We start from the raw sequence: 115,343 nt of genomic DNA, 5'->3' as shown, positions 1-115,343 counted from the left end.
CGAGCTTGCAACCATTCAAACGAACGTACCAATAGAGACAGAATTAGCGAGTTTAGTATTACCTAATTACGAGCCTCAAACGTTCAAAGAAATAGAAGAACATGGCTACACATTAATCGCCAAGCAGGCACGCTCACTGTATTCACTTATTTAAAAACAAACATCAAGGTAATCAACGCAGAGTATAGAAATATGCTCTGCTTTTTTTATGGCTTATCACCAAATGTTGAGGCAGATATTTGGTAAAACATATGCCATGTACATAGGTTGATTGGAGTGGAGGCTAGGCGACTCCTTGGGGATCAGCGATAGGGGAACGAAGGCTAAGAGCATCACATCCTGTGATAACGCCTTCGTGACCAACATCCTGTTGCCCCGACGCCCTCAGGAAGCTTTGCTCTGTGCGAAAGCGAAGCGTCAGCAATTGTTTTATCTGTGCGAAAGCGTAGCGACAGCAACAACAAAGCGCCCCGCCGGAACGGAAATCAACCACACTTTATGGAGATGAGCCTTTTTTATACAAAATTTTGTAACCTTTTCCTAACCTCAAACGAATTATAAGCAAATAAGTAAAAGGAGGGGAAAGCTTGATTGATTCAATTAACTTAGAATCAAGAATAATTGAAATCTACAATTTGTATTACTTAGACGTTTATAGATTTCTTGTTTGTTTTACGGGAAATCAAAATGATGCTGAAGATTTGACCCAAGAAGTATTCATTCGTATCTTAAAAGGTTTATCGAATTTTAATGGCAACTATCATTTAAAAACATGGATTTTTTCAATCGCAAAACATGTGGCAATAGATCACTACAGAAAGAAAAGGTTTGCCTCGCTATTTAAGGATGGTTTTTTTAATCATTTATCATCGAATGACAAGAAGCCTGATGAGGAATTTGAGGTAACAGAATTAAAACAATTTATTCATGAAGCTATTGCAAAATTAAAACCTAATTACAGAGCAGTAGTCATTCTTCGAGGTATTAATGAATTTTCCATAAACGAGACTTCGGAAATTCTTCAATGTAGTGCGGCGAAAGTAAAAGTTGATTATCACAGAGCCCTAAAAGAGCTTAAAAGAAAACTGAATATTGAAATAGAGGGGGTTTTGACAAATGCAAAATGAAAAAGACTTATTTGATATGTTGAAAGAAATGTACCCTCAACATCCTAGGAAGGAATTTGTTTCTGCAACTGAAAATACTCTTAGACAACGAGCGCGAAGCATGGGTAAAAAAAGAATCCTCACAAAATTCTCGGTGATTACAAGTGGTGTTTTAGTTTGTGCATTTATTTTTTCGTGGTTAATCTCCTTAAATGGAAGTCGCACAGTTTCAGAGGCAGTCCATAGTGTTGGTGGGACGTCATCGTCTTATGCAATGGACGAAAAGGAACCTGTAGTATATATTTATCAATCACATAACAGGGAATCATTTTTCCCGGAGCTTCCTGAACTGCAGGCGTATAGAGAGCAGCCGCCGTATAGTGATTCTAAAAATGTAACATTGGTAGGTAAAGAGTTAAGTAGAGCATTAAAGGAAATGCAAATTAATTCAATACATGATGAGACTGATATAGCCGGAATCTTAGCAAGAAGAGGTTTATATTTTCCGGATTCATATAAAGTGTCACGGGAAAATTTACAAAAAGTTTTAGCTGAAAATGACAGTATTCACATGGTTTTTGATATACATCGAGATTCTATAAAAAGACGAGATTCCACAATTGAAATTAAAGGACAGGATTACGCAAGAATTAAATTTGTCGTATCAAAAACGAGTGGAAACTTTGAAACGAATAAAACATTTGCCACTCAGCTTCATGAACAACTAGAAGAATTATATCCGGGCCTATCAATAGGTGTAATAGAAAAAGGAATCGAACCCCAAAATACCTATAATCAAGATCTCCATGATAATTCAGTATTATTAGAAGTTGGAGGTATAGATAATACGTTGGAAGAAACGTATAGAACAATGGATGTATTTGCAGAAGTTCTAAAAGTTATTATTGAGAACAGTAAATAAGCCTTGAATTATTGATGAAAAAAGAGCGTGTCTAACATTAAGGCACGCTTTCACTTAGTTCGGTGTAATTTTCACGAAGCTCAATACTTTTTCATTACCTTTAAAAGGAGCCGTTCGAATTTTACTTTCACGATTAGGACCACCATTATCATGGACCATTAACAATAACTCATCATTTCGAATTTCATAGCCGATGAGTGGCACCCAATGATAGACGAAGGCAGATTTTTTATCGCACCAATTTAGGCTGAAATATCGGTCAAAGCGTATGGCGACAGGGCGGCCTGCATCGATTTCCTGCATGGCTTCCTTTAAAGTACAATCACGAATATCCCATGTTGGACGGAGACGGCGAAGATTGCGAATTAGGCGCCATTTAAATAACCCAATTTTCGTGCCACCGAGAAGTTTATAAAGTTCATTTACCGAAGGAGCTTGATCTTCAAAATAGTTTAAGATTACGTGTACAGTTGTAGGGCCACATGCAGAATTACGATAGTTTGGTGCAATGGATGCATCATATTGTGATTTTCCGAGTAGCGACAATTGCTGGCGCATCATAATCTCCCTTCTAAAAAGAGCCGCATTTCAAAAAGAAATGCAGCTCTTTTTTCGATTATTGTTGAGCGGATAAGAATTCAGTAACTTGCTGAGGTGATTTAGCATTAGCACTATGTAAGTGTGCTAATTTTTCACCGTTTTGGAAAATTAGTAGGCTTGGAATACCCATTACATCATATTTGTCAGCAATTTCTGGAAGCTCATCGCGATTAAGTTCATACCAGTCATATTGGTTGTACTCTTCGATAATTGGATCGATGAACATATTCATACGTGTGCAATCTGGGCACCATCCAGCATAAAATTTCACTAGAACTTTTTGATCACCAGAGATCAGTTCATTAAATTGTTCAGCAGTTGTAATTGTTTTCATTAGTATTTCACTCTCCTTGCTTTCCATTCTACACATTTTTCTCGCAACCTGAAAGTTTTCTGTTTGGAATAATCGATATCTACTTATTGTCTTGTTTTCGCTCGTAAAAAACGAAAAAAGTTGTATATTGCAAAAATAATTGGAGAAAAATGATTGCTAAATTAAACAAAATAATCTACACTAAAAACAGAAAAAGTAGTTTTATCTTCATTCAGCGGAAAATATTTACCTCAAAAACGACAATGGTAGCTGGACGGAGATAAGCCTCAGTCGTATGTCACAGATTACGCCTAAAATTATCTGGACAAAAATACGCTAAGGCAAACTTGATATTTTTTTGATCAAAAAATGAATGGCTATTCATTCAATGGGAGAATAAGGGGGAATTGCTTGTGACTTACAACATTAAAAAAGCAGCTGTTCTAGGTTCTGGGGTAATGGGCTCTGGGATTGCAGCACATTTAGCAAACATCGGTATTCCAACATTATTATTAGACATTGCGCCGAAGGAACTAACAAAAGAGGAAGAAGCGAAGGGTCTTTCCTTAGAGCATTCTGCAGTAAGAAATCGTATCGTCAACGGAGCTCTTCAAAAGTTATTAAAGCAAAAGCCAGCACCACTTACTTCTAAGAAAAATTTATCACTACTAACGGTTGGTAACTTTGAGGACGATTTAGAGAAATTAAAAGATGTAGATTGGGTTATTGAAGTTGTCGTAGAAAATTTAGCAATTAAACAAAACCTATATGAAAAAGTTGATGCTGTACGTAAGCCGGGCACAATTATTAGTTCAAACACATCTGGCATAAGTATTGATGCAATGGCAGAAGGACGTTCAGAAGATTTTAAAAAGCATTTCCTTGGAACTCACTTTTTCAACCCGCCACGCTATTTAAAATTACTTGAAGTCATTCCGGCAAATACAACAGCGCCAGAGGTTGTAAGCTTTATGAAAACATTTGGCGAAGATGTACTTGGAAAAGGAGTTGTACTTGCTAAGGATACACCAAACTTCATTGCCAACCGTATCGGAACGTATGGCTTACTAATTACTTTACAAGAAATGATGAAGGGTAGCTATTCAGTTGGCGAGGTGGATTCTGTAACAGGTCCACTAATCGGTCGTCCAAAATCTGCAACATTCCGAACGTTGGATGTTGTTGGTTTAGATACATTTATCCATGTAGCGAAAAACGTTTATGATCAAACAACTGGTGAAGAGCAGCAAGTATTTGCAGTACCAGAATTCCTACAGAAAATGGTTACAAACGGCTGGCTAGGAGCAAAATCAGGTCAAGGATTCTTCTTAAAGCAAGGTAAAGAAATCCTTGAAATTGATCCAGACACACTAGAATATAGCCCAGCAAAAAAATTAAAAACACCTTCTATTGAAATGGCAAAACAAACTCGTGGATTAGCAAATAAAGTAAAAACACTAACATATGCGAAGGATCGTACAGGAGAGTTATTATGGGGTATCTTCGCTCCGACGCTAATTTACTCGGCACAGCTACACGGTGAAATTGCTGATGATATTGTTGCCATTGACAATGCTATGAAATGGGGCTTCGGTTGGCAACAAGGTCCATTTGAAATATGGGATGCAATTGGTGTGAAAGAGTCTGTAGCTAAAATGGAGGCTGAGGGTCGTGAAGTGCCGGCATTTGTAAAAGATATGTTAGCAAGCGGCTTTGACACTTTCTATTCGGAAATTGACGGTGACCTAGCGTATTATAATGGCTCTGAATACGTAAAAGTACCAGTTAATGAAAAAGAAATTAACTTAAAACGTTATAAGAAAAAGCACGGTGTTATTAAATCAAATACAGGTGCTAGCTTAATAGATTTAGGCGATGGAGTTGCATTACTTGAATTCCATTCCCAATCAAATGCAATTGGCTTAGACATTATTCAAATGATTAACTTTGCAATCGATGAAGTAGAAGCTAACTATAAAGGCTTAGTCATCGGTAACCAAGGGAAAAACTTCTGTGTTGGTGCAAATCTAGGAATGATTTTAGTAGAAGCACAGGATGATAATATTTTTGAGCTAGATTTCGTTATTAAAGCATTCCAAGATGCGATGCAAAAAATTAAATATTCTCGCAAGCCTGTTGTGGCAGCACCTTTCGCTATGACACTTGGTGGAGGAGCAGAGGTGTGCTTACCAGCTGCACATATTCAAGCAACAATGGAAACGTATATGGGCTTAGTAGAAGTCGGCGTAGGATTAATTCCTGGCGGCGGCGGTAATAAGGCACTATACCAAAAATTCCTTAAAGGGCTACCAAATGGCGTTGAGGTAGACTATCAACATATTGCTAATAAAGTATTTGAAACAGTTGCGATGGCAAAAGTTTCGACATCTGGCGAAGAAGCAAGAGAAAATAACTTCTTAAACTTTGCTGACGGGATTTCTGTTAACCCAGATCACCAACTATATGATGCAAAACAAGCTGCACTAGCGCTTTATGAGGCAGGCTATCAAGCACCTGTACCTACGAAAGTTCCTGTAGTCGGTGCATCAGGCTACGGTACGCTACTAATCGGTGCGCAAGGATTGTTTGAATCAGGCTATATTAGTGAACACGATTTAAAAATTGCTAAAAAATTAGCGTATGTCATTGCTGGTGGTAAAGTTCCATATGGCACATTAGTAGATGAACAGTACCTATTAAACCTTGAGCGTGAGGCGTTCCTAAGCTTAGTTGCAGAACCGTTGTCTCAACAAAGAATGCAGCACATGCTTTTAAAGGGAAAACCACTGCGTAACTAACGTTAAGACTGAATTAACCATACTTGCACATGAAACAAAGGGGGATTAATACGATGCGTGAAGCCGTTATTGTAGCAGGAGCACGAACTCCGATTGGAAAAGCGAAGAAGGGTTCTTTAGCAACAGTTAGACCAGATGATTATGGAGCGGTTGTTGTCAAAGAAACATTAAAAAGAGCGGGCTATGAAGGTCCGATTGACGATTTAATTTTAGGATGTGCAATGCCTGAAGCTGAGCAAGGCATGAACGTAGCACGTAATATTGGAGCGCTTGCTGGATTACCAGATACAACACCAGCGCTGACAATTAATAGATTCTGTTCATCAGGTTTACAGGCAATCGCTTTTGCAGCAGAGCGTATTATGCTAGGACATTCTAAGGCAATTCTTGCTGGTGGCGTCGAGTCGATGAGTATGGTGCCAATGGTAGGCAATACACCTCGCTTAAATCCAGCTTTAGCAGAAACTGCTCCCCAATATTATATGGGGATGGGCCACACAGCAGAGGAAGTGGCACGTCAATACAATGTAAGTAGAGAAGATCAGGATGCATTTGCTGTGCGTTCACATGAGCTTGCAGAAAAAGCGATTAAAGAAGGTAAGTTCAATGATGAAATCGTACCAATCGAAGTGGAGCAGCATTATGTAGATGATAACAACAAACCTCAGGTGAAAAAGTTCACATTTAGCATGGATGAAGGTGTACGTCCAGGTACATCTGTAGAAGGTTTAGCGAAGCTTCGTCCAGCCTTCCATGTAAAGGGTAGTGTAACAGCTGGTAATGCTTCTCAAACTTCTGATGGTGCAGCAGCAGTACTTGTGATGGATCGTGAGGAAGCAGAAAAGCAAGGGCTTACACCAATGGCGAAGTTTTTAGGCTTTGCAGTTGGCGGTGTACCTCCTGAGGTGATGGGTATTGGTCCAATCGTGGCAGTACCTAAAGCACTTGAAATTGCAGGGCTAGCAATTGATGACATTGATTTATGGGAAATTAACGAAGCATTTGCTTCACAATCCTTACAAGTCGTACGTCATTTAGGCATCGATCAAAACAAAGTAAATGTCAATGGTGGAGCAATTGCCGTTGGTCATCCACTCGGTGCAACTGGAGCTATTTTAACATTAAAGCTTATCCATGAATTGAAGCGCCAAGGTAAGAAATATGGTGTCGTGACAATGTGTATTGGCGGCGGAATGGGTGCTGCAGGAGTATTTGAAATTCTATGATTTTTGCTAGATCAGCTTGGAGTGCAGCGTTTTCGGTTGCCTCCGAACACAGTGCTTCAAGCTTGTCTATATATTGGGGATTAAAACTATTAAAAATAGATATATAGGGAGGAATTTAGAATGACAGAAAAAACAACGGATTTCATTAAAGGCGGCGGGTTTATTATTGAAGATGTGGAATTAGATCGTGTATTTACACCAGAAGATTTCACAGATGAGCATAAAATGATTGCTAAAACAACTGAAGAGTATGTAGCAAATGAAGTGTTACCAGTCGTTGAAAATTTAGAACACCATGAATTTGAGCATTCGGTTCGTCTACTAAAAAGTGCAGGTGAGCTCGGCTTACTAAGCGCAGATGTACCTGAAGAATATGAAGGTCTAGGATTAGACAAAGTTTCTTCTGCATTAATCGCAGAAAAAATGTCAGTTGCTGGTGGTTTCTCTATTACGCATGGTGCACATGTAGGTATTGGTTCTTTACCAATCGTACTTTTCGGAAATGAAGAGCAAAAGCAAAAGTATTTACCAAAGCTTGCGTCAGGTGAATTAATTGCGGCTTACGCATTAACTGAGCCAGGTTCAGGTTCTGATGCATTAGGTGCAAAAACAACTGCGAAGTTAAATGATGCAGGGACACATTATATTTTAAATGGTGAAAAGCAATGGATTACAAACGCAGGCTTTGCAGATGTATTTGTTGTTTATGCAAAAATCGATGGCGATAATTTCTCAGCATTTATCGTAGAACGTGCATTCAATGGTGTTTCGGTTGGCGCAGAAGAGAAAAAAATGGGGATCAAATCTTCATCGACACGTACATTAATCCTTGAAGATGCAGAAGTACCTGTAGAAAACCTTTTAGGTGAAGTAGGACGCGGACACGTTATTGCCTTTAATATTTTAAATATCGGTCGCTATAAATTAGGAGTTGGAACAATTGGTGGCTCGAAGCGTGCATTAGAGTTAGCCATTCAATATACAAACCAACGTCAGCAATTTAAAACGAAGCTGTCTGATTTCAATCTAACTAAAGAAAAATTATCGACAATGGCTTCACAATTATATGCGTCTGAGTCATTAAACTATCGTACAGTAGGTTTATTTGAAGACCGTTTAAGTCAGCTAAGCCCAGAAGAGCAAAAGCAAGGGAAAGTGATTGCTGGTGCAATTGCTGAGTATGCTATTGAATGTTCTATTGCTAAAGTATTTGGTTCTGAGACTTTAGATTACATTGCCGATGAAGCGGTTCAATTACATGGTGGTTACGGCTTTATGGCTGAATACGAAGTAGAGCGTATTTATCGTGATTCTCGTATTAACCGTATTTTTGAAGGTACAAATGAAATTAACCGCATGATTGTACCAGGTACATTTATGAAGAAGGCATTAAAAGGTGAATTGCCATTGCTACAAGTTGCTCAAAACTTACAACAAGAGCTTCTTATGCTAATGCCTGAGGATGTAGGAACAGAGCCGCTAGCACAGGAAAAATATCTTGTGAAAAATGCGAAGAAAATTGCTGTATTAGCAGCAGGTTTAGCTGCACAACGTTACGGCGCGAAGCTTGATCAAGAGCAAGAAGTATTGGTGAATATTGCTAATATCGCAAACCAATTATTCGCTATGGAATCGGCTGTATTGCGTACAGAAAAAGCGATTGCTCGTGACGGTGCTGAAAAAGCTCATCAAAAATTACTGTACACTCAAATCTTCTGCCAAGAAGCATTTGCAGAAATTGAAAAAGAAGCAAAAGATACGATTCTTGCTTCAGCAGACGGCGATGCTGCACGCATGACATTGTCTGCACTACGTAAGTTAACTCGCAACAACCCATACAACTTAATCGCGAAGAAACGTGAAGCTTCTGTTAAATTAATTGAAGCAGAAAAATATGTAGTTTAATATGCAAAATAACCCTAGCTATCCGAGATGTGATAGCTAGGTTTTTTTTGTTGGAAATAAAAGTGAACGTAAAAGTATAGTTCCTCGGCAAAATGAGGGGTTGATATCCGTTCCGACTGGGCGCTTTCCTGGGGGCGTCCGATGAGCCGCTTCACTCGCGTTGCTCGCTCCAAGGTCTCGGGCCAACACGATGTTGGTCACGAAGGCGTTATTACAGGATGTGATGTTTTTAGCCTTCGTTCCTCTATCGCTGATCCCCAAGGAGTCGCCCAGCCTCCACTCCAATCAACTTATCCACATGACAAATGTTTTAACAAAATGTCATCTAACTTTTGTGTTTTATCGCCCAACTTTTGAATTTTATCGACATCCACCTTACAAAGAGCAAAAAAGGATTCATACACAAAACTGTGTGTGAATCCTTTAACTTTATTGTGTCGCCCAGTCGGAACGTAAAACAACTAATTCACATAGCATGTATCCTCTGATATGTCGTTTTATAGCAAAAGGGTTTTGTCTGTGCGAAAGCGAAGGGTAACAACGAATGTACAATTACGTCACTGTTATGATCTATTCAATTAGGGTGCGTTGCCGGAGCATTCACTTTTGAAATGCATAAATTTAATAAAAGTTCTATACTATTGCTGATTTCCGTTCCAGGCTACTCGACGCTCGCCCACAGGAAAGCGAGTAGCCTGGAACGGAAATCAACCCCCACACTATGCAGTAATGAACATTAATTGTTTCATTTTGGTTCGTAACGGTTATGATGGTATACTACAGAAAATGAGTGAGACACTGAAAATGTAGTGTCTTAATAATGATAGTAGAGGAGCCTATAAATGACGATTCAATTTATTCATTATCCGAAATGTACTACTTGTAAAAAAGCTCAAAAATGGCTAAATGACAATGGGGTTTCATACGAAGAGGTACACATTGTCGAACAACCACCTACAAAGGACGAATTATCAAACCTATGGCAAGCTAGTGGACAACCGTTAAAGAAATTTTTTAATACTTCTGGTATGAAATATCGAGAGCTGGGCTTGAAGGATAAACTTGCTGAAATGACTGAAGAAGAGCAGCTTGAAATGCTTGCATCAGATGGTATGTTGATTAAACGTCCGATTGTAACCGATGGAAAAAAAGTTACTTTAGGGTTTAAAGAATCAGATTTTGAGCAAGCTTGGAAATAACCGCTTTTAACTTGTTTCAGCAGAAGTCTCCCACCTCTATAGGTGTTAAGATAAATGCGGATTTAAGTCACTTTACAGCGGGTATCCAAACATCCGCTGAAAGAAGTTAAAGCCTCCGGTGGATGTCACAGAATCGGAAAGGAGTTCAATATAGGATGTTAGCCTAAAAACATCGCATCCATGCGATAACGGCTAACTGACCTGCATCGGTAAAAACGCCACGTCCTGTGGCATTACCGAAATGACCAACATCGTGTTGGCCCTCGGTAAAAACGCCACGTCCTGTGGCATTACCGAAATGACCGACATCGTGTCGGCCCTCATGCAGGCCTAAGCACAAAGCCGATTCCGGACGCAATTATGCCGAGGCATAATTGATTCTTGTTTTTACGGAAGAAGTATGGCACACTGAAAATGAATATATTACATATTTATGGAGGGGTTTTTGCATGAACACACCTAAAGACTTACGTTACTCTGAAGAGCACGAATGGGTTAAAGTAGAAGATGGAAAAGTACGTATCGGTATTTCTCATTTCGCACAATCTGAACTTGGAGATATCGTTTTCGTTGAGCTTCCACAAGTTGGCGACGAAATCAAAACTGATGATCCATTCGGTAGCGTAGAATCTGTAAAAACAGTTTCTGAATTATACGCACCAATCTCAGGTACAGTAGTTGAAGTAAATGCAGATTTAGAAGATAGCCCAGAATTCGTTAATGAATCACCATATGAAAAAGCATGGATGATCGTTGTAGAGCCAGCTGATGCATCAGAAATTGAAAAGCTTATGACAGCTGAGCAATACGATGAAATGATTGCAGAATAAGACAACCCTGTAAATGAAAAACGTCGGAAACTACCGACGTTTTTTATTATCTTCATTCATCCTGCCAAGTGAGGGGAATGTAAGTATATTCCTTTATCAAGAGGTGTCTAACTGTATCAACGACAATGTTTATTGATATAATGAACGATAAGGGATATGTCTAGATGGGGGTGGCGTGATGGTCGAGGGAAAATGCTTAATTGTAGAAGGCCGATCGGATAAGCTTCAAATCGAACCTATTTTAAATGAAGATGTTAAAATACTTTGTACGAATGGTACAATTGGTGTGCATCAATTAGAAGAGCTACTAGATCCATTCGAGGGTTGTGAGCTTTATACGTTTTTTGATGCAGATACATCGGGTGATAAACTACGAGCATTAATGGACAGACATTATCCAGAGGCTGAGCATTTACGTACGATGCCAACATATAAGGAAGTTGAGACAACTCCGAGGAAGGTGTTAGCAGCGATATTGCTTCGTGCACACTTCTCAATCCATAATGAATATATTTTGTAAGGTTGCGTGAAAAATGATGGAAGAATGGTCAAAAGAGCAGTGGGACGCAGTTGTCCAGACAGGTGAAAAGGCTGCCTTTTATTTATATACGCCTATGTGTGGAACGTGTGCAGTTGCATCGAAAATGATGACGGTTGTTGAGCAATTGCTGCCACAGCTACAGGTCGGTAAAGCAAATATTAATTTTATAGAGCAAATAGCTTATGCTCATAAAATCGAAAGTGTACCATGTTTACTCGTATGTGAAGGCGGAGAAGTGACAGAAAAGGTTTATGCCTTTCAATCCGTACCATATTTATACGAATTGTTAAAAAACTAATTGACTGAATATTAATCGCGTGGTAAAGTAACAAATATATTAAAAAAACAATAAATATATCGAACTCTTATAAAGAGCGGCGGAGGGAAGTGCCCTATGAAGCCCGGCAACCATCACAAAGTGAAAAGGTGCCAAATCACCCAAAGATTTATCTTTGACAGATGAGAGAACGGTTTAGCGTATAAGTTACGTGACCCCTTCTACTTGTCTATGAGTGAAGGGGTTTTTTTAACTTCTTTCAGCGGGTGTCCAAACACCCGCTGAAATATAGGAACTCAGTCTAAGAACGCCACGTCCTGTGGCAACGACTGAGTGACCAACTTCGTGTTGGCCTAAAGCCTCCGGCGGATGTCATGGAATCGGAAAGGAGTTCTTAAAGGATGTTAGCCTAAAATCATCGCATCCATGCGATAACGGCTAACTGACCTGCATCGGTAAAAACGCCACGTCCTGTGGCATTACCGAAATGACCAACATCGTGTTGGCCCTCGGTAAAAACGCCACGTCCTGTGGCATTACCGAAATGACCAACATCGTGTTGGCCCTCGGTAAAAACGCCACGTCCTGTGGCATTACCGAAATGACCAACATCGTGTCGGCCCTCGGTAAAAACGCCACGTCCTGTGGCATTACCGAAATGACCGACATCGTGTCGGCCCTCGTGCAGGCCTAAGCACAAAGCCGATTCCGGACGCAATTATGCCGAGGCATAATTGATATAAGAAGAAAAGGAGAATTCGCTATGATCCAGCTTCAAAATATTACGAAGAAATACAAAACCGCGAATGGCGAATTAACTGCAGTTAAAGACGTCAACCTTTCTATCAATAAAGGTGAAATTTTTGGCATTATCGGCTATAGTGGCGCTGGTAAAAGTACAATGATTCGCTTGTTAAACGGTTTAGAAAAGCCTACATCTGGTACGGTGACGGTTAACAATCAAGAATTTTCATCCATAAAGGGGCAAAAGCTCAGAGATGCTAGACAAAAGGTTAGTATGATTTTCCAACATTTCAATTTACTTTGGTCTAGAACTGTTGAAGAAAACATCGCTTTTCCACTAGAAATCGCAGGTGTTCCAAAGGCAAAACGTGAAGCACGTGTGAAAGAATTGATAACTTTAGTTGGCTTAGAAGGGCGCGCTAAAGCATATCCATCACAACTATCAGGGGGACAAAAGCAACGTGTAGGTATCGCTCGTGCGCTTGCTAATAATCCAGAGGTATTGTTATGTGATGAGGCAACATCCGCACTCGATCCGGAGACAACAGATGCTATCCTTGATCTCCTTGTCGATATTAACGAACGATTAGGTTTAACGATTGTGTTAATCACACATGAAATGCACGTTATTCGCAAAATTTGCCATCGTGTAGCAGTTATGGAAGCTGGAGAAATTGTAGAACGAGGTGAAGTATTACAAGTATTCCAAGCTCCACAAGCAGCCATTACGAAAAAATTCGTTTCTCAAATTACAGATACGAAGGAAACACAGGAAACTGTGGCACAAATTAAAGCAAATTACCCTAATGGACAACTTGTTAAGCTAATCTTTGTAGGAGAAAAAACAGAGCAGCCTGTCATTTCACATCTTGTGAAACAGTTTGATGTAGAAGTAAGTATAGTACATGGTAATATTTCGCAAACGAAAAATGGCGCGTACGGTACACTTGTTGTACAAATTGTTGGCTCAGAAGCAAATGTTGCTGCTGCACTTAGCTACTTAAATACAGTCGAAGTACAAACGGAGGTGATTGCAAATGCTAACTAGTCTTTTTCCGAATGTCGACTGGGAAAAAATGTGGGACGCTACGTATGAAACATTGTACATGACAACGATTTCTACGGTTATCACATTTATACTTGGATTAGTAATTGGAATCTTATTGTTTTTATCAAGTCCCAACCAATTATGGGCCAATAAGCTTGTGAACTTTTTAACAGGCTCAATCGTTAACATTTTCCGTTCGATTCCATTTATCGTATTGATTATTTTATTAATTCCATTTACGAAATTTTTACTCGGCACAATTCGTGGCGCAGATGCGGCTTTACCAGCACTAATTATTGGAGCTGCACCATTCTATGCACGAATGGTATTAATTTCCTTACGTGAAATTGATAAAGGTGTTATTGAAGCAGCTCGTTCAATGGGTGCCAAAACGTCAACGATTATTTGGAAAGTATTAATTCCAGAATCGTTACCAGCGCTTATTTCTGGTCTTACTGTAACGGCTGTAGCACTTGTTGGCTATACTGCGATGGCAGGTATTATCGGTGCAGGCGGTCTAGGAAACTTAGCATTCTTAGATGGTTTCCAACGTAATCGCCAAGATGTAACTTTAATGGCGACTATATTAATCTTAATAGTAGTATTTATTATTCAATGGATTGGCGACATGATTACGGTCAAAACAGATAAACGCTAAAAAGGCGCTAATACAAAAAAAGCGCATCTCGCTACGAACATCAAAGAGGTTACTTCGGTTTTATACCGCTAACATATTTAAATAAGAAAAAAGGGAGAGTAATAAAATGAAGAAGTTATTAGCAGGATTATTTTTATCAGTATTAGTACTAGCTTTAGCCGCTTGTGGTGCTGGTAAAAAAGAAGATACAAGCTCAAACGCATCATCTGGTGATAAATCAGACAATAAAGAAAATGTAACATTAACAATAGGCGCTTCTAATACGCCTCATGCGGTTATTTTGGAAAAAGCAAAACCTATTTTAGCTAAAGAAGGTATCGATCTTAAAATTGAAACGTATCAAGACTATGTATTACCAAACCAACATTTAGAATCTGGTGACCTTGATGCAAACTATTTCCAACATCTACCGTTTTTAGAGCTTAGCATGAAAGAAAATGGCTATGACTTTGTAAATGCTGGCGCTATTCACATTGAACCAATCGGAATTTACTCTAAAAAATATAAATCTCTTGAGGATCTTCCAGAGGGTGCAACAATTTTACTTTCTAGCTCAGTTTCAGACCACGGTCGTATGCTTTCATTATTAGAAGCTAAGGGCTTAATTAAATTAAAAGATGGTGTTGATAAAACAGCAGCAGAAATAAAAGATATCGCTGAAAACCCTAAAAACTTCAAATTCGATGCAAATACAGCGCCTGAAATGCTTGTACAAATGTATGAAAATAATGAAGGAGATGCGGTTCTAATTAACTCGAACTTTGCAATCGATAACGGCATAAATCCATTGAAAGATGCAATTTCTCTTGAAGATAAAGAATCTCCGTATGTAAACATTGTCGCTGTACGTGCTGGTGATGAAACAAAACCAGAAATTAAAAAATTAATAAAAGTATTAAAATCTAAAGAAATCCAAGACTTCATTATTGAAGAATGGAAAGGCTCAGTTGTACCAGTTAAATAATTAAAATTCATCAAAAGGGTATGTAAGTATGAAAGCTTACATACTCTTTTATCTTGTCATCAAAAGAAAATATAAATAATTTGAATCGATAAACAAAGGTTGATTTACACTCCGAGTTGGCGCTTTCCGCGGGCTTGGCTTCAATCTCCTCGTCACTACGTTCCTGCGGGGCTTTCAGCGCAAGCTCATCCCGCAGGAGTCGCCACTCTCCGTGAAAATCAACAATTCCTCATCACGGGATGAGTCGACAAGTTAGAGCAAAATGGAATTATAGCAATGATTAAAAATACTATATAAGGTAAGCCTCTCCACATATACTCCTGGAGTAAAACAAGAAAGTTTCGATGCTCCTTACAAAAATGCTAAATGGTGGAGGTGTCTGTCGATAAAATTACCATTTGTAAACAGAGTAGTTTGTCTACAGTCTGAAAGGGAATGTAAGTATGAAAGCTTGCGTTCCCTTTTTTTCTTGCCCTATCTTTTTTCAGAAAAATACATTTTTTTATCAAAAGAGTTATTATTCTGTAGTTTACAGCAAAAATATAATAATATTTAAAAAGTAATCGATTTACCATAAATTTTGTATAGCAATTGTTAAGTTATCTTTATTACTATAGTTGTTGTGTGTATAAATCAAGAGAATGATAGAACAATAATGAAGGAGAATGAAATACTCCTTACATCAACTGGAGTGAACACTAATGAATAAATTAATCATTGCAGAAGATCTCATGCAGGAGCATGAGGTGAAGGGTTATTTTGAAATTTTGCGTGAGAGTGTTATTCGCTCGCGTTTAACAATGACAGCAGTCTTTTTTAAATTAGCTAATTCCTCACAAAGAACTGATATAGAACGTCATCAAATCTCATCCTTCTTAAAATCAAAAATACGAAAAACAGATTTACTTTTCCAATTAGCAGATGGCGTGCATTGGGGAATATTTTTTCTACAAAGTAGTGAAGTAGAGGTAAAGGCGTTTTTAAAACGGATTTTTGCAATTCTAAAGCAAGAAAGGGAATTTCAGCAAATTGGCTTAAAAGCCTCCATTACTGAAATAAGAAATAATAACGTTAACTTTGAAACGTTGTTAGAAAAAAATAAGCAAAAACTAGCAGATGGCGAACAGCCGACTTGGTCAATAGAACAGGTTTCAGATTATAGTGTACAACCTATGGAGCAAGTAAAGGTAAGCATTATTGAACAAAATGCAATCTTTAGAAAAGTGCTAGAAACAACAATCAATCACTTAGACATTCCTCATTTTACTTTAGACGTGGCTACCTATGAAGATGGCTATAGTTTTTTACAGTCCGATAGCTATAAAACAGGCCATATGCATTTAGTTGTCATGAACGATATTTTACCACGTAAAAATGGCTTAGAAATTTTGCACATTTTGCGAGAAATGCCGAATGAGAAAAAGTTCATCATTTATATGATGTCAGAACGAAACTCTGAAGGGGCGACACTGAATGCTTATGAAGGTGGCGTCGATGAATATATCGTAAAACCATTTAATTTACGTTTGTTAGAAGCAAAAATTAAGCGAACTTTTGCGAGATTTTGGCTATGATAAAGCTGTCGATTTCTTTTCTTTTAACAGTCATCGGTGTTTTATTAGTAGTTTTATTTTTATTTACGATCTATATACTTGTTCAGCGCAAGCGAGAGATTCGCTTTGCAGAAAAGCGTGACACTTTTTTACAAAACTATTCACAGCATTGGTACAACTATTTAATCAATGATGAAATTTTCTCTATGGTGCTTGTACCCCGCGAAAGAGCTCAAGTAGCAGCTATTGAAATAATCTTTTCATCGTATTTGAAAAATATAATGAATGACAAAGTTGAACATAAAATAAAAGAGTTTTCTAATCTCTATTTAAAACAGTTTTATGAAAAGGATTTAGCAAGTAAACGTTGGAGCATTAGGATGAATGCTTTATATCGTATTGCTGATTTGCAGATAGAGGATTTATTTGATACTTGTCAACAATTCGAGAAAACCAAAATTTCGGAAGAAGAATATTTTCAGCTGTTAAAAATATACTCTCTCTTCCAACCAGAATTGTTTATCGAAAGAATTAAAGAATCGAGCATTAACTATTCTGAAAGCGAATATAGAAGATTATTTGTATTGTTAGACGATGACGTATTTATTCGATTATTTGAAGACTTTGATAGCTGGACGGAAAATATCCAATTTGCTGCAATTGATACTGCAGCTGTAAAAAGAAATATGCAATATATTGATAAATTAAAACAGCTATTAACACATGAGGTACAAGAAATAACAATAAGAGCATTAAAGGGTCTTTACGAAATTGGTGTAATTGATGAAATCGATCCTTATGTTCCATTTGTGACATCAGAGATGTGGGAAGTAAGATTAATGATTGCAAAAATCTTTAAGCATGTGCCACTAAACTATACCTATGCTTATTTAGAACAACTACTTGAAGATGAAAATTGGTGGGTACGCTCGCAGGCAGCTAAAACAATTGCAGAAAATAGAGAAGGAATTGCAAAATTACAGCAATTTATGGAGTCCTCAAACGACCAATATGCAATTGAAATGGCGCAGGAAACAGTCGTCAGAAAGCAGGGGAACAAATGAAAGTATTTTTAGATTTTTGTATGTGGTTCTTTGGTGGATTTATTCTGTTTTATATGTTATTTGTTATTGTTTCATATTGCGCAATGTTTGTTATTGCCATGCTAGTTATGCGAAAACGCTATAAATTAGATCCCTCAGAGTATGATGATGCGCATACAGATGCCTTTTACTCAAAACCAGTATCCTTATTAGTCCCTGCTTACAATGAAGAGATTGGGGTTGTAGACACAGTCTATTCATTGTTGAATTTACGATATCCACAAACAGAAATTATCATTATTAACGACGGGTCAACTGACGCTACACTACAAACCGTAATCGAGCATTTCCGAATGAAGCCCGTTGATAAAATTGTTCGTACACATATCCCTACAAAACAAGTGAAACAAATTTATGAATCTGAAATCTATAAAAATTGTATTTTAGTAGATAAAGAAAATGGTGGTAAGGCAGATGCATTGAATGTTGGTATTAATGTATCTCAATATCCATATTTCTGCTCTATTGATGGTGATTCGATCTTAGATGAAAAGTCATTGCTTCGTGTGATGAAGCCGATTATTTTATCAGATGGCGAAGTGATTGCGGCAGGAGGAAATATCCGAATAGCCAATGGAGCGAAAATGCAACTTGGTTCCGTTACTGAAACACACTTACCAAATAATTACTTAGTCATCATGCAAATAATAGAATATGCGCGAGCCTTTTTAATGGGGCGAATCGCTTTAAGTAAATACAATCTTGTGCTCATTATTTCGGGAGCATTTAGTGTATTTTCGAAGGAATGGGCTGTAGAAGCGGGCGGTTATTCAACGAATATTATTGGAGAAGACATGGAGCTTGTCGTGAATATTCACCGTTTGATAAGAAAGAAAAAAGAAAAGAAACGTATAGAATTTGTTCCAGATCCTGTGTGCTGGACTGAAGCACCTCAGACGTTAGGGGTATTGCGAAATCAGCGTAGACGTTGGCATCAAGGATTAGTTGAAAGTCTTTGGAGACATAAAGCGATGACGTTGAATCCTAAATATGGCTTAATAGGTTTGCTTTCATTTCCATATTTTTGGCTAGTAGAATGCCTAGGACCACTAGTTGAGCTAGGTGGTTATATTTATATCGTTGTAGCATTTTTCTTAGGGAAAATTTATTATGAAGTAGCCATTATCCTGTTACTGCTTTTCGTCATTTATGGAGTAATTTTTTCAATAGCCTCTATATTATTCGAAGCGTGGACCTTGAATACTTATCCGAGACCGAGAGAGCTAATACGCATGATACTTTTAGCGTTTACTGAAATTTTCTGGTATCGACCACTCACTCTTTTTTGGCGCTGCGAGGGATTAATTCGGTTTGTGCTAAGAAGAAGCGATTGGGGTAATATGAAGCGTGTCGGCATCGGTGAAAAGGAGAAAAGTGTATGAAGCGTATATATATAGGAATTATAGTCGTTCTAATTCTCATTATCACACCTATAGCATGGTGGTATTTCAGCGATGAAAAACCGCTCAACGTTGCGATTCTAGATAAAACGGTTCCGAATGAAACCTATCGAGAGCATTTAGGTGTGAACTGGTTTTTAAACCATTATAAATACACAATCGATGATCATCCGTATGATGTACAAAAAAATTACTATGGTACGATTCCGAATGATCAAACGAAGAAAGTGTCAGAAAAAAAGTTTCCGACTGACTATAGTAATTATGATGTTATTTATTTGGCAGATACGTATGGTGTTTATAAGGATGATTTAAATGAAAAAAAGCGCCTAGGTAAACGCTCAGAAAAAATTGTTGGCGGCTTGGAAATGGATGAATGGCAGTCTATAGTAGCTCGACTAGCAAGCAACAAGAAAAGTATGTTGATCGCTGAATACAATACATTTGCGTCTCCAACATCAGTGGAAGTTAGAAAAGAGTTACAGGATTATTTAGGAATTTCATGGTCTGGATGGATTGGGCGTTATTTTGATGAGCTTGATTATCATAAAAACTCAGAAATTCCACAATGGGTCATAGATGAACATGGTGATAATTGGCCATACAAGGGCGGTGGCTTTCTTCTATTTAATGAAATGACAGAAAAGCTCATTGTGCTAGAAATGGACAAGCATGTAAAAACAGAAGGCATTCAGGTGCAATTTACTGAAGAAGGGCAAAAATTCTTTAATACCTCTGCTAGTGCAGAGTATGGCTATTGGTTTGATATAATCACGCCTAAATATGCGGAGGATGCTCTTGCTAATTATAAATGGGATTTAACGAAAGACGGGGAAAAACTACTAGATGACAATGATATTCCACAGCAATTTGCGGCTATTGTTTCACAGGATAAACGCTACACGACAAGCTATTATTTTGCTGGAGACTTTAACGATATGTCACGGGTACCGTCCCTTTACAAAATAAAGGGATTACCGACCATTTATAAATACGCTGAGAAGTATGCCGATAGTTCATTTTACTGGTCGATTTATATACCAGCCATGCATAAAATTTTTGAAACGTTTGAGCAAAAAAAGGTTCAAGAAACCGTTAATCATGAAAAATTAAATTATAATGCACGTATTCAAGGAGAGTCATTTGAAGTCTTACGCGATGGAAAATGGGAGCCAATAGTATTTAAGGGCGTTAATATCGGTATGGGAAAACCGGGAGCATTCCCGGGTGAAGCTGCTATTACGGAAGAAGAGTACTATCGATGGTTCCGTCAAATTGCTGAGATGAATGCCAATACGATTCGTGTCTATACATTACACCCGCCAGGTTTTTATCGGGCACTTGCTAAATACAATGAAGAAAACCCAGATAAACCACTGTATGTATTGCATGGTGTATGGATTAATGAGGAAGGCTTGGCTGATTCACTAGACGCCTATGATGAAGCTACTTTAAAGGATTTCCAAAGTGAAATAAAGCGCATGGTAGACGTCATCCACGGTAATACTTATGTGAAACCAGTAGCCGGACATGCCTCAGGATTATATGATGTTGACGTTTCAAAATATGTTATTGGCTGGGTGCTTGGAATCGAATGGTATCCGCATATGGTTGTCGGAACGAACGAAAAACACGCTAATATAGGCGAATACAATGGGACGTATTTTGAAACGGAAAATGCTGCACCATTTGAACATTGGTTAGCGGAGCAAATGGATCTTATTACTGTTTATGAGAAGGATAAATACAATTGGATCCGTCCAATGAGTTTCACAAACTGGGTAACAACCGACTTACTAGACCATCCATCTGAACCTTCTGAGGATGAAGATTTGGTAGGAGTTAATCCAAATGTCATCTATACGAAAGGTGAGATGCAGGCACCAGGCCAATTTGCTTCCTATCATGTGTATCCATATTACCCTGACTTCTTTAACTTCGACCAAAAATATTTAAATTATAAAGATTTCCGGGGCAATAAAAATAGTTATGCAGGCTATTTAAAAGACTTACACCAAGCTCATCGTATGCCTGTTCTTATTGCGGAATTTGGAATCCCTGCAGCGCGTGGTATGACACATGAAAATGTTTACGGCTGGAATCAGGGGCATATGTCCGAACAGCAGCAAGGTGAAACACTTCAACATTTATATGAAGATATTATGCATGAAGGCTTGCTAGGAGGTCTTATTTTTACATGGCAAGACGAGTGGTTTAAGCGAACGTGGAATACGATGGATTATGATGATCCAAATCGTCGACCGTTTTGGTCCAATGCACAAACGAACGAACAACAATTTGGCGTACTAAGCTTTGATAGATTTAAAGTAAAAGTAGACGGCGATACAAAGGAGTGGAAAGGTACACAAATGTACAATACCTCACCTTCTGCTTCCACAGATTTTGCTGTCGATTATGATGAAAAATATTTGTATTTCAAATTAAAAAGTGATGTTTTAGAAAAAGCTTCACCTCGTATTTTACTTGATGTAGTACCAAATCAAGGGAATACTTCGGCAACATCAATAAAATATATGACGTTTTCAAATGGTGTAGATTTTATTGTTGAATTAAATAAAAGTGGAGACTCTCGAGTTGTCATAGATCAATACTATGATTTCTATGATTATTTTTACGGTCATAATTTAAATATGATTCCGCCTCGTATGGCAGTTCCTACAAAAAACAGCGGTAAATTTGCACCGATTAACTATGTGTTAAATAAACAGCTATTCTTACCAGAGCAAAACATTACGACCGACTTTAGTTCTTATGAAACAGGGAAGTTGCTTCAAGGGAATGCCAATCCAAAAGCAAAAGACTATAATTCGTTAGTAGACTATACATGGACGGATGATAATGTTATTGAGCTACGAATTCCTTGGCTACTAATCCAAGCGAAAGATCCAAGTCAGCGTGAGTTTATGGGAGATTTATATAAGGATGGGAAGGAAATTTCGACTAAAGTCGATAATATTTATATTGGTGCTGTCTTTGTAGATAAAGAGGGCAAGGTTGTAAAATCTCTACCAGAGACAAATGGCCATGTTTTGCCTGCTCTTTCAGCTTATTCTTGGGAAAAATGGCAAACTCCTAAGTATGAAGAGCGTTTAAAACAATCATATTATATTTTACAAAAATTATTTAAAGCGTATTAAATGGAAGCTTAGGATAGGTGAGTTTTTGCCTATTCTAAGTTTTTTTGTTTTTGTTAGAAAATAAAAAATAGTTTTTCAATTCCGTCTATTTAGCAAACTGTATATTCTCGCAACTGTTTATGTTAAATTACTAATATTACATTCTAGAAAGACAGTTGTATTTTTAAGGAGGACAATATAATGAAGCTTAAATTTGGTCTATTGGCAAAAATTATTGTCGCGATTTTGTTAGCGGTAATACTCGGAAGCTTTATGCCAGAGTCATTTGTACGTATATTTGCAACATTTAATGGCTTATTCGGTAACTTTTTAAATTTTGTTGTACCACTTATTATTATTGCATTTATTGCTCCGGGCATTGCACAGCTTGGAAAAGGCTCCGGGAAATTATTAGGTTTGGCAACATTCTTTGCCTATTTCTCAACAATCATTGCAGGTATACTCGCCTTTTTTGTAGCGCGAAATGTGTTGCCTAATTTCATTTCAAATGGTGCTATGGAAAGCATGAAAAACCCAGAGGAATTTTTAGCACAGGCATTCTTTAAAGTTGAAATGCCTCCATTAATGGGTGTTATGGCAGCATTAATTTTTGCATTTATCGTAGGAATTGGCATGACTGCCATTCAAAGTGATGTTATGAAACGTGGTTTTGAAGAGTTTAATGTAATCATTGAAAAATTAATTTCATTTGTTATTATTCCACTTTTACCATTCCATATTTTTGGTATCTTCTTGAACATGACATTTGGTGGTCAAGTAGCAAAAATCTTATCTGTCTTTGCAATTGTCTTCGCATTAATCATTGTGATGCATTGGGTAATATTACTAGTACAGTACACGACTGCGGGAATTTTAAATAAGAAAAATCCACTCATGTTACTTCGAACTATGCTACCTGCATATTTTACAGCTCTGGGCACACAATCCTCAGCAGCTACAATTCCTGTTACGTTACGACAAGCACAAAAAACAGGAGCTTCTGAAAAAGTAACAAATTTCACAGTCCCACTGTTTGCCACGATTCATTTATCGGGTAGTACGATTACATTAGTTACTTGTTCTTTAGGTGTTATGTTGATGAACGGTATGGATATAAGCTTTGCACAATATATAGGCTTTATCTTTATGCTAGGTATTACGATGGTTGCCGCACCAGGTGTCCCAGGGGGAGCAGTCATGGCAGCAATTGGTTTACTGAAAACAATGCTCGGCTTCGATGAAACAATGGTTGCGCTAATGATAGCACTATACTTAGCACAAGATAGCTTTGGTACAGCTACAAATGTAACTGGAGATGGCGCATTATCTATGATTGTCGATCGTTTCAACAGAAAAACTAGTTAATACAGGCAAAGTCGTGGATAGAAACGTCAAAGTGACGGATAGAACGGCGAGCGCGACGGAAAGAAGAGCCGAAGTGACGAAAGAATCATCAAAGCGACGGAAAGAAGAGCCAAGGTGACGGATGGAAATCAAAGTGACGGAAAGAAGAGCCTAAGTGACGGAAAGAATCATCAAAGCGACGGAAAAAAGAGCCAAGATGACGGATGGAAATCAGAGCGACGGAAAGAAGAGCCTAAGTGACGGAAAGAATCATCAGAGCGACGAAAAGAAGAGTCAAAGAGACGGATAGAATCACCTAAGCAAAAAAAAAATCGCCTGCTACGGCGATTTTTTTTTTTTGCTTAGGATGTAGTTGCTAAATGATAACCGATTATACAAGAACAGATGTTGGAGTTCTCTTAAAAATTAATGTGAGAGTGCTACTTTTCAAGTTGTGATAATAAAGCGTTTCTTATGGATTAACTAGTTAATTAAATAGTTTTAAAAAGAATAGTGTAACTTTTTGTTATAAATAATTACAGTCAGTGCTTACTAAAATTTAATAAAATTTCGTGTTTTTTATGGAGGGGATCATCGAAATATATAGTTCTAAAGAAGTGAATTAAAGATTTAGTTAGAAAAAAATGCGATAAGATAGTTGTTTTTTCGTTTTGTATGGAATTTGTTTAGAAAATGTTTAGTTTAATTTAGTACTATATGTGTACGAGAAGAGGATATTTCAAATTTTGGGATTATAATACTGTGGATGGTGTGAGAATTAGGGGAATTCATATACAAAAGAATAAAGCGTAAAAGAATTAGCAATTGTAGAAGTAGTCTTTGAATTTAAAATAACTTAGACAAGGAGTAATTGCTTATGGGAACAAAAACAAAAATTGAGTCACCGATATTATCTTTATCAAAAAAAATTAAAACAAGGAGTGCCACAATCGGAGTTGTTGGACTTGGTTATGTGGGGCTCCCACTAGCCTTGGAGATCGTCAATAAAGGTTTTGGAGTAATTGGTTTCGATAAAGATGATGGGAAAATTTCCAACTTGAAAAGTGGTGATAGCTATATTGCTGGTATGTCTAATGCAATCATCGAGAAAGCAGTTAATGAACAGAAATTTGAGCCGACAAGTGATTTTTCTAAACTTGTACATGTAGATATCATTATTATTTGTGTACCGACGCCTACGACTGCAGATGGAACACCTAATATCTCATATATTGTTGATGCAGCTAATGCAATCGAACAGAACATATCCTCGAATACTTTAATTATTCTTGAAAGTACAACTTACCCCGGAACAACAGAAGAAGTGGTTCAACCAATCCTAGAAAAAGGTAACTTCGTTATTGGACAAGATATATTTTTAGCATATTCTCCTGAACGTGTGGACCCTGGAAATTTAAATTTTTCAGTTTCGAATACGCCTAAAGTAGTTGGCGGAATATCAGCAACTTGTTTAGAAGTTTCCAAGCTGTTTTATGAAACAGTGATCAATACAAATGTGTTTGCTGTAACAGATCCAAAGATTGCTGAAATGGAAAAGTTACTAGAAAATACGTTTCGACAAATTAATATTGCCCTTGTCAATGAATTAAGTCAGGTTTGCCATAAAATGAATATCGATGTGTGGGAAGTTATTGAAGCGGCTTCGACAAAGCCTTATGGTTTTATGCCATTTACACCGGGACCAGGGGTAGGTGGTCATTGTATACCAGTAGACCCTAAATATTTATTATGGGCTGGCCAGCAGCATGGTGTTTCAGCAACATTAATTGAGACGGCAGATAAAATTAATGATTCTATGCCAAGCTTTGTAGTTGAAAGATTAGAAAATTATTTAAATGCACATGAAAAAGAGATAAATGAGGCAGAAATTGTAGTCATAGGAGTTTCCTATAAGCCAAATATTAATGATTTTCGGGAATCACCAGCATTACATGTCATTGATAAATTAAAAGCAAAGCAGTGCCGTCTAAAAGTTATTGATCCATTTATTGAAACATTTACAGTTGGTAATGACATGTTTAACACAGTTTCACTTACAAAAGAATTAATTCAAAAAGCGGATGCTGTAGTCATTTTAACGAATCATACAACTATTGATTATTCGTTGATTGATCAACATGCTGCTTTAATTTTTGACACACGTAATACCCATTATTTGTTTAAAAATGAAAAATATCACAAATTATAGAGGAGGATTCTGTGAACACAAGACGACTAAAATTATGTAGTCTATTATTCATTTTATTTCTAGCTGGATGTCAATCGTCCGCTCAAACTAATCTGATTAAACCAGTTGATTCAGCAATTGACATAAAGGAATCGGATGGAACGATGAGTGAAATTTATAGTCACTCAAGCATTCTTAGTCCAAAGGTAGCATTAACCTTTAATGGACTTGCAGACAATGAAACAATGCAGAAATTACTAAAGGTATTAGAACAATTTAACATGAAGGCTACCTTTTTTGTAGAAGGTACGCGAGTGGCGCAAGATCCTGAGTTAGTGAAGGACATTTTAGCTAAAGGTCATGAAGTAGAAAATGGTACGTTAACGTTTCCTGAAATGACTGATTTAAATTATGAAGAAACATATAAAGAAATTTATTTAGCCAATCAAGTTTTTGAAGAGCATTTAGGTTATACACCAAAATTCGTTCGTAGTCGTTCTGGTGATTCAACTGACAATATGCGTTTAGCAACTAAAACGCTCAATATGAAGGGAGTTGTAGAATCTTCCATTAATCCTAAAGATCGAAATATGCAAAGTGCTGAGGAAATAATGGAATATATTCATCGCTTTATCAATAGTGGATCAGTCATTCATTTAAACACGTACATTAATCCTGCGATTATTGATGTTGTACCATTATTGTCTCAATTAGGGAAAGAAAAAGGATATGTTTTCACTACATTAACAGACGTATTGGATGAACAATATTTAGGGAAATCTTTAGAGGAAATTGAAGGCTATGACGCTATTAAAATGAATCTGGATTATGAAAATGTAAAACCAAATGTGTTCTATCGTAAAAATACTTCCAAAAAAGAAGTTGCTTTAACTTTTGATGATTGGGCAAGTGAGGAGAGAATTAAAGAAATTTTGGATGTTCTCGATAAGTATCATGTTCAATCCACATTCTTTTTAATTGGCAAAGGTGTGAAAAAGGATCCGCAAATAGCACGATTAATTGTTGAGAGAGGACATGAGGTCGCAAGTCATTCCTACAATCATCTTGATGTTACGGGAATGACACCGGAAGAACTCCAAAAGGATGTCGTGATGGCACATAGGGCTCTAACATATGCCTTACAGGAAGAACCTTTGCTGTATTTCAGACCTTATAAAGGGACAATTGATGAAGAATCAGCGAAAATTATTGCCGCTACAGGTGTCAAATCGATTGCTATGTACGATATTGCGTCGTTCGATTGGAAATTAGAATATACCCCTCGAGATATTTATAATCGTGTGATGACTAGAGTAGCTCCAGGAAAGGTAATTGTTATGCATATTTTAGATCGTACAAAAACAGTTGAAGCATTGCCATTAATCATTGAAAAGCTACAAAAAGATGGGTATAGTTTTGCGAAAATGTCGACTTGGATTGAAGAAGATTCAAATAAGAAAGTGAATTGATAATCATGAATAAGAAAAAAGAGATTTTAACGATACCACGCTCTGATCGACGCATTTTATCGAATATTCCTGACCCAGAAAATGTACGAAGTCTCGTTAATCGTCGAGGTGCTTCGTATCAAAAAGAGGAAATCGATCCTACAGATGTCAATGAAATATATCGTTTACAGCTGTTAAGTTTACGCTATGAAACCAATTTTGAAGTACAAATTAAAAGTGTTAGGCAAAAGGTTAATGAAAAACATTACGCAGAGGATATTTCAGTAACAGGTATCCTTGTCTATTCAAATAGTCCTAATAATTTACTAATAGATGAAATTATAACGATGAAATTTTCCATACCTGGTGGTGCGATGCCGGAGGGCTACGAATCTAGAGTAAAGGTAAAAGCGAAAATTGTTCGTCACTTTATAAAAGAAGTGGATGGAGAAACTCGATATTATTATGCATGTGAATTTTTACAGCCTTTAAATGACTATATGACAAAAAAACGTTGGGGAATATCAATCTTTATGGCAAGTTTATTTCTATTGGTAGTTTCTCTTATCGTTATGTTAATGCGGGCTGAAAGTGTCATTTATTTTAGATTCAATAAATTCTTATATCTATATAGTATTATTGCTGCAACATTTCTTTTAAGTAGATATTTATTTGGTATTTTCTATAGGAATGTACCGATAAACCCAAAGTTTGAACCAGGCGTTTCTATTATTATTCCAGTGTTTAACGAAGAACAATGGATTCATAGAACAATTTTAAGCTGTATTAATCAGTATTATCCTGTAGACAAATTAGAGGTTATTGTAGTGGATGATTGTTCGACAGATAGAACGGAGGATAAAGCAAAAGAAATGATTGAACTTATCCATAGCGAGGGTGAGCGATTTAAAACAGAGGATCGCTTGAGCTTTTATAAACTACCTCAAAATGGAGGGAAACGTGAGGCTTTAGTGGCAGGGGTACATCTTGCTACACATGATTTAGTTGTTTTCGTAGATTCTGATAGTTTTTTAGAACCTCATGCCATTCGAAATTTAGTACAGCCTTTCCAAGATCCTAACATGGGCGGTGTGGCTGGAAGAACAGAGGTTGAAAATAAATTTACAAATGCTCTGACAAAATTGCAAACAGTTCGATATTATATAGCCTTTCGAATCATGAAAGCTGCTGAGTCTTGGTTCGATACAGTAACTTGTTTATCTGGTCCTTTAGCATGTTATCGAAAAGAGCTTATTTTGAAGAACGAGACAGCATGGTTAAACCAAAAATTTCTTGGACAGCCTGCGACATTCGGGGATGACCGTAGTATGACAAACTATATTTTGCAAACACATCGAACGGGATATCAGGACAATGCTGTATGTTCTACAATTGTTCCATCAGACACGAAAGTTTTTTTATCTCAACAAATGAGATGGAAACGATCATGGCTACGCGAATCGTTACGAGCATTTTTATTTATGTGGAAGAAGGAACCTTTTATGTTTCTTTTCTTCATCATCGGTTTGATCGTACCAATAGCAGCCCCGGTTGTTGTTGTTTACAATTTAGTTTATGTACCAATTATGCATGGCATTTTTCCAACTACATTTTTAATGGGATTGTTATTGATGGCAATGCTAATGAGCTTGGCCCATCTTTTCTTTAGAAAAAGTAAATTGTGGGCATTTGGTTTTATCTTTGTACTTTTCTATGAATTTATTTTGCTGTGGCAAATGCCTGTTGCATGGGTTACATTTTGGAAATCAACGTGGGGTACGAGAGAAACACCTCAAGATGTCATAGCCAAAGAAAAGAAAATAGAAAAACAAAAATTACGAAAATCCCGAATTTCGATTCTAAAAATTAGAAAAAATGGGTGAGAAGGAATGAGTGAAAAAAATGTTGTATTAAATTCAGCTAAAAAGAATCGAAGGAAAATAATACGATCCATTGTTCAAACGATTATCGTTATATTTTTAGCTGTTATTTTAATACGTGTGGTATTTTTAACTGATAAAAGGGTAGAGGAAACGGTTCCTTTAGTAAATAAAGATGGTTTCATCGCATTATCATATTTTGGTGTGAGCAGGGGTGAATCTCCTAAATATGTATCTAAAGCGAGTTTGAGAAAACAACTAGCACTGCTTGAAAGTCAAGGCTATAAAACAATTACTCAGCAGGATATTTTAGATTTTTATCAGAAAAACAAACCATTGCCAGAAAAGGCGTTGTATTTATCATTTGAAGATGGACGTACAGATTCTAGTATATTTGCTCAAAACATCATGGAGGATCTAAATTATAAAGCTACCATGTTTACCTATGCCAATAAAATGGATACACGAGACAACAAATTTTTAAAGCCGAAAGACTTATTACTCATGAAGAAAAGTGGCTTTTGGGAGTTGGGCTCTAATGGGTACCGTCTGACATATATTAATATTTATAACAATAAAGGACAGTCGTTAGGTATAGTAGATGAAAATAATGTCCCGGATAAAACGATTATCGAATATTATAATCATTATTTAATGGACTTCATTCGCAATCAATATATGATTCCAAGTGAAACACGACAAGAAATGGAAAAACGTGTCCGAAAAGATTACAAGCTAATGCATGATATTTATAAGGAGGAATTAGGAGAAGTTCCTAAGGTCTATGCTATCATGCATGCCAACTCACTTTATAATAATATGGACTCATTAGTTGAAAGTGCTAATAATAAAGAAGTTAAAGATATATTTAAAATGCATTTCAATTTAGAACTAGGGGCATATAATGATGCGGATGCTGATCTCTACAATTTAAGCAGATTACAAGTATCGCCCTATTGGTCTACCAATCATGTGATGATGAAAATCCGCCAAGCTAGTAAGCAAAATATAGAATTTGAAGTCGGAGATCATCAACAGGCAAAAGAATGGTCAGTAATGAATGGTGCAGCAGAATTTCAAAATAATGTGATTACTATAACATCAGCACCTTCTAGTGAAGGCCGGGTAATATTGAAGGAAACTCTTCCAGAGCAATATAATATAAACTTTGCCTTTAAAGGGAATGTCGTTGGACAACAATCTATTTATTTAAACTATGATGAAAAAAATAATAGCTATATTCGGGTGGCATTAATAGATAATGAGATTGTTGTTTCTGAAAAATCACCAGAATCAAGCGTAGTTGAGAAGGAGCGTTTCCCGTTAAATGAAATAAAATGGAATGAAGAAGAGTATGCATTTAATAAGGCTACTGTATACGATTATCAGGATACGCAAAAAGGGTCTAGAATAAACGAGGATGAGTATCCACGAAACCTAACAAAAACAAGAATATTTAACATTTCTGTTAATAAAGATAAAATAAAGATAGATGTAGATAAGGTATTATCCAAGACAATTCAAGTAAATCCTGACATTCAAGGGTCTCAAATTGGATTTGGTGCGTTGTTCAGCAAAAAAGAAACTTCGCATGAACAGTATGCGGATGATATTTATGATACATTCATCGAAGATATTTTGATTACAGATGTTAACGATCATACGTTTTTTACTAACCAATACACGAATTTCGATAAAGTAAAGCACAAAACAATGACTTTATTTAATAACGTTGTTGATTTCTTTATTGAAACCTTCTAACAACGGGGGGACTAAATTCAAGTGAAAAAAATTTTTTTGTTTATTTGTCTAGCACTACTAATTATCACAGCTTGTAGCAATAGCATAGAAGCACCTGTTAAGGCTAGAGAAGGGTTGAAGAACAAAGCCAAGCTTCAATTGTCTATTTGGTTACCTGAATGGCAAAACAAATCTGCCATCGAGGATGTGGAAAGTTCACAACAGGGCTTACAAGACATTCGCGTTTTTGGTGCTTATTTTAATGAGAATGACCAATTATTATTAAGTGAAGACACGATAGAAATGTTGAAACAAACACAGCAACAATTTAATGAATCACATCATGTTATACTCACGTTAATTAACGACTATGTTACAGATAACGCCCCATCAGTTCAGAAGGATAGTACGTTATTGCATCGATTGTTTCAAGATGCGTCATCAAGGCAGCGACATATTGATAATATTATGCAGGTTGTTGAACGATACAATGTGAATGGTATCGAAATTGATTATGAAAAGATTGCTAAAGAGGATCTCCCTAAGTACGTCCATTTCTTAGAGGAACTTTATGAACAACTATCAAAAAAGGATATTTCCTTACATGTCGTACTAGAGTCTAGCTTCCCGTTTAATGTTAAATTGCCAGATGGACCTAAATATACAGTGATGGCTTATAATGTGCACGGATATCATAGTGGTCCAGGTGCAAAGGCAACCTTTTCATTTTTAAGTGACTTAATAAAAAAAATTAGGAAGTCTAATCAAAAATTAGCGATTGCTTTTGCAACTGGCGGATTTCAATGGGTAAATCAAGGCAAAACGGTTGCTTTAACGGAAGTAGAGGCAGAGGAATTACTAAACAAAACGAAAGCGGTTAAATATCGCGATCAAGCAAGTGGTGCTGCATATTTCACGTATTTAGATGAACAAAATGTTAAGCATGAAGTTTGGTACGCCGATCAGGAAACACTTGAAAAATGGACAGCGTACGTGCAAAAGAGACGCTACAATGAGGTTGTTTTATGGCGCGCTGGAGGTCTAGGCTCAAAAACGTTACAATGGATTAACGAAAAATAAGAGGAGTGACGGAAAGAACAGCCAAAAACGTGGATAGAAACGTTAAAGTGGCGGATAGAAAGGCGGGAGCGACGGAAAGAAGAGCCAAGGTGACGGAATCACCTAAGCAAAAAAATCGCCAGCTACGGCGATTTTTTTTATTGGAATTGAGAAAGACGTGAAAAGAAATTTGTAACGAAGTCTAAAAATATTTTTTCTGAGGGTGCAATCTCGCGGTTTACAGGAGAAATAATACCGACTGTTCTTGGGATCGTAGGTGATTTAATCGGTACCTTTACGGTGAAGCGGGCAGCTGAATCATACAGTGAACTTTCTGGTAATAAGCTGACCCCTATGCCTGCAGCGACAAGACCCTTTAGTGCATCTAAGTCTTCACCCTCGGAGATAACGTTTGGCGAGAAGCCGGCAGCTCGGCAGGCATCCATAGCTACTTTATGTAATATGTATCCATCTGGGAATAACACAAATAAATCGTTACGTAAATCAGCAAGCTGAATACTTTCCCTTTTGGCTAATGGATGTTTTGCTGGCAGTAATGCGGCGATATTTTCGGTAAATAATATTGTTGAATGGATCGATTCGTCCTTCGGTGGAAGAGGGCCTAAAAAAGCTAAATTTAACTCGCGATTTTTGACTGCATCAATTAAAAAACGATAGGAGCCTTGACGGAGCTGGAATTGCAAGTCTGGATATTCACGCTTAAAGGCTGAAATAACAGTTGGCAATACATAGCTAGCCAAGCTCGTTGGAAAACCGATTTTTATCGTACCTTTAGCAGGATTTAAATATTCTTCAACTTGCTTTGCGGCAAAATCAATGGCTTTTAAAGCATTAATTGTGTGCTCGAGAAATATTTTTCCAATCGGTGTCAATTTAACATTTCGTCCGACACGTTCAAAAAGTGGTGTGCCTAATTCATCTTCTAAATTAGCAATTTGTCGGCTTATTGCAGATTGAGCAACATGAAGATGTTCGGCAGCTTCTGAAATGTGTTCCCGCTCAGCAACTTCAACAAAATAACGTAATTGACGTAACTCCACTAGATATTCACCTCTATTAATCGAAAAATACGATTGATTATACCTCAATTATATACTATTTAAGATGAAAATGACGGTAAATAAATGTTAGCTAGCAAGCTTTAATGATTAAAAGAAAATTGCATTTATCTTCATTTATTAATTTTTGCTCATCATTAAAAGTTTGTGATGAGCTGGAATTTCCAATGAATTTTGATCCGTCATTGAAATTTGGGACGGCATTTTGTTAAAACATCATGCAAATAAGTTGATTGGAGTGGAGGCTGGGCGACTCCTTGGAGATTAGCAATAGGGGAACGAAGGCTAAGACCATCACATCCTGTGATACGTGACCAACATCGGTGCTGTTGCTGTCGCTACGCTTTCGCACAAACAAAACCCTCTGCTGCCGCTTCGCTTTCGCGCAAAAAACATCTGTTTGCTCGAGACCCTGGAGCCAAGCGGGTAGGGGAACGAAGGCTAAAAGTATCACGTCCTGTGAAAACGCCTTCGTGACTAATATCGAGTTAGCCCGACGCCCCCAGGAATGTACCCAGGAACGAAAATCAACCTCACGTTAAGATAGTAGGCCATAATTTTACTAACTAGTACTCTCGAAATTTCTTTCCTTTATTTGATTCTATTCTAATAAAAAAGGTTATAGTATTGGTATTGTTATTTATACATTTCTGTCACAAAACCGCTACAATTAACGCTTTCCGCGGGGTTTTCACTATGTAGGTAGATGAAATTCATTCTCAATTAGATTTATTTCATTGAAAATGAGGAAAGTTGATTCTCATTGTCAATAACGATTAGTAATAATCTGAAAATGCTTACAAACTCTTTATTTTTAAGGATTGTTTCAGAGAAAAATGAAAGTGATTGAAATGGTTTGCATAGAGAACGATTTTCAGTTAAGATTAGAATGATGATAATTAAGGAATGGTACACCATTCACTGAACACACTATGGAGGTATTTTCATGTCAACTTTAGTTATTAAAGATCTTCACGTTGCAATCGACGGGAAAGAGATTTTAAAAGGCGTAAACCTTACAATTAATACAAATGAAATTCACGCAATCATGGGACCAAACGGAACTGGTAAATCAACACTAGCTTCTGCAATCATGGGTCACCCTAAATATGAAGTAACTTCTGGTACAGTAGAACTTGATGGCGAAAATGTACTTGAAATGGAAGTGGACGAGCGTGCTCAGGCAGGTTTATTCCTAGCAATGCAATATCCATCTGAAATCGCTGGTGTAACAAATGCTGATTTCTTACGTTCAGCTATCAATGCACGCCGTGAAGAGGGCGATGAAATTTCTCTAATGAAATTTATCCGTGAATTAGATAAAAACATGGAATTCCTTGAAATGCACGAAGATATGGCACAACGTTATTTAAATGAAGGTTTCTCTGGCGGTGAGAAAAAACGTAACGAAATTCTTCAATTAATGATGATTAAACCTGCTTTCGCAATTTTAGATGAAATTGACTCTGGTCTTGATATTGACGCGCTTAAAGTTGTTTCAAAAGGAATCAATGCAATGCGTGGAGAAGGCTTCGGCTGCTTAATGATCACTCACTACCAACGTCTACTTAACTACATTACACCAGACCATGTACACGTAATGATGCAAGGTCGTGTTGTTAAATCAGGTGGCGAAGAATTAGCACAACGTTTAGAGGCGGAAGGCTATGACTGGATTAAAAAAGAATTAGGTATCGAAGAAGAAACTGAAGAACAAGAAGCATAAGAGGGAGGACGAACTAGCATGACAGTGGAACTTAACTTGCCTGTAACAGTACAGGACGTGCGCTCGTTCTCAGAAGCAAATGGAGAACCGGTTTGGTTTACAGAACTTCGCGCGGCAGCACTAGACAAAGTAACTGGTTTAGATTTGCCAAAACCAGACAGAACAAATATTACAAAATGGGATTTCGTGAATTTCCCAACTCACACAGTTGACAGTGAAGGATTCGCTTCACTTGATGCATTACCAGAAGAAGCAAAAGGTTTAATTGATTTTGAGGCACAAGAAAATCTTTATATTCAACGTAATAACACACCAGCTTTCATTAAAACATCTCAAGAACTAGCTGATAAAGGTGTTATTTTTACAGATATTTTAACGGCGGTTCGTGAACATGGCGATCTTGTTAAAAAGTACTTTATGACAGAAGCTGTAAAAGTTGATGAGCATAAATTAACTGCACTTCATGCGGCACTTGTTAACGGTGGTGTGTTCGTATACGTACCTAAAAATGTCATTATCGAACAACCGCTTCAAGTAGTATTCTTAAACGATAACGCAGAAGCTTCATTATATAACCACGTGTTAGTCGTAGCTGAAGCAAATTCATCTGTAACGTATGTTGAAACTTATATTTCAACAGTTGAAGAAGCAAAAGGTCAAGCAAATATTATTGCAGAAGTAGTAGTTCAAGACAATGCACAAGTTACTTATGGTGCGGTTGATGTGCTTGCGAAAGGATATACTACTTATGTAAATCGTCGCGCACGACTAGCTCGTGATGCGAAAGTAGATTGGGCTCTAGGCTTAATGAATGACTCAGACACTATTTCTGAAAACATTACACATCTAATCGGTGACGGTTCTCATGCTGATACAAAAACAGTAGTTGTTGGTCGCGGTGAACAAAAACTTAACTTTACTACTGAAGTTCGTCACTGGGGTAAGAACTCAAATGGTCATATCTTAAAGCATGGTGTAATGAAAGACGCAGCACAATCAATTTTTAACGGTATTGGCTACATCGAACACGGTGCGACAAAAGCGGATGCACAACAGGAATCACGTGTGTTAATGCTTTCTGAAAAAGCTCGTGGCGATGCAAACCCAATTCTATTAATCGATGAAGACGATGTAACAGCAGGACACGCAGCATCTGTTGGTCGAGTGGATCCACTACAACTTTACTACTTAATGAGTCGTGGTATCTCGAAAGCAGAAGCAGAGCGCCTTGTTATCCATGGATTCCTTGCGCCAGTTGTTACGCAATTACCAATCGAAGGCGTACAAAAGCAACTGACGGAGGTTATTGAAAGGAAAGTTCGCTAATGATGAATAAAGACATTAAAAGCTATTTCCCAATTTTAAATCAGGAAGTAAACGGTCATAAGCTTGTTTACCTTGATAGCGCAGCAACTTCTCAAAAACCTATTCAAGTGATTGAAGCGATGAAGAATTATTATGAATTCGATAATTCTAATGTACACCGTGGTGTGCATACATTAGGAAATCGTGCTACTGACAAATATGAGGGTGCACGTGAAAAGGTTCGTAATTTTATTAATGCTACATCAACACAAGAAATTATTTTTACTCGCGGTACTACAACTGCTTTAAATACAGTAGCGTCAAGTTATGGTCGTGCTAATGTTGCTGAAGGTGATGAAATTGTCATTACTCACATGGAGCACCACTCTAATATTATTCCTTGGCAACAGCTAGCGAAGGAAAAAAATGCAACACTGAAATATATTGAGCTTGAAGCGGATGGCACACTTAATCTAGAAAAGGTTCGTGCGACAATTACACCTAAAACAAAAATTGTGTCGGTGTCAATGGCGTCAAACGTCCTTGGAACGATTAACCCAATTAAAGAAATCGCTCAAATCGCGCATGCGAACGGTGCAGTAATGGTAGCGGATGGTGCCCAAGCAGCACCACATATGAAAATTGATGTACAGGATTTGGATGTAGATTTCTTAGGGTTCTCAGGTCATAAAATGTGCGGACCAACTGGAATAGGTGTACTATATGGTAAAAAGGAACACCTTGAAAAGATGGAGCCAATTGAATTTGGTGGCGAAATGATTGACTTTGTTGGACTTTATGATTCAACGTGGAAAGAACTACCGTGGAAATTTGAAGGTGGAACTCCTATTATTGCAGGTGCAGTAGGTTTAGGAGCCGCTATTGATTTCTTAACTGAAATTGGGCTAGATAACATTGCGGAGCATGAGCATAAGCTTGCAGGCTACGCGATGGATCAGCTTGAAACAATTGACGGACTTAAAATTTTCGGCCCACGTGACCCAATGAAACGTTGTGGCCTTGTAACGTTTAACCTAGACGATGTACATCCACATGATGTGGCAACGGTTCTTGATATGAATGGTATTGCTGTTCGTGCAGGGCATCATTGCGCACAGCCACTAATGAAATGTCTTCAACAAGTAGCGACAGCGCGTGCAAGCTTCTATCTGTATAACACAGAGGAAGATATTGACCGCCTAGTGGCAGGGTTACGTTCTGCGAAGGAGTATTTTGGCGATGTCTTTTAATAATTTAGATCAACTATATCGTTCAGTCATTATGGATCACTATAAAAATCCTCGTAATAAAGGATCTATTGAAGATGATGCTGTTACGATCGATATGAACAATCCAACTTGTGGGGACCGTATTCACTTAACGCTAAAAGTGACTGACGGTATTGTAGAGGATGCGAAGTTTGACGGTGAGGGCTGTTCGATTTCGATGTCTTCTGCTTCCATGATGACGCAGCTCATTAAAGGGAAAAAAGTTGAGGAAGCATTAGAGCTTGCTGAAATTTTCTCTAAAATGATGATGGGCGAAGACTATAGCGAGAAATATGACCTTGAGGATGTCGAGGCACTACAAGGTGTTTCTCAATTTCCTGCACGTATTAAATGTGCGACATTAGCTTGGAAAGCGATGGAAAAAGGTGTAAATCAATAATAAATTCTAATTTTGAGTGAAAGTCACTATATGTGCTTTCACTCAAAGTAAGATATCCGAGCTTAAAACAAAATAACAATAATACATGAACGGAGGAGAAACGATGGCTAAAAAAATGCCTGATATTGGCGATTACAAATACGGATTCCATGACAAGGACGTATCAATTTTCCGTTCAAAACGTGGTTTAACTGAAGAAATCGTCCGTGAAATTTCTAATATGAAACAAGAGCCAGAGTGGATGCTTGAATACCGCTTAAAAGCACTTGAAACTTTCTATACAAAACCAATGCCGCAATGGGGTGGCGACCTAGGAGATTTAGATTTTGATGAAATTACGTATTACGTAAAACCATCAGAAGCTACACAAAAATCTTGGGATGAAGTACCTGATGAAATTAAAGCTACTTTTGATAAATTAGGTATTCCAGAAGCAGAGCAAAAATACCTTGCAGGTGTATCTGCTCAGTACGAATCTGAGGTTGTTTATCACAACATGAAAAAAGACCTTGAAGACCTTGGTATTGTGTTCAAAGATACTGACTCAGCTTTACGTGAAAACGAAGATATTTTCAAACAATACTGGGGCAAAGTGATTCCTTACACTGACAACAAATTCGCTGCGCTAAACTCAGCTGTTTGGTCAGGCGGATCATTCATCTATGTACCACCAGGTGTAAAAGTGGAAACGCCATTACAAGCATACTTCCGTATTAACTCTGAAAACATGGGTCAATTCGAACGTACGTTAATTATTGTAGATGAAGGCGCTCACGTACACTACGTTGAAGGTTGTACAGCTCCTGTTTATACGACAAACTCTTTACACTCAGCAGTAGTAGAAATTGTTGTACGTAAAGATGCATACTGCCGTTATACAACGATTCAAAACTGGGCGAACAACGTTTACAACTTAGTAACAAAACGTACAGTTGTTGAAGAAAATGGTACTATGGAATGGATCGACGGTAACATCGGTTCTAAGTTAACAATGAAGTACCCAGCTTGTATTCTAAAAGGTGAAGGCGCTCGTGGTATGACATTATCAATCGCATTAGCAGGTAAAGGCCAACACCAACACGCAGGTGCGAAAATGATTCATATGGCACCAAACACATCTTCAACAATCGTTTCTAAATCGATTGCTAAACAAGGTGGTAAGGTAACATATATGGGTCAAGTTCGTTTCGGCCCTAAAGCAAGTGGTGCACGTTCTAACATCGAATGTGATACGTTAATCATGGACAACCAATCTACTTCAGATACAATTCCATACAACGAAATCTTAAATGATAACGTTTCTTTAGAGCATGAAGCGAAAGTTTCTAAAGTATCAGAAGAACAATTATTCTACTTAATGTCTCGTGGTATTTCTGAAGAAGAAGCGACAGAAATGATCGTAATGGGCTTCATCGAGCCATTCACAAAAGAATTACCAATGGAGTACGCAGTAGAAATGAACCGTCTAATTAAATTCGAGATGGAAGGTTCAATCGGATAATACGCCGAAAATCGTTGGTAAATAAGGGTTTTACGCTTAGTGCAAAAACCTTTATTGCCCTCAAATTCCTTTTATAAAAATCGAGTGCATTGCACTCGGTTTTTTTTATGCAGATGTTGTTTACATAGCTTACCGACCTATTTTACGCGGGATAAAAACTTGTGAAGAAGATCATAAATCGACAAATTTTAATTTGAATATTTTATGAACACTTTAATAAAATACATAGTTCTTTTAAATGAAAAGGCACATTATTATAAGATATTTGTTATATTTAGAGCTATTAATACACATCTTTGGCGAAAAAACATAACAGTATAATGTGACTTTTATCATATTCATCCATAGTTTGCTTAATTTTTAATCCATAGCTATCATACGAGTAGAAATACATTTTCAATGATAAGGAGACTACTTATATGAATACTAAATTCACAAAATTAAGTAAAAGTAAAAAGGGAATAAGTGCTGCCATATTAGCAGCTGGAATTATGGGAATTGCAATGGCGCCAAATGCATCTGCACATGGGTTTGTTGAAAAACCAGCTAGCCGTGCTGCTTTATGTAGCCAAAGTTATGGCGCGCTTAACTTGAGTTGTGGAAGGGTTATGTATGAGCCACAGAGCTTAGAGGCCAAAAAAGGATTTCCGCAAGGTGGACCAGTTGATGGTAAAATTGCATCTGCAGGAGGTCAGTTTGATGGCATCCTCGATCAACAATCTGTAAATCGCTGGTTTAAGAATACGATTACAGGGGGACCAAATACTTTTACATGGAAGTACACTGCATCACATTTAACAAGCAAATGGCACTATTATATTACGAAAAAGGGATGGGATCCTAATAAACCATTAACCCGTGCTGATCTTGAGCCAATTGGAACTGTTGAACATAACGGTACTGAAGCATCAACTAATTTAACTCATACAATTAACGTACCAACTGATCGTAGTGGCTACCACGTTATTTTAGCTGTTTGGGATGTCGCAAATACTGCAAATGCTTTCTATAATGTAATTGATGTTAATTTGGTGAATAATGTGGATATAGATAAGGAAGCTCCATCTCAACCAAATGGATTACAAGCAACGAAAGTCACTTCTAACAGTGCTGAGCTAAAATGGAATCCTTCTACGGACAATGTGGGTGTAAAAGAATATCAAGTTTTCCGTGATGGTAAAGTAGTTGGAAATGTACCGGGAACAACATTCACAGATAAAAATTTAAAAGCGAATACAAAATATACATATACAATAAAGGCAGTCGATGCGGCTGGAAATGTTTCAAAAGAAAGTGAGTCTATAGCTGTAGAGACAATGAATGCAGTTCCAGACACGGAAGCACCAACGCAACCAACTTCACTTCACACGATGGGCGTAACAGCCTCAAGTGTAGACTTAATGTGGGGGGCATCAGAGGATAATGTAGCAATTGACCATTATGTTATATATCGAGGGATACAAGTAGGACAAATGACTGTAGTTGGAACGTCAAAAACTACATCCTTTATGGACATGAATCTACAATCAAATACAACATATACGTATGCAGTTACTGCTGTTGATGCAGCTGGAAATGAATCTATTAAAAGTTCCATTTTAACTGTGACTACAAAAGAGCAAGGGGCGTCATATGAGCAATGGAGTCCATATAAGGCGTATACAAAAGGTGATAAAGTAGAGCACCAAGGTAAAAAATATGAAGCTGTTCAAAGCTATCAAGGATATGGAGATCCAAATTGGATATTCGCATTGTCTTTATGGAAAGAAATTAAATAAAAAAGCCCTAATAAAAGGGACTTTCTTAAAGATTTTATGTAATTTATTTTTTTGATATAAAGGTAAAAAATCTGCGTAGCGTTTAGATTGAAGGAGACGAACTTTGAAAATCGTCTCCTTCTTTTGATCTTCAGGGTAAGTACCTAATGTTGTTTTGATGGTTCAAAGAGCCGTTATAAAGTTGAGGAAAAACACTTGGAAAATCATCAGTAGGAACATTAAACGCTATAAACGTTTCGTACAGAGATATATTGTCTTTTTCCATCTGACTCCTAGCCACATATGCTATTTTATTGTTTTCTGAGTTTGTTACGAATAACTGCGATTCGTCATTAGATAACGGTACCCAATTATGTCCGAAAAATGGTAAAAAAGCATTTATATGCCCCAATGTATTATTAAAATTGTTAAAGTGTCCTAGAAAATTATCAAATATTGATTGGGTTAAGTATTCACCCAACATTTGAGGGGATGTTAATAGAGAAGGATGTAATGTATCTTGATGACTGTAATTTTGAGTTTCCCTATTTATAAGTGTTATCTCGGGGCTTTTTGAAAAAAAAACAAAAACCACACAGCGTGATTTTGCTCGTCCGCTGCTGCACGTCTAAATCTTTCTTTAATAATTGGATCATTTGCTTTATCTGCTATTTCTAAATAAAAATCAACGGTTTCTTGTTCATTCTTAAAAGCAAATTCGATTCCTGCCCTATAGTTATCCGGGCACTCATCAATTATTTCATAAGATGGCTCTCTTCCTGTTAAATTTGTATATATTTTGCTAAATTCCTTGAAATGACGTTTTTCATCCTTTTGTATCTCAAGTATTCTATTCTTTTCATCCTCAGTAGGAGCCATATGGGCTAACTTCTCATAACAAGCAATAGTACTATACTCAGCATTAATTGCCTTCTGAATATCATTTACAAGTTGGGCGTCGTTTAGCATATGATAATTATCATTATACTGTCGAGCATAATGATAATAATATTGATTAGGATACATCATTGTCCTCCTTTTGTTAACCATCTACTTATTTTATGCTTTGTGTATAGGGAATTGTGCAAAGTCATTTTTTAAATTAAACGGTTGACTTATTTTCTCGTTGTAACTATAATGGTTACAGCCGGAGGTGATGAATATTAAAATTAGCAGTCGTTTTACAATCGCTGTTCATATTTTATCAATCATCAAACAAAATCCATCGACCATTTGCACATCAGAATTTATGGCGCAAAGCGTAAATACAAATCCAGTAGTGATTAGGAAAATAGTGTCCTATCTTAAAAAGGCAGGTATCGTGCAAGTGCGCAGGGGAACAGGTGGAGCTTCTTTAGTCAAAGATTTAGAAGCTATCACTTTGCTAGAGGTTTTTCGTTCAGTAGAAGTTGTAGAAGAAGATAAGTTATTTCATCTACATGAAAATCCAAATCCTGATTGTCCTATTGGTGCAAATATACAGGCTGTGTTAGAGCTAATTTTAGTGCAAGCACAAGAAGCTATGGAACAAGTATTAGCCAATATTACTATGGAACAAGTGATTACATCTTTAATCCATGAAATTCAACAATCGCAATAAATGCATTCTTTTAACTTCTTTCAGCGGATGACCATACATCCGCTGAAAGAAGTTAAAGCCTCCGGCGGATGTCACGGAAATCGGAAAGGAGTTCTTTGTGCCAGCACAAAGCCGATTCCGGACGCAATTATGCCTCGGCATAATTGATCTGAATGCATTTTTTATTTGACTTAGTTGTAACTAAAATGGTTACAACTAAAAAGAGAAAGGGAGGTTTTATTGGGTGACTCTTAAAATAAAAGCATATTCGGATTTTATTTGTCCTTTCTGTTTTTTAGGGAAAGGTCCATTAGATGAAATTGCAAAAGAAAAGGATATTGAAATAGAATGGATGCCGTTTGAATTAAGGCCTAAACCATATCCTAAAATTGATCCTTGGAAAGAGCCTGTTAAATTAGGGTCGTGGGATTCCTATATTCTCCCTACAGCCAAAAAGCTAGGCATTGATATGCGATTACCGCGTGTATCTCCACATCCTTATACAAATTTAGCTTTTGAAGGATATCAATTCGCTAAAGTATATGGAAAAGGAAATGAATTTCATCATAGAGTTTTCACAGCGTTTTTCCAAGAGGAACAAAATATTGAGGATGTAGAAGTGTTAACTCAATTAGCGAATGAGGTAGGTCTGCCTAAAGAAGAATTCCAAGAAGCCTTACTTTCAGGTAAATATCGTGAAGCACATCAAGAGGCTTTAAAGCATGCTTATGAAGAAGCGAATATTACGGCCGTTCCTACATTAATTATTGGAGATGAAATGATCCAAGGATTAGCTAGTAAAGAAAGAATAGCACAAGTTATCGATCAGCAATTAAAAAAATAGGTAATGTAAATTTAGATTTAAACAGTAGTGTATAAAATACAGCTACTTGTAAAAATCTATGTAGATAAATTAATCTAATTAAAATTTGGAGGAAATACAAATGTCAATAACAACAACTAATTTAAAAGAAGCAATTATTAATCGTCGTTCAATCCGTAAAGTGAAAAAGAACGCAGCAATTACAAAAGAAAAAATTGAAGAGCTATTAAAAATTAGTGTACATGCGCCATCATCATTTAATATGCAAAGTGGACGTGTAGTAGTTTTAATGGATAATGAACATGAAAAGTTTTGGGACATTGTCAAAGAAACATTACGTGCACGTGTTCCGGCAGAAAATTTTGCTGCGACTGAAGAGCGTTTACAAGGATTTAAAGAGGGTGTAGGCACAATCTTATTCTTTGAAAACCAAGCAACGATCAAACAAATGCAAGAAAACGCACCTTCATATAAAGAGCAATTCCCATTCTGGTCACATCAAGGAAGTGCAATGCTTCAGTACGCAACTTGGATGTCTTTAACTACTGAAGGAATTGGCGCATCTCTTCAGCACTATAATCCTATTATTGACGAGGAAGTTAAAGAAACTTGGAATATTCCTTCAGAATGGAGCCTAGTAGCTCAAATGCCATTTGGTGAACCAAATGAACAACCAGGAGAAAAAACTTCTTTACCTTTTGAAGATGTAGTGAAGTTTTATTAATTAAAATCTAACTACAATGAAACCCCGTTAAGTGGACATGATTCACTTCACGGGGTTTCACCTTATTAGTTAAATGAAAACTCGTATCCTACATAGTTAAAAATATTAGTAAATCCTATATTTTCTGCTACAGCGATAGATGGTTTGTTTGAGTCCATACAATCCCAATATGGAATCGAATCTTGTGCTAAACAATCTTTTACAAAATGGTGAGCTAACTTTTGAGCTAATTTATTTCCTTGGTAAGCTTCTAATGTTTCACTATCTATACAGTGGACATTTTCAACAACAAAGCCTGAAAAACAAAGACTAACAATGTGATGATCGTAAACGACACAGTATCCAATCCCTTTATTCAAGAAACACTCAACTGAAGACCAAAACGATAATATTTTAGACTGTAAAAAAGCGGAGTTTTTAATGGTGTTATCTTCAAACAGAGCGTTATCGATTTTTAAAACAGTGTAGCTTTCTTTAATATCGGGCTCATTATTTACTATAAAGTTATTTTTATGAAGCTTATATACTCTTTGCTTCCAACTACCAAGTTTACGATGTTTAAATATTTTTTCAATCGTTTGATTCCACTTCGGATGGTTACCAATGCCTTCGAAGTAATGTAACCCCACTTTCTTCGCTTCGGATACAATTACTCGATCTACAAAACCATTTATTTGATTATTAAATTGTTCATTATCTTCATTCCCTATAAATAAAAACCCATCGTTGTTGCCTAACCAAATAAGTGCTGATTGAGGTGTATCGATTTGATTAACAAATATTCGTCCAGGATTCACTCCCTCTACGACTGCCTTCGCTTCTAATTGCCCTTGCTTATTTAGTAACCCTTTACACCTGTAAAATTCATTTTTCTGTAGTTCTGTAATCATATACATCATTATCCTTTGCGTTGAATTTCAGATTTTTTGACTCCATCGACAGTTCGGAATGACATTTATTAAAACGTTTACCATGTGCTTAGGTTGATTGGAGTGGAGGTGAAGCGGCTCATCGGACACCCCCAGGAAGCTTTGCTCTGCGCGAAAGCGAAGCGTCAGCAACAAATGTTTTATCTGTGCGAAAGCGAAGCGTCAGCAACAAATGTTTTATCTGTGCGAAAGCGAAGCGTCAGCAACAAAGCGCCCAGCCGGAACGGAAATCAACCCCACGCTATGATGAAAACCTTTACTTTATCATATGGGAAAATGATGGTAATATCTATCTTTGCCGCCCTAATTTATAAGGTATGTTTTTTTACGATACGTTCATATTTCATTAGAAAGTGTATGCTATGATAAATGTACATGGAGGAGGGGGTCACATGATTATAGTTGGATTAACTGGTTGGGGTGATCATCCTTCGCTTTATAGTGAAGTGACTGCCTCAAAGGACAAATTATTCGATTATACAGGTCATTTTTTAACGGTTGAAGTAGATACTTCTTTTTATGCCATACCTTCTAAAGAAAATGTACGGAAATGGTGTGAGGATACACCCGAAAATTTTCGTTTTGTTGTGAAGGCCTATCAGGGAATGACTGGTCATTTACGTGGCGACATACCGTTTGAATCAAAGAATGACATGTTTAATGCCTTTATCGAATGTGCCAATGAATTTAAGGGTCATGGAAAGCTAGCAATGGTACTAGCACAATTCCCACCATGGTTTGATTGTCAGACTAAAAATGTACAATATCTATTGTATATTAGGCAGCAGCTTAAAAGCTTTGATGTAGCGATTGAGTTTCGCAATCGAACATGGTACGCGGACAATGTAGTGCAGCAAACAATGGATTTTTTACGAGAACATCAACTCATTCATACAATTTGTGATGAACCACAGGCTGGCGTAGGTTCTGTACCATTTTATCCTACTGTTACTGCGGCTAAGGCACTTGTACGTATTCATGGACGTAACATTCATGGGTGGCGCAATACTGGTAATGCCGAAAACTGGCGGAAGGTTCGCTTTTTATATGATTACAATCGTGAAGAATTGCAGCAGCTTGGACAGCAGTTGAAACATCTCCAATCAGAAGTACAGGACCTGTATGTATTATTTAATAATAATTCAGGACTTCATGCTGCTAAAAACGCAAAGGAGTTACAAGGAATTTTAGCGATTAAAGATATAGGATTAGCACCAAAACAATTAAACATGTTTGAAGGGGAACTATAATGGAATTTTTTGTTTTAGTTATTATTGCATTATTATCTGGATTAATTGGCTCATTAGTTGGGCTTGGTGGAGGAATTATCTTAGTCCCAGCAACATTATACGTTGGGTTAAATTTAGGGATGATCCCTGATATCACTCCTCAAAAAGTGGTTGGCTTATCTGTTGTCATGATGATTTTTACTGGACTTGCCTCTACGTTAAGCTATATGAAATCTAAAACAGTTGATTATAAGAGTGGTTGGATATTTTTTATAGGAAGTATTCCTGGAACAATGCTAGGCGCATGGGTAAATAAGGGGCTAGATTTACCATCATTTAATTTGTATTTTGGTATTTTACTAATCGTTTTGGCGACGATATTACTTGTACGTGATAAATTGAAACCTGTAGAATGGTTTGTAAAAAACGGTATGCAACAGGAATTCGAAGATAAAGAAGGAAATACCTTTGTCTATGGGTATCCAATCTGGTTTGCCTTTATATTAACATTTGCTATTGGCTTTGCCTCTGGATTATTTGGTATCGGTGGAGGCTCGATGATCGTGCCTGCTATGATTATTTTATTTTTATTCCCACCACACGTTGCAGTGGCAACATCGATGTTCATGGTATTTTTATCGTCGATTGTTAATTCAGCGAGTCATATTTATTTAGGACACGTGCCATGGCTCTATACGATTCCTGTTATTCCAGGAGCTTATATTGGAGCCAAGTTGGGAGCAGCATTAAATAAAAGAATTAAATCAGATACTCTTGTAGTAGCACTTCGAGTTATTTTATTATTATTAGGACTTCGTTCTATTATCGAAGGTTTATTGTAATATTGAGACTCTTCACCAAAACGTGTGGTTGATTTCCGTTCCGACTGGGCGCTTTGTTGCTGACGCTTCGCTTTCGCACAGATAAAACATTTGCCGCTGACGCTTTGCTTTCGCGCAGATAAAACATTGTTGCTGACGCTTCGCTTTCGCACAGAGCAAAGTTTCCTGGGGGCGTTCGATGAGTCGCCCAGCCTCCACTCCAATCAACTTATATACAAGTTATACTTTTAATAAATGTCATCCACAACTTTTGATGATGAGCCAATATTGATTGGAAGTATCTATAAATCGACTTTATACTGATATTAAGGTCTAATTCGTTCTGATTAGTTAATAGCAAGTCTTCTACAGACATAGAAGCTATTTTAAAGAAGAGGTGGCTTAATTGCTGGAAAAAATTCATATTTTTCACACGAATGATTTGCACAGTCATTTTAAGTATTGGCCACGAATGCAAAGCTATGTGAAAGAAATGCGTTCTAAGCTAACAACCATAGGAGAAACAAGCTATTTATTTGATGTCGGCGATCATTTAGATCGTTCAAATATTTATACAGAAGCAACAGTGGGTAAGGGCAATGTGAGATTATTGAATGAAGCTGGCTACGACGTAGTGACAATTGGTAATAATGAAGGAATAACATTGTCCCATGAGGAGCTGTACCATCTATATGATGAAGCAGCTTTTGACGTAGTAGTTGCCAATGTAAATGCTTCACATGGAACAAACCCAGCGTGGATGAAACCGTATGTTGTGTTAACGACTGCTTATGGTACAAAGGTTGCGGTTATTGCAGCAACTGCTATGTTTGAAATTTATTATAAGGAATTAAACTGGGAGATAGATGTGGCACGAAGCACGCTTATTCGCTTAGCATATCAGCTTCGTAAAGAAGTAGACATTATTGTTTGTTTGTCTCATTTAGGAATAACAGAGGATGAGCTTTTAGCTGAGGAATGCCCAGAAATAGATGTTATATTCGGTTCACATACACACCATGTTCTTCCAAATGGAAAGCTAATTAATGGCGTTTTATTAACAGGTGGAGGAAAATTTGGACAATATACTGGCCATCTTTTGTTAGAATATGATAAAAAGTCTAGGAAAATTGTTGAAAAAAAGGATACTTTAATTCATAATAAAGATTTGCCTACAGTTAAAAATGAAAATGAAATTGTTCAGTCTTTAGAAAAAGAAGGCATACAATTACTTGATATTCCAGTATTCGCTACGAAAAAATCGTACAACAAGGAATGGTTCCATTATTCTCAATTATCTGATTTGTTTGCGCGGGCCATTTTAGAGAAAAGTGGAGCGGATTGTGCGTTATTTAACGCGGGGATTTTTTTAGATGGTTTACCTAAGGGAACAGTGACGGCACTAGATTTGCATAGAATTTTCCCACATCCTATAAATTTATGTACGATTGAATTATCAGTTGCTGAAATGAAAGAAATTTTTCAGCAATCTAAAAATGAAGAATGGCCCTATATTGAGCTAAAGGGATTAGGGTTTAGAGGCGTTATCTTTGGGAAGATGTTAACTTATGGCTTTTCAATGAATGAAGATCGCCAATTACTTATTAATGGGAAGCTTGCAGATTACGATCGAATTTATAAATTAGTAACACTTGATTTGTTTACGTTCGGTTATTTTTATCCAAGCTTTAAATATGCTAAGAAAAAATATATTCTACCAGAATTTTTACGAAACATTATGATAGATTATGGGCAAAGATTCTTTCAGCAATAGTAGATAAAACGCTTTTAGAACGGATTGGGGAAAAAGGTCATGCGATTAATTTCAATCGATGTATTAGAAGAAGGAATGGTATTAGCAAGAACCATTTGGAATGAGGCGGGACACCCTCTTTTAAAGAAAGATGTTGTCATTAATGAACGTATCATACAAAGACTTCAACAATTAAATACGCATTATTTATATATTGACGATGAAATTTCTAAGGGTATTGAAGTACAGGAAACAGTTCCAGCTGTTATTCGAAATAAAGCAATTTCAACCATTAAAGATTCCTTCCAATCAATCAATGGTTTAAATCCAGTAAATGCCTCTTATGTGCTTGACCAACAATCAAAAGCAATTGTCTCAATTGTAGATGAGTTACTGTCGGCAGTTAGTGGCAATGATGAAATTTTAACAATACTAACAGATGCGTATTTATTTGATGAATATTTATATCAACACTCCTTTCAAGTTACTCTTTATTCGATAGCAATTGCTAAAGAGCTTGGATACTCAGCTGAGGATTTACGTTTAATTGGGATTGGTGCTTTGTTACATGACATAGGGAAACTTATGGTACCAAAAGAGATCCTGACAAAACCTGGGCGCTTAACGTGTGAGGAATTTGAAACGATGAAGCAGCATACTCGGTATGGTTTTGATTTGTTACGCAATTTACATTCCATATCATTGATTGTTGCACATTGTGCCTTCCAACATCATGAACGGATTGATGGGAGTGGCTATCCACGGGGCTTAGTTGATTTTGAAATCCACCCGTTTGCAAAAATTATTGGTGTAGCAGACGTCTTTGATGCGGTGACTACAAGTCGTGTCTATCGTGAAAAAATGCTACCTTCTCAGGGCCTAGCAATCGTAGAAGCAGGCTCTGGAACTTTATATGATGCACGTATTGTGAATGCATTGAAAAGGTCTGTTGTACATTATCCTAACGGTGTTATTTTAAAATTATCGGATGGACGTCGAGGTATTGTATCAAGACAAAATACATTGAATGCAGCATTACCGTGGATTCGTATCTTTGAGGAGCAAAATCAACTATTAACAGCTACATATGAAATAAATTTAATGGACTACCCAACCGCAACAATTGAAAGTGTTGAAGCGGATTATGTTGCACCATCGAAAATCGAATAAAAATCTCCTCCTGTTCATACGTTATGGAACAGGAGGAGATTTTTTTGTTTTTCCCTCGAAAAAGGATGAAATTACGATCATATAGTACTTATGGTAACTATAGAAAAAAGGGAAAACGATTGAATCGTTTAACCCTATTAGTTGTTTGCATTATTATCGGTGTCTTTTTATTTATTTATTATTTAAATGCGAAGCTTATGCCGACCTACTTAGATTATGCTGAAATACAAACGGGTAAGATTGCATCCTCCGTTGTGAGTAAAGCGATTGATTCTCGTACTTCAAGCGTTATGGATGTTAATGATATTCTTGTAGAAGTGTCCCCTGGCAACCATGCTGATTTGAAAATTAATACAGAAACGATTAATCGAGTTCGAACAGAAACGGTAAATCAAGTAAAATTGTATTTAGAGCAGGCAGAGCAAGGGGAGTTATCACATTTGCCAAATGTTGATAATGTTGAATATGATTATAACAAGATTAATGAAGGTAATGGGGTAGTTTTTTATATGCCATTGAGTCAGGCGGCTAATATCCCTTTAATTGGGAACTTAGGACCTAAAATTCCGATACGCTTTCATGTCATTGGCAATGTGCATAGTGAAGTTACTTCTTCAATAAAGGAATATGGTATTAATAGCGCATATATGTCGGTAGAGATTCATATAGAGGTAAATGTCCAAATTATTGTCCCATTTGCTAGTAAAACTACTACAGTTACTCAGGATATTCCGGTGGCAATGGGCTTAGTAAGAGGGGCAGTTCCAGATGTCTATTCAAATGGTAGTGAAGAGGCACCTTCAATTCAAATACCTGTCTCTCCTAAAAAGTAGAAATGTTTGCCTTCTTTCAGCGGGTTTCCAAACACCCTCTGAAAGAAGGTAAAGCCTCCGGCGGATGTCACGGAATCGAAAAGGAGTTCTTTGTGCACGCACAAAGCCTATTCCAGACGCAATTTTGCCGTGGCAAAATGGATTATGATAGTTGTTGGAGTTCATTTATTATGTTACATTGACAACAGTGAAGATAGTAATATAAAAAATGCACATATTTGATAGGGGCGATATCCGTATGACATCTTGTAAACCTACAAGTAAGGAAAAAGAAGAATATTTAAGAAAACCAGATTGGCTAAAAATTAAATTAAACACAAATGATGAATATAAAGGGCTAAAGAAGCTCATGCGTGAAAAAAATCTGCATACAGTATGTGAGGAAGCACGCTGTCCTAATATTCATGAATGCTGGGGTGAACGACGTACAGCAACAATGATGATTCTTGGATCTGTTTGTACACGTGCTTGCCGTTTCTGTGCTGTTAAAACAGGCTTACCAAATGAATTAGACTTAGCTGAGCCAGAACGCGTAGCAGATTCTGTAGCAATTATGAACTTGAAGCACGTTGTTATTACAATGGTCGCGCGTGATGACTTAAAGGATGGCGGTGCGCAAGTATTAGCTGAAACGGTACGTGCGATTCGTCGTAAGAGTCCGTCTACATCAATTGAAGTTTTACCGTCCGATTTAGGTGGTTTAAAAGAGAACCTTCAAATTTTAATGGATGCGAAGCCAGATATTTTAAATCATAATATTGAAACAGTACGTCGCTTAACGCCGAGAGTACGTGCGCGCGCAAAATATGAGCGTTCATTAGAGTTTCTTCGTTTGGCGAAAGAAATGCAACCAGACATCCCTACAAAGTCATCTTTAATGATAGGCTTAGGTGAAACACATGAAGAAATTTTAGAAGTTATGGATGATTTACGAGCAAATGACGTAGATATTATGACAATTGGTCAATACCTACAGCCAACGAAAAAGCATTTATCTGTTAAAAAGTATTATTCTCCAATAGAGTTTGGTAAACTGCGCAAAATCGCAATGGAAAAAGGATTTAAGCATTGTGAAGCTGGACCACTTGTACGTAGTAGTTATCATGCTGATGAACAAGTTAATGAAGCAACAAAAACACGTCAATTACAAGCAGAACTGTAAAAGTAAATGTTGAAATGGAAGGTGGTGTCACTTTGATCAATATTGAAGGATATGAATACGAGCTTACTGTAGATTACAAAGAAGCTTTTCAAGAGGAAGTATTCAAGGAACGATACTCAGATATTTTAGCCAGATATGATTATATTGTGGGAGACTGGGGCTATAATCAATTACGCTTAAAAGGCTTTTTTGACGATAAAAATCAGAAAGCCACTTTCGATACGAAGATTAGTACACTACAAGATTACTTATACGAGTATTGTAATTTTGGCTGTGCATATTTTGTCTTGCGCAAAGCCGGTAAATCTACTCAACAGCTAGAAGCTGAAGTAAATGAAGATCATGAAGTGACAAAGCTTGTTGAGGATGAACAAATAGCAGAATAAACTTTTAAAACCTGATGCGATTTGCATCAGGTTTTTACTTTGGAGTGATAGGTTTTTTAAAAATTGGTAATAATAAAAATGAATGCAAAAAATTGTTTTATTCTTGGCTATTATACCAACCTACTTATTTTATATTAAAGGTGTGTGTTGTTTAGATGAAAAAAGCTGTATTTTTGGATCGTGATGGGGTCATTAATGAAGTATTAACGGATCGCGTTAAATTTGTAAATAAACCAAAGGAGCTCTATTTCCTACCGCATGTTCCGAAAGCTATAAAAAAATTGAATAAATACTTCGACTATATATTTGTAGTAACCAATCAAGGCGGCGTTGGATTGGGGTATATGAAAGAAACGCAGCTACAAAAAATACATGAGCATATGGTAAAAGAATTGAAGAAGGAAGGGGCTACTATTCACGAAGTCGTATATTGTCCCCATAAACCAAAGTCGGGCTGTGCCTGCCGTAAACCCAATAGTAAATTAATCGTTGATTTGGGTGAAAAATATAATATAGACTTGGCAAAATCCTACATGGTGGGAGATACGGATACAGATATCATAGCAGGAAAACGAGCGGGAACTAAGGGAGTATTTTTAGGTGAGAAAGATCCGTTGGCAGATGCGGTTTTTCCAGATTTAATTAGTGCTACTGATTGGATTATTAAAGATGCAACATAACACTAATATTGTTGGGGTAGAAAGACAAAGCGTATAAATCATGTGAAAAAGGATAATTTATTTATTGGAGGTGATTAATTTGACGAAAGAAAATAAAAAATCGTTAGATCGAGAAGAATATGGATTTGGTTTTGATATTAGTGTTGATGACTTAGCAGTAATTGGGCAAAATCAACAAGCCAAAAAACAAAACGACAATGAAAACAAAGACAAGCCTCACAATAAGGATAATCCTGCTACTTTAAATAATGAAAAATAGGGGCCACGGTATAATGCTCCTCAAGTAAGATTCAAATTTAAGATACTTACAAAAAAATTCCGCCATCCTTCTGTTGAACAGTACGCAAAGTATATGCCTATGTCTGCAGAAAAGCGGAATTTTTTGTATTAAATTCTTAATGGTTATCATTACAGACACAAAAAAACACCCAATTTGGAGGGGCATAAAGTGGTTACACTTTAATCGTGAGACTCTGGGTATTAATTTAATAATTCACGTAAATATTCTCGTAGCTCGACTGTCTCTTCCTCTGTGCGATTGTATACGTGTTCAAGATAACCAGGCTCTTCTACATCATCTGGACCAATTATAGCAAAGCGTCCAAATTGGATATCCATGACAAGCACTTTTCCAAAGAAACGACCCGATTGCAAAATGGCTAAATCATAACGTAACTTGTCCCCGGCAAAACTAACAAAGCGTGTTTTCGTATCTTCTACATCATCATATAAAAAAAAACGTTCCATCTTTTAATCTCCTTCCAGTCCTATAGATATGGTACTATAGAAGAGAAATGACTATCAACTTTTAAAGATTTGAATGGGGGCTTTCCTTGTGTATTTTGTAGATCGTAATAAAATCACAAAAAATTTACAGTACTTAGATGGACTATTAGCTATTTTAGAGTCGGATGATAGCTGGCTAGAAAATGATATTAAAAAATTAGCAATCGAGCGAATTGGTCACAATGTGATGGAGTCAATGATGGATGTAGGAAATTTAATGATTGATGGCTTCATTATGCGTGATCCAGGAAGCTATGAGGATATTATTGATATTTTAATCGATGAAAAAGTCGTATCTACTGAAATGGAAGCACCGTTAAAAGCAGTAGTTGGCTTACGTAAAATGCTTGTTCGTGAATTTACAGATGTAGATGTTCAGGAAGTTGTAAATGTGTTAACAACAACTTTACCAACGTTAAAGCAATTTTCACCAGCTGTGAATAGTTATTTAACAAATGAACTTGGCCCTGTTTCAGCATTTTTGCCAGAGGATCATCAATGAAAACCTACAAGGCATATTGCTTTGATCTAGATGGTACAGTGTACCGTGGAAAGGAAGGCATTCCTTCTGCGGTTACTTTTATTCATCGGTTACAACAAGCAGGAATCGAGCCATTTTACGTAACAAATAATTCTTCTAAGACAAGAGAGCAGCTGCAGGAAGCTTTAAGCGCCATAGGTGTGATTGCACCCTTAGAGCATATTTACTCTAGTGCATTAGTTACAGCGAAATATGTAGCCCTGAATTTCCCTGGCAAAAAAGTAGCCATGTTAGGCTCTGATGGTATTCGTAAAGCGTTATTTAATGAGAACATTGAACCTACCGAGGATGAGCCAGAGGTATTTGTTATGGGGATCGATCGAAATCTAGATTATATGGCACTTGCGAAAGCGACAGTTGCTGTGCAAAATGGTGCGACGTTTATAGCAACGAATCAAGATATTAAATTCCCGACAGAACATGGATTTCTACCAGGTAATGGGTCGTTTGCCCGATTAGTAGGTGAGGTTGCAAACGTTGAGCCAATCTATATCGGTAAACCATCACCTGCAATGCTTGAAGTCATTGCGACAGAGCATGGCTTTACAAAAGATGAAATGGTGATGATTGGCGATAATTATGACACAGACATTATGTGTGGGATTCGTTTTGGCTGTGACACAATCCATGTAAATACAGGTGTTACACCAACAAAGGTTGTACTTGAGAAGGAGCAGCAACCTACTTATGTGGTGGAAGCTTTAATTTAACTTCATTTATGCCGAGGCATAAATGACTAGTTCAAATATAAAAAAGGATGTTTATGTCGATTTTTTTGGCATAACATCCTTTTTATATGTTCAAATTTAGTATTAGTAAGCGTTTATCATTATATGAATGAGCTATTACGCCTTCATTACCATAACGGATTTTCTTCGATAAATTGATAAATGGCTTTCGTCAACTCTTCAGGAGAATCTGCCTCAACTAATTCACCATTGACGACTGCATAAAATGATTCTGAACATTTTGTACAGTAACTGAGACAGCCATATTCCAAAACGTCGATGTTCGGATCGCGCTCTAGTATTTCATAAGTTTTTTGAGAGCCATTTGCCAAATTACTTATACAAAATTCGACCATTGGATTCATACATGTCACCTCACCAAAATAATGCTACTAGCTTTTAAAACATTCGTCAATGATTTGAGTTGATCATGAGATAAAAGCAGATACTAAGTTTAGGGAGCATGCAAAATGATTTTAACTATTTTTACAAAAGTAAAGAGAAGAAAACGATATTTAAGGAAAATTCGAACAATAACGACAATTTATCGAAGGCCAAGTGATTCAAAAATCGTTCGAAAAAAGCGAGTTATCATTCGTTTTGTGAAATCTTTCACAAAATTGCATTATGATATTGTGAAACTTCTCACAATCGGTTATACTCATTTGTGGATACTTTGTGAACAATTAATATAAGAGATATAAAAGGAGACTATTATGGGAAAATTAGTACTTTTAGGTGGCGGCTACGGCAATATGCGTCTTATGCTTCGATTACTACCAAACGTTCCATTAGACACAGAAATCGTGTTAGTAGACAGAGCCCCTTTCCATAGTTTAAAAACAGAATTTTACGCACTAGCAGCAGGGACTGCAACAGATAAAGAAATTCGTGTATGCTTCCCGGAGAATGAACGTTTATCGGCTGTATATGGAGAAGTTGTTGAGATTGATCGCGAGGAAAAAGTAGTCATTCTAGAAGATGGACAACGTATTGAATATGATGATTTAGTAATTGGTCTTGGCTGTGAGGATAAATATCATGGTGTACCAGGTGCAGAGGAGTACACATATAGCATTCAGACAATGGCGAAATCACGTTCAACATTCCAAGCACTTTGTGGTTTACCAGCAGGCTCTACAGTCGGAATTGTAGGAGCTGGCTTAAGTGGTATTGAGCTTGCAAGTGAGTTACGTGAAAGCCGATCAGATTTAAAAATAAAGCTATTCGACCGTGGTCCTCGTATTTTGAAGGACTTCCCAGAAAAGCTAAGTAAATATGTAAAAGATTGGTTTGTGAAACATAATGTTGAAGTCATTGCCAATTCAAATATTACAAAAATTGAACAAGGTAAAATTTACAATCACGAAGAAGAAATTGCACTCGATACTGTAGTTTGGACTGCTGGTGTACAGCCTGTCAAAATTGTTCGCGATTTGGAAGTTGAGAAAGATAAACAAGGTCGTCCGCTTGTAACACAATATTTCAATCTTCTTGATGATGAGCATGTATATGTTGTAGGTGACTGTGCTGCTTCAGACTTACCTCCAACTGCGCAGTTAGCTGAGGAGCAAGCAGAACAAATCGTCAAAGTACTTCGCATGCGTTGGAAAGGCGAAAACTTACCTGAGAAAATGCCTGACATTAAATTGAAAGGTTTCATGGGAGCTCTTGGTAAAAAACAAGGCTTTGTATATTTAGCAGATACAACAGTAACAGGACGTATCGCACGCTTGATGAAATCAGGATTATTATGGTACTACAAACGTCAAAATGATTAATTAGTCTTGTAAAAAGGGATGGCTTCAAAATAAAATTTAGAGGCAATCCCTTTTAGTTTTATTAAACAGTTTCGTCTGGTGTGAAACCTAGCTTTTCAAGTGCAGTAAATACAGGCTTTAATTGCACATAGCCTTCGCCCACTACTTCATCATTTATAAGGACAAGTGGATAAAAAAATTCATCTTCTTGAATGCGTGTAGTATAATCTTGATCGCGTTCATTCTCAATTGGTCCTTCAATATCGATATAGCGAATATCATATCCTTGGTTTGGATATTTTCGATCGATGGCTGCTTGTAGCCACTCATATGTATCTTTTGAAGATGGCGCATTGACACAGCTCGCGCAGATTACCGCTGTTCCGTAAATTTCAATCTTTGGTTTCGTTTGTCCCATTTCATTTCCACTCCTCGTGATTCTATATTGGATTTTTTCTGTTGCTAACATTATAATCATTATAAGGAAAGGAGTCGAGATAAATGGCTGAAGTAACAATTAACGATCAAGTTCAAGAGGTATTAGATAAATTACGCCCATTCTTACTACGTGACGGTGGAGACTGTGAATTAGTAGATGTAGAAGACGGCATTGTAAAATTACGTTTATTAGGTGCATGTGGTAGTTGCCCAAGTTCTACAATCACACTTAAAGCTGGTATCGAACGTGCATTATTAGAAGAAGTACCAGGTATTATTGAAGTAGAGCAAGTATTCTAATGGACAATAAAGGTCTAGCTAAATATAACGTGTACCTATGAAAAGAAAAAGATGCTGTCTGTATTTTGCAGGCGGTATCTTTTTTGTATCTATTGAAAGACCCTTGCTATGCGAGGGGTTCTAAAGAGCTTCTAGCTATGGACAAGAAAAAAACCCCAGCCGTACAATAAATTCAGGTCTGGTCAACCGACTTCGTACGAAAGGGGATCCAAATGGATAATAAAAGTTTAGCACACACAACATGGAATTGTAAGTATCACATTGTCTTTGCGCCAAAATATAGAAGGCAGATTATTTATGGACAAATTAAAGTAGATATAGGTAGAATTTTTCGCCAGTTATGTGAAAGAAAAGGAGTAGAAATTATTGAAGCAACAGCATGTCCTGATCATATTCATATGTCGGTAAGTATTCCACCAAAATTAAGCGTTTCATCGTTTGTGGGTTATTTTTAGAAAATTATCAAAAAACTTCTGAGATGATGGAAGAGAAATTGCGATAAAAACTTTTTATTCTGTAAATTTGATTATTTCCAACGGATGAATATTGTGATATATTCAAGAAAATATGCTTCTAAAAGCGGAGGATTAATTTTTTTATGAAAATACTTGTTGTAGATGATTCTGTGTTTTCTCAAAAAACAACGAAAAAAACATTAAAATCTATTTACCCGGATGCTGTCTATGAAACAGCAAATGATGGTGTTGAATGTATTCAAGCATTTGCAAGCTTTCTACCTGATCTTGTATTTATGGATTTATTAATGCCTAAGATGAGTGGACAAGAGGCTATTAGACAAATACTAGAGAAATACCCAACGTCTAAAATTATCGTGCTGTCAGCTGATGTGCAATCGGCAGTTCGTGATGAGGTTTTATCTGCTGGAGCGTTAGCATTTATTAATAAGCCGATAAATGCTGAGAAACTGAAAGAGATTGAAATATTGATAGAAGGGTGATTTCGTTGGTGACAACAACACAAGAGGATATATTGAAAGAGCTGTATAATATATTTGTGGGTGAGGCAGCTAACTTATTATCGGAAATTCTTCAAAAAAGAATTTTTTTGTCAGTACCAGATATAAAGCTGCTAGCGTTGCATGAGTTAAAGCAAGAAGGGCTGACTCCTATATTAAATGGAACAGTACTATCTACCTCTTTAAAGTTTGGTAATGTCTTCTCTGGTAGAGCAGATTTTATTTTTCCAGCTGAGCAAATTAAATATTTATCTGCACTTTGCTTAGGGGAAGAATATACAGAGGACGAAGAGTCTTCATTTAATGATGAAGATTTTGATGTTGTAAAGGAAATAGGTAATATTATTCTAAATTCCATTATGGGTGGTATAGGAAGCCTGATGGAGATGAAGCTAGAGTATGATGTGCCACAGGTGATGTTACATGATACAGGAGAGTTTTATAAAACACTTACTAGTACAGAGGGTAGCAATGTAGTATTACTTTATGTAAGTTTTGATGTTGACGATTCAAAGGTGCTAGGCGTAATTTTAATTAAGTTTTCATTAGAATCAATCAAATTATTAATTCGAAAAGTGGATGAGATGAGTAGGGATATGAATGAATAATTTATATGTAGCTATCGTCAATCAGCTAGATAATGGCATTATTTTATTGGACGAACAATTGAACATTCAATTATGGAATAAATGGTTAGTCAAGCATACAGATAAAAGTGAAGAAGAGGTTAGAGGTTTACCAATAACAACAGTTGTTCCACGTTTGGATAAAAAGATATATGCCGATATGTTTGAGAAGGCATTGTTAGAGGGACAAAAAAGCTTTTGCTCAGCAGCGATGCATCAATATTTTGTGGAAAGTAATTACTCGAAAATGAAGCTGCCTCGTCAAAATATTTTAATTCAGCATATACGAGTAGAGAATTTCTCGTATATAATGATAGAACTTTATGATGTATCTAATCATTATAAACGCATTCAAAATTTAAATAAGAATTTACAAAATTCTGTTGATTTTTCAAAAAAATTGGAACATTTTGTTTATTATGATAGTTTAACGAATTTACCAAATCGGAAATTTGTATTGGACCGTTTAGAGCGTTTAACCGAAGAAAAGGATAAGGTATTTTCACTATTTTTTATAGATTTGAATGGCTTTAAAGCTGTAAATGACCAACATGGACATCTACAGGGCGATCTATTACTACAAATGTTTGCAGAACGGTTCAAGCAATTTACTCAAAAGCAGGAAGTTTTAGCACGACTTGGCGGAGATGAATTTGTGTTATTAGTTGAACATATAACCACGGCAAATGCAGTTGAACAGTATATAGCCAAAATAAATGAGTTATTACGGGAGCCGTTTATCATTGAGGAACAGCAAATTGTGATTTCAGCAAGTATTGGCTGTGCGCTTTTCCCACAAGATGGGGCTACAGCGAAGCAATTATTGAAGGTAGCAGATTATCAAATGTATCTTCAAAAAGCAAAGAAATAACATAAAAGGATGCTATTTGAAAAGGTGATACTAAAACAGCCAGACTATTGAAGTTGTTTTGTAAGTGGATGCGTTTGTGCAAATGAAATACCCTATAGATAGAATTTTTGTCTAATCTATAGGGTATTTTTTATTTTAGACTAGAACCTTTTTAGTACGCATTATGCACTTTCTTTTTTTCTTCACGAATAATAGCCCACTGTTCTTTAGCCATATCAATAATTTTTGCCTCACCAGCACTTTGTTTTTCAATGACCCTCGAAAAGAAGCGTGTTGCATTTTCAATATCTCCGATTCTTCTTGATAGTTCAGCGATCATATACATAATTCGTATATCTGACATTTGCGTTGAGCTGTAATCCCCAGCTGAATAAGAATCCATATAGTAATCTCGGGCCATTGTCATAAAACGTTGCTCTTGGCCTTCGTTTTTTAGTGAACGATATAGCCATGCAAGACGTAATGTAAGCCCAGCTATAGCGACAAATTTTTCTTTTTTAATTGTACCGCAAAGGAACGCTAATTTATAAGCTTGTATTGCTTGGAATACAGTACGTTCTCCCTTAAAATCATGGTGTACCCATTTTTCTGTAATTTGCGTGCGAATTTCATCTTGCGTGCCAGGGGCAAAATATTTTGAAAAGTCTTCAGTAAATGAAAATCCGCAATGCTCACAAACAAATACATTATAATAAAGGGCGTTTACACCGTCTGCATAAATAGGATGAAAATCTGTTTCTGTATGATCTACTTTAATGAATTTAGAGCGTACTTTTAATGTTGGAAATTCTTTTTTGCAATGAATACATTGAATGTTTTTTTCGTAATAAGGTGAAATCTCCATATTTTATACCTCTTTCATCGACTGATTATAACTATTATACCAATGTGAATTTGATAAACATGGATAAAAAATACTAAAAATGTGAAAAATATTAGAATTTTTACTGAAAATCCTTTTGGAGCTGAATGTTTGTCATACAATAGTCAAAATTGATATGATAATAAATAAGAAGGAAGGTGATTGGGATGACAAGTAAAAAAATAATTGAAGTTACTGAAGCGGCTGTCTTTCATATTAATGAAATGATGGAGCACAATGAAGAACGAGGTTCGTTTCTACGTGTAGTTGTTAATGGTGGCGGATGCAGTGGCCTATCATACGGTATGCATTTTGATAAAGAGAAAAAAGAAGATGATTTTGAAGATGTACAGCATGGTTTAACAATTCTTGTTTCCCGTGAAGATGCGCCGATTGTGATGGGGACAAAAATTGACTATAAGCAATCGCTAATGGGTGGTGGCTTCACGATCGACAATCCAAATGCGATCGCATCATGCGGCTGTGGCACGTCTTTCAAAACGGCCAAACGTGAAGGTACACCTGAGATTTGTGATTAATGACTTTCAGCAAGAAAGTTGATAAGGGATTGTAAATAACAGTAGAGAATGGTGTGCACACAATCCTTGGAATGAGTGAACACAGCTCTAAATACATCAATTTAGGGTTATAGATACCAAGCCTTTTTGATTTGTATGTTGCGAAAACATAACGAATTGAGGAGGCTTTTTTGTATGGTTTTGAAAAAAAGAAACGTACGGTAATTGATAAAATGGCAATGGGGAAGGAATATCCAAAGATTAAGAAAGAACAGGCTATAGGCTTTTATGCTGAGAAAGCAGGGAGGCGTTGTGAGAGCGCAAAAAGGACTTGCGTGTGATTTTATGCACAAGTCCCTTGATTGATGTGTGATGGCAATTCTCTCGTTGTTGAATTAGGGATAATAGCTCTTGTTATTGATTTAAATTTTCTTTGCATTTTTAATTGCTTAGTTGTTGTAATAGCAAACCAAATTATAAAAATAATTGGAACTATGTAAAATAACAATCCGAAAATCGAGACAAAGCTAAATATTATATCTCCTGAATTTAAACTATTCATAACTCAAATCTACCTGCCTTTTCTTAACTAACTTAAAATGCTATCCATAAAGAAATCATACCATAGTAGAGTTTTAGTTGGTAGGAAAATGGAAAAAGTATAACGAGATAGATTGACCGTACCCTGAAGCGATACGAGCGTGTCTAATAACCGTAACAGGCAGTCATTAATCATGAAACATTTAAAGACACAGTTATCAGGGAAGTAAAAGAGGAAACTGGAATTGAAATCGAAATTATCAAATTGTGTGGCGTTTCACAAGAAATAAAAAATAGTGTTTGTAATATGTGGTGGTTAGGAACTCCTATTGGCGGTGAGTTACAAACGAGCTGAGAAAGTTTAGAGGTCGGTTTTTTTGATGTTGGGGAGGCATTGTTTTTAATAGAAAATGAATACTTTAAACAAGAGTTATTACGTTGCTTAAACAATGGAGCAGAACCTTTTTATATTTCTTTTTAAATATGAGATAAGCCACGATTTCTTTAATCGTGGCTTATTAATGTACAACCAATTCACAATTAGTGAAGTTGTGTTAATACATAATCATAAATTTCATCGGAAGATTTATTAAGAGCTATGGAAAACTCTGAAAAGATAGTATCTTGTAAAGATTGCAGTAATTTTTCTTCTTGGTTAGGGAATTTTTTTTCAATCGCACTATATTCGAGCTTTTTTCGTAACAATGTGTTTAAAAGATTTGCTTGTTTTTGGCGATTACCTGATTTAATTATTTCTAGATGAAATCTCAATCGATGAGTGCTTTGTTCAATCCATTCCACGCCAGGTGATGTGAATGAATGTAAAATATTGAGTGCTTCTTCTTTTTTAATAATGTTTCTAAGCTGTTTTTTTGAATTGTCAATAGGGGTACGAATGACTAATTGTGGTTCATTTAGTGGTTGTAAAACGTAATATGATTTAGTAATGTCGTTAAAGGTTTGTTCACAAATATCTTCAATAGAACAAAGTCCATGTGATGAATAAATGACTACATCGCCAACATTGTACATGTATATTCCCTCCAACAAACTATATTGTCAACTTAGTTGACTAAATTTATTGTAAGCAATTAAAAGGTTTTTGTCAACTTAGTTGACGATTGCTGCTGTTTTTTGTATATTAATAACGAAAAATAGGAAATGAAGGTGAACTAGTTGAAGGACGAATTGCAGAATCGAGATGTCATTGATTTGTTGAGCGAACGTCACGAACTACTTCGAAGACTTGCTGAAGAGAAGTGGAATAAGCATAACGATATTTATATATCAAATTCGGAATGGTATATTTTGGGTATAATTTATAAAAAACAACTTACGATTTCAGATGTAGCTAAAAATGTTAAATTTTCAAGACAAGCAACCCATAAAATAATAAAGAGTTTGGAAGTTAAAGGGTTGGTGACAGTTACGAGTGTCGAACATAGTAAAAAACATAAAGCTATTCGTATGACTGAATTTGGTGAAGATTGCTTTGAAAAAAATCAATGTTGTAAAGCAGAAATAGAAAAACAGCTGGTCAATACAATTGGAGAAGATCAGGTCATCAGATTAAAAAATATATTAAAAATTAATTGGGATATCGAGCAGCTGGAAGCGTAAGTATTCGTTGTTCAGGTATGGAAAATGTTCAGTGCACATGAAAAACACAGCTTATAATATGAAAAGGTAGGGTACATCTTAGCATGTAAGCTACATAGGAAAATTTCACTAGCTCCTTTCGACTTACTCGAAAGGGGCTTTTTTAACTTCTTTCAGCAGAAGTTAAAGCCTCCAGCCGATTCTGGACGTAATTATGCCGAGGCATAATTGATAATCGTTACTTTACCTTCTCGCGTTCTATAAATGTAGCACCATTTTCATTTGCTAAATTGTAAATAGAACTCTTTTCTTCCATGCCAAATTGTCCGTTTTCTTCAATAACAAACTTTTCGTTATTTTTCGTTTGGAAATAATAAGTGCCTACTGTACCTGTTTCATACTCATAAATGACTTCCTTAATATCCTGCCATTCATATGTAGTTTTATGGAGATATTCTTTGAAAACAATTTGTGTATTCTGTATAGCGATATAACTTAAAAGAGAAAAATAGCCTAAAACCAGACCGCTCACGATTGTTATAATCGTAATCAAATAAGTGTATTTATTTCTTTTGAACCCAAGTATGATCAACGTTAAAATAATTAGTGTAATTGCTAGGAAAAGCATAGTGAAGTTGCTTATTGGAGTGATCAGCACGATAGTATCTCTACTAAAATAAAATGTTTGGGAAATCGTAAATGGCAACATGAAAACAATGATGGGTGATAGTAAAAGCAACGCTATCGCAAAAATAAAAAGCTTCCCATTAGGTGATAATTCGTTTAACATAAAACTTCCTCCTTTAAATAGAGTGAATATTCTACATTTTAAATTAGTGTAACATATTTCCAAAAAATGGAGTACGTGCATACTTTATGTTTGAAAGTGAAATGTAACCATAAAATTCTGAATTAATACTTCTATATATGGAAAATTGGCCGTTATAATAGTGATATAGAGGTGAAGATGATGAAAAAAGACAGAGGAAAAGTTTGGTTAGGTGTTGCAGGTGTTACAGTAAATGAGTTAGGACAATGGCTAGTTGTCAAAAAGGCATATAGCGGATTAAAGGGAAGATGGTCATTGCCAGCTGGTTTTGTCAATGCTGGTGAAACAGTAGATGAAGCTGTTGTTCGCGAGTTAAAGGAAGAAACGGGTATTGATTGCTACGTATCAGGCTTAATTGGTTTTCGAACGGGTGTGATTCGTGGTGACATTAGTGATAATATGGCGATATTTTATTGTCGGATGAAAGATGAGCAGCAGAAGATTTGCATTCAGGAAAATGAATTATTAGAAGCGCAATGGATGTATCCAAAGGAGCTCGCTCAAGACGAAATGACATCAGTGATGTTAAAGGAAATGGCATCTAACCAATTTGAAAAGCACCAATTAGAAGGGATTGAAGGGATTAATCCAGGAGATGTCTTTGGTTATTCTTCTTATAAATTGTTCTTTAAAAAATAAAGTGATAGAGGGGGAAACCTATGATGGAGCTATTTTTATTTATGTTAGAGCGAGTGGGGCTAATCATTGTGTTTGCCTTTTTAATGTCAAGATGGCGCCTCTTTCGGGGAGTGCTCTTTCAGGATCAAGGGGTTAAGGAAAAAGTTTGGCTCATTATTATTTTTAGTGCTTTAAGTATAGTTAGCAGCTATACAGGAATAAAAATCGAAAGTGGGTCCATTAACCCTTTAAATCAAATGATACATAGCACTATAAATGCAGAGGAAGCCATAGCGAATACGAGGCTAATTGGCGTAGCGATTGCTGGTATTTTTGGTGGGCCACTTGTTGGTGTTAGCGTGGGGGTTATTGCAGGGATTCATCGTATTACCCTTGGCGGTTTTACAGCGGTTGCCTGTGGTGTTTCGACAATACTAGCAGGATTCATTACAGGTAGTTTAAGTAAGCAATTGAAAATTCGTCAAACCTTCTCCTATAAAAAAGCTGTTATCATCGGAATTTGTGCAGAGACTTTACAAATGATTGTTATTTTACTAATGGCAAAACCATTTGAGCAAGCTTTGCAATTAGTTTCTTTAATAGCGCTACCGATGATTTTTATGAATGCCTTTGGGATTTTAATTTTTTTCATTATTATCAAAACTTTTATTGATGAGGAAGAGCGCACAAAAGCATTACAAACACACCAGGCCTTTTCTATTGCCCAACAAACAATTGACCATTTTCGTAAAGGGTTAAACGAAGAATCCTGCCGAACGGTTGCGGAAATTATTAAAAGAGAGATTGAGGTTGATGCAGTCGCGATTACAGATACAAATGGGATTTTAGCACATGTAGGAGTAGGCGAGAACCATCATGTCATTCATCAAGAGATAATGACGGCTTTAACGAAACGGGTATTAGTAGAAGGACGCGTTATTACAGCGACGTCCGCAATAGAAATCAGTTGTCCACATGAAGATTGTCCGTTAAGAGCTGCGATTGTCTTACCTTTAAAAGTACAGCATAAAACGGTAGGTACCTTAAAGCTATATTTTATCAATGTTTCTTCATTAACAGGGGCCAAAAAGGAGCTTGCTGAGGGCCTCAGTCGACTATTTTCCTCGCAGCTTGAATATGCTGAAATTGAGCAACAAAGAAAGCTATTAAAGGATGCCGAAATTAAAGCGCTACAAGCACAGGTTCATCCTCATTTCTTTTTTAATAGTCTTAATACTATTTCAAGTTTGATCCGAACGGATGCTGATGAGGCTAGAGCATTATTGATAAAGCTTAGTACATTTTTTAGGAGTAATTTGCAGGGCGCTCGTCAAATGCTGATTCCGTTAAAAAATGAAATTGACCATGTGGAGGCTTATTTGTCGATTGAACAAACAAGGTTTCCGAATCGCTATGATGTACAATTTCACTTGGATGAATCACTTTTTGACGTACAAATTCCCCCATTTACCTTACAGCCACTTGTTGAAAATGCCATTTATCATGCCTTTAAAAATCGTAAGGAAGGCAAAATTGATGTTAAGGTACAGCGAATTAATAATAAGTTATTGTTGTTAACGGAGGATAATGGCTGTGGGATGAGAAAAGAGCAGGTTAAACAGCTTGGCAAAACGATCATGCAATCCGAGCAAGGAACAGGGACAGCTTTATGGAATATCTATCAGCGTATTCATGAAATTTATGGAATAGAGGCAGATTTTCACATTTCAAGTACGTTGGATGTTGGCACGAAAATTATGATCCAACTGCCGTTAAAAGCCACAAGATGGGAGTAGAGAAATGTTAAATGTCTATATTGTAGATGATGAACCGTTAGCAAGGGCTGAATTGCGATATTTATTGGAGCAAACTAAGTTAGTCCAGATTATTGGAGAATCGGAGGATCTGGAGGACATGCTGCAGGATCGTAAGTTTGAGCAGATTGATTGTGTGTTTCTAGATATTCAGTTAGGCGTAAATAATGGCCTTGAATTAGCAAAACAGCTGCAACAAAACATACTTAAACCTGAAATTATTTTTGCTACTGCTTATGATGAGTATGCATTGCAGGCATTCGAAGTGAACGCCTTTGATTATATTTTAAAACCATTTGAGCAAGAGCGTGTACAAAGTGCAGTTGAAAAGCTGGTGACCAAAAGAAGAGCGACGCAAGCTAAAACGATGGAGAAATTAAAGCATTTACAATTGGACAAGCTTGATAAATTTACAGTTTATGTGAATGATCGAATCTTGCTTATTAATATACAGGAAATTTTATATTGTACATCTGAAGATAGTAAGACGATTGTTGTCACTGAGAAAGGGAGATATTTTGCTTCAGAGTCGTTAGCTACTTTGGAGAAAAAACTCACTTTAAAAGGTTTTGTGCGTGTCCATCGGGCATTTATCGTCAATTTAGAACATATCGAAGAACTGGAGCCTTGGAGTAGTGCTAAATACAATTTGATTTTGCATAATAGACATTCGATACCTGTCAGTAGGCTTTATATGAAAGATGTGCGGAAGATCTTTCAGCTATCAAAATAACTGCATTTCAACGGTAGAAAACACCCTTTCAACTTAAAATTCTGACATTTCGGTGAATTTTACGAATAATCGTTTAATTCATTTGCTATGATGTGGAAAACGTAAAAGGAGTGATAACATGAATGCTATTACAATTGTAATAGGTTCCATTTGTGTACTGATGATTAGCTATCGTTTGTATGGCATATTTTTCACAAAGAAGGTACTTAAGATAAAAGATGATACGCCCACCCCAGCACACGCTATGGAGGATGGTAAAGACTATGTTCCGACGAATAAATGGGTGACATTTGGGCATCATTTTGCAGCGATTGCAGCGGCTGGACCGTTAGTTGGACCTATTTTAGCTGCACAATTTGGGTATTTGCCAGGGCTCCTTTGGCTGTTAATTGGTGCAGTAATCGGTGGTGCTGTACATGATGCAGTTGTGTTATTCGCTTCTATGCGTCATGGTGGAAAGTCGTTATCAGAGGTAATGAAAAAGGAATTAGGTCCTGTTGCAGGATTCTGTACAGGCCTTGCAATGCTTTTCATCATAACAATTACAATGGCCGGGTTATCGATGGTTGTCCTTGGTGCGTTAGAGCGAAATCCATGGGGAACTTTTGCGGTAGGGATCACTGTTCCGATAGCAATGCTTGTTGGTATTGCCTATCGTAAAACAGGGAATTTACTTGTTACATCGACAGTTGGCTTTATTTTGTTAATGGTTGGTGTGTTTATTGGACCGATGATTCAAGGGACAGCATTTGGTGATTTTTTAACGTTTGACCGTCATACTTTAGCTATTATTCTACCTATCTATGCATTCTTTGCGGCGGCTTTACCTGTTTGGCTCTTATTAGCGCCGCGTGATTATTTAAGTAGTTTCATGAAAATTGGCGTATTTATTGCGTTAATCATCGGAGTCTTTTTCGTAAACCCAATCATTCAATTCCCACCAATTACAGAGTTTATTCATGGTGGCGGTCCAGTAATTGCTGGTCCAGTATGGCCATTTGTCTCCATCACTATAGCTTGTGGAGCTATTTCTGGCTTCCATGCTTTTGTAGGCTCTGGGACAACGCCGAAAATGATTGATCGTTGGGAAGATATTCGTGTAGTTGGTTTTGGTGCCATGCTCGTAGAATCTTTAGTAGGGGTAATGGCTTTAATTGCAGCAACGGCCCTTCATCCAGCAGATTATTTTGCGATTAATTCAGCCCCAGCAGTCTTTGCTACATTAGGGATGGAGCCGGTTCATTTACATGCATTAGCTGAAAGTATTGGGATGGATTTAGAAGGGCGTACAGGTGGAGCTGTAACGCTAGCCGTTGGAATGACTGATATTTTCACGGGGATTCCTTGGTTTGCTGAACTGTCTTCTTATTTCTATCAATTCGTTATCATGTTTGAAGCGGTCTTTATTTTAACGGCTATTGATGCTGGGACACGTGTAGCGCGCTACTTAATTCAAGATTTTGGTGGCAATGTATACAAGCCGTTGAAGCGTACAAATTGGCTTCCAGGTACAATCTTTGCAAGTGCACTTGCATGCTTTATGTGGGGCTATTTATTGTATTCAGGAGATATCAGTTCGATTTGGGTATTATTTGGCGTTTCGAATCAGTTAATGGCGACAATCGGTTTAGTATGTGGTGTAACAATAGTATTAAGAGTTGCAGATAAGCGAATCTATGCCTTAACATGCTTTATCCCATTAGCCTATTTATATGTCACAGTAAATGTAGCGGGCTTTTGGATGATTAAAAATGTTTATTGGAATACAGCAGCCGCTGGTTACAATGTGTTAAATGGTGTATTGTCAGTCATTATGTTAATGTTAGGCTTTATCATTGTTATTGCTGCCATTAAAAAATGGGCAGAGCTTTGGAAGTCACCAAAGTTTTTATTATCACAAACAGTTTCATAATGAAAAGCAAGAAACTATTGAAAATTAGTCCATACTAGTTTTCAATAGTTTTTTTTATTTATTTGCGTTTCTTAAATATGACGAACAAGCGAAATCACGGATATGTTCATTGAAAGCGTTGTAGTAATCATGTAAACTAATGAGAGGAAAACGGAGGTTATACATACATGGATGGTCCAGTTTCATTAGTACAGTTAATCATTTCAATTGTGTTATTTTTCGTCATGTTCTTTGGTATCGGATTTTTATTGAATATGCTTCTGCGAATGACATGGTTAATGGCGATAGTGTATCCAATTGTTGTTATCTTTATTGTCGATGATGTAAGCTTTTTAGATTATATTTTCAAGCCAGGTTCCGCATTCCCAGCACTTTTAGATAAGTTACAAGCGCTGCAATTTGTAGATATTGCAATCTTATCTGGTGGCTTTGCCGGTTCAATAGTTGCGGGAATTGTCATGATTTATTTACGTAAAAGTGGATATCGAATGTTTTAACTTTTTTCAGCAGGTAAACATCCGCTGAAATAGAGGAACTCAGGCTAAGAACTTCACATCCTGTGAAAACGCCTGAGTGACCAACATCGTGTTGGCCTAAAGCCTCCGGCGGATGTCATGGAATCGGCTTTGTGCTAGCACAAAGCCGATTCCAGACGCAATTATGCCGAGGCATAATTGATCTTATTTCAGTGGGTGTCCAAACATCTGCTGATTTTTTTTTGAATTTTTCCGATAAATCTTGAAAAGTTTCCTATAAAATCACAAAAGTTTCCGATAAACTGTGAAAAGTTTCCGATAAATCACAAAAGTGTTCCGATAAATAAAAAAACACAGCCTCAACATGAGGATGTGTCTATATTTCACAAAATAAATTGGTATGTGATGATGGCGATAAAAACTCCCGTTAATGCTCCAAAAAATACCTCGCTCCGTTTATGGCCTAGCAATGTTTTTAGCTCTTCCATTTTTTCTTGCCCATCCAATTGTGGCCATTTTTTCAAATCATGAAGCAATGTTTGAAAGTCCTTACGCAGTTGATTTAATACAGCTGCATGTTGACCTGCCTGATAGCGTACTCCACTCGCATCATACATGACGATAAATGAAAACATAGCGGCTACGGCAAAAATTGGGGAATCTAATCCTGTTTCATAGGCAATAGAGGTTGTTAGTCCTGTTACGGAAGCGGAGTGTGAACTCGGCATACCCCCGGTGGAAGTAAATAATCCCCAGTTAATCTTTTTTGTCATTAAAAAATGAATAGGGATTTTTACAAATTGTGCAAAGAGAACTGCAAAAAGGGCAACGAGTAAAGGGGTATTTTGAAGTAAACTCATAATCATCACAACCTTCACTTATAATTGCTTTTATTATAACATTCATTATTTTCTAAAAGCCAAATATTACGCGTTTTCTGAAACTTAGGTATAATAGAATATTGAATGGAGGAATTTAACATGCATATTGTAAAAGAAGCAAAAACATATGAAACGATTTCTACTGAAATGTTAGTAGTAGGAGTCTCTAAACATCGTGAGCAAATGCAGGATTGGGCAAGCTTTTCATCATTTTACGGAGAATCCCTTGATGAGTGGATTGGTACAGGGGATGTATCTACTGAGCTAAAAAATGTTACGAAATTGCCATTCTTGAAGGGACACGCAAGTCTTAAACGCATTTTATTTGTTGGTTTAGATGAACGTAAAAACTTAACAGAAGGCGATGTTCGTGCAGCATTTGGATTGGTTGGTAAGGAATTAAAAGCGTTAAAGGTTAAAGAATATTCAATTTGGCTTGAGTCGTTTACGACAGAGTCGATTACAGTAACAGATGTTGCATTTTTAGCTGGTGAAGGAACAAGTCTTGGTTATTATTCAATTCCTCATTACAAAACAACATCAAATGAAGTAGATAAACGTATTGACGCTGTTCATCTTGTGACGACTGCTGATGATTTAGATGAAGTGGTAGCAAGCTTTGAAGTTGGCGCTATTTATGCAAATGCAGTAAATGAAGCGCGTAGCTTAATTAATTTACCACCAAACTTACTGACAGCGACAGACTTAGCTAATTACGCAGAGTCTCTTGCAGTCGAGTACGGTTTTGAAGTTGAAATTTTAGATAAAGCACAATTAGAGGAGCTTGGTATGGGTGGTATTTTATGTGTCAATCAAGGCTCCCTTGAAGAACCTCGTTTAATCACATTAAAATATAAAGCGACTGAAGATTTTGATGATCCAATTGGCCTTGTCGGCAAGGGGGTTACGTATGATACAGGTGGTTATTCTTTAAAGCCAAAAGATGCAATGGTAGGCATGAAGGGTGATATGGGCGGTGCGGCAGCAGTGCTAGGTGCCATGAAAATCATCGGTGAATTACGTCCTAATAAAAATGTCGTAGCAGTTATTGGTTCTACCGATAATATGGTATCTGGCACAGCATTTAAGCCGGACGATGTTATTACGACATATAGTGGTAAGACGGTAGAAGTTTTAAATACCGATGCAGAAGGACGTTTAGTATTAGCAGATGCTACTACATATGCTAAACAACAAGGAGCTACTTCCCTGATCGATGTTGCAACGTTAACAGGTGGAGTGATTACAGCACTTGGTATGGATAAAACAGGTGCACTTTCTAATGACGATGAATTCTTTGCTGCTTTCATGGAAGCTGCTCAGGAGACTGATGAATTTGTTTGGCGCATGCCTTTAACAGAAAATGATAAAAAACGAATTCGTAAATCCGACGTCGCCGATTTAAATAATTCTCCTGGTCGTGATGGACACATGATTTTTGGAGGAGGCTTTGTTGGTGAGTTTGTTGGTGATACACCATGGATTCACCTAGATATTGCAGGAACGTCAGATGCGATTGCTATACATGACTTAGGCCCAAAAGGTGGTACAGGTGTAATGGTACGTACACTAGCAAATTTTGTGCAACGTTTAGGAGAAGAAAAATAGAATAGGCGATAGACATGTGATATATGTATCCTCCTACATAAGATAGAGTAAAAAAGGGAGGAAGCTTATGACATTTTTCGGAGGTTATCCAGGAGGCTTTTGGGGTGGGCCGTTTTACCGACCATTCCCACCGTTTTACGGACCAGGGTTTTACGGACCACCGTTTTTCGGACCACCGTTTTTCAGACCGGGTCCATTTAGAGGTCCATTTAGAGGCCCATTTAGAGGTCCTCGTAGATTTTAATTTAAACAAAATAGATCTCAAAAAAACCAGATGTCAGCAAGTGACACCTGGTTTTTTCCTTTAATAGGGTAAATTTAAGAAAAATCATTTTCTAGGCATTAAATAAACTGTTGACAGAATATACTATATTATATATTATTCTTATTATATTACTAAGGATTAAATACGTAGCTGACTAGCAAACTAGAGGCTCAAATTATTCACAGACATTGCTCTGCCTATGAATAATTTGAGTCTTTTTTTCTATCTGACAAGAAGGAGTGAAATCAAATGGGAAAAGTTTTTATAGTGGGTGCTGGTCCTGGCGATGTGGATCTTATCACGGTAAAAGGATTGCGGTGTATCGAATGTGCAGATGTCATCCTGTATGACAGACTCATTAATAAGAATCTACTATCCTATGCTAAACGAGAGGCTAAGCTCATCTTTTGCGGTAAGCTACCTCAGCAGCACACCATGATTCAAGAGCAAATTAATCAATCACTTGTCAGCTATGCACAGCAAGGGTTGATAGTGACGAGATTAAAGGGAGGCGATCCATTCGTTTTTGGAAGGGGGGCTGAGGAAGCAGAGGTGCTAGCTCAGCATAATATTCCATTTGAAATTGTGCCTGGCATTACTTCAGGGATAGCAGCGCCTGCTTATGCAGGGATTCCTGTTACACATCGTGACTTAAGCTCAAGTTTTGCAGTGGTCACTGGACATATGAGAGAGGGCAAGGATGATGCCATTCGATGGGAAAGTCTAGCAAAGGGGATTGATACGATTGCTATTTATATGGGGGTTGGTAACCTTCCCTATATCCGTCAGCAGCTGCTTAAGTATGGGCGTGATCAAGAAACACCAATAGCGCTCATTCATTGGGGTACATTTTCTCAACAAAAAACAGTCACAGGTACTTTAAATAATATTGAAGAACTAGTGCAGCGAGAAAATATTCAAAATCCAAGCGTAATTGTAGTAGGGAAAGTTGTGACTTTGAGGGAAACAATTCAATGGTTCGAGCAAAACATTCCACAGCCACAGTTAGCAGAAATTTCTGTGTAAGGATGTGGGTTCATGCAAGCTATTTTATATATCGCTCATGGAAGTAGAGTAAAGGCAGGAGTAGAGCAAGCCATAACCTTTCTAAAGAGTGTACAACAGGAGATTGACATACCGATTCAAGAAATTAGCTTTTTAGAACTCGCGACGCCAACAATTGCTGAAGGTATAGCAAGCTGTATTAACCGAGGGGCTACAGCTATAGCCATCGTGCCTATTTTATTGCTAGCTGCACAGCATGCAAAGCACGATATTCCACGAGAGATTGATCAAGCAAAAAAACAGCATCCACAAGTGCGATTTACATACGGTGAGCCACTTGGTGTCCATGAACTATTAATTGATACAATACAGACTAGAATTTTAGAGGCAAGGATAACTTTTAGCAATGCAAGTGTTTTACTTATAGGTCGTGGGAGTAGCGATCCTGAGGTAAAGAGTGATTTAGCCAAAATTGCGGCAAGATTACGTGATAAATATGCTTATGAAGCTGTAGACACATGCTTTTTATATGGAATGGGTCCTACGTTTGAAGAATGGTTACAGCAAGAGAAGAATAGGACCAATCAAGTATTTATAGTGCCGTATTTGTTGTTTACTGGGATTTTGCGCCAAAGCATAACAAGGCGGTTACAAGATTATGAGAATAAGAACGTTATGTTATGTGAAAGTTTAGGCTATGACGACAATGTAAAGAAAGTTTTAGTGGAACGTATTTATCAATTATTAAGATTTACTAAGGAAGGTGTTTTGTAATGATAGATAAAAGGACTGAAAATGTAAATCTAGCATTAGATAATGTTCGCCAAATTTTAAATACTGTGAACCACGGATCAATTACATTGATAGTTCAAAATTCCTATGTGGTCCAAATTGAAAAGAAGGAAAAAATACGACTTCGATAACTTTTTTCAGCAATTGTTTTAGTCCGACAAATTATCAAGAGTAGAAAATGATACGAATACGTGAGGTGGCAAGATTGAAACTGCAAGTAGTAAATAGTCCATTTAATGAGGAGCAGGTAAAGCTATTAAATGAGCTGCTTCCTAAACTAACAGGGGAACAGAGGGTGTGGTTAAACGGCTATTTAAGTGCACCACTAGCAACTATTGATTCTGTTGTCGAAGAAGTAACGCCAATAACAAGCACCAAGACAGTGACGATTTTATATGGTTCACAAACAGGGAATAGCCAGGGATTAGCCGAAAAATATGCCTCAGCCTTGAAAGATAAGGATGTGGATGTGACCATTTCATCGTTAGCAACGTTTAAACCAAATAATTTAAAAAAGGTAACGAATCTTTTGCTCATTGTTAGTACACATGGAGAAGGGGATCCGCCTGATCAAGCGATACAGTTCTATGATTTTTTGCATAGTAAGCGTGCTCCTAAGTTAGAGCATCTTCATTATTCTGTACTAGCCTTAGGAGATAGTTCTTATGAATTTTTCTGTAAAACAGGAAAGGACTTTGATGAGCAACTTGCAAAATTAGGGGCAACTCTAATCATTCCTCGCACGGATTGTGATGTAGATTATGATGACACTGCAGCACAATGGTTCTCAGCTGTTCAGCAGGAGTTGCTGCAACAGAAGGATATAGCTGCTACATCGACTACACAAAATCAGACAACACAAGGAGACACTACATATTCTCGTAAAAATCCGTTTTATGCAGAAGTACTTGAAAACATTAATTTAAACGGCCGCGGATCAAACAAGGAAACACGCCATATTGAATTATCCATCGAAGGTGCAAGTTTCGATTTCGAACCAGGAGATAGTATCGGTATTCAACCGGAAAATGATGAAAAGCTAGTCGATGCTTTAATCACAGCGTTACAGTTTGATCCACAAACTGAGGTAAACGTCTTTGAAGAAACACTGCCATTAAAGGATGTATTGCAAAAAAAACTAGAAATTACAGTGTTGTCTAAGCCATTGTTACAAAAAATTGGTGCCTATACGATCCATCAGGAATTTACCAAGCTACTTGCAGACTCGGAATCCTGGAAGGACTATGTAAAAGGAAGAGATTTACTTGACGTTGTGGAAGACTTCACACCATTTATATGGGATGCGCAGCAATTTGTAGATTTACTACGTAAAATTCCAGCACGTCTATATTCCATTGCTAGTAGTCAAAAGGCAAATAGTGAAGAAGTACATTTAACAATTGGGAAAGTAAGCTATGAGACGAATGGACGTCAACGTCTTGGCGTTTGCTCCGGAAGCGTTGCAGAGCGTATTCAAATTGGTGAAACATTACCGGTATATGTTCATAAAAATCCGAACTTTAGATTACCAGAGCATGAGGACACACCGATTATTATGATTGGTGCTGGTACAGGTGTTGCCCCGTATCGTGCATTTTTGGAGGAGCGTGAGGAACTAGGCGTCGAAGGAAAAGCTTGGCTAATCTTTGGTGATCAACATTTTGTCACAGACTTTCTTTATCAAACAGATTTGCAGCGTTGGCTTACTTCAGGCACACTAAGTCAAATGCATGTCGCTTTCTCACGTGATACAGATAGAAAAATATATGTTCAACATAAAATTGAGGAAAATGCTGTTGCTTTTTATGAATGGCTAGAGCAAGGAGCTGTCATTTACGTCTGTGGTGATAAAAAATCGATGGCGGTTGATGTTGATGCAATAATCCATCGCGTTATTGAACAACAGGGACAAAAAACGCCAGAGGAAGCTAAAGCCTTTGTCAATGAGTTAAAACAGCAGAAACGCTATCAACGTGACGTCTATTAATAAAGGAGCGATAACAAATGACAGGGAAAATTATTTTACCTCCGCAACCAGGGAAACCTAGTGATGTAGAGCGTATTAAAACCGACAGCAATTATCTGCGAGGAACATTAGAGCGTACGATGAATAATCCATTAAGCTCAGGTATTCCAGAGGATGATAACCGTCTAATGAAGTTTCATGGTAGTTACTTACAAGACGACCGTGATCTTCGTAATGAACGTCAGCGTCAAAAGCTTGAGCCTGCCTATCAATTTATGGTGCGTGTACGTACAGCGGGCGGAGCAGCTACACCAACTCAATGGCTAGTAATGGACGAAATGGCGAGAAAGTATGGCAATGGCTCCTTAAAATTAACGACACGTCAGGCATTCCAAGTGCACGGCATTTTAAAATGGAACGTCAAAAAATATATGCAGGAAATTAATGAGGTGTTATTAGATTCTCTAGCTGCCTGCGGAGATGTGAATCGTAATGTCATGTGTAATGTGAATCCCAACCAATCCGCATTACATGAGGAAATCTATAATTGGTCTGCCAAATTAAGTGAGCATTTACTACCTAGAACACGAGCTTACCATGAACTATGGCTAGATGGTGAAAAGGTAGTTGACACTCAGGATGAAGAAATTGAACCTATATACGGTGCGCAATATTTGCCACGTAAATTTAAAATTGGTATTGCTGTTCCGCCAAGTAATGATGTGGACGTATTCTCACAAGATATAGGACTTATTGCAATTGTTGAGGAGGGTAAGCTAGTAGGCTTTAACGTTGCTGTTGGTGGAGGAATGGGCATGACACATGGCGATCATGAAACATACCCACAGCTTGCTCGTATAATTGGCTTTATCACACCTGACAAACTACTGGAAACAGCGGAGAAAATTATTACGATTCAGCGCGATTATGGGAATCGTTCGGTTCGTAAAAATGCACGTTTTAAATATACAATTGATGCAAGAGGACTTGAATGGTTTAACGAAGAACTAGCACGTCGTCTAGGCTGGGATATTCAAGAGGCTCGTCCATTTACTTTTAATCGAACAGGTGATGAGTTTGGTTGGATTAAAGGTACAGAAGGCCAATGGCATTATACATTATTTATTCAAAATGGTCGTATTAAGGACTTTGAAAATTATGAGCTTCTAACGGGATTACGTGAAATTGCGAAGGTGCATACGGGTGATTTCCGCTTAACGCCAAACCAAAATTTAATGATTAGTAATGTAACGCCGCAAAAGAAGAAAAAAATTGCTGCTATTATTGAGCAATATAACCTTACAGATGGAGCGCACTATTCTGCATTGCGTCGTAATTCGATTGCTTGCGTATCGTTACCAACATGTGGTTTAGCTATGGCAGAAGCCGAGCGTTACTTGCCTTCTCTTATTACAAAAATTGAAACAATCATCGATGAAGCGGGCTTAAACGATACAGAAATCGTTATTCGCATGTCAGGCTGTCCAAATGGTTGCTCGCGTGCAGCAATGGCTGAGATTGGCTTTATCGGTAAAGGTCCAGGGAAATATAATATGTATTTAGGAGCAAGCTTTACTGGTGATCGTCTCAATAAAATCTATCGTGAAAATATAGGTGAAGAGGAGATTTTAGCGGAGCTTCGTCCAATCCTTCTGCACTACGCGAAGGAACGTTCAGAGGGCGAGCATTTCGGAGATTTTGTTATTCGTGCTGGTTATGTAATAGCTGTTCACGACGGACGAGATTTTCATCATAAATAAACTAAGAGCCGTGTAGCAAGATATTTGCTACACGGCTTTTTTAAATGGAAAAATCTTCTGGTGTAAAGACTTTTAATTGCTTTGGTTTGACAAATACATGGTCACCAACCTTAAGCTGAAGATTAGTAAATTGTTCTTTAGTCAGTTCTGCCTCTAAAAATTCATCTATATCTTCACGACGTAGCTCAAGCTGCACGATAGGTCCGAGCAAGTGAATATGGCTTACTTTGACGGGGACGGTGCCAGATACGTTAGTTTTTTCAATATGAATATCATGGGGACGTACATAGCCTACTGCATGATCCTCTGTATGTTCCTGTACGTCAGGTACATCAATCGCTAATTCACCATGCATGAGCTTACCATTATGTAACCGTCCTTTAAAGAGATTCACATTACCTAAAAAATTATAAACAAAAGGACTCTTTGGGTTTGTGTATACGTCGTCTGGGCTACCAATTTGCTCTATCTTGCCGTTGTTCATCACGACAATTTGGTCTGCAACATCAAGTGCCTCTTCCTGATCGTGTGTGACAAAAATGCTTGTAATATGAAAATCATTGTGAAGCTTTCGTAGCCAACGACGCAATTCTTTACGCACTTTAGCATCCAGTGCTCCAAAAGGTTCATCTAATAAAAGGACCTTAGGCTCCACGGCGAGGGCTCTAGCAAGTGCAACACGCTGACGTTGCCCACCTGAAAGCTGAGTTGGGTAACGGTCAGAAAAATTTTCAAGTTTGACGAGTCGTAAAAGCTCCATCACTTTGTCCTTTATTTCTAATTTAGAAGGTCTTGTTTTACGGGGGCGTACTTTAAGACCATAAGCGACATTTTCAAAAACTGTCATATGGCGAAAAAGCGCATAATGCTGGAATACAAAGCCTACATTTCGCTCCTTTGGATGGCGGTCTATCATCGATTGACCGTCAAATAAAATCTCGCCAACATCTGACGTTTCAAGCCCAGCAATAACGCGTAGTAAAGAAGTTTTGCCAGAACCAGATGGACCGAGAAGTGCAACCAGTTCCCCTGATTGAATATGAAGTGAAACATCTTCTAAAGCTTGAAAGGAACCAAATTTTTTAGATACATTATTAATTTGAATGCTCATGTTGACAATACCTCCTTTAAACAGATGATTTTGATTTCCAAGCAACAATATCTTTAACGATAAGTGTAATAATGGCAATCACACTCATCAATGAAGCAACGGCGAAGGCTGCTGCAAAATGGTACTCATTGTATAAAATTTCAATATGAAGGGGCATTGTATTTGTCATTCCTCGAATATGCCCTGATACAACAGAAACGGCACCAAATTCCCCGATTGCCCGAGCATTACATAGTATAAGGCCGTACAATAAGCCCCATTTGATATTTGGCAATGTCACATGCCAAAATGTTTTAAAACCATTGGCACCAAGTGAAATGGATGCCTCCTCTTCAGAAATACCCTGTGTCTGCATAAGAGGAATTAGCTCCCGTGCAACAAAGGGCAACGTAACAAAGACAGTAGCAAGAACAATACCAGGCAGCGCAAAAACAATTTTAATGTCATGTTCAAATAGCCAATCCCCAAATAGTCCCTGTGAGCCAAATAACAAAATAAACACTAAACCTGCAATAACAGGAGATACTGCAAAAGGAAGATCAACGATTGTAAGTAATAGGTTTTTCCCTTTAAAGTTGAATTTTGTTAAAGCCCAAGCAGCCATAACTCCAAAGATTGCGTTTAAAGGTACTGCAATCGCTACGACTGTTAAGGTTAACTTAATAGCTGCCAATGCATCTGGATGTGTGATAGCTGCAATATATACGTCTACGCCTTTTTGAAAGGCAGTGAAAAAAATTGATACTAGTGGAAGCACAATAAAAAACACTAAAAAAGCTAATGCAATAAATGTTAGCGTATATCGGACAAAGCGTGGATCTTGTAAGGCAACAGACTTTGTCACTGCATTATTTTTCTCAGGTGCAACTTGCTGTATAAGTGTAGACTGTTCCATAAATACCTCCTAATGTACAAAGCGACGATTTGTGAGCCATTGTATGAAATTAATGCTAAATAATAGGATGAAGGACGTGACAAGCATTACTACTGCAATAGCGGTTGCACCAGCATAGTCATATTGCTCGAGCTTAGTCATAATAATTAATGGCGTAATTTCAGTCTTCATCGGCATATTCCCAGCAATAAAAACAACAGAACCATATTCTCCTAATGCACGTGCAAATGCTAATGAAAAACCTGTTAAAATAGCAGGGGCAAGCTCTGGCAAAATCACTTTACCGAAAGTTTGTAAACGAGTTGCTCCAAGACTAGCAGAGGCCTCCTCAACTTCAGTGCTAATATTTTGTAAGACAGGCTGCACAGTACGGACGACAAACGGTAGACCTATAAATGTTAGGGCAATAATGATACCAAGGGGTGTAAAGACAATTTTAAAATTGAAAAATTGACCAATCCAACCATTTGGTGCATAGAGCGATGTTAAGGTAATGCCTGCTACGGCGGTAGGTAAGGCAAATGGTAAATCGACAAGCCCATCAATGATTCGTTTAAACGGAAAGTGGTATCGTACAAGTACCCAAGCAATGATTGTGCCAAAAATAACATTTAGTAAACCAGCAGCGAGTGCAGTACTGAAACTTACCTTATAGGAAGCAACAGCGCGAGGAGCGGTCACAATATCAACAAACTCTGCCCAGCTTAAGGACATTGTATGAATAATAATCATCGATAGTGGCAATAAGACTAGCAAGCTAACATATAACATCGTAAAGCCCAGAGAAATGTGGAAACCTGGCATAATGCGTCGTGTTTTTTTATTAACAGTTAAACTACTCATGACATGCCTCCTTATTGAGGTACATAAATTTCATCAAATGTACCATCATCTTTAAAATGCTTCGCTTGTGCTTCTGTCCAACCACCGAAATCATTGATTGAAACAAGTTCAAGTTTAGGGAATTGCTCTTGATATTTTGCTAGAATTTTTTCATTTCGTGGTCGATAGTAATTTTTCGCAGCAATTTCTTGCCCACGCTTACTATATAAATGCTTTAAATAAGCCTCTGCTACTTCGCGTGTACCTTTTTTATCTACGATTTTGTCAACGATTGCCACGGGTGGCTCAGCTAAAATACTTAAAGAAGGTGTAATGATATCAAACTCATCACCAAATTCATGGAGCGATAAATAGGCTTCATTTTCCCATGTAATTAAGACGTCACCGATTTTACGCTCAACAAATGTTGTGGTAGCACCGCGTGCACCAGAATCCAGCACTTCTACATTGCTATATAAAGCGTTCATAAATTCTTTTATTTTTGTCTCATCGTTTTTATATAATTTCCCTGCATAAGCCCAAGCGGCTAAATAATTCCAACGTGCACCACCAGATGTTTTAGGATTTGGTGTGATGACAGATACATCGTCTTTAATTAAATCATTCCAGTCTTTAATACCCTTTGGATTACCTTTGCGTACTAAAAAGACAATAGTCGATGTATAAGGTGTAGAGTTGTTTTCAAATTTTGTTTGCCAATCCTTATTTAATAGGCCTCGAGCTTGGGCAATTTCATCAATATCGTAAGCTAGTGCTAGTGTCACAACATCTGCCTCTAGACCATCAATTACAGCTCGACCTTGTTTACCAGAGCCACCATGTGATTGTTTTATGGTTACATCTTGACCGGTTTCATCCTTCCATTTTTTTATAAAATCTTTGTTGAATTCCTCGTAAAGCTCACGTGTCGGATCATAAGATACATTTAATAGCTCTACAGGTTTTTTGGTATCCTGAGCACCTGTATCTTTTTCAGAAGAATTGCTACCACAACCTGTTAATGTCAGTGTTAATGCAGATATAAGTGCGAACGATTGGAAAAGTTGTTTCCTTTTTTTCATAATAAATCACTCCTTTTTTTGTCTAGAGAATACAAAAAGCCACCTACCAGTACGATTTATAATCGTCATAAGTAGATGGCCTTCAGATCCTCTGATCAGCGTTTTAGATTGGTTTGCTTCAAAGCTTAGTTATACATTAAACATATATTTCCTATTAGTCAACAAGGAATTAAAAAATAAAGTTTCTTTACCAAATCATCATCTGCAAGAATACAGTATAAAAATCTGGACTCATTGAAATGAATTTTTTTGTAAAAACCTAGTTGACTACTAGGTGTACTTTAGTATATATTGGGTAATAAGAAAAATGATTGTAGAACGAGGTAGGCAATACTAGTGAACAATCATTAAATAATAAGCTGGCTAGTCAAACTAGAGGCGTTTTAGCAAAGACATGTATATATATGTCTTTCGTTAGAACGCCTCTTTTTCGTTATGAGGAGGATTATATGCTAACATATGCAACTTGGCATGAGCCAACATTGAATTTTCAGGTAGACGAAACTTATAAGGCTGCACTAGAGGTTTTACAGTGGAGTTATGATGAATATGGTGAGGATATCGTCTATGCATGTAGCTTTGGGATTGAGGGAATTGTCTTAATTGACCTTATTTCAAAGGTGAAGCCTAATGCTACGATTATCTTTTTAGATACAGATGTTCATTTTAAGGAAACATATGAAACGATTGATAAAGTAAAAGAAAAATATCCGCAGCTGAACATTATTATGCAAAAACCAGCACTTACACTCGAACAACAAGCAGCTCAATATGGCGATGAATTATGGAGTTCCAATCCAAATAAATGCTGTGAAATTCGCAAGATTGTGCCGTTACATGAAGCGTTAGCGGGAGCAAAGGCTTGGATTTCAGGCTTGCGTCGTGAACAATCACCAACCCGACAAAATATGAACTTTATCAATCCTGACGATAAATTTAAATCTATTAAAATTTGTCCACTCATTCATTGGACATGGAAGGATGTCTGGCGGTATGTTTCAAAGCATAATTTGCCGTACAATCCATTGCATGATAAAGGCTATCCAAGCATTGGCTGCGAGCATTGTACAAAACCAGCATTTACAATGGATGATTTACGTTCAGGCAGATGGCAGGGGTCTGGTAAAACTGAGTGTGGATTACATGAGTAAAGGAGTTTTGCCATGCTTGAATATGTAGCAATAGCGATTAGTTTATTTTTTGCGATGAATATTGGTGCTAGTGGGGCGGCAGCCTCAATGGGAGTCGCTTACGGAGCAGGTGCCATCAAAAAAGCTTGGCAAGCACTGCTCATTTGCTCAGTGGGTGTTTTTACCGGGGCAGTTCTTGGAGGTGGAGAGGTTGTAAAAACAATTAGCTCCGGCATAATGCCACAGGAGTACATTACCGTAAAGATTGTCATTATTATTTTGATTTCTGCGACAAGCTCACTATTTATCGCTAATCTTTTAGGCATCCCATTATCGACGAGTGAAGTGACAGTAGGAGCAGTTGTAGGTGTAGGGATTGCCTATAAAGTGCTATATATTAAATCATTGCTTGTCATCGTATCATTTTGGGTAATAGTGCCAATCATAGCGTTTGTCATTGCATTTGTCTTTGGGAAGTGGCTGTATAAATTACGAGTCAAGGGCTTGTTAAAAGATCATCCAATATTAACGATTCTTCTTGTATTTGCTGGATTTTTCGAAGCATTTTCAGCAGGGATGAATAACGTAGCAAATGCAGTTGGACCTCTTGTTGGTGCAGGAATGATGAGTGTAACAACTGGAATATTGCTTGGTGGGGCATTTGTGGCGCTTGGCGCGATGCTGCTAGGAAAACGAGTGCTTGAAACTAACGGTAAAAAAATTATACGCTTTGAGAAGGCAGAAGGGATACTAATATCGAGTACAGGTGCACTCCTAGTCAGTATAAGCTCTATCTTTGGGCTTCCCGTGCCTTTAACACAAGTAACATCCTCTTCAATTATCGGAATGGGGATGGCCAAAGACGGGAAACAAATTTTCCATAAGCATATTGTGAAAAAAATAATCCGTATTTGGATTGTCTCGCCAATCCTTTCATTAGCCATCTCCTATTTTTTAGTACAGCTATTTTTAGAGAAAGATTTCTATGCCATCGTATTAATTGGCAGTATTATTGTTGGAACACTTGGTGTCATTAGCTTAATGCGAACAATGCGTGAAGAAGAGCGCTCAATATACGATGCGGGTGAAGGAATTTAAATACCTGGATTACATTTTGAAGGGGAGCTGATCAAATCAGAGGTAAACCCGATCACTTTTGAAGTGAAGCCGATCAATTGCAGAAGCCTCAATTTGCCTAAGATGAAAAATCAATAAAATGCGCAAATAAACTTAAATATAAAACTAAGTATTTCAAAAAAATTAGGAGGAGATTTTGATGAGTTTACAACCACATGGTGGACTATTAGTGCAAGCCTTTAATCCAGAGAAGGATGTAACGCATATAAATAAAGTTATTGAGCTTGATGCCATTGCACTTAGTGATTTAGAGCTAATTGCTATCGGTGGTTACAGTCCGGTTGAAGGCTTTTTAACGCAGGAAGATTATGAATCAGTAGTTGAACATACACGTTTAGCGTCAGGCGTGGTATGGAGTATTCCGATTACATTACCTGTAACAAAGGATGTAGCGGCAACATTGCAGCAGGGTGATGAGGCAAAATTAGTATATGGTGATGCTGTTTATGGCGTTATTGAAGTTGCTGATATTTATGAGCCAAATAAACGGAAAGAGTCATTGTTAATTTACGGCACGGAGGATTTACAGCATCCTGGTGTTAAAAAGATGCATGAACGTCCAAGTATTTATGTGGGCGGAAAAATTACATTAGTAAAACGTCTAGAGCAAAAGTTCCTAGCCTATTCATTTGATCCGTTTGAAACACGCCAGCTTTTTGCAGAAAAGGGCTGGAAAACAATTGTTGGCTTCCAAACACGGAATCCTGTGCACCGAGCACATGAATACATTCAAAAGGCAGCACTTGAAACAATTGATGGGTTATTTTTAAATCCACTAGTTGGAGAAACGAAATCAGACGATGTTTCAGCCGCAATACGCATGGAAAGTTACGAAGTTTTACTAAAAAATTATTATCCTGAAAATCGTGTGCAATTAGGTGTGTTTCCAGCTGCGATGCGTTATGCAGGACCAAAGGAAGCTATTTTCCATGCACTTGTACGAAAAAATTATGGCTGTACGCACTTTATTGTTGGGCGTGACCATGCAGGTGTTGGCGATTACTATGGTACATACGATGCACAAAAAATCTTTGAACAATTTACGGAAGATGAATTAGGAATTATTCCATTAAAATTTGACCATAGCTTCTATTGCAACAAATGTGAGGGCATGGCAACGACGAAAACTTGTCCACATGAAAACTCAGCGCATGTCATTTTATCGGGTACTAAGGTTCGTGAAATGTTGCGTAATGGCGAAGTGCCTCCAAGTACATTTAGTCGTAAAGAGGTTGTGGATGTATTAATTAAAGGAATGCGTCAGGAGGTTATAAAGTGAGTTCAAACATCGTTTGGCACGAAGCGTCTATTACGAAAGAGGAGCGTCGTACACAAAACAAGCATCAAAGCTTTATTTTATGGTTTACCGGTTTATCAGCATCTGGAAAATCTTCTGTGGCGAATGCATTTGCACGCCGACTCTTTGAACGTGGCAATCAAGCATTTGTCTTAGATGGTGATAATGTTCGCCATGGCTTAAATAAGGATTTAGGATTTGATGAAGCTGGTCGAAAGGAAAATATACGACGTATTGGAGAGGTATCGAAGCTTTTTGTGGAAAATGGACAAATTGTTCTAACTGCTTTTATTTCACCTTACCGAGAAGATCGTCAAGTTGTCCGTGAGCTTGTGGAAGCAGGGGAATTTATAGAGGTCTATGTGAAGTGTTCTGTTGAGACGTGTGAAAAGCGTGATCCAAAAGGTCTTTATAAAAAAGCACGTAATGCGGAAATTCCTAACTTTACGGGTATTAGTGCGCCATATGAGGAACCAGAACGTGCAGAAATTATTTTAGATACAGAAAATTACTCAATAGACGAATGTGTTGAACAGCTAACGAGTATTTTATTTTCTAAAGGATATATTTAACTTCTTTCAGCGGGTGTCCAAAAATCCGCTGAAATAGAGGAACTCAGGCTAAAAACTTCACATCCTGTGAAAACGCCTGGGTGACCAACCTCGTGTTGGCCCAAAGCCTCCGGCGGATGTCACGGAATCGGAAAGGAGTTCACAAAGGATGTTAGCCTAAAATCATCGCATCCATGCGATAACGGCTAACTGACCTGCTTCGGTAAAAACGCCACGTCCTGTGGCATTACCGAAATGACCGACATCGTTTCGGCCCTCCTGCAGGCCTAAGTACAAAGCCGATTCCAGACGCAATTATGCCGAGGCATAATTGATGTTAGAAAATATAAAAAAGATCTGCTCGATTTATTAATCGAGCAGATTCTTTTGTCTTTGTCTAAAAGTTATTTAATGCCTTGTTCTTTTTTCATCCGGTCAATTTCAGGTCCAAGCTCGTCGTGTATTGTGCCTTTCCAAGGTTTTACGCCAGCGATGTATGAGGAGCGAGTCATAATATGCCCTCCAACAGGACCTGTGATGAACAGGAACAGTATACCAAGCAAAATGCGGGGATTAAAGTGATCTTCAATAAGCCAGAAATGAAAGAATACGCCAATGAGTACGCACATGACACCGAGCGTTGCACTTTTCGAAGCAGCGTGAGCACGTGTATACAAATCAGGTAAACGGACAAGACCAATGGCTGTCACGACAATAAATAGCACCCCTACAGAGATGAAAAAGATAACTAAACTATTAGCGAGAATTGTCACGTTTAATGATATCTCCTTTCTCTATGAATTTAGAGAAAGCAACAGTACCGATAAACGATAAAATCGCTAACAATAATATAATCTCTAGGAAGAAGCTTGTTTCAACCAGTACTGAAAACAGTCCAATTAGCGAGATGACTGATACACCTAATGAATCCAATGCTACCACACGATCGGATGCAGAAGGTCCTTTAACCATTCGATAAATGACTGCAATCATTGATAAGCAAATCACTACAATCGAAGCAATAATAAACGTTGTCATGATTTACTCACCTCCAAAATCGCTTTCTCAAATGAATCTCGAATTGCTGTAATGGCTTCATCGACATCACTAATGTCGATCGCATGCACATACAAAGTTCTTGCATCATCTGATACGTGCACTACTACAGTACCAGGTGTTAACGTAATGAGACTCGATAATAAAGTAATTTCCCATTCTTCTGTTAAAACAGTAGGATAGGCAAAGAACGCAGGCTGCATATCCAACTTTGGCTTTAAGACCACTTGAAGAACTTGTATATTCGCTAACACTAACTCCTTTAAAAAGAGTAAAGTCAGTTTAATGATTGCCCATATACGGTAGACGTAAAGACGGGCAGTAAAAAATCTACGCATAATAATGAGTAATACAATACCGAGAATGAACCCAATGATAAAACCTGTTGCTGTATAATTAGAAGAAAGGAACATCCAAACGAAGGCAAGTACAACATTTAAAATAATTTGAAATGCCATATCTCTAATCCCCCTTCATTACAGCATCTATATAAATAGATGGATCACTTAATAGTTTTGCTGCATCGTCCATAAATGGAGTAATCCATTCAGAGCCTACACCATACGCTACAGTAATGAGCACTAAAAGAACAGTAGGCACAAATAGTGTGTTGTAGACTTTTTTATCGACAGTACCCGTTGTTTTTTTTTCTTCACCCCAAAAGGCATAAAGGAAAATACGAATAACAGACAATAAAACGAGAAGAGACGAAGCTAAAATAAAAATACTGCTCCATTTACTGCCTGCTTCAAAACCTCCCTGTACAATTAATAGCTTTCCAACGAAGCCACTAAGTGGAGGTATCCCTGCTAAACCAAATGCTGCAATTAAATAGCACCAACCGAGAGCGGGATATTTATTCATAAGACCGCCCATTTTTCGTAAATCAGATGTACCCGTAATGTAGATGATTATACCTATTAACATAAAGAGCGCTGCTTTTATAAGCATGTCATGAATTAAATAGAACATGGCACCTTTTAGGGATATTTCATTCATTTGAGATACACCGAATAAAATAACACCTACAGCAATGACAATATTATAGATAATGATGAGCTTCACATCATGGTAGGCAAGTGCACCGATACAGCCCGCAATAATTGTTGCAACTGCTAGTGCCATCAGTAGATCATGTGTATACGATAAATCATGAACAAAGAACAATGTATATGTTCGAGTAATCGCATAAATACCAACCTTTGTTAGAAGTGCACCAAATAGCGTTAGCACTGGTATTGGAGCTGCCGCATAAGAAGTAGGCAGCCAGAAGTATAGTGGGAAAATAGCTGCTTTTAACCCAAATACCATTAAAAATAGTACAGCTATAACAGTAACGATACCTGGCTGATTAATTTCTGCAATCTTTACTGCAATATCTGCCATGTTTAAAGTACCTACTACAGAGTATAGGTAGGCAACTGTAATAACAAAAAATGCAGATGAAATAACATTAATTAAAATATATTTAATTGAACCTTTAAGCTGTCCTTTTTCGCCCCCAAGAACAATGAGTAGATAAGAGGCCATTAACAATACCTCGAAGAACACGAAAAGGTTAAAAATATCACCTGTCGTAAATGCCCCGTTCACCCCAGTTAAAATAAACATAATCCCAGGATAATAGAAGAAGCGTTCACGTTCCTTTGTGATGGAACCAAAGCCATACCAAACAACAAAGAGGGCAATCAGCAGCGATGTTGTGACAAGCAGTGCGGATACCATATCAGAAACCATTGTAATGCCATATGGCACAGGCCAATCTCCGAATGTCACCTTTTGGATACCGTCATTTTTCACCTTTAAAAGCAGTGAAATGGCTGATGTAAGTGCGAGCCCTATACCAAGTAATGCGAATGAACGTTGGTATTTTAAGTTTTTTTGCCCAAACATTAAAATCATACCGAAGAAGAACGGAATGATAATCGGCAGTAGAAGGAAGTTATTCATCCTCATCACTTCCTCTCATTAAGCTTATATCATCTGTCTCGAGCTCCTGATAAGAACGGTAAGCAAGTACGAGGAAGAAAGCTGTTACCCCAAAACTAATAACAATCGCTGTTAAAATAAGCGCCTGTGGTAATGGGTCTGCAAAAGTTTTTGCCCCTTCCTTTAAAACAGGTGGTGCTTCTCCACCTAGCCCGCCCATCGTTAAAATGAGAAGATGAGCGCCGTGACTTAAAAGGCCTGTCCCGATAATAATACGCAATAAGCTTTTGGATAAGATTAAATAAACCGCTGCCATAAACAGAAAGCCTATGACAAACGCCATCATTATTTCCATTATTCATCCTCCCCAATCGTTTGAATAATGGTCATCGTAACGCCGACAACAACCAAATAGACACCGCTATCAAAAAGCATAGCCGTGTGTAATGACTGTTTGCCTAGAAGCGGTAAATCGAAATAATCAAAGAAATGTGTGAAAAACGGTTTACCTACAAACATTGGGAAAGCGGCTGTTGCAAGTGCTAGTAGTAAGCCAATTGCTGTTAAATACGTATAATTTATAGGTAAAACCTTACGAACTGTATTTAAATCAAAGGCAAGGACTAAGAGCACGATGGCACTTGATGTTAAAAGTCCGCCTACAAAGCCGCCCCCAGGTGTGTAATGACCAGCAAGAAAAATATGAATGGAGAAGAAGAAAATAATGAAGAACACAAACTTTGTTGTAAATTGTAAAATCACATCATTTGTTTTCATGTGTTTTCTCCTTTCTATTCATGCGTAGCTTAATCATTGCTAAAATGGCCATTCCAGCAATAGCTAGCACTGTAATTTCAAATAATGTATCAAAGCCACGGTAGTCTACTAAGATAACGTTAACAATGTTTCCACCGCCGGCTTTTGAATAAACGGTTTCTTCATAATACTTCGAAATAGTTGGAATCAATTTTTGCGAATGTGCGGACAGTGCTAAAAGCGTAACCATAACACCGACTGCAATGGAAACAATCGCTCGATTTAATTGGAATCTCATCCGTTCTTCTCGTTTTCCAAGCTTAGGTAGATGGTAAAATGCCATTAAAAATAGCGCAACAGAAATCGTTTCAATGACAAGCTGTGTTAATGCTAAATCAGGAGCATTAAAAATAACGAAGAATAATGCCACTGTGTAGCCCACAGCGCCAAGACCTATAATCGCTGTTAAACGTGACTTTGCTAAAATTGTAATGGCCGTTCCAATTAGTAAAACCACAACTAAAATAATCTCGTATGGATTAATAGGAGCAGTATTTTGGAATGAGACTGTAAAGGCATTCTTCACAAATAAAGAACCGATTACAATCGCCGCAATGCTACTAAACATATATAGCAGGTAGTGACGCATAGAGCCTGTCATATAAAGACGTGATACACGATTTAATCCAACATCTAGTCCGAGCATAATTTTGTCGTATGCATTATTTAACGTTAAAGCTCGAGGGAATTTTTGATAAATGCCCTGCCATTTCGGTAACGATACAAACAATAGAACCCCAACAAGTACTATGCCAAATGTCATGAGTAATTCAGGTGTAATTTCACCATGCCAAGCTGCCACATGAATATCAATATCCTTTGGAGAATCATATAAGAATGGCTGAATAGCTTGTACTGCTGGCTTTACAAAAGTATCCCCAACTAGGTTCGGAATAAAGAATATTGTTACGACTAATGCTGCTAAAATCATCGGCGAAATCAGCATGCCAATCGGTGCCTCGTGAGGTTTATGAGGTAATTTTTCTGGTTTATATTTACCAGTAAATGTTCTGAAAACAAAATAAAAGCTATAGACAAATGTAAATATACTAGCAATCCAAGCGACAATCGGGAAGAGTGCTCCCCATGTATCAAAGCCGAAAAATTCAAAATTTTGCAGTGCAAGCATTGCAGTTAAAAACATTTCCTTACTTAAGAAGCCGTTAAATGGCGGTAGACCAGCCATTGATAAGCTTCCGACTGCCGCGACTGTAAAGCTAAGCGGCATAATACTCATTAAGCCACCGAGTTTACGAATATCACGTGTACCTGTTTCATGATCGACAATACCTGCAATCATGAATAGGCTTCCTTTAAACGTTGCATGGTTGATCAGGTGGAAAATAGCCGCAAAGGCAGCAAATTTAATAGTATCTGTTGCCCCATTGCCATGAAACGCTAAAGCACTAGCGCCGAGCAATGACATAATAAGTCCAAGCTGACTCACTGTAGAGAAAGCAAGGATTCCTTTTAAATCTGTTTGCTTCACTGCAAAGAACGAACCCCAGAATAGCGTTAAGATACCTACGCCTGTAACGAGCCATACCCAAAGTTCAGAAACAGCGAAAATCGGTGTAAAGCGTGCAACTAAATAAATACCTGCCTTTACCATTGTTGCAGAGTGAAGGTATGCACTTACTGGTGTTGGCGCTTCCATTGCATCTGGTAACCAAATGTAGAATGGGAATTGTGCAGATTTCGTAAATGCTCCTAGAAGTATTAAAACGAGCGACCAGGTGAACAGCGGATGCTGCACTAAACTAGGTGCTATGACAATAAGTTCACGGATTGAATACGTTCCTCCCATTAAATAAAGAAGGATGAATCCTCCTAACATCATTAAGCCGCCACCGACTGTAATCATCATTGACTTAAGTGCACCAAATCGAGAGGCATCACGGTTATACCAATAGCCGATCAGTAAAAATGATGAAATAGATGTTAGCTCCCAAAAGAAGTACAGAGAAATTAAATGATCTGACTGTACTACTCCTAGCATTGCGGTCATAAATAATAATAGGTAAACATAAAAATTATGTAATTTTTCTTTATGTTTGTCTAAGTAAAAAATAGAGTAAAGTACGACCAATGAGCCAATTCCAGTAATCAGTAGTGAGAATAGCAAGCTAAGTCCATCTAAATAAGAAACGATGGAAATATCAAGCGATGGAATCCAAGGAAGCTCTTGAAGAAATACTTTACCATCTGCTACTTTTCCGATATAAGATGCGTAAATAATCGCGAGTGTAGCAGGTACTGCAAGAACAAACCAGCCTGTGTGAATATTTTTAATGCTTTTATATAAAAGTGGCACAAATATTGCAGCAAGCATCGGAATGAAAATATAAAGTACTTGTAACAAAAAAATCCTCCTTTATGCAGGTAAGTATGATAAGTATAACGCACTTTTTGTATGAATGCATATGCACTCATAGGATTTAGCTTGCGATAGTGGAAGAATTTTGGCTATATTATAAATAGGAAGTTATCAAGAAAAAATAGAGGAAAAAATTTTTTATGAAGAACCCTTATATTTATGGTTATCTACCATTAATTACAATTTTATTGTTTAGTTTGACATTTGGGATGTATGCTGTAAGTGAATCGTTGCAAGTTTTTCATGCAATAGGTGTGTATTCCGGCATGCGGGAGTTTTTATCCGATTTTGAGCTTCGTATTTTTTTGCTAATTGTCTTTGCTGGGATCTTTTTTATGCTATTTTCAGCATTGAAATTAGTAGGAGAAACTATTCATGAGCTAGGAATGTTATTTTTCTCCAAGGATAATGATGGTGCGACAGTTAATCAAGCACGAGGCGGATACATCATTTTGTTGGTTGGTGCAATCTGTTCAGCATTTGCTATTCAATTTATTTACGTTTTAGTAGGTATTTTTATCTTAACCGTTTTTATCTATTTTATTTACCTTATCTATAAAATGAGTCATTTTATGTCGATGGGTGGAACGATTGGTTTATTAGTATTTGAGCTTTTTATGTGGACTATACTATTATCGCTATTAGTTTATGTTGTTTTAAAATTGTATAATGGCATTTTGGCAAGCTTACCGTTTGCTCATTAAACGCCACGGTTTACATTTCATAGTAACGTTAAACAATGAAAGGAGCAGCCCTAGAGTGAAGAATTTCACTCAAGGCTGCTCCTTTTAGTTTGCTTTATTCCAGTAGAACATTAAATAGCTTGTGATGAATCTTATACGCTTCTAATCTCTCCATAGATTGTGGCTTATCGTATCCAAGCCAGACTGCTGCAGTGTATTCATCATTTAATCCAGCGAGCCAGTAGTCACGATAGTTGTTAGTTGTTCCCGTTTTGGCACCGACATAGTTACTTCTATTATAAACGCCTTGTCCTGTACCTTTTGTAACAACATCTGCAAGCATCGAACGCATATACTTAACAGTTTTCGGTGACCAAATTTGATCGCGTTCTGAATCCCAGCTGTAAAGTTCCGTTCCATCAGCTGTTGTCACTTTACGAATGCTATGAGCGAGTACATATGAGCCGTCTATAAAGCTTGTATAGGCGTCTGCTAGCTCAAGTGCTGTAACACCATAGGTTAATCCTCCCAAAGAGGCAGCATAAGTATGGTCTTTTGCCACGATGGAGCGGAAGTGAAAGCGATCTAAATAACTAAAGGCTGTGTCAATTCCGACTGTGTTAAAGAGACGGAGAGCCGATGTATTGTAGCTATATTGAAATGCTACTCGAATTGGTATATCACCGTATTTAAAGCCGCCATAGTTTTGTGGACAAAATGAGCCGACACAATAACTGCCACCACTAACTATAGAATCAGGTGTGTGTGCTGTCGTTTCAAAGAAAGGAGCATATACCGCTAGTGGCTTAAAAGCAGAGCCTGGCTGACGCGTACCTTGAAAGGCACGATGATAACCAAACTTTTCATAGTTTTTCCCAGCATAAAGACTAACAACTTCACGGGATTTATTATCAATAACTGCTCCAGCTGCTTGTAATTTACCTGAGCCTAGAAGTGCAGTCATTTTTTCCTCATCATGTGCTTGTTTGTCTGGATTAAGCGCAGTATATATCGTTAATCCATTTTGGAATAACGTATTGAGTCGATTGTCTAGCTGCGCTTTGATTTTTTTCTTTTCTTCCTCACTTTGAGTGTTTGCAAGACGATCTGAATAGCCTTCTTTTTCTGCAACTAACCATCTAAGCTCTTGCAGGACGTAAGTGCTGTACATAGGGTAGCTTTGAGCTTTATTCTTTACATTTAATGTAATAGTTTCGGTTTTATATGTAATAGCTTCTTCTTTTGTTATAGCGCCACTCGCTGCGAGTGTATCTAATAACCGTTCCTGTCTCGCCTTTGTTTTCTCAAAGTTTTTTAAAGGATTATACAGTGAGGGGTTATTTGGAATGGCAGCAATAAATGCAATTTCAGCTATAGATAGTTCTTTGAGTGGTTTTTGAAAATAATAGGTAGCTGCTCCACCAATTCCATAAACTTGATTGCTAAAATAGGCTTCATTTAGATACATCGTTAAAATCTCGTCTTTATCAAATTCCTTCTCAAGCTCATAGGAGTAAAAAATCTCTGTTAATTTTCGTTCATATGTTTTTTCGTCAGATAAATAACGCATACGAACGAGCTGTTGTGTAATAGTGCTAGCACCTTGAGAAGTTGAATTTTTGCTTGAGTTAGCAACAACTGCACGGACGATGGCACTTAGGTCAAAGCCGATATGCTCATAAAAATGAGCGTCCTCACTTGAAATGAAAATTTCCTGGGCAATTTTTGGGATTTCCTGTAATGTTAGAGGTTGCCGCCATTCGACATATTCCTCGCTAAATGTATTGCCGTTTCGATCTATAAGTGTTACTGGAAGCTGTGGCTGTACTTCCGGTAAATGAATAGCGCCAGCAATTTGCTCCTCATGCGCTTGTGCCGCATTAATTTCTGTCCTAATGTTTGTAGTAATCCACCAAAGGACAGGTAAGGATAGTAAAATGATAAAAAAACCAAAAGCCTTTTTCATGTGTGCCTCCACTCTAAATATGAGTCACTCAACAGAATAACATAATTTGGATAGTTTCCAAATACGCGTTCCGACCTATTTGTATTTATCAAATAATTTTGCCATGAAGTTGGAGATGACGTTTGTTAAAACGTATGCAATATATAGGTTGATGTGCAACTGCTTGAGGATTAGCGATAGAGGAACGAAGGCTAATAGCATCAAAATAGCTTACGCTTTGTTTTTTTGACTGTTACTTATGAAAAGAGGAATTATACATAACAATCCAAGGAGAATAAACAGGATTAAGGTGTTGATTGGATTATCTTTTACTTTTGTATCTTCTTTGTGTTTTTTTTCAAATTCTTTTACTTCTTCTGTTTTATTTACTTTATCGTTTGGAACAAGTTCATTTTTATCTACATCATAGTAATAGAATCCGTGTTTGTTAAAGGTGAAAAAGTCATCTCTAACCGTCTTATATGAACTTGAAATCATCGCTAAGTTCATTTTTTCCGTATCAATCTTTGTTTTTACATATTTTTTACTTTCTGCTGTAAACAATTCTTTTTCTTTTTTTAATAAGTTGGCGGCTTCACTTTTTACTTTTTCTACATCTTGAAACGTTGTTGCTTTTTTCAATCCCTCTTCAATAAAGGCTATTTGTTCCATTTTCATTTTTTCTTCAAATTCTTTTGTTTTTTGCTCTAATAATGATTTGTCTTCTTTTACTGTTTTAATGAGTACCGTTTTTGTTTCTAGTGCTAATATTTTGGCGGAGTCGTTTTTGTAATCATGAACTTCTTGTTTATTTTTATTATTTACTGCATTCAGTTGCTCTTCTGTAATGATTTTTGTTGCCATGCTGGTAGATGAAAAAACGATACTCAACATACATACCGATAGTCCGATTACACTTATTTTTTGTATGAATTTCATTTCAATCCCTCCATTTTTCTACTATTATCCACATAATCCATTTTTATTATCAATCAAGGAGATATATGAACAATCATAAAAAATATACTAAGGGGGTTAATATGAAAGAATATTTCTTAACCAAAGAACAGTACTGTGATAATGCTTTCGTGACCAACATTGTTCTGACGCTAAGCTTTCGCACAAAAAACACTTATTGGCCCAAGCGTCCAGCCGGAACGGAAATCAACTCCACCGTATGGTGATAAGCCCAAAAATTAAAAGTGCAAAAAATCGTCAATACTTTGGTGAAGAAAACCAGTAAGAAGTATGTTAGACTAAAATAAGGTCAGAAATGATAGTGCTATCATTTTCATTGAAACTGAAATTTTACATTTAAAGGAGAGACTTCAATGTTTCCACAATTAACAACAGAAGTACTAGAAGGCGAAGTACTTGTAGAAATGAAAACAACATTAGGTGCCATCAAAATTAAATTATTCCCAGAGCATGCACCAAAAACTGTTGAAAACTTCTTAGGTCATGCAAAATCAGGATACTATGACGGCATCATTTTCCACCGTGTGATCCAAGACTTTATGATTCAAGGTGGTGACCCAACTGGTACAGGTATGGGCGGCGAATCAATTTGGGGTAACTCTTTCGAAGATGAGTTCTCTGAAAAAGTATTTAATCTTCGCGGTGCCCTTTCAATGGCAAATGCGGGTCCAAATACAAATGGTTCACAATTCTTTATCGTACAAATGAAGCACCTTCCAAGTGATATGCTTCGCCAATTACAAGGTGCTGGTTTCCCAGAAGAAATTATTGAAGCATATGCTCAAAATGGTGGTACTCCTTGGTTAGATCATAAACATACAGTATTTGGTCATGTTGTTGAAGGAATGGACATTGTAGACAAACTTGCAGACGTAGAAAAAGACTTCCGCGATAAACCATTAGAAGATGTGAAAATCGAGTCAATTACAGTTTTTGAATAATAATTGTAAGGACGTGTAAAACATGAAACATTTAATGTATCAATTTTTATATTTCCCTGAAGATAAATCAGGCTATATTCCTGCAGCTTTTGAATTTTTAATCATGCTTATTTTATGTATTGTTGTATTTACTGTTTTCCGTAAGATTTCTAAGAAACAAGAAATGAAATCAAAGGAAATCGAAGCACGTATTCTTTCAGAGAAAAATAATACAAACAATCAGCATAATATTTAAAAAACACGCTTTTCGTGGGAAGCCAGATGCCTCGCAGCCATTCAGGACTGCGGGGCATCATTCATTCTGTAGCTTTGTAATAAAGTACTTCCAAAGAAAAAAAGGATATCTCAGAAAAACTTGAGATATCCTTCACTATTTACTACCTATTGCTGAAGTGCTTGCTTAAAGCGCTGAACACCATCTTTCACTGTGTCAAATGAGCAAGCGACGTTCATACGCAGGAAGCCGCTACCCTCTTCGCCATATTTTGTCCCAGGCTCTAATGCAAGCTTGCCATTTTCCAGCAAGCGTTTCATGATTTCTTTTTCATCAAGTCCTAATTCTCGATAATCAATCCAAAGTAAATATGTGGCCTGAGGTTTATTAATATGGATACCAGGTAATTGCCCTAATTCAGCAATCACATAATCCATATTAGTTGAAATGTAAGAAAGCATGTCATTTAACCATGGAGAACCCTCTGAATAAGCAGCCTGAAGTGCAACAGAAGCAAAGGTATTTACTGAGCCTTGCCCACTAGCCATATGAACTGCTTCTAGTAGCATACGCTTTTTCTTATCCGTCACAATCATATAAGCAACTTGAATACCAGCTAGATTAAATGTTTTTGTCGGTGCCATGCATGTAATAATACGATCAATTTCGTCACCAGCGATTTTTGCTAATGGTGTATGTTTTGAGCCATCTAACATTAAATCCGAATGAATCTCGTCGGAAATAATCACTACATCATATTTTGTACATAGTCGTACGATTTCCTTTAATGTAGCTTCATCCCATACATAGCCTCCTGGATTATGAGGATTACACAATATGTAGGCTTTCACGTTTTGAGCAAGTGCTTGTTCAAAGGCTTCAAAGTCATAGACAAATGTCCCATCTTTTTCTACTAAAGGACAATTAACAATCTCTCGACCATTACTTTTCGGGATGTTATAGAACGGTGGGTAGACAGGTGAGGAAATAAGTACTTTATCTCCTGGGTTTGTCAGTGCTTTGATACTATCCGCTAAAGCAGCAACAACACCGTTACAGAAAACAATTGATTCTTTGTCAATGTGCCAATCATGATGAGCATTTTGCCAGTCGACGATCGCCTGAATCGCTTCATCGCTAACAAAGCTATAGCCGAAAACAGTCTTTTCAGCATGCTCTTGTAGCGCTTTTGATACGGCTATTGGAGCAGCAAAATCCATATCAGCTACCCACATTGGAAGTATGTCTGAAGCATCTTGTAGCGCATATACGTTTTCCATTGCGTCCCATTTTACCGAGTTTGTATAACAACGTTTAATAGTTTGATCGAAAATAGACAAGCAAATCACTCTTTTCTTTTTTATTTACTATGGTATCATACGAGTATGATAAAAGGATAATAGGTGAGTATTTTGGAAAATATAAAAATGAATCAAGCAGCCGTACATCTGCTAGAGGAGTGGGATCCATTCCACTTAGGTCCAGATCATTATGATACTGAAACGGCAGATGTTGTAGCAGCATTGCAAGGTATTGATGATCCATCTACTCTTGCAAAGGTTATTCAAGAAACATATGAGCACTCGTTTGAAGAATGGATACCATATGAAGATTGTGTAGCCATTTCATACAAACTTATCGCGATAAAATTTGAAGCAAAATGTATTATTTAACTTCTTTTAGCGGGTGTCCAAACATCCGCTAAAATAGAGGAACTCAGTCTAAGAACGCCACGTCCTATGGCAACGACTGAGTGGCCAACATCATGTTGTTGCCGCTGACGCTACGCTTTCGCGCAAAAAACATCATGCTGCTGACGCTACGCTTTCGCGCAAAAAACATCTGTTGGCCTAAGCACAAAGCCGAATCCGGACTTAATAATGCTTTTGCTTTTCTATAGAAAACGAGGTTGTCATTCAATTTTGAGACAACCTCGTTTTTTTTATTTAAACAACGGTAAAATTCCCTGAATGAAAATAATTATTATCGCTATTGGAGAAACATAACGAATTAAAATATACCAAATGTTGAACATCAGACTAGATGTTGCAAGCTCCCTACGAGAAATGTCCTTTGTATAATAATAGCCTGCAAAGATAGAAATCAATAAGGCACCAATTGGCATACCAATACTATTGGTCAAAAAGTCTACAAAGTCGAAAATAGAGCGATCTAAAATTTTTACATCAGAAAAGATGCCGAATGATAGTGCACTTGGAATACCAACGATAAAAATAATAATACCGCCAATCCAAGCGATTTTTTTACGCTTTTCAGGCTTATCTCCAATTGCGATAGCCACGACAATTTCTAACATGGAAATGGAAGAAGTAACTGTTGCAAAAAGTAAGAGTACAAAGAAAATCGTTAAGAACAGTCCACCTAAAGGTAATTGTTCAAAAACAGCAGGTAAAATAATAAATACGAGGCCAGGACCTTGATCAGGTGTATAGCCAAGTGCGAACACTGCTGGGAAAATTACTAGACCTGCAAGTAAAGAAATAATGATATTCATCGATGCGACATTGATGGCTGAATTTCCAATCTTTTCTGATTTCGATAAATAGGAAGCATATGTGATCATTACCGCGATCCCAACACTTAGCGAGAAGAAAGCTTGTCCAAGCGCCTTTAAAAATGTTTCCGCATTTAAATAGGACCAATCAGGGACGAACATAAATTTGATGCCTTCCATTGCACCGTCCAATGTTAAAGAACGTATCACTAATACGATGAAAAAGATGAATAACATGGCATCATCCATGTACTAGCCTTTTCAATACCGCCTTTAATACCTGCTGATACAATTACTACAGTTAACAACATAAATAACCCTTGTACAAGCACTGCTTCAAATGGGCTTGAAATGATGTTACTGAATAAATCTGCATAATTACCATTTGAATTATCGAGATGGAATATTATGGAGCGTCCCAAATAGCTTAGAATCCAGCCACCAACAACACTGTAGAATGAAAGTATTAGACCGGCAATAATCATGCCACCCCATCCTATTAAGTACCATGGTTTTCCTGGTGCTTGTTCCTTGAACGACGTGACGGCATCCTTTTGTCCGCGACGTCCAACCATAAATTCTGCAATTAATACCGGCAAACCGAATAAAGACACTTCCGCCGTTAGTACCCGCCATGTAAGGAAACTTCCAAATAGCTCCTAACCCTATAGAACTTCCAGCGGCAGCTAAAATAAACCCAATTTTAGATGTAAATTGATCTCTCGAAGACACGAAAATAAATCCTCCTTATACTAAAGTTTCATTTTACCGCAATATTCTCGTTACACAAGCAAATTTCAGAAAATGATTTATAGATATTCTAAAATAATTTTGTTTGTACAGCGGAGGTAATTCTGACGACGTAATTAGTGTTTGGAGCTATTATTAAAAAAGTAAAATCTATTTAAATATGTAACAATTAGGAGAAATGATTCGTTACATGTGCAAAGGAGGGATGACTGTGACAGAAACTGAATTAATCGAACGGGCTCAGCAAGGAGACAAAGACGCCTATATAGAGCTAATCCGAATACATCAACGCACAGTTGAAAAATTTGCTTTTCAATGTGGCGTACATAGTAATGATTTAGCAGATGTTTCACAGGAGGTATTTGTGAAGCTCTATCGTTTTTTACATCAATTTAAGCAGGATCGTTTTACGACATGGCTCTATAAAATCACATTGAATGCATCGCGTGATTATTATCGCAAAGAACAACGAGAGCAGGCAAAAGAAGAAAGGCTAAGTGCTCAGCAACAAATGCCCTCATCTTCAGCAGAAAAGCATGTCTTTAATTTTGAGGAAGATAGACTATTACATGATGCTATTAAAGAACTGGATGAAAAATATCGTTATCCTCTTATATTATTTTACTTCCATGAATTAAAGTATGAGGAGATAGCGGAAGTACTAAATATTTCGTTATCGACTGTCAAAGTTCGTATATTGCGTGCAAAGGAAAAGCTCAAAGCGGTGTTAATGCAGGAGGGGAGTGTTGAAAATGGATGATAAACAGTTTGAAAAACGAATGGAGCTTCTAAAAAAATCCTATGATCGCATGGAACCACAGTTAGATCCAGAAGCCGTTTTCGCACAAATCGAGGCAGAAAATGCAACACAACAAGCACAAAAAACTGTAACAACAAAAAAGATCCCTTCAAGATGGCAAAAGCCTACTGTCTGGATAGCAAGCATTGCAAGTGTACTTTTATTAAGTGTTCTTGTTTCGTCGTATGTCATTAATCAACCAGAAAGCATAAATAGTAAAAAGGATGTTTCTCAGAAAGAAAAACAGGAAGTTGGAAATAAAGAATGGATCGAAAATATTACTAAAAAATACAACAGTAAAAAAGAACAAATAAGAAGAGAGTTAAAAGTTACCATTGATGAACTAAATGCATTTGAATTTATTAAAGGTGCTGACTACATGCTAGACTTCTATACAAAAAGGAATTCTCATTTACAAGAAGAGGATGTACAGTATTTAAAATTTAATGAGGAAACTATACTTAATAATTTAATGACACCAAGAAGAGCCCTAGAAACCATTGATGAATATAATAATTTAACGTACGATGAATCTTTTCAGGTATATCGTTTATATGAAGAAACTGTACTGGAATTAGAGAACTTTTACAGTGATCTTCTTAAACCATATGAACCTCTCCTTAAGAAGTCAAAAGATATCAATAAATATCCGTCAGATTTAAGGGCAATTATTGAGGCCGCAAATAATCAATTTATGGAATTGAAAGAGAATGAAGAAGGGGCGTTTTATTTTAAAGCGACACCAATTTACGGTGAATTTTCGCCACACAATATCAATAAATTGCATCCTGATACTTTTGGTTACTTTGAGTATTTAGAAAAGGGGCAGTTATTATTAGCAGATGATTTAAGGTATACACGAGAAGAAACCGCTAAATCCTTAAAAATAATGGAGCGTACGTTACTAGCGGATGTGAACGCTGACTCACCTACTTATAAGGTTTTAAGACAAAACTTTGAAAATACATGGTTGGTGTTGATGAAGGGAACTGCAAGCTATCCTGCTCTTACAAAAGATGGGAAACCTCGTAAAGATTATATGGAGTTCTTACAAAAAGTAGCTAATGGAAAGTACGGGGAAGTAATGAAAAAAACTGCTTCAACAATTTTGAATGAACTACAACAGGACAATCGCTCAAATACTTTAGCTCAGTTATCAGCTTATGATATTTGGACAATCATATTGCAAACTCGAGAAGAAACAGCAGGATTGAGTAATGATAGTGATTTTACTATTGTAAGTATTGATGAATCACAAATAAAGAGTATATATGAGCAATATAAAAAAAGCGATACTGAAACATTTATCAATCAATTACGCCCATTGAATATGGTTTCTCTTTATTTATATGCAATAACTATTGGAGATGAATCTTTACAAACAGCTATAATGCCAGAAACGAACATTAAAACAAGTTTGTTAGACAAAGTTAAAAGTTTAGATATCTTTAGCCAATTAGGAGAATATGATGGTATTTATCCAATGGTTACTGTTCGTATTTCTGAAGAGTATCAGGAAATGTATGGTAGGCAATTCCTTATTAAATTATCGAAAAATCAAGAAGGTAATTATCGCATAACAGGGATCCTTGATTGATGGGGGATTTTTTGCCCCACTAATACACGTATGTTATAATTTATGGTGATATATACGTAGCAAACAAAAAGAAAGTGGGCAAAGTTTATGGAAAAAAAATATGAATTAGGAGACGTGTTGACTGGAAAAGTTACAGGTATACAGCCGTACGGTGCATTTGTTGCGCTTGATGAAAATACACAAGGCCTTGTACATATTTCCGAAATTACGTACGGCTTTGTAAAGGACGTTAGTGAATTTTTGTCAGTTGGGCAAGAGGTAGAAGTGAAGATACTAGAAATCGATGAAGATGCCGAAAAAATTAGTTTATCGATTCGAGCTTTACAGGAGCGCCCAGCAACATTGCGTAAAAAAGATGCACTACCACGTAAATCATTGCAGGACCGTGTAGATGAATCGGATGCGAATGGTTTTAATTCCCTAAAATCTAAATTACAGGACTGGATCGAACAGTCAGGACAATAATGTTAATAGTCTTCACCAATCGGGCTTTTACAGGCAGTTAATTTACCTAACTTCTTTGCTTTTGCTGAATTTTGAGATGGCAATCTGACGCATTCGGTACAGATAAATTACTGCCTGTTAATGCGGGGAAAAAACGAGGATACTTTCAAATATGAAGGTATCCTCGTTTCTTTTTTTGTACTCAATTATAGCTGAAAATTATTGCTTTTTTATTTTTCGAATTCGATATTGTAGGTTTTGACGACTCATGCCAAGTGCGCTAGCGGTCTTTGTAATATTGCCTTCATATAAATTTAATACGTTTTGCACATAATATGATTCGGCTTCACGTAAATAAGCATCGAGCGGCATAACATCATTTTGTTGCTGGAACATAAAGAATTCCGGCTCATGATTGGTTGTGTCTTGCTGCTGTACCTTGAAGCGGAAATGCATTGGAAGGAAATCTGAGGTAACTGTTGATTCAGTGGTCATAAACGACACAATTTCATCGAGTAATAGCTCAAGCTCCTTTAAATTTCCTGGCCAATCATACTGCAAAAATAAATCCTGTACATCAGGTGCTAGTTCCGTAACATTTGAAGCAAATCTTTCTCGATGGCGGCTAAAATAATCATCTGCGAATGGAAGAATATCTTCTTTTCGATCTGTTAGATTAGGGATAGTAATGGCCATTGTTGCAAAGAAATAATACAGTGATTTTGAAAGTTTCTTTTCTGCGATTAATGTAATGGGATCGCTTCCTACACTCCCTATAAGCATGAATTTAGACTGAGGGAGAGATTGTAATACTTCTAATAGTTGTTCTTGGATATCTAGGCTTAAAAAATCAATGCGTTCAAAGAAAAAAGTGTATGCTTTGTTATCCTGTAAGAGCTCCTGTAATTTGTCTAAAACAGATTGAGCAGAGCGACGACTCACTAGGGTTACAAATGCTTCAGGATCAGTTGATACTGCATGGTGCATACCCTCTGCGACTAAATCCTTGCCTGTACCCGATTCACCAATTAGTAATACTGGTAATTTCACAGATGCTGCTTTTTTGGCATTTGCGATAACTTGTCGCATGGATTCGGAAACAGCTGTAATCATATCAAACGTTAAAGGTTCACCATATCGACGAAGTGGCTGATAAACGAGCTTTTCGAGTGATGTAATGTCACGAGCAAATTCAATTGCTCCAATTAGTTTATTTTCAATATAAAGTGGAAAAGTATCATTAATAGTTGTAATTTCATGACCATTTTTATTCCAATAAGTTTGTTTTACATTAATTTCTTTTTTGCCTGTTTGTAATACACGCATTAAAGTACTTTCATGCTGGCGAAAGGAAAACATTTCAATAACAGAACGATCTGCTAATTCATCAAAATGAAATCCTTCAATTTCTTTCATCTTTGTATTATAAATAATTGTTTTGCCAGAAAGGTCTACAGCATGAATACCAACAGTTACATTTGTTGCAATAAACTCATAAAAAGGGAGTAAGGGTTCAAAATTTTTCATAAAATGTGCACCTCAAAAATTTTTTACTTGAAATATGCAACGAAATTTTGCATTATAATAAGTGTAAGAATATTCTAAACGCAAAGATATTTTGCGTCAATGTTTTTTGCACACTTAAAAAACAGCTCACGAGGGAGGATAAAGTATGATTTCATACAAACACGAACCATTCACAGATTTTACTCAAGAGGCAAATTACAACGCATATTTAGAAGCATTAAATAAAGTAGAAGGTTATTTAGGTCAAGACTATCCACTTATTATCGGTGGCGAACGTATTACGACAGAAGATAAAATCGTTTCATATAATCCTGCAAAGAAAACAGAAGTAATTGGTCGCGTATCAAAAGCGAACAAAGAACTAGCTGAAAAAGCGATGCAAGCTGCAGACGAAACATTTAAAACTTGGAAAAAAGTAGATCCAGCTATTCGTGCAGACGTACTATTCAAAGCAGCGGCAATTATCCGTCGTCGTAAACATGAATTCTCTGCACTTTTAACAAAAGAAGCGGGTAAACCGTGGGCTGAAGCTGATGCAGATACTGCAGAAGCAATTGACTTCTTAGAATACTATGGTCGTCAAATGCTACGTATTAAAAACGGTCAACCTGTAGAAAGCCGTTCAGGTGAATATAACCGTTATGACTATATTCCACTAGGTGTTGGTATTGTTATTTCACCATGGAACTTCCCATTCGCTATTATGGCAGGGACAACGGTGGCAGCTTTAGTAACAGGTAACACAGTATTATTAAAACCAGCTTCAACAACACCTGTAGTTGCTTATAAATTTATCGAAGTGTTAGAGCAAGCAGGTCTTCCAGCAGGTGCTGTGAACTTTGTACCAGGTTCTGGTGCAGAAGTAGGTGACTACTTAGTTGATCATCCAAAAACACGCTTTATCAGCTTCACAGGATCTCGTGATGTAGGCTTACGTATTAACCAACGTGCATCTGTATTAAATGACGGTCAAATTTGGATTAAACGTGTTATCGCTGAAATGGGCGGTAAAGATACAATCGTTGTTGATAAAGAAGCAGATCTTGAGCTTGCAGCACAATCTATCGTAAAATCAGCATTTGGCTTCTCAGGTCAAAAATGTTCAGCATGTTCTCGTGCTATTATTGTTGAAGATGTCTATGACACAGTTGTTAATCGTGTAATTGAGCTTACTAACACGTTAACAGTTGGTGATCCAACAGACTTCAAAAACTTCATGGCAACAGTTATTGACCAAGCAGCATTCAATAAAGTGACAGAGTACATTGAAATTGGTAAAGGAGAAGGTCGCCTTGTTGCAGGTGGTACAGCTGATGATTCAGTTGGTTACTTCATCCAACCAACGGTATTTGCAGACGTAGATCCTTCTGCACGAGTTATGAAAGAAGAAATTTTTGGCCCGGTTGTAGCCATTGCAAAAGCTAAAGATTTCGATCAAGCAATTGATATTGCAAATGATACTGAATACGGTTTAACTGGTGCAGTTATTACAAATAATCGTACGAACTTAGAAAAAGCACGTGAAGATTTCCATGTAGGTAACTTATACTTCAACCGTGGCTGTACTGGTGCAATCGTAGGTTACCAACCATTCGGTGGCTTCAATATGTCAGGTACAGACTCAAAAGCAGGTGGCCCTGACTATCTACAACTTCACATGCAAGCAAAAACAACTTCTGAAATGCTATAACTTCTTTAGGTTGACTGAAGAAGTTATGCTTCCGGACGCAATTTTGCTGAGGCATAAATTATAAGAGAATCTGCACGACTCCTCCTGGTAAAGTGAGTCCGGCAAGACCGTAGGCGCTAATTTCGAGGCGGCTCACCTAGGAGTAGTGAGCAGATTCTTGCTTTTTATATTCAGAAAATGCTGAAATCATTCTATTAATTTTACTTATAGAGAAACATAGTCTTCCAAAGATTTTTCATCATGAACGTAAGGAGAGAATACTATATGACAAAATCAGATCAAGTTATTGAACAAACTCAAAATTTTGGTGCTGCAAACTATCACCCGCTACCAATCGTTATTTCAGAGGCTGAAGGTGCTTGGGTACAAGATCCAGAAGGTAACAAATACTTAGATATGCTATCAGCTTACTCTGCTGTGAATCAGGGACATCGTCATCCAAAAATTATCGCTGCGTTAAAAGAACAAGCTGATAAAGTAACATTAACTTCTCGTGCATTTTATAGCGAAAACCTTGGTGAATGGTATGAGCTTGTTGGTAAATTAACGAATAAACAAATGGTATTACCGATGAACACAGGTGCAGAAGCGGTAGAAACTGCATTTAAAGCAGCTCGTCGTTGGGCATATGATGTAAAAGGTGTAGAGGATGGCAAGGCTGAAGTCATTGCATGTAATGGTAACTTCCATGGTCGTACAATGCTTGCTGTATCTTTATCATCTGACGAAGAATATCGTCGTGGTTTCGGTCCAATGTTACCGAATGTTAAGTTAGTAGATTACGGTAACCTGGAAGCATTAAAAGCTGCAATTACTCCAAACACAGCAGCGTTTTTAATTGAACCAATCCAAGGTGAAGCTGGTATCGTTATTCCATCAGAAGGCTTCTTAAAAGCTGCTCGCGAACTATGTCGTGAAAACAATGTTTTATTCATTGCAGATGAAATCCAAGCTGGTTTAGCGCGTACAGGTAAAATGTTCGCATGTGATTGGGAAGAAGTAGAGCCTGATATGTACATCTTAGGGAAAGCTTTAGGCGGTGGTGTATTCCCGATTTCTTGCGTAGCTGCAAATCGTGAAATCTTAGGTGTATTCAATCCTGGATCACACGGTTCAACTTTCGGTGGTAATCCTTTAGCATGTGCAGTATCTATTGCTTCAATTAAAGTATTACTAGATGAAAAATTAGCAGAGCGTTCACACCAACTTGGTGAATATTTTAAAGGTAAATTAAAAGAAATTAATAACCCAGTCATTAAAGAAGTTCGTGGTCGTGGTTTATTTATCGGAATGGAATTAACAGAGGCAGCACGTCCATACTGTGAAAAGCTTAAAGAATTAGGCCTATTATGTAAAGAAACACATGATACAGTCATTCGATTTGCGCCACCACTTGTTATTTCGCAAGAGGATTTAGATTGGTCAATCGAACAAATTGAAAAAGTATTTAATCTTTAACAAAATGTTCACATTTTAATTCGGAAGTATGTTACAATGATGCCGATATACTATCATTAAAAAAAACAAAGAGGCGATTTAATATGTCTGAAAACTTAAATCTGTTCACATCAACTCAAGAAGTTATTCAAGAGGCTCTAAATAGACTTGGATATGACGAAGCTATGTATGAATTATTAAAAGAACCGCTTCGCATGCTACAAGTACGTATTCCAGTGAAAATGGATGATGGTACAACAAAAGTATTTACTGGTTACCGTGCACAACATAATGATGCTGTAGGGCCTACTAAAGGTGGAGTACGTTTCCATCCGGCAGTATCTGAGGAAGAAGTTAAAGCGCTTTCAATGTGGATGACATTGAAATGTGGTATCGTGGATCTACCTTATGGCGGTGGTAAAGGCGGTGTAATCTGTGACCCTCGTCAAATGTCTATGGATGAAATCGAACGATTAAGCCGTGGATATGTACGTGCAGTTAGTCAAATCGTAGGACCAACAAAAGATATTCCTGCTCCAGACGTATTTACGAATGCACAAATTATGGCTTGGATGATGGATGAATACAGCCGTATGGATGAATTCAACTCACCAGGTTTCATCACAGGTAAGCCATTAGTGCTTGGCGGTTCTCAAGGTCGTGACCGTGCAACTGCACAAGGTGTAACAATCGTTATCCAAGAAGCAGCGAAAAAACGTGGCATTGATATTAAAGGTGCACGCGTTGTTATTCAAGGCTTCGGTAACGCAGGTAGCTTCCTTGCCAAATTCATGCATGATTTAGGTGCAAAAGTAATTGGTATTTCAGATGCTTATGGTGCACTTCATGATCCTGAAGGTTTAGATATCGACTATTTATTAGATCGTCGTGATAGCTTCGGTACTGTAACAACATTATTTGAAAATACAATTTCAAACAAAGAATTATTAGAGCTTGATTGTGATATTCTAGTGCCAGCAGCTATCGAAAACCAAATTACTGCTGACAATGCACATAACGTTAAAGCAAACATCGTAGTAGAAGCAGCGAACGGTCCAACAACTGCTGAAGCAACTAGAATTTTAACTGATCGTGGCATTTTACTTGTACCAGACGTATTAGCATCTGCTGGTGGTGTAACAGTTTCTTACTTCGAATGGGTACAGAATAACCAAGGTTATTACTGGACAGAAGAAGAAGTTGAAGAACGTCTATACAAAAAAATGGTTGATGCATTTGAAAACGTTTATACAACAGCGACAACACGTAACATTAACATGCGTTTAGCAGCTTATATGGTAGGTGTTCGCCGCACTGCAGAAGCTTCACGCTTCCGTGGATGGGTTTAACTTCTTTCAGTTGAAAGAAGTTAAAGCCTCCGGCAGATGTCACGGAAATTAGAAAGGTGTTCTTAAAAGGATGTTAGCCTAAAATCATCGCATCCATGCGATAACGGCTAACTGACCTGCATCACGCAGGCCTAAGCACAGAGCTGATTCCGGACGCAATTATGCCGAGGCATAATTGATTCAATAGATAAATACAAAACGAGTCATTCCTAAATCATTGGGATGACTCGTTTTTTTCTTGCAATACAGCGGAAATCTGTACATACGATGTCTGGGAGACTGATAGAAATACTGAATAGATGGGACAGAAAGATAGAATTTCAAACTGACGGATTGGAGTCGATATTTTAGTTTTAAATCTTTGCCTTCAATAACAGAAATATGAGAAAATCCAAGTAGAAAGGGGCGAATTGAATGGATTCATTTACATTTTATAACCCAGTGAAGTTACATTTTGGTGAAGATGCACTGGAAAAGCTATCAAATGAGTTAGCTCTGCATGGTAAAAAGGTGTTAGTTGTTTATGGTGGAGGTAGCATTAAGAAAAATGGTGTATACAATGCTGTCATTGAAAAGTTACAAGAAGCGGATAAAACAATATTTGAGCTAAGTGGTGTTGAGCCAAATCCACGTGTAGAAACAGCAAGACTTGGTATTGATCTTTGTAAAAAAGAAGAAATTGATCTAGTTCTAGCTGTTGGTGGCGGTTCCGTAATTGACTGTTCTAAGTTAATAGCCGCTGGTGCAAAATATGATGGCGATGCTTGGGATATTGTAAAGCGTAAAGTATTTGTGCAGGACGCTTTACCGCTTGGAACGGTATTAACGCTAGCTGCAACAGGCTCCGAAATGAACTCAGGCTCTGTTATTACAAATGCGGCTACTAAGGAAAAACTGAGCTGGGGTAGCCCTGCGGTATTCCCAAAATTTTCGATTTTAAATCCAGCGTATACAGTGTCAGTACCAAAAAATCATACAGTTTACGGTATGGTTGATATGATGTCGCATGTAATTGAACAATATTTCCATAATACGACGAATACACCGATTACAGATGAAATGTGTGAAGGAGTATTACGAACTGTCATTGCAACAGCCCCTAAATTAATAGAAGACTTAGAGAATATTCAGTTGCGTGAAACCATTTTATTAGCCGGAACAATTGGGTTAAATGGATTCTTATCAATTGGCTCTCGCGGTGATTGGGCGTCCCATAATATTGAGCACGCTATATCTGCAGTGTACGATATTCCGCACGCAGGTGGTTTAGCGATATTACAACCACATTGGATGCGTCTAAGTGTATCTGTAAATCCAGAGCGTTTTGCAGGCATTGCAACACGCGTTTTCGGTGTTGACGCAACAGGAAAGTCTCCAGAAGAGGTTGCATACGAAGGGATTGATCGTTTAGCGGCATTCTGGACTTCACTAGGAGCTCCAAGTCGCCTAGCAGATTATGAAATTGACGATTCAAAATTCCATCAAGTTGTAGAGCATGCTATGCAAAATGGACCCTTTGGAAACTTCAACAAATTACAGGAAGAAGATGTGCGAACTATTTTGCAAAACTCTCTTTAATATGAAAATAGACATGAGGCAACGTGTTGTAGTCTCATGTTTTTTGTTGTGTCAATAACTAGCTCTTTGTCGAATGCTCTCGTTAATTGTAGAATTGTTCAGATTTTGTTCAACTGCGTTTATTAAAATAAAGATAATAATAAACTAGGATGGAGAGGGAGCAAATGTTGAAACAAATGCTTGAAGATTGCGATGTCACATCGGGTTGCAAAAATGCGCCATTTCAGCAGCATGTTTATAAAATGCAAAATTGTATAGAAGTATTGGGAATTGAAACGAAATCACTGCAAGTTGAGAATGACCAAATTGTCACGGGGTATATCGTTGATCAAAGTATATTTTTAAAAAGCTTACAATGTGGCCAAACAAATATTACCTTTACAGATGGTGTAAATAAAGCAAGTGTACAATTGTTTGTACGTCCTTCTGGGAAAATCGTTGTAGAAGTGGAACCTATTTAGAGGATGCTGAAATAGTGTTAGTTTATTATCGAACAATACTAGCAGATACAGCTATTGCGATTGATTTAAAAGGTGCTTTAAAACATTATTTGGTAACGAATAATGATGATTCCATTGCAGAGGTACTTACGATTCTATGCATCCTAATGTATTGAAAAATTCTTATGCTGGTAATTTCATATTAGGTTGCCATGCAGATGGAAGAGAGATTACAAATACAGAAGAATATGCATTAGCTAATCGATTGGCAACATTAAAATTCTCAAAGATCGTTATTCAACAGCAAGGTGTAAAAAAAGATGATCGCATTAAAAATGTTATTAACTTTTATGATAACAGATCATGTTTTTGTAAGTAATGAAGAGATTCTAGATTGCTTAATAGAAGATACAAAAGAAGTTAAACGAGAACAAAGTCATCTAGTGCTAGTATAAAAAATAGCCAACTGCCTGAAATAAAGCAGTTGGCTATTTATATTATTTAGAAAAAAATATTTAGGATAATAATGTTATTGTTTGAATGTTGAGTTTTCCGGTCTTTCGCCAATATGTACCCAATCTAGTTTCCCGTCATCCTCATCAAATAAAATAGCCACTTTTGATACGCCCTTCTGACTTAAAATGACCTCTGTTAAATGGTCACGTACATCATCTAGAAAAGCGAGGGATAGATTGGGATCAGCTTCGGCAACTAATTCCACATGTAAAAATTCACCTTCTTTAACAACCTCTAAGCGCACAATATCTTTAATGTTTGGATCATCCATAACAAGATGAGCAATATGATTCAGCATTTCTTCGTCTGTTTCACCAATAACTCCACGTGCATTATCAAGGAAAACTTTTGCTACTACATAGAACATCATACAGCCAATAATCATTGAAACAAGCCCTTCTATTCTTGTCCAGCCTGTAAAATGTGCGATTAAAATTGCAGAGAAGGCCAAGACGTTGCCTCCTGTAGCAACTAAGTCTTCCATAAATACTAATTTTGTTGCTGGTTTTGCTCGATGCAAAAAGCCAAAAGCTTTAGGAATAGCTGTTATTATTCCCGTTTTTTCCTGCCCAGCCTCATGTAGTATTTCTACGGCGGCCTTTGCAAGAACTGCCCCTTCTAAAACAGTACCGATAAATAGTACGCCAAGTGCAATGAGCATCCCTTTTGATTCTCCAGAAGGATGCATAAAATGATGCAAGCCTTCTTTTACTGTTTCATAAGAAAGGATAGCTACAATAATAACAGCAAAAAGGCAAACTAAATTTACAATTCGGCCAAAGCCTCCAGGAAATTGTTTTGTCGGAGCCTTTTTAGAAAGCGCTGAGCCGATATAAACGAATAATTGGTTTGCTGCATCCCCTAGAGAGTGCATCATTTCTGCAAACATGGCAATATTACCTGTAAAGAAGAAGGCAGCACCTTTAATAATTCCTAAAAAGGCATTGACACCCGCTGCCAACAGAGAAGGTTTATTACCATTCTTTAATAGTTTCAATATTTCTGACACGAAAGAATCCTCCAACTAATTTAAAATTTCCATTTCGATTTTTTCTATATAAGGCAGTGCTCGTAACGAACGATAAAATGACAGTAAGTTATCAGAGACTATTAATGATAAGCGTAAATCTAATTCGTGAAAAACATGATCATTATTTGGAACATCTAGAATGCGTATGTTTTCAATAATAATATTGTTTTCCTTTAGGAATTGTAAAAAGGATTCACTATTTTTATCGTTGTTAATCTGAACTTTCAATGATATTTCTCGCATACGAATTCTTTTTGGTCCTATTTTCATTAGAAACGGCGATAAAACCTCAATTCCGAAGACGATGATAATAACAGCTAATGTAGCATCTATATAGAAGCCTGCGCCAACTGCGATTCCTATCCCCGCAGCTCCCCAAATCATTGCTGCAGTTGTTAAACCTGAGATACTATCATTCCCCCGTCTTAAAATAACACCTGCTCCAAGAAATCCAATTCCACTAACAATTTGAGCAGCCAAGCGAAGGGGGTCCATTGTAATATTGATTCCTGACCTAGGGGGTGTTGAGTAGGCAGTTTCAATCGATATTATAGTTAATAAACAGCTAAATGTAGCAATAACTAAGCTCGTTTTTAATCCTACAGGCTTCTTTTTTAATTCCCTTTCGATGCCGATTACTAAACTTAATGTGGCTGCAATTACTAATTTTATGCCAACTTCATATGTAATCATATTTTCCAAGGTTTCCATACGCAACCCTCCACTGATATTTCGTATTGCTAAGAGATATGCAAGGTGTCATTATTATATGTACATTACTTTGTTGTATTGTACATCACGATAGTAATGAAGTATAAGTATTTTTAACTTCTTGAAAGCAATATTTTTGGACCGAAAGCGTAGCGACAGGTTCAGAAGTCGCTCATCTCTATAGGTCGTAAGATGAATGCGGGTATAAGTTAAAACCTCCGGCAGATGTCACAGAACTGGAAAAGAGTCCTTAAGGATGTTAGCCTAAAATCATCGCATCCATGCGATAACGGCTAACTGACCTGCATCGGTAAAAACGCCACGTCCTGTGGCATTACCGAAATGACCAACATCGTGTTGGCCCTCGGTAAAAACGCCACGTCCTGTGGCATTACCGAAATGACCGACATCGTGTCTGCCCTCATGTTGTTGTCGCTACGTTACCATTACGCTTTCGCACAAAAAAGACCTGCAGGCCTGAGCGTAAAGCAGAATCCAGACGTAATGATGCCGAGGTAAAATTGATTGGAGGTTGGATTTAATGGAGAAACCGAAAATTCATCCATACATACCTATTTTTATTGGCGTAATTTCCGTATCCCTATCTGCCATATTTGTAAAATTAGCAAATGCAGAAGCGGGGGTTATTGCGTTTTACCGTATGTTCTTTTCGGTGTTAATAATGGCGCCTCTGTTTTTTTGGAAGTACACTAACGAGATAAAGGAGTTAAGAATACGTGATTGGCTATTTTCTTCTGTTGCAGGCATATTTTTAGCCTTCCATTTTATTTTGTGGTTTGAATCGCTCAATTACACTTCTGTAGCAAGTTCTACAGTTTTGGTTACACTACAGCCATTGTTTGCATTTGTAGGTACATATTTTTTCTTTAAAGAGAACATTACGCTGAAAACCATATTTGCAGGAGCGATTGCTATTGTCGGTAGTATTTTAATTAGTTGGGGAGATTTTAAACTTAGCGGTACTGCATTTTATGGAGACATGCTTGCTCTTGTCGCGTGCGCACTTGTTACAGCTTACTTTTTATTTGGACAAGATGTACGGAAAAGATTATCTCTTGTGACATATACGATGATTGTTTATGCTGTTAGTACAATTACATTATTGATCTATGTTCTAATTAAGGGGGAATCGTTCGGTCCTTATTCTACTATGGACTGGATATGGTTCATTTTATTAGCGATAGTTCCTAATTTATTTGGTCATACTCTATTTAATTGGTCTATTAAATACGTTAGTACAAATGTAGTCTCCATTGCGATATTATTTGAACCAATTGGCGCGGCCATTTTAGCTCTTCTAATTTTTAAAGAGTATTTAATAGCCACACAAATTATTGGTGGATTCATTGTTATAGTAGGAATTCTCTTGTTTGTAGTCGATGAGAAAAAGATTTTTAAATTTATTTCAAAAAAAGCTTGATTTTTAAAATACTATATTATATATTATTACTTGTCCTTAACAAGAAGGACGACTTGAAAAAAAGATTTGAAAAAAGATTTGAAAAAAGTTGTTGACTTCTTGTTGAATACAAGTTATGATAATAAAGTCGCTGAAAACAACAGCAACGAAATGAACCTTGAAAACTGAACAAGCAAAACGTAATCAATAAAGTTTTTAGTAGCTAACCTTGAGTTGGTGAACGAAACAAAATTTTGGACATCA

The 115,343-nt window shown here is 37.2% G+C and carries 113 protein-coding genes, 2 pseudogenes and 1 riboswitch (1 of these 116 running past the window's edge); of the genes and pseudogenes, 83 read left to right on the top strand and 32 right to left on the bottom strand.

The features are described 5' to 3' along the window. From ACIQLB_RS16265 to spoIIP, 3 genes are all read left to right on the top strand, one after another. Positions 1-154, top strand: partial view of a 5'-3' exonuclease gene (locus tag ACIQLB_RS16265; protein ID WP_400727800.1) — the end only. It extends 734 nt beyond the left edge of the window; only the last 154 of its 888 coding nucleotides appear in the window; the start codon falls outside the window, past its left edge; its stop codon occupies positions 152-154. Between the two features lie 433 nt (positions 155-587). Beyond that, the gene (locus ACIQLB_RS16260) at positions 588-1,127 is read left to right on the top strand and encodes an RNA polymerase sigma factor (RefSeq protein ID WP_400727797.1); all 540 of its coding nucleotides are present in this window, start codon (positions 588-590) and stop codon (positions 1,125-1,127) included. After that, positions 1,117-2,028, top strand: a complete 912-nt coding sequence (gene spoIIP, locus ACIQLB_RS16255) for a stage II sporulation protein P (protein ID WP_400727794.1) — start codon at positions 1,117-1,119, stop codon at positions 2,026-2,028. Before ACIQLB_RS16260 ends, spoIIP begins: the two co-directional genes overlap by 11 nt. A 54-nt stretch (positions 2,029-2,082) precedes the next feature. On the opposite strand, the gene ACIQLB_RS16250 is transcribed toward spoIIP, so the two are convergent. Then, on the bottom strand, positions 2,083-2,586 hold the full coding sequence (locus tag ACIQLB_RS16250) for a C39 family peptidase (RefSeq protein ID WP_400727912.1): 504 nt from the start codon (positions 2,584-2,586) through the stop codon (positions 2,083-2,085). A gap of 58 nt (positions 2,587-2,644) precedes the next feature. Then, on the bottom strand, positions 2,645-2,989 hold the full coding sequence (locus ACIQLB_RS16245) for a thioredoxin family protein (RefSeq protein WP_400727909.1): 345 nt from the start codon (positions 2,987-2,989) through the stop codon (positions 2,645-2,647). 365 nt (positions 2,990-3,354) lie between these two features. Between ACIQLB_RS16245 and ACIQLB_RS16240 the strand changes: the two genes are divergently transcribed. From ACIQLB_RS16240 to ACIQLB_RS16225, 4 genes are all read left to right on the top strand, one after another. After that, positions 3,355-5,739, top strand: coding sequence for a 3-hydroxyacyl-CoA dehydrogenase/enoyl-CoA hydratase family protein (locus tag ACIQLB_RS16240; protein WP_400727791.1), 2,385 nt, complete (start codon positions 3,355-3,357; stop codon positions 5,737-5,739). A gap of 53 nt (positions 5,740-5,792) precedes the next feature. Beyond that, entirely contained in the window at positions 5,793-6,965 is a 1,173-nt protein-coding gene (locus tag ACIQLB_RS16235) for an acetyl-CoA C-acetyltransferase (protein WP_400727788.1), read from the top strand. Positions 6,966-7,085: 120 nt separating this feature from the next. After that, the gene (locus tag ACIQLB_RS16230) at positions 7,086-8,870 is read left to right on the top strand and encodes an acyl-CoA dehydrogenase family protein (RefSeq protein ID WP_400727785.1); all 1,785 of its coding nucleotides are present in this window, start codon (positions 7,086-7,088) and stop codon (positions 8,868-8,870) included. An 842-nt stretch (positions 8,871-9,712) separates the two neighbouring features. After that, positions 9,713-10,069 (top strand): arsenate reductase family protein, encoded by a 357-nt coding sequence (locus ACIQLB_RS16225; RefSeq protein WP_400727782.1) that lies wholly within the window; start codon positions 9,713-9,715, stop codon positions 10,067-10,069. Positions 10,070-10,232: 163 nt separating this feature from the next. Here ACIQLB_RS16225 and ACIQLB_RS16220 read toward each other — a convergent pair whose 3' ends face one another. Next, on the bottom strand, positions 10,233-10,409 hold the full coding sequence (locus ACIQLB_RS16220) for a hypothetical protein (protein ID WP_400727779.1): 177 nt from the start codon (positions 10,407-10,409) through the stop codon (positions 10,233-10,235). 109 nt (positions 10,410-10,518) lie between these two features. On the opposite strand from ACIQLB_RS16220, the gene gcvH reads away from it, so the two are divergent. The 3 genes from gcvH (at position 10,519) to ACIQLB_RS16205 (ending at position 11,738) form a co-directional block, all read left to right on the top strand. Continuing rightward, positions 10,519-10,899: a glycine cleavage system protein GcvH gene (gcvH, locus tag ACIQLB_RS16215; protein WP_400727776.1), complete on the top strand. Its 381-nt coding sequence runs from the start codon at positions 10,519-10,521 to the stop codon at positions 10,897-10,899. Between the two features lie 178 nt (positions 10,900-11,077). Beyond that, entirely contained in the window at positions 11,078-11,419 is a 342-nt protein-coding gene (locus ACIQLB_RS16210) for a toprim domain-containing protein (RefSeq protein ID WP_400727773.1), read from the top strand. Between the two features lie 16 nt (positions 11,420-11,435). Beyond that, on the top strand, positions 11,436-11,738 hold the full coding sequence (locus ACIQLB_RS16205; RefSeq protein WP_400727906.1) for a thioredoxin family protein: 303 nt from the start codon (positions 11,436-11,438) through the stop codon (positions 11,736-11,738). Positions 11,739-11,802: 64 nt separating this feature from the next. Further along, positions 11,803-11,906: riboswitch (SAM riboswitch) on the top strand. A 226-nt stretch (positions 11,907-12,132) separates the two neighbouring features. Here ACIQLB_RS16205 and ACIQLB_RS16200 read toward each other — a convergent pair. Continuing rightward, a complete protein-coding gene (locus ACIQLB_RS16200; protein WP_400727770.1) occupies positions 12,133-12,417 on the bottom strand; it encodes a hypothetical protein in 285 nt (94 codons plus the stop codon). Between the two features lie 63 nt (positions 12,418-12,480). Here ACIQLB_RS16200 and ACIQLB_RS16195 point away from each other — a divergent pair, with 63 nt between their 5' ends. The 13 genes from ACIQLB_RS16195 to ACIQLB_RS16135 all read left to right on the top strand — a co-directional run bounded on the left by ACIQLB_RS16195 (position 12,481) and on the right by ACIQLB_RS16135 (position 32,004). After that, the gene (locus ACIQLB_RS16195; RefSeq protein ID WP_400727767.1) at positions 12,481-13,509 is read left to right on the top strand and encodes a methionine ABC transporter ATP-binding protein; all 1,029 of its coding nucleotides are present in this window, start codon (positions 12,481-12,483) and stop codon (positions 13,507-13,509) included. Then, a complete protein-coding gene (locus ACIQLB_RS16190) occupies positions 13,499-14,167 on the top strand; it encodes a methionine ABC transporter permease (protein ID WP_400727764.1) in 669 nt (222 codons plus the stop codon). The genes ACIQLB_RS16195 and ACIQLB_RS16190 overlap by 11 nt, the downstream gene beginning before the upstream one ends. A 106-nt stretch (positions 14,168-14,273) precedes the next feature. Next, on the top strand, positions 14,274-15,131 hold the full coding sequence (locus tag ACIQLB_RS16185; protein WP_400727762.1) for a MetQ/NlpA family ABC transporter substrate-binding protein: 858 nt from the start codon (positions 14,274-14,276) through the stop codon (positions 15,129-15,131). Between the two features lie 701 nt (positions 15,132-15,832). Next, positions 15,833-16,705, top strand: coding sequence for a response regulator (locus ACIQLB_RS16180; RefSeq protein ID WP_400727759.1), 873 nt, complete (start codon positions 15,833-15,835; stop codon positions 16,703-16,705). Then, on the top strand, positions 16,702-17,748 hold the full coding sequence (locus tag ACIQLB_RS16175) for a HEAT repeat domain-containing protein (RefSeq protein WP_400727756.1): 1,047 nt from the start codon (positions 16,702-16,704) through the stop codon (positions 17,746-17,748). The genes ACIQLB_RS16180 and ACIQLB_RS16175 overlap by 4 nt, the downstream gene beginning before the upstream one ends. Continuing rightward, positions 17,745-19,169, top strand: a complete 1,425-nt coding sequence (locus tag ACIQLB_RS16170) for a glycosyltransferase family 2 protein (RefSeq protein ID WP_400727753.1) — start codon at positions 17,745-17,747, stop codon at positions 19,167-19,169. Before ACIQLB_RS16175 ends, ACIQLB_RS16170 begins: the two co-directional genes overlap by 4 nt. Further along, a complete protein-coding gene (locus ACIQLB_RS16165; protein WP_400727751.1) occupies positions 19,166-22,345 on the top strand; it encodes a hypothetical protein in 3,180 nt (1,059 codons plus the stop codon). Before ACIQLB_RS16170 ends, ACIQLB_RS16165 begins: the two co-directional genes overlap by 4 nt. 180 nt (positions 22,346-22,525) lie before the next feature. Continuing rightward, positions 22,526-23,689, top strand: a complete 1,164-nt coding sequence (locus tag ACIQLB_RS16160; protein ID WP_400727748.1) for a dicarboxylate/amino acid:cation symporter — start codon at positions 22,526-22,528, stop codon at positions 23,687-23,689. Between the two features lie 856 nt (positions 23,690-24,545). Beyond that, positions 24,546-25,877, top strand: a complete 1,332-nt coding sequence (locus tag ACIQLB_RS16155) for a nucleotide sugar dehydrogenase (protein WP_400727745.1) — start codon at positions 24,546-24,548, stop codon at positions 25,875-25,877. A gap of 11 nt (positions 25,878-25,888) precedes the next feature. Beyond that, positions 25,889-27,325 carry a polysaccharide deacetylase family protein gene (locus tag ACIQLB_RS16150; protein ID WP_400727742.1) on the top strand — a complete coding sequence of 479 codons (1,437 nt, stop codon included), beginning with the start codon at positions 25,889-25,891 and terminating at the stop codon, positions 27,323-27,325. A gap of 5 nt (positions 27,326-27,330) precedes the next feature. Beyond that, positions 27,331-29,187, top strand: a complete 1,857-nt coding sequence (locus ACIQLB_RS16145; RefSeq protein ID WP_400727740.1) for a glycosyltransferase — start codon at positions 27,331-27,333, stop codon at positions 29,185-29,187. Between the two features lie 6 nt (positions 29,188-29,193). Beyond that, entirely contained in the window at positions 29,194-30,945 is a 1,752-nt protein-coding gene (locus ACIQLB_RS16140) for a polysaccharide deacetylase family protein (protein ID WP_400727737.1), read from the top strand. 21 nt (positions 30,946-30,966) lie between these two features. Beyond that, positions 30,967-32,004 (top strand): glycosyl hydrolase family 18 protein, encoded by a 1,038-nt coding sequence (locus ACIQLB_RS16135; RefSeq protein WP_400727734.1) that lies wholly within the window; start codon positions 30,967-30,969, stop codon positions 32,002-32,004. A gap of 137 nt (positions 32,005-32,141) precedes the next feature. Here ACIQLB_RS16135 and gltC read toward each other — a convergent pair whose 3' ends face one another. Beyond that, positions 32,142-33,044, bottom strand: coding sequence for a glutamate biosynthesis transcriptional regulator GltC (gltC, locus tag ACIQLB_RS16130; RefSeq protein WP_400727731.1), 903 nt, complete (start codon positions 33,042-33,044; stop codon positions 32,142-32,144). A 964-nt stretch (positions 33,045-34,008) separates the two neighbouring features. Between gltC and sufC the strand changes: the two genes are divergently transcribed. From sufC to ACIQLB_RS16100, 6 genes are all read left to right on the top strand, one after another. After that, positions 34,009-34,788 carry a Fe-S cluster assembly ATPase SufC gene (sufC, locus tag ACIQLB_RS16125; protein WP_400727728.1) on the top strand — a complete coding sequence of 260 codons (780 nt, stop codon included), beginning with the start codon at positions 34,009-34,011 and terminating at the stop codon, positions 34,786-34,788. An 18-nt stretch (positions 34,789-34,806) separates the two neighbouring features. After that, positions 34,807-36,114, top strand: coding sequence for a Fe-S cluster assembly protein SufD (gene sufD, locus ACIQLB_RS16120; RefSeq protein ID WP_400727724.1), 1,308 nt, complete (start codon positions 34,807-34,809; stop codon positions 36,112-36,114). Continuing rightward, entirely contained in the window at positions 36,114-37,343 is a 1,230-nt protein-coding gene (locus ACIQLB_RS16115; protein WP_400727721.1) for a cysteine desulfurase, read from the top strand. The genes sufD and ACIQLB_RS16115 overlap by 1 nt, the downstream gene beginning before the upstream one ends. Next, positions 37,333-37,761, top strand: coding sequence for a Fe-S cluster assembly sulfur transfer protein SufU (sufU, locus tag ACIQLB_RS16110; protein ID WP_400727718.1), 429 nt, complete (start codon positions 37,333-37,335; stop codon positions 37,759-37,761). Before ACIQLB_RS16115 ends, sufU begins: the two co-directional genes overlap by 11 nt. Before the next feature lie 103 nt (positions 37,762-37,864). Further along, on the top strand, positions 37,865-39,262 hold the full coding sequence (sufB, locus tag ACIQLB_RS16105; protein WP_049669101.1) for a Fe-S cluster assembly protein SufB: 1,398 nt from the start codon (positions 37,865-37,867) through the stop codon (positions 39,260-39,262). A gap of 419 nt (positions 39,263-39,681) precedes the next feature. After that, positions 39,682-41,040 carry a lytic polysaccharide monooxygenase gene (locus ACIQLB_RS16100; RefSeq protein WP_400727715.1) on the top strand — a complete coding sequence of 453 codons (1,359 nt, stop codon included), beginning with the start codon at positions 39,682-39,684 and terminating at the stop codon, positions 41,038-41,040. Between the two features lie 537 nt (positions 41,041-41,577). Here ACIQLB_RS16100 and ACIQLB_RS16095 read toward each other — a convergent pair. Next, entirely contained in the window at positions 41,578-42,045 is a 468-nt protein-coding gene (locus tag ACIQLB_RS16095; protein WP_400727713.1) for a ferritin-like domain-containing protein, read from the bottom strand. A 136-nt stretch (positions 42,046-42,181) separates the two neighbouring features. On the opposite strand from ACIQLB_RS16095, the gene ACIQLB_RS16090 reads away from it, so the two are divergent. From ACIQLB_RS16090 to ACIQLB_RS16080, 3 genes are all read left to right on the top strand, one after another. Then, complete coding sequence (locus tag ACIQLB_RS16090; protein ID WP_400727903.1) at positions 42,182-42,619, top strand: Rrf2 family transcriptional regulator; 438 nt, start codon at positions 42,182-42,184, stop codon at positions 42,617-42,619. A 223-nt stretch (positions 42,620-42,842) separates the two neighbouring features. After that, a complete protein-coding gene (locus ACIQLB_RS16085; RefSeq protein ID WP_400727710.1) occupies positions 42,843-43,442 on the top strand; it encodes a DsbA family oxidoreductase in 600 nt (199 codons plus the stop codon). A gap of 100 nt (positions 43,443-43,542) precedes the next feature. Beyond that, positions 43,543-44,145 carry a nitroreductase family protein gene (locus ACIQLB_RS16080; RefSeq protein ID WP_400727708.1) on the top strand — a complete coding sequence of 201 codons (603 nt, stop codon included), beginning with the start codon at positions 43,543-43,545 and terminating at the stop codon, positions 44,143-44,145. Positions 44,146-44,210: 65 nt separating this feature from the next. On the opposite strand, the gene ACIQLB_RS16075 is transcribed toward ACIQLB_RS16080, so the two are convergent. Next, positions 44,211-45,035 carry a GNAT family N-acetyltransferase gene (locus tag ACIQLB_RS16075; protein ID WP_400727705.1) on the bottom strand — a complete coding sequence of 275 codons (825 nt, stop codon included), beginning with the start codon at positions 45,033-45,035 and terminating at the stop codon, positions 44,211-44,213. A gap of 431 nt (positions 45,036-45,466) precedes the next feature. Here ACIQLB_RS16075 and ACIQLB_RS16070 point away from each other — a divergent pair, with 431 nt between their 5' ends. The 9 genes from ACIQLB_RS16070 (at position 45,467) to ACIQLB_RS16030 (ending at position 53,367) form a co-directional block, all read left to right on the top strand. Then, positions 45,467-46,324: a DUF72 domain-containing protein gene (locus ACIQLB_RS16070; RefSeq protein ID WP_400727703.1), complete on the top strand. Its 858-nt coding sequence runs from the start codon at positions 45,467-45,469 to the stop codon at positions 46,322-46,324. Continuing rightward, positions 46,324-47,145, top strand: a complete 822-nt coding sequence (locus tag ACIQLB_RS16065; RefSeq protein WP_400727700.1) for a sulfite exporter TauE/SafE family protein — start codon at positions 46,324-46,326, stop codon at positions 47,143-47,145. The genes ACIQLB_RS16070 and ACIQLB_RS16065 overlap by 1 nt, the downstream gene beginning before the upstream one ends. 385 nt (positions 47,146-47,530) lie before the next feature. Then, positions 47,531-48,898: a bifunctional metallophosphatase/5'-nucleotidase gene (locus tag ACIQLB_RS16060; protein WP_400727698.1), complete on the top strand. Its 1,368-nt coding sequence runs from the start codon at positions 47,531-47,533 to the stop codon at positions 48,896-48,898. Positions 48,899-48,937: 39 nt separating this feature from the next. After that, positions 48,938-50,047 (top strand): HD-GYP domain-containing protein, encoded by a 1,110-nt coding sequence (locus ACIQLB_RS16055; protein ID WP_400727695.1) that lies wholly within the window; start codon positions 48,938-48,940, stop codon positions 50,045-50,047. Positions 50,048-50,070: 23 nt separating this feature from the next. Continuing rightward, complete coding sequence (gene yunB, locus ACIQLB_RS16050; RefSeq protein WP_400727692.1) at positions 50,071-50,880, top strand: sporulation protein YunB; 810 nt, start codon at positions 50,071-50,073, stop codon at positions 50,878-50,880. Between the two features lie 238 nt (positions 50,881-51,118). Then, complete coding sequence (lipA, locus tag ACIQLB_RS16045; protein ID WP_400727689.1) at positions 51,119-52,042, top strand: lipoyl synthase; 924 nt, start codon at positions 51,119-51,121, stop codon at positions 52,040-52,042. Between the two features lie 32 nt (positions 52,043-52,074). Continuing rightward, complete coding sequence (locus ACIQLB_RS16040) at positions 52,075-52,428, top strand: YutD family protein (protein WP_400727686.1); 354 nt, start codon at positions 52,075-52,077, stop codon at positions 52,426-52,428. 155 nt (positions 52,429-52,583) lie between these two features. Next, the gene (locus tag ACIQLB_RS16035) at positions 52,584-53,108 is read left to right on the top strand and encodes a D-glycero-alpha-D-manno-heptose-1,7-bisphosphate 7-phosphatase (protein ID WP_053484213.1); all 525 of its coding nucleotides are present in this window, start codon (positions 52,584-52,586) and stop codon (positions 53,106-53,108) included. 64 nt (positions 53,109-53,172) lie between these two features. Further along, positions 53,173-53,367 (top strand): hypothetical protein, encoded by a 195-nt coding sequence (locus ACIQLB_RS16030; RefSeq protein ID WP_400727682.1) that lies wholly within the window; start codon positions 53,173-53,175, stop codon positions 53,365-53,367. Between the two features lie 221 nt (positions 53,368-53,588). On the opposite strand, the gene ACIQLB_RS16025 is transcribed toward ACIQLB_RS16030, so the two are convergent. Further along, on the bottom strand, positions 53,589-53,855 hold the full coding sequence (locus ACIQLB_RS16025) for a DUF3055 domain-containing protein (RefSeq protein ID WP_053484211.1): 267 nt from the start codon (positions 53,853-53,855) through the stop codon (positions 53,589-53,591). Positions 53,856-53,943: 88 nt separating this feature from the next. On the opposite strand from ACIQLB_RS16025, the gene ACIQLB_RS16020 reads away from it, so the two are divergent. Next, positions 53,944-54,396 (top strand): DUF86 domain-containing protein, encoded by a 453-nt coding sequence (locus ACIQLB_RS16020; protein WP_400727678.1) that lies wholly within the window; start codon positions 53,944-53,946, stop codon positions 54,394-54,396. Further along, on the top strand, positions 54,393-55,145 hold the full coding sequence (locus tag ACIQLB_RS16015) for a TIGR01457 family HAD-type hydrolase (protein WP_400727675.1): 753 nt from the start codon (positions 54,393-54,395) through the stop codon (positions 55,143-55,145). Before ACIQLB_RS16020 ends, ACIQLB_RS16015 begins: the two co-directional genes overlap by 4 nt. A gap of 146 nt (positions 55,146-55,291) precedes the next feature. Here ACIQLB_RS16015 and ACIQLB_RS16010 read toward each other — a convergent pair whose 3' ends face one another. Continuing rightward, positions 55,292-55,528, bottom strand: a complete 237-nt coding sequence (locus tag ACIQLB_RS16010; RefSeq protein ID WP_053484208.1) for a YuzB family protein — start codon at positions 55,526-55,528, stop codon at positions 55,292-55,294. A 351-nt stretch (positions 55,529-55,879) separates the two neighbouring features. Between ACIQLB_RS16010 and ACIQLB_RS16005 the strand changes: the two genes are divergently transcribed. After that, the gene (locus tag ACIQLB_RS16005; RefSeq protein WP_400727672.1) at positions 55,880-56,944 is read left to right on the top strand and encodes an NAD(P)/FAD-dependent oxidoreductase; all 1,065 of its coding nucleotides are present in this window, start codon (positions 55,880-55,882) and stop codon (positions 56,942-56,944) included. 61 nt (positions 56,945-57,005) lie between these two features. Here ACIQLB_RS16005 and ACIQLB_RS16000 read toward each other — a convergent pair whose 3' ends face one another. Further along, complete coding sequence (locus ACIQLB_RS16000) at positions 57,006-57,341, bottom strand: YuzD family protein (protein ID WP_400727669.1); 336 nt, start codon at positions 57,339-57,341, stop codon at positions 57,006-57,008. An 83-nt stretch (positions 57,342-57,424) separates the two neighbouring features. Here ACIQLB_RS16000 and ACIQLB_RS15995 point away from each other — a divergent pair, with 83 nt between their 5' ends. From ACIQLB_RS15995 to ACIQLB_RS15975, 5 genes and pseudogenes are all read left to right on the top strand, one after another. Then, positions 57,425-57,661 (top strand): NifU family protein, encoded by a 237-nt coding sequence (locus ACIQLB_RS15995; RefSeq protein ID WP_400727666.1) that lies wholly within the window; start codon positions 57,425-57,427, stop codon positions 57,659-57,661. A 212-nt stretch (positions 57,662-57,873) separates the two neighbouring features. Continuing rightward, positions 57,874-58,110: pseudogene (gene tnpA / locus ACIQLB_RS15990) on the top strand (IS200/IS605 family transposase); the annotation flags it as partial. A 149-nt stretch (positions 58,111-58,259) separates the two neighbouring features. Then, a complete protein-coding gene (locus tag ACIQLB_RS15985) occupies positions 58,260-58,619 on the top strand; it encodes a response regulator (protein WP_400727663.1) in 360 nt (119 codons plus the stop codon). Positions 58,620-58,627: 8 nt separating this feature from the next. Beyond that, positions 58,628-59,245 (top strand): chemotaxis protein CheC, encoded by a 618-nt coding sequence (locus ACIQLB_RS15980; protein WP_400727661.1) that lies wholly within the window; start codon positions 58,628-58,630, stop codon positions 59,243-59,245. Next, positions 59,238-60,134, top strand: a complete 897-nt coding sequence (locus ACIQLB_RS15975) for a diguanylate cyclase domain-containing protein (protein ID WP_400727658.1) — start codon at positions 59,238-59,240, stop codon at positions 60,132-60,134. Before ACIQLB_RS15980 ends, ACIQLB_RS15975 begins: the two co-directional genes overlap by 8 nt. A gap of 151 nt (positions 60,135-60,285) precedes the next feature. Here the strand turns inward: ACIQLB_RS15975 and ACIQLB_RS15970 are convergent, their stop codons facing one another. Continuing rightward, positions 60,286-60,978, bottom strand: a complete 693-nt coding sequence (locus tag ACIQLB_RS15970) for a DUF2225 domain-containing protein (protein ID WP_400727655.1) — start codon at positions 60,976-60,978, stop codon at positions 60,286-60,288. 185 nt (positions 60,979-61,163) lie between these two features. Between ACIQLB_RS15970 and ACIQLB_RS15965 the strand changes: the two genes are divergently transcribed. The 3 genes from ACIQLB_RS15965 to ACIQLB_RS15955 all read left to right on the top strand — a co-directional run bounded on the left by ACIQLB_RS15965 (position 61,164) and on the right by ACIQLB_RS15955 (position 62,409). After that, on the top strand, positions 61,164-61,535 hold the full coding sequence (locus ACIQLB_RS15965; protein WP_400727652.1) for a HesB/IscA family protein: 372 nt from the start codon (positions 61,164-61,166) through the stop codon (positions 61,533-61,535). A gap of 170 nt (positions 61,536-61,705) precedes the next feature. Then, on the top strand, positions 61,706-61,855 hold the full coding sequence (locus ACIQLB_RS15960; RefSeq protein WP_400727649.1) for a hypothetical protein: 150 nt from the start codon (positions 61,706-61,708) through the stop codon (positions 61,853-61,855). A gap of 386 nt (positions 61,856-62,241) precedes the next feature. After that, complete coding sequence (locus ACIQLB_RS15955) at positions 62,242-62,409, top strand: NUDIX domain-containing protein (RefSeq protein WP_400727900.1); 168 nt, start codon at positions 62,242-62,244, stop codon at positions 62,407-62,409. Positions 62,410-62,594: 185 nt separating this feature from the next. On the opposite strand, the gene ACIQLB_RS15950 is transcribed toward ACIQLB_RS15955, so the two are convergent. Beyond that, positions 62,595-63,086, bottom strand: a complete 492-nt coding sequence (locus tag ACIQLB_RS15950; RefSeq protein WP_400727646.1) for a CarD family transcriptional regulator — start codon at positions 63,084-63,086, stop codon at positions 62,595-62,597. A gap of 144 nt (positions 63,087-63,230) precedes the next feature. Between ACIQLB_RS15950 and ACIQLB_RS15945 the strand changes: the two genes are divergently transcribed. After that, complete coding sequence (locus tag ACIQLB_RS15945) at positions 63,231-63,674, top strand: MarR family winged helix-turn-helix transcriptional regulator (protein ID WP_400727643.1); 444 nt, start codon at positions 63,231-63,233, stop codon at positions 63,672-63,674. Between the two features lie 217 nt (positions 63,675-63,891). Here the strand turns inward: ACIQLB_RS15945 and ACIQLB_RS15940 are convergent, their stop codons facing one another. After that, positions 63,892-64,443: a hypothetical protein gene (locus ACIQLB_RS15940; RefSeq protein WP_400727640.1), complete on the bottom strand. Its 552-nt coding sequence runs from the start codon at positions 64,441-64,443 to the stop codon at positions 63,892-63,894. A gap of 180 nt (positions 64,444-64,623) precedes the next feature. Here ACIQLB_RS15940 and ACIQLB_RS15935 point away from each other — a divergent pair, with 180 nt between their 5' ends. The 5 genes from ACIQLB_RS15935 (at position 64,624) to ACIQLB_RS15915 (ending at position 70,056) form a co-directional block, all read left to right on the top strand. Beyond that, positions 64,624-65,121: an NUDIX hydrolase gene (locus ACIQLB_RS15935; protein ID WP_370042279.1), complete on the top strand. Its 498-nt coding sequence runs from the start codon at positions 64,624-64,626 to the stop codon at positions 65,119-65,121. A 23-nt stretch (positions 65,122-65,144) separates the two neighbouring features. After that, positions 65,145-66,896, top strand: coding sequence for a LytS/YhcK type 5TM receptor domain-containing protein (locus ACIQLB_RS15930; RefSeq protein WP_400727897.1), 1,752 nt, complete (start codon positions 65,145-65,147; stop codon positions 66,894-66,896). A gap of 4 nt (positions 66,897-66,900) precedes the next feature. Next, the gene (locus tag ACIQLB_RS15925; protein ID WP_400727637.1) at positions 66,901-67,647 is read left to right on the top strand and encodes a LytR/AlgR family response regulator transcription factor; all 747 of its coding nucleotides are present in this window, start codon (positions 66,901-66,903) and stop codon (positions 67,645-67,647) included. A gap of 118 nt (positions 67,648-67,765) precedes the next feature. Beyond that, positions 67,766-69,559: a carbon starvation CstA family protein gene (locus tag ACIQLB_RS15920; protein ID WP_400727634.1), complete on the top strand. Its 1,794-nt coding sequence runs from the start codon at positions 67,766-67,768 to the stop codon at positions 69,557-69,559. A 167-nt stretch (positions 69,560-69,726) separates the two neighbouring features. Next, complete coding sequence (locus ACIQLB_RS15915; RefSeq protein WP_400727630.1) at positions 69,727-70,056, top strand: YuiB family protein; 330 nt, start codon at positions 69,727-69,729, stop codon at positions 70,054-70,056. 362 nt (positions 70,057-70,418) lie between these two features. On the opposite strand, the gene ACIQLB_RS15910 is transcribed toward ACIQLB_RS15915, so the two are convergent. Continuing rightward, positions 70,419-70,901 carry a divergent PAP2 family protein gene (locus ACIQLB_RS15910; protein WP_400727627.1) on the bottom strand — a complete coding sequence of 161 codons (483 nt, stop codon included), beginning with the start codon at positions 70,899-70,901 and terminating at the stop codon, positions 70,419-70,421. A 114-nt stretch (positions 70,902-71,015) separates the two neighbouring features. Between ACIQLB_RS15910 and ACIQLB_RS15905 the strand changes: the two genes are divergently transcribed. The 7 genes from ACIQLB_RS15905 to cysI all read left to right on the top strand — a co-directional run bounded on the left by ACIQLB_RS15905 (position 71,016) and on the right by cysI (position 78,312). Continuing rightward, positions 71,016-72,524 (top strand): leucyl aminopeptidase, encoded by a 1,509-nt coding sequence (locus ACIQLB_RS15905; protein WP_400727624.1) that lies wholly within the window; start codon positions 71,016-71,018, stop codon positions 72,522-72,524. Between the two features lie 67 nt (positions 72,525-72,591). Further along, positions 72,592-72,768, top strand: a complete 177-nt coding sequence (locus ACIQLB_RS15900; protein WP_400727621.1) for a hypothetical protein — start codon at positions 72,592-72,594, stop codon at positions 72,766-72,768. 270 nt (positions 72,769-73,038) lie between these two features. Beyond that, the gene (cobA, locus tag ACIQLB_RS15895; RefSeq protein WP_400727618.1) at positions 73,039-73,815 is read left to right on the top strand and encodes a uroporphyrinogen-III C-methyltransferase; all 777 of its coding nucleotides are present in this window, start codon (positions 73,039-73,041) and stop codon (positions 73,813-73,815) included. A gap of 12 nt (positions 73,816-73,827) precedes the next feature. After that, the gene (locus tag ACIQLB_RS15890) at positions 73,828-74,568 is read left to right on the top strand and encodes a sirohydrochlorin chelatase (RefSeq protein ID WP_400727615.1); all 741 of its coding nucleotides are present in this window, start codon (positions 73,828-73,830) and stop codon (positions 74,566-74,568) included. Continuing rightward, positions 74,568-74,717, top strand: a complete 150-nt coding sequence (locus tag ACIQLB_RS15885) for a YezD family protein (RefSeq protein WP_370042262.1) — start codon at positions 74,568-74,570, stop codon at positions 74,715-74,717. Before ACIQLB_RS15890 ends, ACIQLB_RS15885 begins: the two co-directional genes overlap by 1 nt. A 74-nt stretch (positions 74,718-74,791) precedes the next feature. Further along, on the top strand, positions 74,792-76,573 hold the full coding sequence (locus ACIQLB_RS15880) for an assimilatory sulfite reductase (NADPH) flavoprotein subunit (RefSeq protein WP_400727612.1): 1,782 nt from the start codon (positions 74,792-74,794) through the stop codon (positions 76,571-76,573). Positions 76,574-76,590: 17 nt separating this feature from the next. Beyond that, on the top strand, positions 76,591-78,312 hold the full coding sequence (gene cysI, locus ACIQLB_RS15875; protein ID WP_400727609.1) for an assimilatory sulfite reductase (NADPH) hemoprotein subunit: 1,722 nt from the start codon (positions 76,591-76,593) through the stop codon (positions 78,310-78,312). Positions 78,313-78,352: 40 nt separating this feature from the next. Here cysI and ACIQLB_RS15870 read toward each other — a convergent pair whose 3' ends face one another. Genes ACIQLB_RS15870 through ACIQLB_RS15855 form a run of 4 tightly spaced genes read right to left on the bottom strand, consistent with a single transcriptional unit; the run spans position 78,353 to position 82,222 of the window. Further along, positions 78,353-79,423, bottom strand: coding sequence for a sulfate/molybdate ABC transporter ATP-binding protein (locus ACIQLB_RS15870; protein ID WP_400727606.1), 1,071 nt, complete (start codon positions 79,421-79,423; stop codon positions 78,353-78,355). Positions 79,424-79,439: 16 nt separating this feature from the next. Continuing rightward, positions 79,440-80,318 carry a sulfate ABC transporter permease subunit CysW gene (cysW, locus tag ACIQLB_RS15865; protein ID WP_400727603.1) on the bottom strand — a complete coding sequence of 293 codons (879 nt, stop codon included), beginning with the start codon at positions 80,316-80,318 and terminating at the stop codon, positions 79,440-79,442. Positions 80,319-80,327: 9 nt separating this feature from the next. Next, entirely contained in the window at positions 80,328-81,161 is an 834-nt protein-coding gene (cysT, locus tag ACIQLB_RS15860) for a sulfate ABC transporter permease subunit CysT (protein ID WP_400727600.1), read from the bottom strand. An 11-nt stretch (positions 81,162-81,172) separates the two neighbouring features. Next, positions 81,173-82,222: a sulfate ABC transporter substrate-binding protein gene (locus ACIQLB_RS15855; protein ID WP_400727597.1), complete on the bottom strand. Its 1,050-nt coding sequence runs from the start codon at positions 82,220-82,222 to the stop codon at positions 81,173-81,175. A gap of 449 nt (positions 82,223-82,671) precedes the next feature. On the opposite strand from ACIQLB_RS15855, the gene ACIQLB_RS15850 reads away from it, so the two are divergent. The 4 genes from ACIQLB_RS15850 to cysC all read left to right on the top strand — a co-directional run bounded on the left by ACIQLB_RS15850 (position 82,672) and on the right by cysC (position 86,358). Continuing rightward, entirely contained in the window at positions 82,672-83,373 is a 702-nt protein-coding gene (locus tag ACIQLB_RS15850; RefSeq protein ID WP_400727594.1) for a phosphoadenylyl-sulfate reductase, read from the top strand. Positions 83,374-83,385: 12 nt separating this feature from the next. Then, positions 83,386-84,450 (top strand): sulfate permease, encoded by a 1,065-nt coding sequence (locus ACIQLB_RS15845; protein ID WP_400727591.1) that lies wholly within the window; start codon positions 83,386-83,388, stop codon positions 84,448-84,450. A 178-nt stretch (positions 84,451-84,628) separates the two neighbouring features. Beyond that, positions 84,629-85,768, top strand: a complete 1,140-nt coding sequence (gene sat / locus ACIQLB_RS15840; RefSeq protein WP_400727588.1) for a sulfate adenylyltransferase — start codon at positions 84,629-84,631, stop codon at positions 85,766-85,768. Further along, on the top strand, positions 85,765-86,358 hold the full coding sequence (gene cysC / locus ACIQLB_RS15835; protein WP_400727585.1) for an adenylyl-sulfate kinase: 594 nt from the start codon (positions 85,765-85,767) through the stop codon (positions 86,356-86,358). Before sat ends, cysC begins: the two co-directional genes overlap by 4 nt. A 383-nt stretch (positions 86,359-86,741) precedes the next feature. On the opposite strand, the gene mnhG is transcribed toward cysC, so the two are convergent. Genes mnhG through ACIQLB_RS15800 form a run of 7 tightly spaced genes read right to left on the bottom strand, consistent with a single transcriptional unit; the run spans position 86,742 to position 92,500 of the window. Continuing rightward, positions 86,742-87,110 carry a monovalent cation/H(+) antiporter subunit G gene (gene mnhG, locus ACIQLB_RS15830; protein WP_132361712.1) on the bottom strand — a complete coding sequence of 123 codons (369 nt, stop codon included), beginning with the start codon at positions 87,108-87,110 and terminating at the stop codon, positions 86,742-86,744. After that, positions 87,094-87,375 carry a Na(+)/H(+) antiporter subunit F1 gene (locus ACIQLB_RS15825; protein ID WP_142510536.1) on the bottom strand — a complete coding sequence of 94 codons (282 nt, stop codon included), beginning with the start codon at positions 87,373-87,375 and terminating at the stop codon, positions 87,094-87,096. The genes mnhG and ACIQLB_RS15825 overlap by 17 nt, the downstream gene beginning before the upstream one ends. Then, a complete protein-coding gene (locus ACIQLB_RS15820; protein ID WP_400727581.1) occupies positions 87,372-87,851 on the bottom strand; it encodes a Na+/H+ antiporter subunit E in 480 nt (159 codons plus the stop codon). The genes ACIQLB_RS15825 and ACIQLB_RS15820 overlap by 4 nt, the downstream gene beginning before the upstream one ends. A 4-nt stretch (positions 87,852-87,855) precedes the next feature. Further along, positions 87,856-89,343, bottom strand: a complete 1,488-nt coding sequence (locus tag ACIQLB_RS15815; RefSeq protein ID WP_400727578.1) for a Na+/H+ antiporter subunit D — start codon at positions 89,341-89,343, stop codon at positions 87,856-87,858. Next, positions 89,336-89,677 carry a Na(+)/H(+) antiporter subunit C gene (locus ACIQLB_RS15810; RefSeq protein WP_142510534.1) on the bottom strand — a complete coding sequence of 114 codons (342 nt, stop codon included), beginning with the start codon at positions 89,675-89,677 and terminating at the stop codon, positions 89,336-89,338. The genes ACIQLB_RS15815 and ACIQLB_RS15810 overlap by 8 nt, the downstream gene beginning before the upstream one ends. Continuing rightward, on the bottom strand, positions 89,677-90,099 hold the full coding sequence (locus tag ACIQLB_RS15805) for a Na(+)/H(+) antiporter subunit B (RefSeq protein WP_400727575.1): 423 nt from the start codon (positions 90,097-90,099) through the stop codon (positions 89,677-89,679). The genes ACIQLB_RS15810 and ACIQLB_RS15805 overlap by 1 nt, the downstream gene beginning before the upstream one ends. Beyond that, entirely contained in the window at positions 90,086-92,500 is a 2,415-nt protein-coding gene (locus ACIQLB_RS15800; protein WP_400727572.1) for a Na+/H+ antiporter subunit A, read from the bottom strand. The genes ACIQLB_RS15805 and ACIQLB_RS15800 overlap by 14 nt, the downstream gene beginning before the upstream one ends. A 155-nt stretch (positions 92,501-92,655) precedes the next feature. Between ACIQLB_RS15800 and ACIQLB_RS15795 the strand changes: the two genes are divergently transcribed. Further along, positions 92,656-93,219, top strand: coding sequence for a DUF5366 family protein (locus ACIQLB_RS15795; RefSeq protein WP_400727569.1), 564 nt, complete (start codon positions 92,656-92,658; stop codon positions 93,217-93,219). A gap of 94 nt (positions 93,220-93,313) precedes the next feature. Here the strand turns inward: ACIQLB_RS15795 and ACIQLB_RS15790 are convergent, their stop codons facing one another. Further along, positions 93,314-95,164 carry a transglycosylase domain-containing protein gene (locus tag ACIQLB_RS15790; RefSeq protein ID WP_400727566.1) on the bottom strand — a complete coding sequence of 617 codons (1,851 nt, stop codon included), beginning with the start codon at positions 95,162-95,164 and terminating at the stop codon, positions 93,314-93,316. Positions 95,165-95,374: 210 nt separating this feature from the next. After that, on the bottom strand, positions 95,375-96,082 hold the full coding sequence (locus tag ACIQLB_RS15785; protein ID WP_400727563.1) for a hypothetical protein: 708 nt from the start codon (positions 96,080-96,082) through the stop codon (positions 95,375-95,377). A gap of 392 nt (positions 96,083-96,474) precedes the next feature. Between ACIQLB_RS15785 and ACIQLB_RS15780 the strand changes: the two genes are divergently transcribed. Together ACIQLB_RS15780 and ACIQLB_RS15775 are read left to right on the top strand one after the other, a co-directional pair. Beyond that, complete coding sequence (locus ACIQLB_RS15780) at positions 96,475-97,062, top strand: peptidylprolyl isomerase (RefSeq protein WP_400727560.1); 588 nt, start codon at positions 96,475-96,477, stop codon at positions 97,060-97,062. A 22-nt stretch (positions 97,063-97,084) separates the two neighbouring features. Then, positions 97,085-97,297, top strand: coding sequence for a hypothetical protein (locus ACIQLB_RS15775; protein ID WP_370042223.1), 213 nt, complete (start codon positions 97,085-97,087; stop codon positions 97,295-97,297). Between the two features lie 146 nt (positions 97,298-97,443). Here ACIQLB_RS15775 and ACIQLB_RS15770 read toward each other — a convergent pair whose 3' ends face one another. Continuing rightward, entirely contained in the window at positions 97,444-98,616 is a 1,173-nt protein-coding gene (locus ACIQLB_RS15770; protein WP_400727557.1) for a MalY/PatB family protein, read from the bottom strand. Between the two features lie 72 nt (positions 98,617-98,688). Here ACIQLB_RS15770 and ACIQLB_RS15765 point away from each other — a divergent pair, with 72 nt between their 5' ends. Then, complete coding sequence (locus ACIQLB_RS15765) at positions 98,689-98,949, top strand: DUF1871 family protein (protein WP_082337499.1); 261 nt, start codon at positions 98,689-98,691, stop codon at positions 98,947-98,949. Between the two features lie 269 nt (positions 98,950-99,218). Here the strand turns inward: ACIQLB_RS15765 and ACIQLB_RS15760 are convergent. Further along, positions 99,219-100,523: pseudogene (locus ACIQLB_RS15760) on the bottom strand (sodium-dependent transporter). 229 nt (positions 100,524-100,752) lie between these two features. Here ACIQLB_RS15760 and ACIQLB_RS15755 point away from each other — a divergent pair. The 3 genes from ACIQLB_RS15755 (at position 100,753) to yugI (ending at position 103,402) form a co-directional block, all read left to right on the top strand. Next, positions 100,753-101,301, top strand: coding sequence for an RNA polymerase sigma factor (locus ACIQLB_RS15755; RefSeq protein WP_400727554.1), 549 nt, complete (start codon positions 100,753-100,755; stop codon positions 101,299-101,301). Further along, a complete protein-coding gene (locus tag ACIQLB_RS15750; RefSeq protein ID WP_400727551.1) occupies positions 101,294-102,937 on the top strand; it encodes a hypothetical protein in 1,644 nt (547 codons plus the stop codon). Before ACIQLB_RS15755 ends, ACIQLB_RS15750 begins: the two co-directional genes overlap by 8 nt. 87 nt (positions 102,938-103,024) lie before the next feature. Then, positions 103,025-103,402 (top strand): S1 domain-containing post-transcriptional regulator GSP13, encoded by a 378-nt coding sequence (yugI, locus tag ACIQLB_RS15745; RefSeq protein WP_400727549.1) that lies wholly within the window; start codon positions 103,025-103,027, stop codon positions 103,400-103,402. A 198-nt stretch (positions 103,403-103,600) separates the two neighbouring features. Here yugI and ACIQLB_RS15740 read toward each other — a convergent pair whose 3' ends face one another. After that, positions 103,601-104,908, bottom strand: coding sequence for an AAA-type ATPase lid domain-containing protein (locus tag ACIQLB_RS15740; RefSeq protein WP_400727546.1), 1,308 nt, complete (start codon positions 104,906-104,908; stop codon positions 103,601-103,603). A gap of 145 nt (positions 104,909-105,053) precedes the next feature. On the opposite strand from ACIQLB_RS15740, the gene pruA reads away from it, so the two are divergent. The 6 genes from pruA (at position 105,054) to ACIQLB_RS15710 (ending at position 111,578) form a co-directional block, all read left to right on the top strand. Continuing rightward, the gene (gene pruA / locus ACIQLB_RS15735) at positions 105,054-106,598 is read left to right on the top strand and encodes an L-glutamate gamma-semialdehyde dehydrogenase (RefSeq protein ID WP_400727544.1); all 1,545 of its coding nucleotides are present in this window, start codon (positions 105,054-105,056) and stop codon (positions 106,596-106,598) included. A gap of 264 nt (positions 106,599-106,862) precedes the next feature. Then, on the top strand, positions 106,863-108,056 hold the full coding sequence (locus ACIQLB_RS15730; protein ID WP_400727541.1) for an ornithine--oxo-acid transaminase: 1,194 nt from the start codon (positions 106,863-106,865) through the stop codon (positions 108,054-108,056). Between the two features lie 83 nt (positions 108,057-108,139). Next, entirely contained in the window at positions 108,140-109,384 is a 1,245-nt protein-coding gene (locus ACIQLB_RS15725) for a Glu/Leu/Phe/Val family dehydrogenase (protein WP_248716969.1), read from the top strand. A gap of 414 nt (positions 109,385-109,798) precedes the next feature. Beyond that, on the top strand, positions 109,799-110,962 hold the full coding sequence (locus ACIQLB_RS15720) for an iron-containing alcohol dehydrogenase (RefSeq protein WP_400727538.1): 1,164 nt from the start codon (positions 109,799-109,801) through the stop codon (positions 110,960-110,962). Positions 110,963-111,126: 164 nt separating this feature from the next. Continuing rightward, entirely contained in the window at positions 111,127-111,423 is a 297-nt protein-coding gene (locus tag ACIQLB_RS15715; protein ID WP_400727534.1) for a hypothetical protein, read from the top strand. 14 nt (positions 111,424-111,437) lie between these two features. Further along, the gene (locus tag ACIQLB_RS15710) at positions 111,438-111,578 is read left to right on the top strand and encodes a hypothetical protein (protein WP_400727531.1); all 141 of its coding nucleotides are present in this window, start codon (positions 111,438-111,440) and stop codon (positions 111,576-111,578) included. Between the two features lie 353 nt (positions 111,579-111,931). Here ACIQLB_RS15710 and ACIQLB_RS15705 read toward each other — a convergent pair whose 3' ends face one another. Both ACIQLB_RS15705 and ACIQLB_RS15700 read right to left on the bottom strand, forming a co-directional pair. Next, positions 111,932-112,927, bottom strand: a complete 996-nt coding sequence (locus ACIQLB_RS15705) for a cation diffusion facilitator family transporter (protein WP_400727528.1) — start codon at positions 112,925-112,927, stop codon at positions 111,932-111,934. Between the two features lie 15 nt (positions 112,928-112,942). Beyond that, positions 112,943-113,659, bottom strand: coding sequence for an MgtC/SapB family protein (locus ACIQLB_RS15700; protein ID WP_400727525.1), 717 nt, complete (start codon positions 113,657-113,659; stop codon positions 112,943-112,945). Positions 113,660-114,200: 541 nt separating this feature from the next. On the opposite strand from ACIQLB_RS15700, the gene ACIQLB_RS15695 reads away from it, so the two are divergent. After that, the gene (locus ACIQLB_RS15695; protein WP_400727522.1) at positions 114,201-115,100 is read left to right on the top strand and encodes a DMT family transporter; all 900 of its coding nucleotides are present in this window, start codon (positions 114,201-114,203) and stop codon (positions 115,098-115,100) included. Positions 115,101-115,343: the final 243 nt, after the last annotated feature.

Origin of the sequence: Lysinibacillus sp. NPDC092081, from assembly GCF_044755845.1 — a bacterium.
Taxonomy (GTDB): Bacteria; Bacillota; Bacilli; order Bacillales_A; family Planococcaceae; genus Lysinibacillus.
Note: the sequence above shows the minus strand (reverse complement) of the source record. Positions and strands in the feature narration are given on the sequence as shown.

Bases quoted from the DNA above. Each gene is read 5' to 3' on its own strand.
- ACIQLB_RS15970 (WP_400727655.1), bottom strand. From the start codon at position 60,978: ATGGAGATTTCACCTTATTACGAAAAAAACATTCAATGTATTCATTGC.
- ACIQLB_RS16205 (WP_400727906.1), top strand. From the start codon at position 11,436: ATGGAAGAATGGTCAAAAGAGCAGTGGGACGCAGTTGTCCAGACAGGT.
- ACIQLB_RS15930 (WP_400727897.1), top strand. From the start codon at position 65,145: ATGGAGCTATTTTTATTTATGTTAGAGCGAGTGGGGCTAATCATTGTG.
- ACIQLB_RS16230 (WP_400727785.1), top strand. From the start codon at position 7,086: ATGACAGAAAAAACAACGGATTTCATTAAAGGCGGCGGGTTTATTATT.
- ACIQLB_RS16235 (WP_400727788.1), top strand. From the start codon at position 5,793: ATGCGTGAAGCCGTTATTGTAGCAGGAGCACGAACTCCGATTGGAAAA.
- ACIQLB_RS15985 (WP_400727663.1), top strand. From the start codon at position 58,260: ATGAAAATACTTGTTGTAGATGATTCTGTGTTTTCTCAAAAAACAACG.
- cobA (WP_400727618.1), top strand. From the start codon at position 73,039: ATGGGAAAAGTTTTTATAGTGGGTGCTGGTCCTGGCGATGTGGATCTT.
- ACIQLB_RS16225 (WP_400727782.1), top strand. From the start codon at position 9,713: ATGACGATTCAATTTATTCATTATCCGAAATGTACTACTTGTAAAAAA.
- ACIQLB_RS16195 (WP_400727767.1), top strand. From the start codon at position 12,481: ATGATCCAGCTTCAAAATATTACGAAGAAATACAAAACCGCGAATGGC.
- spoIIP (WP_400727794.1), top strand. From the start codon at position 1,117: ATGCAAAATGAAAAAGACTTATTTGATATGTTGAAAGAAATGTACCCT.
- lipA (WP_400727689.1), top strand. From the start codon at position 51,119: ATGACATCTTGTAAACCTACAAGTAAGGAAAAAGAAGAATATTTAAGA.
- ACIQLB_RS16035 (WP_053484213.1), top strand. From the start codon at position 52,584: ATGAAAAAAGCTGTATTTTTGGATCGTGATGGGGTCATTAATGAAGTA.
- ACIQLB_RS15700 (WP_400727525.1), bottom strand. From the start codon at position 113,659: ATGGAAACCTTGGAAAATATGATTACATATGAAGTTGGCATAAAATTA.
- ACIQLB_RS16155 (WP_400727745.1), top strand. From the start codon at position 24,546: ATGGGAACAAAAACAAAAATTGAGTCACCGATATTATCTTTATCAAAA.
- ACIQLB_RS15925 (WP_400727637.1), top strand. From the start codon at position 66,901: ATGTTAAATGTCTATATTGTAGATGATGAACCGTTAGCAAGGGCTGAA.
- cysW (WP_400727603.1), bottom strand. From the start codon at position 80,318: ATGGAACAGTCTACACTTATACAGCAAGTTGCACCTGAGAAAAATAAT.
- ACIQLB_RS16010 (WP_053484208.1), bottom strand. From the start codon at position 55,528: ATGAATCCAATGGTCGAATTTTGTATAAGTAATTTGGCAAATGGCTCT.
- ACIQLB_RS15695 (WP_400727522.1), top strand. From the start codon at position 114,201: ATGGAGAAACCGAAAATTCATCCATACATACCTATTTTTATTGGCGTA.
- yunB (WP_400727692.1), top strand. From the start codon at position 50,071: ATGGAACAGGAGGAGATTTTTTTGTTTTTCCCTCGAAAAAGGATGAAA.
- ACIQLB_RS15975 (WP_400727658.1), top strand. From the start codon at position 59,238: ATGAATAATTTATATGTAGCTATCGTCAATCAGCTAGATAATGGCATT.
- ACIQLB_RS15805 (WP_400727575.1), bottom strand. From the start codon at position 90,099: ATGAAAACAAATGATGTGATTTTACAATTTACAACAAAGTTTGTGTTC.
- ACIQLB_RS16025 (WP_053484211.1), bottom strand. From the start codon at position 53,855: ATGGAACGTTTTTTTTTATATGATGATGTAGAAGATACGAAAACACGC.
- ACIQLB_RS15730 (WP_400727541.1), top strand. From the start codon at position 106,863: ATGACAAAATCAGATCAAGTTATTGAACAAACTCAAAATTTTGGTGCT.
- ACIQLB_RS16190 (WP_400727764.1), top strand. From the start codon at position 13,499: ATGCTAACTAGTCTTTTTCCGAATGTCGACTGGGAAAAAATGTGGGAC.
- ACIQLB_RS15720 (WP_400727538.1), top strand. From the start codon at position 109,799: ATGGATTCATTTACATTTTATAACCCAGTGAAGTTACATTTTGGTGAA.
- sat (WP_400727588.1), top strand. From the start codon at position 84,629: ATGAGTTTACAACCACATGGTGGACTATTAGTGCAAGCCTTTAATCCA.
- ACIQLB_RS16210 (WP_400727773.1), top strand. From the start codon at position 11,078: ATGGTCGAGGGAAAATGCTTAATTGTAGAAGGCCGATCGGATAAGCTT.
- ACIQLB_RS15850 (WP_400727594.1), top strand. From the start codon at position 82,672: ATGCTAACATATGCAACTTGGCATGAGCCAACATTGAATTTTCAGGTA.
- ACIQLB_RS15995 (WP_400727666.1), top strand. From the start codon at position 57,425: ATGGCTGAAGTAACAATTAACGATCAAGTTCAAGAGGTATTAGATAAA.
- ACIQLB_RS15950 (WP_400727646.1), bottom strand. From the start codon at position 63,086: ATGTACAATGTTGGCGATGTAGTCATTTATTCATCACATGGACTTTGT.
- ACIQLB_RS15775 (WP_370042223.1), top strand. From the start codon at position 97,085: ATGAAACATTTAATGTATCAATTTTTATATTTCCCTGAAGATAAATCA.
- ACIQLB_RS15785 (WP_400727563.1), bottom strand. From the start codon at position 96,082: ATGAAATTCATACAAAAAATAAGTGTAATCGGACTATCGGTATGTATG.
- ACIQLB_RS16180 (WP_400727759.1), top strand. From the start codon at position 15,833: ATGAATAAATTAATCATTGCAGAAGATCTCATGCAGGAGCATGAGGTG.
- ACIQLB_RS16095 (WP_400727713.1), bottom strand. From the start codon at position 42,045: ATGTATCCTAATCAATATTATTATCATTATGCTCGACAGTATAATGAT.
- ACIQLB_RS15815 (WP_400727578.1), bottom strand. From the start codon at position 89,343: ATGAATAACTTCCTTCTACTGCCGATTATCATTCCGTTCTTCTTCGGT.
- ACIQLB_RS16100 (WP_400727715.1), top strand. From the start codon at position 39,682: ATGAATACTAAATTCACAAAATTAAGTAAAAGTAAAAAGGGAATAAGT.
- sufC (WP_400727728.1), top strand. From the start codon at position 34,009: ATGTCAACTTTAGTTATTAAAGATCTTCACGTTGCAATCGACGGGAAA.
- ACIQLB_RS15910 (WP_400727627.1), bottom strand. From the start codon at position 70,901: ATGATTATGAGTTTACTTCAAAATACCCCTTTACTCGTTGCCCTTTTT.
- ACIQLB_RS16075 (WP_400727705.1), bottom strand. From the start codon at position 45,035: ATGATTACAGAACTACAGAAAAATGAATTTTACAGGTGTAAAGGGTTA.
- ACIQLB_RS15940 (WP_400727640.1), bottom strand. From the start codon at position 64,443: ATGTTAAACGAATTATCACCTAATGGGAAGCTTTTTATTTTTGCGATA.
- ACIQLB_RS16175 (WP_400727756.1), top strand. From the start codon at position 16,702: ATGATAAAGCTGTCGATTTCTTTTCTTTTAACAGTCATCGGTGTTTTA.
- ACIQLB_RS15725 (WP_248716969.1), top strand. From the start codon at position 108,140: ATGTCTGAAAACTTAAATCTGTTCACATCAACTCAAGAAGTTATTCAA.
- ACIQLB_RS15905 (WP_400727624.1), top strand. From the start codon at position 71,016: ATGCATATTGTAAAAGAAGCAAAAACATATGAAACGATTTCTACTGAA.
- ACIQLB_RS15920 (WP_400727634.1), top strand. From the start codon at position 67,766: ATGAATGCTATTACAATTGTAATAGGTTCCATTTGTGTACTGATGATT.
- ACIQLB_RS15915 (WP_400727630.1), top strand. From the start codon at position 69,727: ATGGATGGTCCAGTTTCATTAGTACAGTTAATCATTTCAATTGTGTTA.
- ACIQLB_RS16005 (WP_400727672.1), top strand. From the start codon at position 55,880: ATGGGAAAATTAGTACTTTTAGGTGGCGGCTACGGCAATATGCGTCTT.
- ACIQLB_RS15740 (WP_400727546.1), bottom strand. From the start codon at position 104,908: ATGAAAAATTTTGAACCCTTACTCCCTTTTTATGAGTTTATTGCAACA.
- ACIQLB_RS15855 (WP_400727597.1), bottom strand. From the start codon at position 82,222: ATGAAAAAAAGGAAACAACTTTTCCAATCGTTCGCACTTATATCTGCA.
- ACIQLB_RS15825 (WP_142510536.1), bottom strand. From the start codon at position 87,375: ATGACAACGTTTATTATTGCTTCGATTGTAGTGATTTGCTTATCAATG.
- ACIQLB_RS16185 (WP_400727762.1), top strand. From the start codon at position 14,274: ATGAAGAAGTTATTAGCAGGATTATTTTTATCAGTATTAGTACTAGCT.
- ACIQLB_RS15935 (WP_370042279.1), top strand. From the start codon at position 64,624: ATGAAAAAAGACAGAGGAAAAGTTTGGTTAGGTGTTGCAGGTGTTACA.
- ACIQLB_RS16115 (WP_400727721.1), top strand. From the start codon at position 36,114: ATGATGAATAAAGACATTAAAAGCTATTTCCCAATTTTAAATCAGGAA.
- ACIQLB_RS15810 (WP_142510534.1), bottom strand. From the start codon at position 89,677: ATGGAAATAATGATGGCGTTTGTCATAGGCTTTCTGTTTATGGCAGCG.
- ACIQLB_RS16245 (WP_400727909.1), bottom strand. From the start codon at position 2,989: ATGGAAAGCAAGGAGAGTGAAATACTAATGAAAACAATTACAACTGCT.
- ACIQLB_RS16055 (WP_400727695.1), top strand. From the start codon at position 48,938: ATGCGATTAATTTCAATCGATGTATTAGAAGAAGGAATGGTATTAGCA.
- sufD (WP_400727724.1), top strand. From the start codon at position 34,807: ATGACAGTGGAACTTAACTTGCCTGTAACAGTACAGGACGTGCGCTCG.
- ACIQLB_RS16000 (WP_400727669.1), bottom strand. From the start codon at position 57,341: ATGGGACAAACGAAACCAAAGATTGAAATTTACGGAACAGCGGTAATC.
- ACIQLB_RS15885 (WP_370042262.1), top strand. From the start codon at position 74,568: ATGATAGATAAAAGGACTGAAAATGTAAATCTAGCATTAGATAATGTT.
- ACIQLB_RS16070 (WP_400727703.1), top strand. From the start codon at position 45,467: ATGATTATAGTTGGATTAACTGGTTGGGGTGATCATCCTTCGCTTTAT.
- sufB (WP_049669101.1), top strand. From the start codon at position 37,865: ATGGCTAAAAAAATGCCTGATATTGGCGATTACAAATACGGATTCCAT.
- ACIQLB_RS15845 (WP_400727591.1), top strand. From the start codon at position 83,386: ATGCTTGAATATGTAGCAATAGCGATTAGTTTATTTTTTGCGATGAAT.
- ACIQLB_RS16065 (WP_400727700.1), top strand. From the start codon at position 46,324: ATGGAATTTTTTGTTTTAGTTATTATTGCATTATTATCTGGATTAATT.
- ACIQLB_RS15870 (WP_400727606.1), bottom strand. From the start codon at position 79,423: ATGAGCATTCAAATTAATAATGTATCTAAAAAATTTGGTTCCTTTCAA.
- ACIQLB_RS15795 (WP_400727569.1), top strand. From the start codon at position 92,656: ATGAAGAACCCTTATATTTATGGTTATCTACCATTAATTACAATTTTA.
- ACIQLB_RS15890 (WP_400727615.1), top strand. From the start codon at position 73,828: ATGCAAGCTATTTTATATATCGCTCATGGAAGTAGAGTAAAGGCAGGA.
- ACIQLB_RS16080 (WP_400727708.1), top strand. From the start codon at position 43,543: ATGTCAATAACAACAACTAATTTAAAAGAAGCAATTATTAATCGTCGT.
- gcvH (WP_400727776.1), top strand. From the start codon at position 10,519: ATGAACACACCTAAAGACTTACGTTACTCTGAAGAGCACGAATGGGTT.
- yugI (WP_400727549.1), top strand. From the start codon at position 103,025: ATGGAAAAAAAATATGAATTAGGAGACGTGTTGACTGGAAAAGTTACA.
- cysT (WP_400727600.1), bottom strand. From the start codon at position 81,161: ATGAGTAGTTTAACTGTTAATAAAAAAACACGACGCATTATGCCAGGT.
- sufU (WP_400727718.1), top strand. From the start codon at position 37,333: ATGTCTTTTAATAATTTAGATCAACTATATCGTTCAGTCATTATGGAT.
- ACIQLB_RS16015 (WP_400727675.1), top strand. From the start codon at position 54,393: ATGAAAACCTACAAGGCATATTGCTTTGATCTAGATGGTACAGTGTAC.
- ACIQLB_RS15820 (WP_400727581.1), bottom strand. From the start codon at position 87,851: ATGGCATTTCAAATTATTTTAAATGTTGTACTTGCCTTCGTTTGGATG.
- pruA (WP_400727544.1), top strand. From the start codon at position 105,054: ATGATTTCATACAAACACGAACCATTCACAGATTTTACTCAAGAGGCA.
- ACIQLB_RS15750 (WP_400727551.1), top strand. From the start codon at position 101,294: ATGGATGATAAACAGTTTGAAAAACGAATGGAGCTTCTAAAAAAATCC.
- cysI (WP_400727609.1), top strand. From the start codon at position 76,591: ATGACAGGGAAAATTATTTTACCTCCGCAACCAGGGAAACCTAGTGAT.
- ACIQLB_RS16170 (WP_400727753.1), top strand. From the start codon at position 17,745: ATGAAAGTATTTTTAGATTTTTGTATGTGGTTCTTTGGTGGATTTATT.
- ACIQLB_RS16165 (WP_400727751.1), top strand. From the start codon at position 19,166: ATGAAGCGTATATATATAGGAATTATAGTCGTTCTAATTCTCATTATC.
- ACIQLB_RS15900 (WP_400727621.1), top strand. From the start codon at position 72,592: ATGACATTTTTCGGAGGTTATCCAGGAGGCTTTTGGGGTGGGCCGTTT.
- ACIQLB_RS16250 (WP_400727912.1), bottom strand. From the start codon at position 2,586: ATGCGCCAGCAATTGTCGCTACTCGGAAAATCACAATATGATGCATCC.
- ACIQLB_RS15780 (WP_400727560.1), top strand. From the start codon at position 96,475: ATGTTTCCACAATTAACAACAGAAGTACTAGAAGGCGAAGTACTTGTA.
- ACIQLB_RS16160 (WP_400727748.1), top strand. From the start codon at position 22,526: ATGAAGCTTAAATTTGGTCTATTGGCAAAAATTATTGTCGCGATTTTG.
- ACIQLB_RS15715 (WP_400727534.1), top strand. From the start codon at position 111,127: ATGTTGAAACAAATGCTTGAAGATTGCGATGTCACATCGGGTTGCAAA.
- ACIQLB_RS15790 (WP_400727566.1), bottom strand. From the start codon at position 95,164: ATGAAAAAGGCTTTTGGTTTTTTTATCATTTTACTATCCTTACCTGTC.
- ACIQLB_RS16145 (WP_400727740.1), top strand. From the start codon at position 27,331: ATGAATAAGAAAAAAGAGATTTTAACGATACCACGCTCTGATCGACGC.
- ACIQLB_RS16140 (WP_400727737.1), top strand. From the start codon at position 29,194: ATGAGTGAAAAAAATGTTGTATTAAATTCAGCTAAAAAGAATCGAAGG.
- ACIQLB_RS15965 (WP_400727652.1), top strand. From the start codon at position 61,164: ATGACAAGTAAAAAAATAATTGAAGTTACTGAAGCGGCTGTCTTTCAT.